Source organism: Halobacillus shinanisalinarum (genome assembly GCF_022919835.1).
Classification (GTDB): domain Bacteria; phylum Bacillota; class Bacilli; order Bacillales; family Halobacillaceae; genus Halobacillus_A; species Halobacillus_A shinanisalinarum.
In genome coordinates this window covers 2,536,980-2,649,512 of sequence record NZ_CP095074.1, presented here as the reverse complement: position 1 = coordinate 2,649,512, position 112,533 = coordinate 2,536,980, and the positions used below count along the sequence as shown (strand labels likewise).

Genomic DNA, 112,533 nt, shown 5'->3' with positions numbered 1-112,533 from the left:
GGGCAAAGATGGACCAGCCAAGGATATAAAGTCCTTTGATGATCAGGGAACGTTGGACGGGAAACCAATTAATATACATCATATTGGCGGAAAAATAAGTAATTGTCACAGCTATAAAGCCTTCTAAATCAATCCCTTTGTTGAAATAACCATACAAGTCAAGCCATATATCAAAGATGTTATCGATCACAAGGCCAAATGTAATGGCAAAACAGGATGTGCCGTATAACACAATAGCAGGCTGACCCTTGCGCATGATGACGGCAATAACAAACTGTAGGATAAGGATGACCCATATGATTATCATAATGACACCCCGTTTAGCGATTTCGAATTAAGACTGAGTTATTGTCCATCTTGGCAACGCCAAGAGCAAGATTATCCCAAAGAACTTCCTTCACCATTTGATTTTGATCGTTATCACATTAGACAATGAGAATGAATCCCGACGCCTTCCTCTTAGTTTCCTCTGTTTTTTTGCGTTTTTGTGTTGACCCATACATCGATCAAACATCCTAAGGCTAAGCCCATTCCCCAAACGATCGGTCCCCATACTAGTCGAAAGCCAATACTTGCACCAATGACTGAAAAGACGATTGCGAGGGCATCTCTAAAGCAGAGAAGGTGTAACGTCAGGAAAATGCGGCTTTACAGCGTTAAGGATTTGAAAGATAAAAATCCTAATCCCTAATATTCCTTGTTTCTGTTTTTCTGAAATAAACAGAGAGCAAAAAAAGTAATAAAATAGATAATTTGAGTAAGACTAAAGTAATAAACATAACGGAGGAATGTTACATGCCTGAAAAACCTGCAATCACGTCATCCGAACTTGGCGTTCTATGGCTGACATACCAAGAGAAAACAATGATTATGCGGATGCTTGAGTACTTTATTGAAAAAGCCGACGATGATAAAGCTAAAAAGATCATGGTTGATTTATATAATGAATTAGACCCTTATGTTGAGAAAATAACAGAAATTTTAAAGAGTGAGGGAGCTGCAATCCCAGTAGGGTACACCTCAAAAGATGTCAATAAGGATGTTCCAAAACTATATGACAATGGTTTTGATATCATGTTTGTCCGATTACTAAAAGAAATTAGTATGGGACTGCATACGCTAAACTTAAACATGTCATACCGTGAAGATATCATAATGATCTTTAAGGATCTTACCGCGATTACTCAGGCAACCTATAATTCCTGTACCCAGTATTTGCTTGAAAAAGGTATGATTGCTCGATCACCTTATACTTCAATGCCTGGTTCAGTTGAGTTTGTTAAAGATAAAAACTATCTGGGTGGACTTAACCCACTGACTAAAGTTGGTAAGAAACGAACATTAAATACAGTAGAAGTTGCTTATATTTATCATGGTGTTGAAACAAATGTTGTTGGGTTACAAATGATTACTGGTTTTGCTCAATGTGCCAGTAACCAAGAAGTCAAAAAGTTCTTTTCAAAAGGCGCAGAGCTATCCAAAAGTATTATTAAAGAGATGAGTGAAACGTTTCTCGAAGACGGCATCCAAATCCCTTCTTCCTCGGGTGGACATGCGACCGGTTCAACCGTCCCCCCATTTTCGGATAAACTCATGATGTATTGTACCAGTCTTTTTTGCAGTTTTGCCATGGGGGCAATTCATTAGGAACTGCCTTTAGTCAACGAAACGACCTTGCAGCAAAAATGACATTTTTCACGAAGGATACTTACGAATATGCTCATGAAGGTGCAAAGATCATGATTAAAAACGGATGGATGGAAGAACCGCCGCAGATGGAAGATCGCAGTAAACTAGAGCAATAAAGTCTATGGAGTCTAATTGTTTCGCCCAATCTTTTTGCGGCACGAAGAAGGAGTAGTGGTAATGGAATAACATCTACGATTATTTAGGACGGGTAATATGAATCAAAATAATAAGTATGAAAGGTTACTTTGGAGTATTGCATTGCCGGGTTTTGGCCAAGTTTTAAATGGTAAAATTCTTAAAGGATTACTTTTCATTACATTGGAATTTATGATTAATGTTCAATCCAACTTTAATGAAGTGATTTTTTAAGTTTTCATGGGGAAATGGAAAAAGCGATTCAACAAATTAATTATCAATGGTTAATGTTTTATCCTTGTTTGTACTTTTTTGCGATGTGGGAGCCTACAAAGATGCGGGGGAGGGAAATCATCATATACCTTTTTGCCATTTGCCTTTTCCGCCTATTTTGTAACAGTGGGTCTAATTTTTTCGAACACCTTCAAGATGATGGGACTATTATTCGGTCCTGTATGGTTACCCATGTTGTCCGTGGTGCCAGGGGTAGTAGTTGGACTACTACTAAAAAAGTGGATGAATAACCTACTGTTAATCAATACTTTAAAATATAACAAAAAGAATCTATTGGAGTCTCGCCAACATTTTGAAAAAACCCTACGTTAAGAGTGAAAACAACGTTATGACAACAATTTATACTACGTTAATCATCTTTTGTGAAGTGAATTCATTGAGATAATAGACGTTTTCAAATTAATTTTCGGTAATTTGGTTTGGTTTACTTCACAGAAAGCCTGTTCTGTGAAGTGAACTTACCTTACCGTATGAAATTGTTAAATAGTTAGCGTGTCCTCCTATTACCTGGCCCGTTTGCTGAACTATTGGAAATAGGCCGTTTCATTTGCTTTATTTTCCAAAGTGGCCCCACATTCTTCGAATCGTTTCCATACCCCGGGTTAAGAAAAAAAGAACAAAAAAAAGGGCTTTTTCGCTCGACGCTTTGGCAAGTGAACGAAAAAGCCCATAAATATTTAGTCCTGGTTTATCCAAGGATTTATTATTCTATTTTTAAATCCAATCAGTTTAAAAAAGGACATTACAACGACTCGTTATTTTTCCTTCTCTACGGATAAAGGGATCACTTCCCAATGGACGTTATCGACAGTAATCGCATTTAACTCATCTTTCATCACGATAGCATCTCCAAACGTATGAAATATTTTGAGGGTGTCCGTACCTGAATGATGAAGTTCTTTGGGTGGTTTGGTACCATGGGAGATTAATTTATACGGCATGGAATACATACACGTCCTATTCTATTAAATATTTTCTTTCCCCATTGTAAACGCTCTATAGTAAACGTATCTTGTATGAGCCCTCTTAATAGAGTTTCAATTTTACACATCTATTGATAATCATGCAAATTAACGACAAGTAAGAAAAGAGTAAACACCATCAGTTCCACTACGATGATCAAAATCTCCCTAGTTTTTCCGTAACATGTGAACATACTGCTTTTCATTGAATATTTCCCTTGGTTTAGGTTAAAAGTAGTAGTAAAATCGCTATATTTTGGAGGTCAAACATTAATGGAAACGAAGCATAATGTTCAACTTACTTCAGCAGAAATCGCTAACATTTGGACAGCTTATCAAACTGATTCTTTGTCAATTTGCACTCTCACCCATTTTTTAGACAACATTCAAGATTCGGAGATCCGTCCCATTTTGGAATATGCCTTACAGTTATCTAAATCCCACATACAAAAATTACGATCGATCTACACCGAAGAACAGCTCACTGCTCCGGATGGTTTTACGATAAAAAACGATTACCATAAAGCCCCCCGTTTGTATACAGATGAGTATTATCTTTTCAACATTCAAAATATGGGGAAGCTCGGAATGGAAGCTTACACGCTAGCTTTGTCAAACTCCACACGTTTGGATATTTGTGAATACTTTACGGAGTGTCTACATGAATCCACAAAACTGTACAATAAGGCAACAGAGCAGATGTTAAACAAAGGCCTGTTTATACGCCCCCCTTCATTCCTACATCTGATAAAGTGGAATATGCCCAAAAGCAATCCTTTTTAAAAGGTTGGTTTGGCAATCGCAGACCCATCAATGTGATTGAGATTTCAAGTATCTATTTTAATATGATTCGGAATCAATTAGGGTTGGGAACGATAACGGGGTTTAGCCAAGTTGCGGAATTGCAAGTTGTTCGTGACCACATGAAAAGGGGGAGAGACATCTCAGCAAAGCATATTGAAATTTTTGGGTCATTATTAAGTGAGGACCTCCTTCCTTCTGCATCGTCATGGAGCACACAGCCGACGGCTTCTACGACGGCCCCTTTTTCCGATAAATTGATGATGCTTCAGGTGTCCGCCTTAATTTCCTCCAGCATCGCCCATTATGGGTCTAGTATAGGCACAAGCCAAAGACGTGATTTAGCCACCCACTATACTCGTTTGATGGCAGAACTTGCGGCCTATGCGGAAGACAGTGCCAATATCATGATTGATCATGGTTGGTTGGAGGAACCACCACAAGCTGTTGACCGGGATCAATTAGCTAAGTGATAAAAATGGAAAAACAGCGAATGGTTGACCCCACCCCATTGCACTGTAAAACCCCCTGGGTGGTTGTCTGGTGGTCTGCTGCTTTCCCAGGGTTTGGGCATCTCCTCTTGTCCCAACATCTTAAAGGTATTGTGTTCATTGCATCTGAGGTTTTGTTAAACGTCAGTGGAAACTTGAATCTTGCTATGGTGTATTCATTTACAGGGCAATTTGACAAGGTTAAGGAGGTCGTTGAACCTCAATTGATCTTTCTATATATCCCTTTATATTTTTTTGTGATGTGGGATAGTTACCGCAATACCCTTGCCTTTAATAAACGTTGTCTTTTAGCTCAACGAAGGCAGCATGATCGGATTGATGTCGGAACCAATCGGAGGTATCATGATTTTCAAAAAAGGAAACCTTGGATTGTTGTGATGTGGTCACTTTTCCTACCGGGAACGGGGCATCTCTCCCTCCGAAAGATAGTTCCTGCTCTTATCATCCTGATTTCATGGGTCAGTTTCAGTTACCTCTCACATTTCTTTGGAGGATTACAACTCATTTTCTCGGGAGAAGTTCATCTATCAACCACGGTCTTCAATCCAGGGTGGTTACTGTTTTTGCCTTCGGTTTATGGCTTTGCTTTATATAGTGCATACATTTATGCTGTCGAAAATAACAATCGATTTGATTGGGAGCAATCGCAATTTTTAAAAAGGAACTACCAGCATTCAGAGTTTAAAATGCCCAGGCTAAAGATGATGTTAGCCTAGAAATTGGACACAGAGAATGAAGATTTTTATACTGAAAATAACAATTCTTGGGAGTGTCCAAAATGAGTAAACGTTACGATAAAGAATTCAAATTATATGCGGTAAAAATGGTCGTGGAAGATGGCAGAAAGATTGCGGAAGTGGCAAGGGAACTTGATTTAGTCCATCAGACGCTGAATAAATGGGTAACGAAATACAAGGAAGATAAGGAAGACAGCTTTGTTGGGAGTGGGAACCTAAGTCCGAGAGATGCTGCCGAGTATGAAAAGGATAAGCAAATTCGTGATCTGAAAGAAGAAGTCGCCATTCTAAAAAAGGCGATGGGCATCTTCGCCAAAAATCAGAAGTAATCTACGACTTCATCGAAAAGCACCGACACGAGTTCCGTGTAGCGAAGATGTGCCAGGTATTAGGTGTTTCTAAAGGCGGTTTTTATGAGTGGCGTAAACGATCCCAGAGTAATCAGGAAAGGCGAAAAGAGAAACGGACTGCCCAAGTAAAACGGGTGTATGTGGAGTCTCAAAGAAGATACGGGAGTCCGAAAATTACGAAAGAATTAAAACAACAAGGGTGGAATGTATCTCAAAAGACCGTGACTCGGATCATGAGGGAGAATGGCCTGCGCTCCAAAACCGTAAAGAAGTATAAAGCGACGACAAATTCCAAACACTCTTATCCTATTTATCCCAATCTATTGAACCAACAGTTTCAAGTGAATCGACCTGGGGCCGTTTGGGTGAGTGATATCACATACGTGTGGACAAAGGAAGGTTGGTTGTATTTGGCCACGGTGATGGACTTATTTTCAAGGAGAATCATTGGTTGGGAAATGAGCCATCGAATGACCAAAGCCTTGACGATCAGGGCTTTACAGAGAGCTATGGATCAACAGCCGCCAAAAGAAGGACTTATTCATCACTCTGATCGCGGTAGTCAGTACGCTGCAAACGAGTATCAAGCGATTCTACGAAACAATGATGTAACGACGAGTATGAGTAGAAAAGGAAACTGTTATGACAATGCTTGTATCGAATCTTTTCACAGTGTCCTCAAAAAGGAGCTCATATTCCATGAGAACTATCAAACACGTGAAGAAGCTAAACGAAGCCTATTCGCCTATATCATGACCTTTTACAACTACAAGCGTATTCATTCAGCCATTCAATACATGTCACCTATAGCTTACGAAAAAAGTATATCCAAGAGGTGAAGGCCGGTATAAGTCATTTTAGTTACCCTCTCAAGTAAAGAAGGGGCAAGGGCCCTTCTTTACTTGAGAGGCCAGCAAGCGGAGCGCGGTAGGGGGTCTAGATAAATCAACATTTTGAGTGTCCATTTTCTTGACATAAATCCAAGATATAACAACTTTCATTAAAGATCTCAAAATATATAAAAGCCTCAATTCTCGGTGTGGCAAACGAGAATTGAGGCTTTAGTAACTTCACAACGTCTTTTTACTATGTAGTGATTCTCTTTTTTCGATATAATATTCAATACATCTTGAAAGGAGAGGCAGGGTAAAACGGAATAATGAACTCTTTTGAGAAAAAGGCATACATACATTTTGTTCGAGAATTTGAAACTAAACTTGATCGAAAATTAACAGTGGATGAAAAAGAGTTTCTCAAATGGGTAGCCAAAAACCATGCTCAGGAATTAAAGTAGAGAAATACGTCTCATTAGGAAATGAGGTGCCGGATGAAAAACCTATCTGATGCTTTACTTGTTGAAGCCTATCATCATGCAAAGGCATTACATTTACCGCCAGATTTTATTAGGTTAATGAAAAAGGAATTAGAACACCGCGCCTTGTCATAGCAAGAGGATATTTCAGATTATCTTGATACTGAGCCTTCCGCATAAGGGGCGCTAAACCGGAATAAGGGACAGCGCCTGAAATCGCATTATCGGGCCATATTCATCAATAATAGGTCTATATGCCTCGACTGCTTCAAACAAATCACTAACTTCATTTGGTCCATATCAACCTGTGCTTTTTTTGTATAAAGACGTACTGACCTAGTCATTATTCATCTCCTCTGTTACTTCATGGCCGGTCATCTCAGCTATTTGATAAAGTTCATGTTTGAGATAGTCTTCATCCAGGGGCAGAAGCACTTCTTGATTAAAGCCGGAAAAAATATACTCAGCAAACTTCCAAATCGTATCATGGAGATTGGTTGGGGCATGTCCTGCGATCAGTTTAAGGACATGCAAAATGGCCGTCGTCACAGAGACATCCTCATTACCATAATGACGAAGCTGAAAGAAAGCCTTATAGAGGTAATAGGAAAAATCATGTTGTTTGATGGTCAACCGTTGTTGCCTCTGAGTATCGTAAAGCTCTGGTCGCAGCCATTCTTTATTACCCAATTGGATGAGAATCTCTCCAATCCGATTAATACAATTGATCGCTGTATGCGGATCATTGGTAGACGGAGAAATAGCTCTCAAGTCAATTTCCACCAACTTCTGAATTTCAAACTCAATGTCCTGGACACCTGTCCGTTCCACCCCTACTTTCACACAGCTTCGATACTTGTCAATATTGGTGACAGGATGATCGGGGTCTTGGGAATAAGATAGAAGCTTCATTCCCGTTACAACGTAATCACCGAGATAGACATTCATCCTTACCGTAATATCATCCTTTTCTATATAGTTCATTAAAGTACCGAAATCGATTAGACCCACATAGCCCGGCTGTTTAGTCGTAATCGTGCCCTCCTCAGCCGTTTGGGCATCGAAGTTGGGCGACCATTCTTGCCTGGAGTCTTCTTGATACCGTCGGATATCATTATCTAGGTGGTCAATGGTTTCTATCGCCTCTAAGGTAAGTCGATTGATTAAATTATTGACCTGGACCCATTTAGCCACATGATTAATAAGATAAACAAATGCGGCTACCCCGATGATGGCTATCATACCAGCAAGAATAGGTGTCACAAATAGGCTTTCTTTTCCCGGTGATTTCAATTGGAGGAAGGCGACCAGGTCATAGACAAAGCCACCGACAAAAATTGCCAAGATATTTTGTACCTTTCTATCGGCAATGAAGTTTTGCAGAGTGCGCGGCGAGAATTGGCCCGAAAACGTCGTCAAAACGACCATGATCGTCGAAAAGGTGATCGTTGTCATGGTCAGAGTGGCTGTTGTTAACGTGCTTAATAACTTAACAACCAATTTGCTGTCGGGAACAAGCACAGCCGGCACAATTGTTTTTAACTCCTTTCCAGTCAAGGAGAAATCAATGTTGACCGCAACGATCGCCAATACGATGCTTACAATCCCATAAAGGGCTGGTAAAAACCAGAAACTTTGTAGTGTGTTTTGCCATAGATTTGTTCGTTTCAATGCAGTTCGCTCCTTTTAAATAATGGGCCTATTTTTTACCACATTTCCTTATTTACTTGTCAGAAGGTGACCACGAAATTGGGGTACGGAAACGATTCGAGGAATGAGGGAGAGTAATTATGGTTGGTGTTCAAATGATGTAGGTTTATATTTATTTGACATGTCGAGTGTTTATTTGCTTAAAGAACCACTTATAATAGGAACGTGACAAAAAGAATGTTACAAATAAAGTTATCCAAGTCCAGTACCAAGACCAATGGATATACTCAATGACATTAGTATTTATTTCAAGTATTACCTCAATAACTGTAATGACTGAAGTATATAGAGCATAGTAACCAAATTTAGCGATTTTACTTTTTCCCTCTGGATAATGAACATTAAAGATGGCACAGATTGCAGGATATGCAAAAAATTCAAAAGTAAAACTTGCCTTGGTTGCATAATCAAACAACCTGACAGGATATTTAATCAGCCTCATCTCAACAACAATAAGACCAAACAACCATGTTATACACTGCTTAATATGAAAGGCTACTAAGGCATGAAGAATCTTATCTTTTGGAATGAGTAATAAAAGGGCAGAGAAAGCTACTATCCACACCGCTAATAAAATAATTTGCTCCATAGTCATACAGAAACGATCCCCCCAATAAATAAACGATTTTCCATTGTAACTTTCCAAGGGACTTCAAATTTATAAAGTAAAAAAGCAATAAATATAATAGACAACAAATAGGCAAGTAGAGGCCTTTTGTAATGGAGACGCAACATAGGAAACATGGTGAGGACAAACAAAAATGACCATCCTAAATTCCAGCCATGGTCATAAATAATACGACTACATAAACTACCCAGCCATTCGAGTCCCATGTAGATAGTAATCCATTTCATGTTGTGAAGGACCTGATTTTTAACAGACTTCGGATAACGGGACAAATATAAAATCACCGTACAAGGGAAAATAATAAACGTATATAGCATACTGACGATGGGGAAAGGAAGTCCAAGGTCAGGCTGAATCTTCCACAATATATAACCACCCGTCAAAAACATATATAATAAATTCATTAATGACATGTACAGTATTGTTGTATGGCACTTGTGGAAGTTTTCCCGATCCCACCATTGCCATGAGGAAATAATAGCCCAAATTGTAATAGCCACGTGCATAGTTGTTAATTCCTTTTAATTTGGATTTGTATGATCATGATGCGTAGTACCAATGAAGTCAGGTAATGCCAATGGAGAGGAAAGGCTAACTGCCAGTTATCAACCTAATTAGGGACACATTTACTACACACAGAGATCAGTTACATTAAATAGAACTGGTTTTGTAATTAAACTATAAATTTAATACCAGCTTTTTAAAAAAGAATCACCTATCAAATTTCTTTGAATCCATATGTGATTATTTGTTATCAATTATCTTTTTTCCATGCACTTTTATCAGTAAACTTCTGATAATCAACCCGATACCTATTCCCGGAATCAAAAATAGCATGGGTAGCCATATAGGTCCTACCAATACGCCCATTAATCTTACTATCGGTGAGTAAATCAATCCAACCGTCACAAAATAAGCTGCGAAAACAAACGGGAGAAAAGCATAAGGAGGCATTTTTCCACTTGCTTCCTTATAAGCATCCCACGCTGCAAAACAATACAAACAAGGGTAAAACATCAACCACCCATAATCGATTTGTTGGATGGCAGCTGCTTGATTTCCATAGAAGCTTGAAACAATCGCCTCATTAAAACCGCCTTGGACATTGACGAGAAATTCTAATGCAATAAACACAATTCCTTTGATGTATTGGCCATTTAACAGTTGCCCAAAACCAGGAAGGGCAATACTCCATAAAAGTTTTTCCAACTTGTCATTCTCTCGATTATCCATTAAGCATTTTCCTAACTTAATCTGCTAAGTCTTTACGATAAGCCGTTTCTGGTGGCTGTTCCAACCAACCGTTGTTTAATCAAAATGTTTGCCCCGTCCTTGGCATAAAGTCTAACCTTTGCAGTTAAACGAGTACTTTACACCCAAATCATGACTCGGACTGAAAAACAATTTCCCCCATGCCCGATTCCAGAAGCGATAAGTATGGTAATAGGGTACATCATCAGTTTATCCGAAAAAAGGGCAACCGTTGAGTTGTTCACCTCGGAGGTAATTCATCGTTCCTTCTGAAAGAAAGTTTTCCCTTAGTAGGAAGTAAAAATTCCAAGGTGCTTGCCGGCAGGTCCCGACCCTCCGAAATGAAATTATGTCATCCGGTTTTCTCTATTCCCTTATATATCATGCATCATTTGTTAAGCTTAAAAAGGTGTTTTCGCAAAACAACATAGTTGAATTATATTGCCCATTGACTAGGAAGAACAATCCACCTGATCCTCTCTTTTGGCTAATGGCATTTGATCCAAAAAACCCCTTTTAATCATGATATTGAGATTGTCTTCGCCGAAGATGAGCCATTCACCCATCAAACGCAGGAAATCCACACCTAAGTCCTTTCTAAACGAGGTCGAGAGAGCTTTTCCATAATTCGAGGCCGTAGCTCCAATAAATATTGAAGTTTTAAACAATATGACCCGATCTGAAAAGGAAGGATCGATGCTATCGGTAATCTCACTTTCCCATGTGGGGAGGTTGGGTAAATCGTTTTTGTTCATAAGCGACTGGAAAATATCCAAATGTTTATTCCCAATCTCTACCCCGCGATTGAATTGCTCCTTTATTTCTTTCGATTCCGTCATTTGAGAGAAGGCTTTAAAAACCGAATTCATAACCGCCACATCCTGAAAATTAAATACAAGGTGTCTAATTTCTTCAGACGTTAAGGGCCGGTTGCCTTTCACAAATCCTCCTAAAAACGATTGCTTTTGCACCTTCTCAATTTTTCCGGGTATTGGAATATGAATTTTGGGTTGATTTAACCCCTTTTTATCAACGAGCTCTACTAATGTGTTAAGCAACGCCTTCGTCCGGGTGAGACATTGAACAAAATAATTCCGCACATCTCCACGCGTTGAGGACGTCAGTGCCGCAGAATATTCCATACATGCCTTTTGGGTTAATGAATGCTTTAACAAAAGCACCGCATTATCTGTGAACTGGGGAGAGGCATTACGGTTGACATCATTTTCATCAAAAGACTCCGGAAGAGGATGTTTTGCTTCATTGAGTAAGAACTTCGCCCCGTCGACGATTTCGTTAGCGTCTTTTTGAGCTGTATCGAGCATCTTGTGAATCTCTTCATCCCTCACATTCAATCGGAAAAGATTGGTTACTTCACTCCCCATGGTATTGCCCAAATAAGTGTTCCACAGATTTGAGATTTCCGATGGTGTCAATGTAGGTTCCATAGAACGATCTTCCTCCTTTTTATTCCTGTATTTTCTAACTTGTCTTTTTTGTCCGTTCTAGCTCCGAGCTTATGCTAACCCTTTTTTTTAGCTAATTCATCACGATCAGCTGCCCGTGGGGGCTCTTCCATCCACCCATTTTTTATCATAATATTTGCGCCGTCCTCAGCATACTTACCGATTTCAGCCATAAGCCTTACATACATTGCCCCTAGATCACGCCTGGGACTTGCTGCCATACTGGCTCCATAATAGCCTAAACTTATACCAGTCAGAAATGTTCCTTTATACATCATTAATTTATCCGAAAAGACTTGAGATGTTGAATCAGTTACCTCTGCATCCCATGTCATAGGAGCCGGCAGGTCATCCTTTTGCATAGTTGAACTGAATACTTCAACATGTTTTCCAGCAATCTGTTTGCCTCTTTTGAAGTAGCGAACTGTTTCCTTTGATTTTGCTGTTTGGACAAAGGCTTGCATTGTCACAATACCTAGAGCGTTACGTTGTATATTTGTATATAGATTTGTAATTTCAAGAGAGGTTAATGGTCGTACATCACCAAACCAACCTGCAAGAAATTCCTGAGACTTAACAAAATCGATACCATCGGGTGTTGGCAAAGAAGGAGGGCGCATATAAAGCCCTTTGGATAGTAGAACTTCGTTTGATTTTCTAATTAATTCATTGGATTGAGAGAGACATTCACTAAAATAAGATTGAATATCTTCCCGTGTAACGACTTCTACACTAACACTATAAGCATTAAGGCCTAACTTCGCGAACTGGCTTAGCCAATTTAAAATATACACATCGGAAAATAGGCGAGGAGCATTCACATTCACATCTTCTTCTTTCGTAAAGCCTTTTGGAAGTGGGTATTGATTATCGTTAAAAATTGCCGTTAGTTTTTTTATATGTCCCTCGGCTTCTTGTAAAGTCAAGGACATAAGTTCTCGTATTTGTGGGTCTTCAATAATTTGAAGATAGTATGTCGCTTCACATGTTATAAGCGTATCGTTTATATAGGCAGACCAAAGTTGTGACAGTTCCGCTGCAGTTAGTTTCGCGTTGTGTGTTGTTTCCATAAGGGATCCCTCCAAAGGTTATTAATTGGTATTTTCACCCTCACCTCCACGAAATATTCATTATTCCCCGCGGTTTAGTCTTTGACAAATTGATTTTTTCAAACAGTCGCCACTTGTATAATATGGAGGGTAAAAAGGAGGGAATGAAAGAGTCATACAGTTTAAATAAATACATCAACTTGTGAGATGATTTTGAACAGCAACGTGGGGATATAATACATTCTTCAACTGTGAAAAAAGGGCCTGATGTTTTAAACCCAGATAGGTTATTAACGAATTTACCAAATGCTGTAATTTTTAAAAACGTATTACTTTGTAATAATAAGTTTGAAGGAAGAAAAGAGGTGAGGTTCACTATGATTAATCTAACTAAAATGCGTATTGTTTTATCTATCCTGATTATAGTCTACTTTCTTATACGTCTCCCTTTTGCTCGTACGATTGATCTGCATCCCTTTATTGGATTAGAAATGAATACAGCAATAATCATTATTATCCCTTTGTTAGACCTTATAGTGACTTTATATATCTACCTACAGTCAAAAGAAAGCCGAACAGAATCTAATAATTAAGAGTAAGTTTTATTATAGCCCTTCATCATATGTATATATTCACATATGATCATATTACAAGCATGATAAATGTTCATCAAACATATACAGGGCACCGCCAGCAAATGTCAAAATCCTGACGCTACCTCTTTAAACGCGTTTCATACTGCTTTTATCGGTTACAGTTTATATTTTTGGCAAATCTCCAGTAAAGATGATCCAAATATGTATGTAAAACGATAGCTAAGTAGAATTCAAACAGATGGGTTCTAATACAAAATGAGAAAAGGAGATGAGAGAACGTATGAAGATCAAACGAATCTTCGCTTTACTTATGGCCATAATGCTACTAATACCATCCTTAGCTATGGCACACGAAGGGGAGAAGCACACATCGCCAGTCCAAACCTCGGCCGCAGATTTACGAGCTAATTTTGGTGAACTGTTAGCTACTCACTTTGAATATCAAGTGCTTACAGCTCTTAAACAGTATCAAGGTGCCCCAGACGCAGACGTTGCTCAGGAAATGCTTGAAAAAAACGCCAATGAAATGAAGGCTGCTATCAAATCCATTTATGGACAAAAAGGGGCAGACCAGTTTGCTGAAATTTTCTCTTCTCAGTATGAAGACAGTGCCAGCCTAGGCATGGCTTTAAAGAATGATAATGCTGAGAAAGAAAAACAGGTGAAACAAGCTTTAAGTCAAGACTTCCCTAAAGAACTGGGTGCTTTCCTTGAAACAGCTACAGGAGGAAACCTTCCAGCTGAAACGGCTGAAAAAGTTCTAATGGCTCATGAACAAGACGTGATTGATGTCGTATCTAGCTACATTAATGGTGACTATGAAAAAGCGTATAACACCTTTGATGAAGGGTACAAGCGTATGTACACAATTGGCACAGCTCTTTCCCAAGCCATTGTTAAACAAATGCCTGAGAAATTCAATAACACTAAAGTAGTTACACCAGCATCAGATCTTCGTGTAACGTTTAATCAGTTGTTAGGTCTTCACTTCAGCTACCAGACGCTTACAAGTATTAAGCAATTCCAAGGTGCTGAAGATGCTGAAGTTGTTACAGAAAAATTAGAAGAAAATGCGAATGAGATGAAAGCGGCTGTTAAATCCCTTTATGGTCAAGAAGGTGCTGAGCAATTCGCAAAAATCTTCTCTTCTCAATATGAGAATAGCGCCGGATTAGGAACAGCTGTGATGAACGACAATACTGAAAAAGTAGAACAAATCAAACAAGAACTACTACAAGAATTCCCTAAAGAACTAGGCACTTTCCTTGGTACGGCAACGGAAGGTAATCTTCCAGCTGAAACAGCTGAAAAAGTTCTGATGGCTCACGAACAAGACGTGATTAATGTGTTCACTGCTTATATTGGTGAAGATTATGAGAAAGCATATCAAACTTTTGATGAGGGACATAAGCGTATGTCCATGATAGGTACAGCACTGTCTGGTGCGATCGCAAAACAAATGCCAGATAAATTCAGTGCAGAAATGATGCCAGAATCTATGCCTAAAACAGGTATGGGTGGCACAGCATCTAACTCTGCATGGGCTTGGATCAGTCTTGCTGTTCTTGCAGCAGGTGGCGGTGCCCTTCTTTACCGCAAAAAATCTGCTTTGAAGTAAGTCAAAAAATCTCCCCTATTGTTTTTCAATATTATAGAGAGAGTGGGACTCAGCCCCACTCTCTTTTTTACTGTCAAAGAAACAACGTTTTAATTTTTGCTTTCATAGCAGATAAATACACAAAGGTCTATTTCTTTCTTGAACTTCCCTCAATCTCAAATACTTACTCAATTATTCTTAAAAAAACAAGGGCTCAACCTGAGGTTGTTATTATTTCAATTAAGGTTGCCACACGTTTACTTACCGTTCCTAATTTTTTTGGGTGTCCATGCTCTCCACTTAATTGAGGGGTTATTTTTACTCATGATGATTCACTTACTGAACTTCGATAGCTTTTCCCCTTCCTCATTCTCTCTGGTTTAGAATGCGTTTAGGTTATATCTCTTTTCGGGTCACGTATCGGTTTTTATTAAATTATTAAGATAAAATCGTTATGCCATCGTAGGACATGAAAAATTCTTCGTTCGGTTACGTTATCGTATATGATCACCTAATTAGTAAGGGTGCCAGGGGAATTTCACCGTGCTGAGCGACTTGATTTCTATCCTAAAACTATATAAATTATTTGCCATAGCTCAATTATTAGTTCTAATGGCCTGGTTTGATCAGGAATATTATGGGAATACTCTCTCTAAACTCAATTCTAAAAAGGAGGCGTTCATTTGAAACGCTATTATGTATTCAGCTTTATCCTGGTTCTTGGCCTAATTTTAGGAGCTTGCGGCTCACCTGATAATCAAGACAATACGGATGCTCCAGACCAAACTAATCAACAGAACAGTGAATCCCCTAGCGGTAATGAGGAGAGTTCCGTAGAACCTTCTGAGGAAAATGGTACCGATGACGAAGGAGAAGATACTGAACTGGCACCTGGAGTTGATACTGTTATTAGCTCAGTCGAGCAATTGGATTCTAGCCTAGAAGACCCTGAGGACGTAAATCCAATAAATGAAAAAGGGAAAACCCTTGAGGAAGACTGGGACAGAATTGAAAAGAAGGTGGAAGAATCATTCCCAGATCAATATAAGAAAATAGAGGAAAGCCTCTATCCACTTATTAATGAAGCTAAGAAAGACCAACCTGACATTGAAAAGATGAAAGAATGGGTACAGCCTACCTTGGAAAGTTTGAATGAGCTGAAACAAAATATAATGACACAGTAACCAGTATGGAGAGGAAGCTGATGTCTCCAACAGGTTCTATTTTGACTATAAAACCAAATACACCAAGGAAAACGAGGTCGCTGAAGAACTGCTAATTTTTGAGTATTCATTAAAAGCTTCAACATTCGTTTTATATTAACGGTGAAGATCGCCATGGCACCTTGTACGCGCGTGCCTCGAAGATCCGAATATGAGGTGATTCATATCCGTGTCTATGCTTCAGCTCACTCATCTTCGCTTCGATCTTATATCGTTCTTTTGTCCTTTCCTTAAATGATTCACTGTTCTGGAACGCTAAAAGAAAGGCCCTTCATTTATTTAACACGATTGCCCTTTGTTAGCATCACAATAGATCCGTGCAGTTCCATAGATTCGTATTACATAAAAGATTCTCCTCTCTTACAAAAAAGGAGAATCTTTTATGTTGTTGCATTGTATTTCTGTTTTATTGGATTTGCCCAGTCAGGCAGGTCGTTGGCTACAAAAGTTATACGGCCTTTGGAGGTTTCTAAAACCAGTTCTCCATCCGATTTACTGTTATCGATGACTAAGAGGTTGTCAACGAGAGGCAAATTTCGAAGTAAATTTTTTTTGGAAGTCGAATCTCTTTTCAAAATGTCTTTTGTCGGGATATGGTGCCCACCATTTCTTACACGTAAGGCCACTCGTTCGATGTTTTGTTTTACGTGGCCAAGTCCAACGTAAAACATTGTGACTTCAAAGCCTCTTTCTTTGGCTTTGGTCATTTGGTGGATGGCATTTTTCCCAGCAAACGTCGTTTCAATCGAAAAGCTCTTCTCTTCCTCAATGCACTCATAGACTAATCTTACTGCTGCTTTTCCTGCCGCGAATTGTTTGGTCTCGGGTGCTTGCGGATTCAACCTGCGAGCAATGGAATCCGGATCAATATTGATATCTATACCTAACTTATCGATTAACAGGTTACGTATCGTGCTTTTTCCACTCCCATTGTTTCCAGCAAAGATATACATCATGGGAGGGAGCTCAGTGGACCTCATTAATTATCACCATTTGGCTTTTTGTCAAAATTCACAATGGTTCCATCCGGATATTCTTTCACGAGTCCGTTTTCTGTTTCGTAAACAATATAGGTGTTATTTGCTTTAGCATCGATTTTAGCTCGATCACCCGTCATCTTTACCCATTTATCTACCCAAGCAAATTTCCTTCCTTGGGATTCGCCTTCACGCTCTAGCATATAAAACACCACCTTTGTTTTATATATAAATTATATCAGACGAAATTACTGCTGTCATAAGTGTTCGTTTTTGATAACATGAATCCGAAGAAGATAATTTATTCCTCAATCCCTGATATTCCAATTTAATTGGGGTACCGCCAGTAGAAGTCCCTCCTTTATAATTCAGGTTATTTATATCTTAAATCTGAAATGTAGTTTATTGAAAATAAGTGAATTCAAAAATGAGTGATAATGGTTGAGGGTATAACCCGCGCAAAAATGCCCCATTTCGCGTTTATAAAACGGAATTGGGGCTCTAGTTTATGCAGCATCTATTTATCACCTTAAACAGTCTACCGACAGGAATATTATTTATTGGCTGCTTTGTCCATACATGCAACAAGCTTAGATTCAATGTCTTCTGCAAATGCTTTTAACGATTCATCTCCCGTTAGCTCAATAAGTGTTGTTGGCTTAGGCATCCCAATTTTCGTCTTTCCTTGATCCTCATACACAACAATTTTACAAGGAAGAAAGTAACCGACCATAAAGTTTTGTGTTAAAACTTCTTTTGCCGCCTCTGGATTACAAACTTCAAGGACCCTATAGTTCTGATCGTAATCGAATCCCTTTTTCTCCAGAGTATCTTTAATATCGAAATCCCAAAGAACGCCAAACTTTTCCTCTCTCAGCACCTCTTCCAATACCTTTACAGATTCCTCAACTGTTTGATTGGCTTCCACCGTATAATGAAACATCTAAACTGTCCCCTTTCTGATACTTTGTCATAAAGTCCCCTTTAACATAACCTCTTAAACTCATTTTGCCTTAATGGCATAATGGCTTGAATACAGTTGAAAGACTGTTGTTTCAAACCCTTGGATTCGTAAGGTCTTAACTAAATCCTCTGAAGAAATTTTTTCATGGATTGGGGGGCCACCGTCTGTTTCGATCGCTTCCCACTCAATAAACAAAACGATTCCACCTGGTTTTAAAATTCGCCTAATTTCAGTTAAAGTATTCTCAATACTCGGAACTTCATGAATAACCAAGGAGACCATCACTTTATCAACCGTTTGTGAGGCAATTGGGATATGTTCTAAATCACTTATGAGATAATCAATATTATTAACCCGGGCTTCTGCTGTCCTATTCTTTAACATCTCAATCATTTTAGGCTCAATATCCACGGCAAAGACAGATTCTTTCGTATGCTCCGCCATAGGTATAGTGAAATAACCATTTCCAGCACCTAAATCGGCTACAACGTCACGTTCTCTTAACTCCAGCATATCCATAATCTGTTTATAGGGTAATTGTTGTTGTCTGTCCTCGCTTAACAATTTATCGGCTTTTTCAGGATTAAATCGGTGCCCTTCCACTCAAATCACTTCTCCAATCTATTGTTTTCCTCATGTCTAATTTCTTGGTATAATACCAAGTATACAGATGGGTTTTACATTTTTTTGTGAAGGGGGTTAATAATTGACTATAAAAAATCTTTTTAAAGAAAAATGCCCTCAATGCAAAGAACATTTAACAGTAAGTCGAACAAGTTTACTCTCTAGCCAAGTGGTTAAATCCTGCCCTAAGTGTCATTACGAAAAAGAATATCATCCTGCCCTTGAATCCTATATTGAGACCGTTCAAGATTAATATAGGATGTCAAACCAAATTTTAATGGTTGTAGCAAAAATTAATAATGCCAATATACCTTGCAAATACCTGCTATTGATTTTTTTACCTTAAGTTGCTCCTAACGGTGAGGCAATTAAACTAGCTACCACCATGACAAGGGCTGGAAGGAACGGAACTTGCCCTGTCGCTATTTTCCCTGTTGTGGCACCTATAGATGAAATAAACGTTACAGCCAATGAAGTCGCAATGGTTATTCTGGTTGGGATTTTTAATAGGACTAACATGATAGGAACAAGGAGAAAAGCCCCTCCTGCACCGACAATGCCTGCCCCAATTCCAACAGCAAAGGTTAAAACAGCCGCGACGAACTTATTATAATGAAGCTCTTCATGATTGACTTTATCTATGCCTTTTTTGGGGACGAACATCATGACACTAGCGAGGATCGCCAATAGACCATATACAAGGTTGATACCTTCTTCCGTTAGGAGCCGTGATCCAAACCCCCCGATCAAACTTCCAATTAATATGCTGATCCCCATGGTTACAATCAAACTCTTGTTTAAATATCCGCCTTTTCGGTAGACCCAAACACCAGATAATGTCGCAAAAAACACTTGCACAGCCACAACGCCGGATACTTCATAAGCGCTTAATCCCTCAAACCCAACTATGATCGGGATATAGAGCAACATGGGGTAATTGATAATGGCACCACCGATGCCCAGCATGCCGGACAACAAGGACCCTGTAAAGCCAATGAGAAAAATCATGATAATAAATGCTAGGTCCATCCTCTCCCCCCTTTGTAAAAGGGAGAACATGGTCCTCCCTTTTTAGTCACACTTACCCTTTTTTAATCCAAAATTTCAATACACCGTCTTCCTCGGTATCCTGTAGTAATTCATGGCCACCTGATTTAGCCCATGCAGTTAGATCACTTTTAGCCCCTTGATCCGTTGCATGAATTTCTAATACGTCGCCTGAATTTAATTCCTGCATCGCTTTTTTAGTTTTAACGATCGGCATTGGGCAAGCCAAGCCTGTTGCATCTAATTTTTTTACTGCTTCCATGATTTTTTCCTCCTCTTACATTTCTGTGTTAATTACCCGTGAACCGCGCAGCGGTTAGGTCCAATTTCCATTTCTCTACGTTCTTCCTCATCCGGATTCGCTTTCCCCATGTTGGTATGGCGAATCTTTTCATAAGCATTAGGCTGTGGCGGAAGATTATCTGTCACCATTTTCCTGAATTCACCTTCATCATCGACTTGAAGACCTGAATTTTTCTGATATAGATCTCCCAATCGAGCAGACACCTCACCACTTTTGCCAAGCTCTTCGGCAAAGGAATAGTGAGCAGGGAGCACTACCAAATCATTAGAGAGTTCTTTGTATCGTTTATATAATGTTTCACGCAGATCTCCAACCCAATCTTCGGCCTTTCCTGCTAGATCAGGACGACCAATGGACTCAATGAACAGGATATCACCTGTAAGAAGGTATTGGTCATCAATGATGAGGGACGTACTTCCCAGGGTGTGACCCGGAGAATAAATCGGTTGTACTTGCACCGTAGTATTCCCGACAACGATATCATTACCTTCTTGAAGCGCCGTGTAGTCAAACGTAACATCTGTTGCATCTTTAGGAGGTAAATAATAGGTACCTTTAACGTTTTCCGCTAATTGACGTCCACCAGAAATGTGATCCGCATGCAAATGGGTATCAATCAAGTGTTTGATTTGCACATCTTTTTCTTCAACAAATGCTTCATAGATATCCGTCATTCTATTGGCATCTATAACCGCAGCTTCCCCTTCTGACTCAACGAAATAGGAGAGACAACCTTTTCCTAGGCGGACAAATTGATAGAGGCTTCCTCCACCTTTTAAACCCGCCACTTTCGTCGGCTCTAAGTGTTCACTCCAGGCTTTCATGCCACCTTCCAGAGAATAAACATAAGAATAGCCAGCTTCATCAAGTAATTCGCCAACCATTTGGGAAGACCCGCCTTTCGCACATACGACAATCACTTCCTGATCTTTTTGCAAGTCCCCTTCTACAGATTCAATCCCATCGAGCAAATTAAAGTATGGTTCGTTAATAACCTTGACTTTACCGACTTCAATTTTCCAATCATCAAATTCATCCGTATTGCGTACATCTAGAATCAATGTCTCTTCATGATTTACAACTTTCTTTGCTAACTCACCAGTTGTGATCGTTTTTACAGTCATTCTGTTTCTCCTTTCTTATCTAAAATGTTAATGACATATTAGCGTCTTTCGCATAATCGATGAATGAAGCAGCCCCGCCAACTTCAATTCCATCAACAAAATCACTCTTTTCTAAACTCATGACATCCATTGTCATTTGGCAGGCAATTAATTTAATATTTAATTCTTGAGCGATTCCAACTAACTCTTCGATTGTAGGAACGTTTGCATTTTCAAACCCTTCTTGGAAATGCTCTTTACGAAATGCTCTTTACCTTCTGGAAGTGGTAAGCTTTTGTGCCCTTCTTTATGAATTAAATTCAGCCCTTCAAACGTAAAGAAGATTCCTACTTCCGCATCAGATGCTGCAGCAGCTGTAGCTACATTAAATACCTTATACGCGTTAAACAAACTCCCGTTTGCTGCAATAATGGAAACTTTTGTATCGGCCATTTTAAAATTCCTCCTTATAAAATGAGCTATTTATTACTTCCTTCCGTTGATCCTTCCCATTTAGACATTCCAGGTATAACATTTTTCACATGTTTAAAACCTTTTTCACTTAGTTTTTGGGCAGCTAGATCGCTTCGATTTCCTGTACGGCAAATAATATGCAGGTCATCCTGATTCAACTCCTGAAAACGTTCTTCAATCTCTCCTAAGGGGATATTGATGGCTCCAGGAATATGGCCAAATGCAAATTCAGCCGGTTCACGGACATCTATAATGGATAGGTTCTCTCCATCATCTACTTTATTACGCAGATCTTCTAGGTCCGTGACCGCCTCATACCTTGTTTCTCCTTTCGCTTCAGCCTCGCTAGCCTTACGAACGTAATGCTTCAATACTGTTCCCTTTTCAACCGTTCCAAGGTACTGATGACCTGTACTTTCAGCCCATGCTTTTAAATCGGCAGTAGATCCTTTATCTGTAGCCTGAACTTCAATAACTTGCCCTTCATTTAAGTTGTTCATTGCTTTTTTCGTTTTGACAATGGGCATAGGGCACGCTAATCCTTTAGCATCTAGTATTTCATTTGCTTCAATATTCATGTGAATACCTCCTTATTTCTCTACTTCCTCCGACCACTCCAGCATGCCGCCCGCCATATTGGTTACATCATAGCCTTGCTTACTTAAAAAAAACGCATGCTTTGCCACTGCGCCCACCGGAACGGCAAACGATGCTGTATCTTTATCGATTTCATCCAGTCGATCCTGCACTTGCCCTAGCGGTATATGCTGGGCACCTGGAATTTTCCCTTGTGCTACCTCTTTATCCTCTCTCACGTCTATGATGTTTACCTTTTCTCCTTCTCTTACTTTCTTCTCTAGCTCTTTTGCTGTAACTTCCTTCATTACTAACCCACCTGACTTTAATCTAAATACTACACATATACGCGTATGGGTATGATAACCTTAAAAAATTATATAAACAAATTCACATTACCTTCTTCAGCATCTCCAATATAAGCAGCAACCCCCGCGTATTCAATACCGTCAAGGAGCTCCTCTTTTTGAAGGCCAAGTAAATCCATGGTCATCGTGCAACCAATCAATTTCACATCTTGCTCCTGTGCCATTTCTATTAATTGAGGTAGAGGCATGGCATTGTGTTTCTTGATAACATTTTTGATCATCTTTTGCCCCATCCCTAAATAATTCATTTTAGAAAGCCCCATTTTATCGGCACCTCTAGGCATCATCTTCCCAAACATCTTGTTTATAAACCGTTTCTTCATTGACACTTTATTATCTTTGCGCAGGGTATTTAATCCCCAGAACGTGTGGAAAATCGTTACTTCATGGTCATAGGCTGCAGCTCCATTTGCAATAATATACGCCGCCATCGCCTTATCATAATCACCATTAAACAAAACGATCGTCGTTTTCTTTTGATCTGACATGTTTGGCTCTCCCTTCATACATATACATCTATGGGTATAATAACAAATGAAAATTAAAAAGCAAATCTAATTGCTTCTTAACTTTTCTTATCTGCTTTTGACTAATAATTCGATGGCTTCCTGAACTACTTTCGTGGTATCCTCTCCCTTGTCCGCCTGTTCTTGAATACATCGTTGCAAATTTTCAGCAACGATTGTGGCAATCGTGCGATCCACAGCGGACCTTACTGCAGACAGCTGACTGATGACATCTTTGCATTCTTTTTCTTCCTCCATCATTTTGTGCACGCCACGAACCTGTCCTTCTGCCCGCTTTAATCGTAGTTTTAAATCCTGTGAAAAATCCATATTCTATATCTCCTTTATGAATTGCTTTATATACTATACTGTGTATTGTATTAGCCTATTTAAAAATAGTCTAGATTTATGCTTCCACCATACCCTTAAAATCACATGACATATAATAAATTCTCATTCCCTTTAGCTTCAGTAAGTCTCAAAAAAGTTTGTAAGTAAATTATTTAATTAAAGATTCTAACTGAAGGCATATGCTTTTTCAAGATAAACCTTAATTTGCAATAACGTTCATTTTTGATACAGCGAATTTATACTGCCATCTGATGACACTTCCGACACACTATGGGTGCCAAAACCTGTTCCCTTAAAATTTATTTATTGGTGTTCTAATGATATGATTGAACAACCCATTAAAATAGGAAGAACGTGATTATTACGCCTCTACTCACCTACGGCACCACAGAAATTGATTATATATTCTATCACCAAAACCGCAAAGACTTGAAAATTTCAGTTGATCTCGTAAACGGAGTAGAGGTTTTCGCACCACACTATCTTGAAACAGAAAAAATGAATGTACTGATCAAAAAGAAAGCCCCTTGGATCATGACCAAGCTTAGAGAACTAAATGAAGTTCAGCTATCAGTTCAACCGAAGGAATTTGTCAGTGGTGAGAAATTCCCTTACTTAGGTCGTCATATCAATCTATAAAAACCTTAAACATTCCTTAAGTTCCTTAGTATTAAAGATTTTAGTTTTATAACTACCGATATTATCCAATATAAATTCAATAGCTTCACGTGTTCTATCTTCTTGTAAATCCAAGTTCACTATTCCTAAAACTTCTTTGTCTTGGAAAACACAATTTCCCATGTTGAATTGATTTCTTATTTCTGTTTCTGACATAAATTTTATTAGTTTGTTTATCTGCTTCGAATTAAATAATTTAATTATGTCTTCATAAATATTTTTCGCGCCAGGTGAGACTCCTTCACAATACCAATTACCGTTTCCAATTCTACAAATTAACACAGTTTCAATTAACTTATCCTCTATGTTTTGTAAAATGTCACTTTCTTCTATAATATATCTTTTAATCTGTTTGGCTATTGGAACCTCATGGTGAAAATTATCGAAGGAATAGTGTACATCTGATAAGCGTGATAAAAATGAATCTAATTCTCTACTTCTTGTCCCTTCGCTTTTATAATTAACGCCATAACATTTTTCTAAAAACCTATTTCCCAATTCAAGTGTTGCATCATCCAGATGTAATGCAAAATGGTCTAACTTAAAGCCTATATCATATTTTTTCTCCTCAGGGCTCGCTTCCCAAACGACTGGCGCTAACTTTAAAATATTATCTCTAACATTCGGGGTTGTATTTTTCTTCGTGAAAATACTAAATAATGTAATTAATAAATTCCCTGATAAGCGTGTATTTTGTTTAGTTAAATTTTCTTTTATGTGTTCCAAGCGAGATTCATCAATTATCAAGTTTGGATTTATGTCAAGAAAATGGACACTCAAAATGTTGATTTATCTAGAACCCCTACCGCGCTCCGCTTGCTGGCCTCTCAAGTAAAGAAGGGCCCTTGCCCCTTCTTTACTTGAGAGGGTAACTAAAATGACTTATACCGGCCTTCACCTCTTGGATATACTTTTTTCGTAAGCTATAGGTGACATGTATTGAATGGCTGAATGAATACGCTTGTAGTTGTAAAAGGTCATGATATAGGCGAATAGGCTTCGTTTAGCTTCTTCACGTGTTTGATAGTTCTCATGGAATATGAGCTCCTTTTTGAGGACACTGTGAAAAGATTCGATACAAGCATTGTCATAACAGTTTCCTTTTCTACTCATACTCGTCGTTACATCATTGTTTCGTAGAATCGCTTGATACTCGTTTGCAGCGTACTGACTACCGCGATCAGAGTGATGAATAAGTCCTTCTTTTGGCGGCTGTTGATCCATAGCTCTCTGTAAAGCCCTGATCGTCAAGGCTTTGGTCATTCGATGGCTCATTTCCCAACCAATGATTCTCCTTGAAAATAAGTCCACCACCGTGGCCAAATACAACCAACCTTCCTTTGTCCACACGTATGTGATATCACTCACCCAAACGGCCCCAGGTCGATTCACTTGAAACTGTTGGTTCAATAGATTGGGATAAATAGGATAAGAGTGTTTGGAATTTGTCGTCGCTTTATACTTCTTTACGGTTTTGGAGCGCAGGCCATTCTCCCTCATGATCCGAGTCACGGTCTTTTGAGATACATTCCACCCTTGTTGTTTTAATTCTTTCGTAATTTTCGGACTCCCGTATCTTCTTTGAGACTCCACATACACCCGTTTTACTTGGGCAGTCCGTTTCTCTTTTCACCTTTCCTGATTACTCTGGGATCGTTTACGCCACTCATAAAAACCGCCTTTAGAAACACCTAATACCTGGCACATCTTCGCTACACGGAACTCGTGTCGGTGCTTTTCGATGAAGTCGTAGATTACTTCTGATTTTTGGCGAAGATGCCCATCGCCTTTTTTAGAATGGCGACTTCTTCTTTCAGATCACGAATTTGCTTATCCTTTTCATACTCGGCAGCATCTCTCGGACTTAGGTTCCCACTCCCAACAAAGCTGTCTTCCTTATCTTCCTTGTATTTCGTTACCCATTTATTCAGCGTCTGATGGACTAAATCAAGTTCCCTTGCCACTTCCGCAATCTTTCTGCCATCTTCCACGACCATTTTTACCGCATATAATTTGAATTCTTTATCGTAACGTTTACTCATTTTGGACACTCCCAAGAATTGTTATTTTCAGTATAAAAATCTCCATTCTCTGTGTCCAATTTCTAGGCTAACATCAGTTTTCTTGCTTTAGATTAACAATAAGTTGTTTAACAAAAAAGTGCGGCTTCTGAAGGACGGTCTTCAATAATGTCATTTACACATGTCTCTAGCCATCCTAATAATTCAAAAGTTTTTATTGACTCCATATTAGGATGTGAAGCACCAATGTTATTTCTCATGTATAAAATATGCTTTAACTTTTCGTGAAGCAAATCAGAGATTATTTCAAGTTTTCTGCATGTATCTATTAGAGTATTATCTTTAATTGAGCTTAAGTCTTCTTCTTCGGAGTAAGTTTCTCTTAATTCTCCTCCAATTGCAGCATCAAAAAATAATTCTAGACTATATAACTTTACCTTCTCCCTTAAAGAAACAACCACCTCATTCCATAAATAATTTAAAGCTGCATCATATAGTCCTATTGCAGAACTTGCAACGAATTTGGATAAATCCAATACACTGCATTCCGCTTGCTTTGAGGGGTTAATTCATAAATAGATTCTGGTAAGTTTGTCGCCATGAGTTTTCTCTCTCTACCGGATGCTATAATCCCCTCATGAGGCAATCCAAGCTCTTGCAGATAACTTTCAAAGTTTTGTAATCTATCTATAGATATACTTGCCTGTTTAACTTCTCCTAATTCAGACCTTTCATTTCCCACTTTAATCAGCTCACTTTTCTTTATTGATATTTACAATTGATAACGCTATGTAAATAATATCATATATAAATGGTAAATAAATGAATTAATATTATACTTTTTCCCTGTTTGAATTCGTTTACTTAACATTTGGTTGTAAGCAATCTTCAAAAAAAGTGCGGTCTCTCCATAACTCCACTTTCTTTTTCAAAAATTCTAATCTAAAGGTCTAAATTTTGCTCGTTGGACCTCACTCGTGCATATTATTATTTTCATCTCAATTAAATTTAACAACCCTGAATGAACATTATATACCTTGATATTACAGGGATTTATTATGTTTATACAGGGTGTACCCAATTGCTGCTTTTATATCACAAACAGGCATTAGCGGGAAAGACACAGCACTTCCCAAAGCAATCTTGCTCTCTGATTTAAACACTTCTGTCAAAGTTAAATTAAATGACAAAGTAAGACCACATTCTTTGCATGGAATGTGGTCTTTAGCATGTTTTCATTTTTTCTAAATCTAGCCATCAATCAAAATAAGGGCCGTAATCGCGTTTTTCGTGTTGGACAGATACCCATTGCACAGTCGTGAATTCTTCAAGAATCCAATCCCCATTAAATCGACCAAGGCCTGACTCTTTTTCCCCGCCGAACGGGACGTGGGACTCGTCATTAATCGATTGATCATTGACATGAACCATACCGGTATGGAGTCTTCTAGCGATGTTTACCCCGTGTTCTAATGAACCAGAATGTACGGCACCGCTTAAGCCATATGGTGAATCGTTGGCGATGTCAACGGCCTCGTCTTCATCTTTATATGAAATAATCGGAGCGACCGGGCCAAAAATTTCATTTTTAGCGATTGACATATCATTCGTTACATTCACGAGAACCGTTGGCTCAAGAATATTTCCATTGACGTCTCCGCCCAAAACTTTATGGGCACCCTGGTTAATGCTTGATTCGAGGTCCTCTAGAATGCCTTTCAGTTGACCACTATTAATCACCGGCCCGACATTGGTCTTAGCATCATCTGGATCGCCGACTTTAAGGTTACTTACTTTATTTTTGAAGGCCTCAACAAACTCATCATACCTTGATTCGGGAACTAGAATGCGGTTGGCGGCGATACACACCTGCCCTTGGTGCAAAAACTTGCCGAAAACGGCTGATTCCACCGCTTCTTCAATTTTTGCATCTTCAAGCATGATGAAGACATTGTTTCCACCAAGTTCCAGTGCTGCTTTCTTTAAGGTTCGGCCAGCTAATTCTCCAATATGACGGCCGACGTCTGTTGAACCAGTAAAGGAAATAAACGATGGAATCGGATGCGTCACCATATGGTCGCCAATTTCAGACCCCCGACCAACGACAACATTAAGCAAACCGCCGGGTAGTCCTGCCTCTTCAAACAATTTAGCAATTAATAGCCCGCCGGTGACAGGTGTTTCAGTCGCTGGTTTGATCACAACGCCGTTACCCGTTGCTATAGCCGCCGCGACAGACCGCATGGTCAAATGCAATGGGAAATTCCACGGGCTAATGACACCGATAACCCCAAGGGGCCCGCGATACACCCGGTTTTCTTTCCCAGCTGTTTTAGAGGGGGCAATCAATCCGGTCATACGCAATGGATAACCGGCCGCTTCTTTAATGTCGCTATACGCCGCTTGAAATTCGACCATCGATTTAATCCTTGTACTGCCAGACTCTTTAACTAACCAGTTAATAATCTCTTCCTGATTCTCGAGCATCAGATTTGCCGCTTTCTCGAGAATTTTTTGCCTAGCCTGTGGTAATGCTTGTGCCCATTCTTTTTGAACTTTTTGTGCGGATTCATAAGCTTCATCTAGATCTTCAGCTGTTCCCCCTTGAATCTCAACAATCGCCTCTCGTGTATAGGGATTGATATCCGTAACGGTTCTATCACTCGTTCCTTCTCGCCACTCTCCGGAAATATATAGGTTGCTAAAGTCTGAAAACATATTATTTCACTCCTTTGTCCTGAAAAAAGTAAGGGTTGATCGTAAGTACTCTTTCCTTACCTTACCCAACATGGAGGACGATTTTTCCTTTGGCATGATGTGTTTCACTTAATCGATGGGCTTCTTGAATTTCCTCTAGTTTCATCACTGTCCCCACATTTGCGCGGATCTTTCCTTGTTCAATCAGTTCACCGATCTTGGCAAGCTGTTCACCATCAGGTTCAAGGAAAACATAGCCGGCTTTCACCTTTTTCGCTTTGGCCAATTCTTGATCGGGCTGGCCAGCAATTGAAACCAGAATACCTTCTTCTTTTAAAACATCATAACTTTGCGTTTGAATGTCACCGGCCAGCGTATCAAAAACAATGTCTATATCATGAAGGACTTGTGTGAAATCTTCATTTTCATAATCGATGACCTTATCGGCCCCGAGTGATTTAACAAAATCAACATTCTTCGTGCTACAGGTGGTCGCCACCCAAGCACCGAATGCTTTCGCCAACTGGATAGCAAAACTGCCAACCCCGCCTGCTCCCGCGTGAATCAACACCCGATCGCCTTCTTTGATATTAGCGAAGTCAACAAGACATTGCCATGATGTGAGTCCAACAAGCGGGATTGATGCGGCCTCTTCAAAGGAAAGATGGACCGGTTTTTTAGCAACAAGGCTTTCATCAACAGCCACATATTCCGCGTAGGTTCCATTGCGTGTAATATCCGGCCGAGAAAACACTTTGTCGCCGACCTTGAATGCTGTCACGTTTTGACCGACTTCTTTAACGATACCGGCAGCATCAAGCCCTAAAATAACTGGAAAATTGTACGGAATCATCTCTTTGAGATAGCCTTCACGGATTTTCCAGTCAACCGGATTGACCGAAGTCGCAACCACTTCAATCAAGACATCATTGTCTTTTAGCTCGGGTTGATCAACCTCCGTATATTTTAATTGTTCAGCACTCCCGTAATCTTCAATAATCACTGCTTTCATTGTCAGTCCTCCTGGTGAGTTTACTTAATTGTTTAATGGTTGATGATGTCTACATTCTATTGTTCAATATCAAATTGCTTAAAATTTAATAGACCGTTACTTCATTGAAAAAAACACCTATAAAACCAAGTGCCGGCTTTACTACCAAAAATCCCGTTGATCATAAGAGAAAACAAACTTTCACCTTTTTATTACTTCTTTCCTTTTTCAAGTGCTTTAACTAATTCTTCTCCCATGAGTTCAGAAGAGAACGGGTCTCGACTTGTTACAATTTGATTGTCTGCCCATACAGCATGAGCTTTTTGGTTAAGATCACCTTTATCATAATTTGCGATTTCCGTCATTTCTTGTTCAAGGCTGAGAGGAAGAATATCCAATAACCCTTCTGGTTCGATTTCATCGGGATAACCAGTTACTTTCTTGCCTGCAATGATGCTTTCTCCATTTGGGCGTGTTGTCCAAATCAGCGGAGCTGGCCCATGACACTCCGCAGCGACTATCCCGTCATAATCATAAATCGTATTGATAATACGATGTAAATCCTCATTTTTTGCAAGGTCATACATTGCACCATGACCTCCAATAACTAAAATTACACCATAATCTGCTGGGTTTACCTCTGAAAGCTTTTGCGTTTCATCTGCTTTCCCTGATTCATATAGTCCCTTATACGTTCCTTCGGGGTCATATTCTTCACTAATACTTACTTGATCAACGTCAGGTTTCCCCCCAAGAGGTGAAGCTAAATCAACTTGATGGCCCGCCTTTTCTAAAAGGTCCATAGGTGCGAATAACTCTTCTCCCCACCAACCAGTTTCATAATTGTTTTCTTCATCCTTGTATCCACTTGATAATACTGCTAACACTTTTGCCATTTTGTATTCCTCCTAAGCTAACATTACAGTGAAAATCACCGTCTATCCTTAGGTTTCAAAACCTTTAATTTTTGCATCAGGACTTAACACTTTTTCTGGCTCAAATTCTTTTAAAGACTCATTGTTTTTAACTTTCTTTACCCAATCCCTATTTGCAAGAGCACCGCGGGCTAAAGTAACAACATCTGCATCTCCATTTTCAATAATCTCTTTTGCCTTTTCTGGGTCATGCAGACCTCCATTTGCAATGACAAGTAATTTCCCATATTTTTTCGCTAATCCGGCAAGTGTTGGACCTCCATCACCAAAAGCGGAATCCGTTGCCTCCGTACCTTCTCCTTCTGGAAAAGCAGGTTGCCAAGCTTCATATTCCGTTACATGAATATAGTCTAATCCAGCATCTCCTAATTGGCTGAAGATAATTTCAGCATCTTTTCCTTTGTTCGCCCACTTATGGGAAAAATCATTTACTTTCCCTTGAGAAATACGTATGCCAACTGTAAAATCCTGACCAACAGTTTCACGAACTGCCTTTGAAACTTCAACTGATAATCTAACACGGTTTTCTGTTGAACCACCATATTCATCTGTTCGTTGATTTGTGTAATCCGTTAGGAATTGGTCAAGTATATAACCATTGGCTCCATGGATTTCAATTCCATCAAAACCAGCATCTTTCGCCCGTTTTGATGCATCAACGAACCCTTTTACGATCTCTTCAATGTCTTTTTTTGATGCCTCTTTTGGTAAAGGGAATGCTCCTTCACCGCCATAGAAGTTCATCTGCTCCCCCTTTGGTTGAACTGAGGAAGGTCCTAGGGATCCCGTTGTGAACCGGTTACCCTGTGACAAAGCACCAGCATGCATCAACTGAACGATGATTTGACCTCCTTCTTGATGAACCGCATCTGTAACCCTTTTCCATGCATTTACTTGTTCCGCATCGATAATACCAGGTTGGTTAAAGTAACCCTGACTGTATTTGTTATCTGGGTAGACCCCTTCCGTTATAATAAGCCCAAAACCTCCACGAGCAAACTTTGAATAATAAGAGACCATTTGGTCAGTAACTAGACCTTCCGATGTTCCACTTGTCCGTGTCATAGGAGCAACTCCTATACGATTCTCTAGCTTCGTACTTCCTAACTCTATTGGATTGAATAAGTTTGATGGCATGTAAATATCCCCTTTCTTTATAAACGTTGCTTATTATGCACTCAAGAAACAAAACCATTCCTAATAAGACTATTTCGGATTATATACTCCCTATTGTGAATCCGTCTAAAAAAATGCTTGCATTGTTGGACAACTATTCTTTATTTGAAGGGGTCAGAACAAGTTAGTAGCGAAGTGCTGCCGGGTTGGTAGAAAAAAGCTTTTTAAAAAGCATATTACTTATAAGAAAGTGGAAAGATAATGTGACAAAAATGAAGGCAGGTGTAGACAAATGGCCACTGAGGAACCGGATCTTTCCGGACCAGTAAAACAACATTTAAAGAAATATTTACATCAAATCACAAAGGAAATTGATCATTTGCTAATCACTATGGAGAATAAAGACTGTTGTATCTTAGATGAATTTGAACAAGTTCATGGTGTATTCAATAACCTGCACATGACGGCATCTTCATACTATTTAACAGCTTATTTATCACCCTTTACAGATAGTTATCAAGCATTATCAACGGCTGTTCAGCACCTTTCCGAACGTAAACACGGTGCGTTAATAGCGGTTCAAAGAAAAGAACCACTCGCATCATTTATTCATTCTGGTATCCCGGTCGGTGGATCCGTTTCATATGCCTTACTAGAGTCTGTTTTTAATCCGGGCAGCCCCCTCCATGATGGTGCTGTTGTAGTAGAAGATAATACAATCATATCAGCTGGAAATGTAATACCTCTATCGAGACAGACTACCGGCAGGGAAAACCTTGGGACACGGCATAGAGCAGCAATTGGATTATCTGAACGAAGTGATGCACTAGTACTAGCTGTCTCGGAAGAAACGGGCAGGGTTTCTTTTGCATTGGAAGGAAAACTATACCCTGTTCACCAAAGTGGATTGATCTAAAAATTATGATCTCCTAAGTAGAAAAATAAGTGAGAACTGAGTCTATAAAATTTATCAAAACATGAGAGGTGTTAAGAAAAATTGCTGTATAAAATTTCGATCTGCATCCTATCCTTTATTTTCGTTTTAAACTCAGCAAACCCTGTTTTTGCATCTGTGATTTACATTGTAAAACATGGTGAGACCGCTAAGGAAATTGCTTCTAAGTACAATGTAGGTGTTGATGATATCACTAAGACCAATAGTTTACGAAATATAAATAAATTGTCACCTGGACAACCGTTACTCATTCAGGGAGACACCTATATCGTTGAAAAAGGAGATAGTCTGTGGAAAATCGCTCAAAGACATCAACTAACTGTTTCACAATTAATAAAGAGAAACAGTCTGAAGTCAAATCGGATTATTCCCGGACAACACCTTGCCATTCCCGGTCCCTCAAACCGGCCAAATATCATGATTGGAGCTTTTGCGTATCCTTCGTCGATCTTAATGAATGAAGATAAGAGTAATATAGAACAAAAACTAAAATTTCTCTCCAGTATTGCAGCCTTTGAGTATCATCCAGACTATAACGGTCAATTAAGTGATTTACCACACATGGAAACGTTCAAAAATCGCCTTTGGAAACGCAATATAACTCCTTATGCAACGGTTACGAACCTGTCTCCTTCTAAAGGATTTGATGAGCAACTTGCCCATCATTTGCTTTCAAACAAACAGGCAAGGCACAACTTGACTGAAAATATATACAAGGTTCTAAACAAGTATGACCTGAAAGGAGTCGTCATTGACTTTGAAGGTTTAAAGCAAAAGGACAAGTCATTATTTAATCAATTTATAAAAGAATTAAGCGACAGACTTCATCCTGTAGGAATGGAGGTAGCCCTTGCCGTTCCACCATTGAGTGATCCGAACACACCAAGTTGGAACGCTGCGTATGACTATCAAACCCTGGGCCAACATGCTGACTTTATATTTTTAATGACTTATGATTGGCATTGGCTTGGTGGGAAACCCGGTCCGATAGCACCTATTAATAGGATAAGAAAGACTCTAAATTATGCCACATCTGTCATTTCCAATGGAAAAATCATTTTGGGTGTACCACTTTATGCTTACGATTGGCCTTTATCAGATAAGAATGTTGAAGCAGAAGCATATTCACAACGGTATGCTTTAGAGAAGGCAATTGAACATGGCAGCGTGATTCATTATGATCATAGATCAGGTGCCCCGTGGTTTAGATATACAGATGAAAACGGTGTTCGTCATGAAGTGTGGTTTGAGGATGCAAGAAGTCTTTTGGCCAAATACCGATTAGCCAAAAAATATAACCTTCACGGTGTAGGAGGGTGGCAAATAGAGTTTAATTTTCCACAAGGGGAACAGATTCTCAAAGAAGAATTTACTATTAGCAAAACCGCCGAATGACGAGTAGTGGAAACTACTCATTAAATTGAATATAAGTCAAATGAATCACGAAGACGTCATATTTTAAATTTATAGGCTGAATCCTGAAAGCAAATTAATAATAAAAGACTTTAAAATAAATGGAAAACCATAGGTCTGAGTCAAATCTTCAAGCTTTTTATGAGTCGGGGCAGCTTCAGGAAATTAATGATTTTACAACATTAAGGAAGTTCAAAAAAATCCTAATTCATCATACCACAGGGATCCAATTCTCCACCGGGGTGCTTAGTGTCACTTTCCTTCTTCCTGTGCTTCTTTATCTATTGGCCGGTAGGTACCCCCCCTCCTTTGAATGGTCTTATCCGGCATAGAAGACAATTTTGATTACGTAATTTAAATAGTAATTGATAACCTTAGTATTTTATTTTGCATGTACAGGGTGTACTCTAATTGAACATAAAAAGACTGGATGGCAAAAACCAGTCAGTCTTAAATATACTTTATTAAACTAAAGTGAGGACGGCATTTAATCCTGCATAAATCACATTTAATTCCAAATAATAACTAGCAAGAAGACCATTAAAAAAAGGAGGGTTTTATGTGGAACAGGGAAAACAAATAAGACTCACAGCACCAGAAATGTCTCAGCTTTGGGGTCAATACATGAATGATTCTGCAAGTATCTGTATGTTGACCTATTTCTTAGAAAAGGCTGAGGACACTGAAATAAAGCCTATCATAGCTCATGCCTTAGAATTATCTCAGGCCCATATCCAGAAGATAACGGTCATCCTTACAGAGGAACAGAATACAGTCCCTCATGGTTTTAAATTAGATGAGGATGTTGATTTAACTGCCCCTAGACTGTACCCTGACAGTTATGTTTTAAGCTTTATATCTCAAATGGCTCAAATTGGGCTTACTACCTATTCAGCTAGTGTAAGTCTTTCTTCAAGATCAGATATTACTGCTTATTATAATGAATGCCTAAAAGAAACAATGGAGCTATATGAAATGTCAAAGGATTTACTATTACAAAAAGGTCTTTACCAGCGGCCACCAAATATATCTAACTTAGAGCAGGTTGAATATGTAAAGAAGCAAGGGTTTGTTTGGGACTTATTTGGAGAAAAAAGACCTTTATCAGCAGTAGAAATATCAAATTTAATTCCTAACATCGAAAGGAATGCTTTAGGCGTAGCCACCTTAATTGGATTTAGTCAGGTGGCACAGTCAAAAGATGTTACACAATTTTTTATTAGGGGCATAGAAATTGCAAAAAAGCATATTCAATCTTTTGCGAAAAAATTAGGAGACAACAATCTCCCTGTAATAATGACAAGGGTAGATGTAACAAAAAGCACGGCCTACACATTTTCGGACAAAATTATGATGTTCTACACCACTGCTCTGATTGGTTTGAGTATTGGTTACTATGGTACATCTATTGCTCAAAGTCCTAGAATGGATTTAGGGGTAATGTATAATAAGTTGGCACTAGACGTACAGAAATATGCAGAGGATGGTTCTAATATCATGATTAAAAATAAATGGTTAGAACAGCCTCCTATGGCTGCAAATCGTAAAGATTTAGCAAAAGATAATTGAGGTTAAGGTGGTTCAATGAAATGATATGGCAAATAAGGACGCAATCGAAAAACTTTTATGGAGTATTGCTTTACCAGGCTTTGGTCAATTATTAAACGGAAAATATATCAAAGGGATTGTTTTGATTTTTTTAGAGTTCTTGATTAATGTTCAGGGGAATTTTAACAAGGTCATCCTTCTAAGTTTTCATGGGGAAATGGAAAAATCGATTCAACAAGCCGATTTCCAATGGCTCATGTTTTATCCTTGTTTATACTTTTTTGCAATGTGGGATGCTTACAAAGATGCCGGTGGAGGGAAAAAACCTTATTCGTTTTTGCCGTTCGTATTTTCAGCCTATTTCGTGACCGTAGGAACGATCTATTCGTCTAAACTCACTCTATTCAGTGTATGGCTCGGACCCATTTGGCTTCCGATATTATGTGTGATTCCAGGTTTGCTTGTGGGATTTTTATTACAAAGGACTCTAAGAAAAAAGCTGGTCATTTAATGATAAGCTTTTTTAAAAACTTCCTTTTTTAATACAAATTTTCCTTAGTTTGCTATATTAAATGCTAATTTCAACACCAAAAATCCTCTATTCGGGGTAGTGCCAACTTTTTGTCACATTACTCACACTAATCCATTTATTTACAAATAGTAGACTAGAATAGCGTATATCTTAGCGCTATAAAACCGAGTTTTTATGGAAGATTCTGTATTATCGCGAGTATATGTTGGCGGTACCCCAATATGTTGTTTGAGTATGCCAGAGTGAGTACCAAAGATCAAAATTTACATATGCAGTTTGATGCGTTGAAGAAATATGGTGTTGGATCATGGCCACCACATATTGCCCATATTTCTGGCCCCTTATACACAGGAACAGGTCTGAATAGGTTTAAGGGTTATCGAATGGCATTGAATGCTGCTGGTATAGAATTTAAGACGGATGATATGTATGAAAGTATTGGTGCCTTATCCTGGTGAACTCACCGCTTATGAGATTTCAACACAAGTCAATTCACCTAAAAATGAAAAAGCTGAGATATTAAACCCTCTATAACCGACGTGTCATTTACTGCTCATAGAGGTGGACCTCACCCTGTTCAATCCTTTTTATTACAGAAAATGTGTACAAGCCTTGTTTTGGTGGTATAATGAACATAGAAACAGCAAAATTGAATAAACTAATAAAGCCGTCAGTGCGACAACACTGACGGCTAACAATAGACCGAACCCATCAAGAGGGTAAGGCTCTAATAGGGAAAAATAACCCCCATGGCCGAGCTACGTTCTGTAGCTAACGTATGCCGGAACATATGAGGGGTAATATTAAACCCTAATTTTGCAGATAGCTCCCTGAAAAATGCACTTATAGTCACACCATCACAAACATCTCCTCTCGAAGAACCTGTTAACTTTAAAAATATATAATCACTGTCAAAGTTATTTTTTTCATGTACCTCATATATATAATCTTGTAATAAGTTTGTTGTTTCGGCCGATATATATACTAATCTATTTTTTCCTGAAGGCGTTTTAGATTTGGTGATTAATATTTTTTTATCTGAAAGATCAATGTCTTCAAGCTTTATGTTCAAAGCTTCCGAAATCCTCACACCAGTTTCATATAATATGCTTACCAGCAATTTATTTCTTATGTTGAGTTTAGTTTGAAATATTTTCTTTAACTGCTCCTCACTTAGCTTGCTATGAGGTTTCTTTGTTTCTCTAAGTTTTAAAGCATTTAGCCTATATTTAACATTGGATTTTGTATGTTCTAAAAAAGGTTTGTATGAGTGATTTTTTTTATTCGAGTCTGAATAGAAGTCTAACTTAGTATCAAGTATCTCTGAGTGGAACCTTGCCAGATAATTATAAAATCCAAATACCGCCATCACATTATAATTAATAGTATTAGATTCTCTCTTTTTTGAACCAACACTAGATCCACCATGCAGCCAGCCTATGTATTTAACCAATACATCCATTGAAATATTTTCGAATTCCAACTGATTTAACTCGATAAAATCCCAATATAATTTCAATCTATAAGCATAGGATTTAATAGTATTTGGTGATTTATTTATAGTATCTAAAAACTTTAGATACTTGTTTACATATAAAAAAGGAATGCCCTCATTAGAGGTTAAAAGATAAATTACTTTTTCTTCTTCTTTTACTTTAATAACCTTAGCCATAACACACACCTTATCTTTAAAAACTATAGAGACTTTAGAAGTCTTATATAGATATTTATTATTCTAAGTCATAAAAATAAGTATCTACTTTCCTAAGATACTTTAACTACATAACCATATTATATTATAGATAATTCTTGGACCTTCGAACTTTCCACATAACGCTTCTGCGGACCAAGGAATGACATATCAACGGACACGTCAGCGATATTCTGATAGGCCGAGAAGTTATTTTTCAGATATTTAAATTCACTTTCAGTGATATGGTTGGAATCTGTCCTCGGGTACGTTAGAAGCTTCTTTTCATAAAGGGTTTGCATGATCTTTAAAACATCTGTTGGACTATACTTCCATTTTTTATTTGCCTTTGTCTGCAGGGTGGAAAGGCTGTGCAATTTCGGGGATTTGGTCTTCTTAGATTCTTTGGTGAGTTTTGTAATCGTGGTGTTTTCTTCGGATTTTAAGCCTTGCTTGTTCATAAAATTCGTAAGGTCACCTTTTCTTCCAAACCGATCTTTATATTTCGCTTGAAATGTACCGTTTTCAACTTTGATATTTGCGTAGAGTTCATAAAAAGGCTCCGACTTGAAATGATATATTTCTTGTTGTCGGGTGTAGATCAGTAAAGCGTTGGTGTTTGCACTCTCCCTAAACTGAACGTTTCACGAATGCCCTTCTTTGGCAACAGGAGAGAATACAATGGAGAAGCATTCATACCAACGAGCCAATCACCGATTTGTCGGGCTTGCGCTTCCCCATAGATCGGCAAGTACTTGCTTCCTGAGTGAAGATTTTCAAATCCTTTTTGAATTTCATCAACCTCTAATGAATTAATCCATAACCGTTTTGTCGGCTTATTTTCAGCTCCGGCCTTTCTTATAATACTCCGAGCAATGTTTTCCCCTTCACGGTCAGCATCAGTAGCAATAACAATCTCACTTGCTGTCTGTATCAAGCCCTTCACAATTTGAAATTGCTTTTTCTTATCTTTGGGCACTTCAAATTTATAATGATCGGGAAGAATGGGAAGATGCTTTAAACTCCATCTTTCCCACTCTTTTTTATAAGCACCATGCATCACTAAAGAAACAAGATGGTCGAAACCCCATGTAATCACGGCTTTGTCGTTAAAATAACGGCGATCATTCACCTCAATATACCCGTCTTTTTTTACTGGTGCTTTGAAAAGCATCTGCATAAGCCTTAGCCTGACTCGGCTTTTCAGCTAGAATAACAATCATCAAAAACTCTCCTTTTGTTTAAAAATTATCGTAACCCTTTTCGCTTCCGTTGATTTTGCAGACGATTCATTTCTTGCAGCTTTTCTCGTTCGTCATAGTAAGCTTGCTTTAAACTATTTTCCACGATATTTTGAGTCGCCTGAATTATGTTAGATATAGATCAATTTATAGGCTATAACGCTGACGAAAAACCAACCAAGAACCTGTAGAGCTAGACTGGTCAAAGTTGACAGAAGAAAATCAACCTTTCTTATCATGAACTACATCGTGGGGCGTCCTTACTCTCGTTCTGAACCATGGGTTATGAGGTCTTTTTTAGCCAGTCCACCTTGTGTTGAACGTTCTCTATCCTTCTCAGTTTTTTTCTTCAACTCGTCATTCCAATCCTTAGCCTCCGGCAGGTCAATGCTAGATAAGCCTTTCGTCATTAACCGGTGATACTTGTTAGAAAAGGCTTGACCAGCCTTGTCATTGTCGGTACATAAGGTGACATGATGGATGGTACACCCCTCTTTCCCCATACGTTTCATTTCATCGATCAACGTTTGACGTTTGAGGCCTGACATTGAAACCAGTCGTGTGTTTTGAAGCTCTTCCTGTTTCACACTCCAATACGAGAGCGCATCGACCGGGCTTTCAAAGAAGTACATCGAATGGGGCTTTCCGATATCGAGTGAAAAACCAGCCGATCCATGGCTATTCTTATCAATCCCTTTAAACATGTGGCCATCTTTCATTGGGGTTGTCCCTTGGCGATCAGCACCAACAATTTTCCCATTCTGCTTCCACTTAAAAATAACATTCCCGAGCTTGTCTTGTGCGATGAAGTCTTTTTGTTCCAGCCAGTCTACGAGTTTAGGGTGAATCTTTCGTTCTTTGGTGAGATAGTTTTTGGCCTTCGTTATGTCGTTTACTTCATAATGCTCAGGGTAGTGATAAGGTTCTTTCGGTTTTCTTTTTTGTTCATCAGTTTTTACTTTATAACCCTGAGCATTTAAATCTAACACAGCTTCTGGGAAACTCATGCCATAAAACATTTTGGCAAAGTTAATCACACCAGACCCCTTCTCCTCCCGCGAGTTCCAGGCATACATTTGATCTTTAATCACTAAGCTGTCATGTTTTTGATGGCGGTAATAGTTTCCTTCCTTTTTCAACGGTTCTCCTTTACGCTGCAAGTAGTCTATCAAATCTACATTCCGTGCGATTTCCACTTGTGACGCGCCTACATGCTTCACCATGCAGCACTTCCTCCTTTTTGAATGTCAATGTCAAATCGAAAAATAAAAAGACAGGGAATAAAAATCCCTGTCTAGCGTTCCATTTCAACTTTTTGCCGTTGCTTTTTATGCTGTTGTTGAGAAGGTCTCTGTTTACTTTCATCTGCTATTTCTTCCACAGACTTGCCTTTCCTCTTATCTCCGGTTTTCCCCTTCTGTTCGCTAAATTCCTGATCTAATGTCCTTTCTACCTGGACTAAACGTTGTTGGCCATGTTCGGATAACGGCAGCTCTTTTAATTCCTGTAGCGATTCTTTTTTCAGTTTATAAATGGATTCCATGCTATGTGTCTTTTCAAAGGCACGCATTTGGTTTAGACGTTCTTGTCGATCGTTGCCTTCCTCTTGATCCAGTCCCTTTCCTACCTTCGGTTCAATAAAGTTCATCAACTCTTTTTTATAGGCACCTTTATAGGCTTGGTCATCGAGTTCGCTCATACCTTTTTCCTTTTCAGCTTTTGGTTCAAAAGGGCTCTCGTTTCGTTCAGTTGTGCTGACTTGCCGACGGTACATGTCACGTAGCTTCTCCGATGGTAGTTTTTCCTCTTCCTGCTTTGGTTCTTTTTCGATGGATGGTTGTGATCTTTGTAAAGAAGGGTGCTCTGGTGCTACGTTGTTTGCATAGGCTTCCTTGAATGTTTCAGAAGGGATTGAAATGCCTTCAATTACCTTCCTCATAGAAGAAGGCAATGTTTCCGGGTTCTTTTGGTGTTCGGGACTAAGAGCGATATAGGCACCCTTGCCCTTTTCGTTTGCTTGATTAAATTTTTTGACCAGCTCATCTTGCTTGACTTGCGGATAACTGATGTTCCCTAACGGTTTGATTTCTTTTTGATCTACCTGCTGTGTGGCTACGTCTATAAGACTTTCCATGGATACGGTTTTAACATTCTGACTCTCTTTATCTACCAGGATGATCATGTCTTGATAAGGTTTGGGATTTGGCAGTGGATCGAAGACTCCCTTTTCTTTCTCTTGGTTGTTTTCCTGCGCCTGGATCGGTTGGCCCATATTCCGCTCTCCTTTTTCATTGGACGGTGTTTTCGTTTTCATGTCTTTATCCCCTTCCTGTTCTTTTTCCCATGAATCTTCAATCGTTGAAATAAACTCTTTGGCCGTCGTTTGAACTTCCTGCAACAATCCTTCGCAATCCTTAAACTCATGATCTTTCGTCCAATGATGAAGGTAATCTAGGGAATAATCGCTGGTATCAATATTGAAATAGGAGGACACCGTATAGGCTGTCATTTCTGCTTGAAATTCCTTTTCCGGCTTTGTGTAATGATCTCGTTTTCCTTCCGTGTGGAGCTTCGCATGGTAGGGTAGATACCCAGTGCCTTGCCATATTTCTATGGTAGGTTCCCAAGCATCCCCCTCAGAACCGTACGTACACGTCTCCATGTATACGGCTCGCCATTAACTTACTTCAATCTAACAGTCCAGCATGAAGTTTGCGATGACAGTCATTGCCCTGTCCCAGGGCACAAAGCGCTATTGTTTTGCGCGCCCTAGCTATCATCGCTTGTTCCCATAGCTTTTTTCCTTTTAAGTCCTTTAGTTTTCTTACATGATGAATTTCTAATTCGACGTTTTCTGCATGGCACCATTCACACCGTTCCGCCTTTAATCTTGAAATGAGACTGGTTCTAGCTAGATCAACTTTACTGATAGGAAGGTCTGTATGAGTGTGGTCTGCCTTTATCGAAGTGTTTCGTTTGAATCCATCACTATAAAAGTATCGAGTTTTGTTAGCTTTCTTCGTTTTGTATCTAACCGCAAAGACTCCGTTAATAGAGTATCGATTTATTATTTTGCTTATTGATGTTTTGTATTTATTGGCAAAAGTCTTGTATAAACTGTATTCCATAAAGTATCTAAATTTATTGAGTCCACTAACGTTTAGGGCTAACCTATAGTAGTTATACATGCCTCTGATCTCAGAGTTATAACGAGTGATAATTTCTAAATCATCGTTATTAATTAATGCACTCCGATGCATCGGCCTCCAGTTACGTCCGTCCATTTTTATGGCTTTATACTCTATGAGTTTATTGGTCCAAGCCTCTTTTGGCATATAGATGGAAACTTTCCCCGAGTTGTTGCGTGAGAGAACCTTTTTTTGTTCTCCTGCAGGCCTTGAGGACGGCTTTGGTTGTTGATTCCTACTAATCGCAATGTTGTAACCAAGAAACCTAGCAAATTTACTACTATTTGTGATGAGTGTCTTTTCTTGTGAAAGTTCGAGTTTCAGTTTTTGGCTAATAAATGTAGTTAGTTCTTTTTTTATCATGGTGGCATCTTCTTTGCTGCCAATAATACCTATGAGCCAATCATCCGCATACCTGACATATTTCAATCTTCTGTAGTTTTGATCCATTGGATCTTTTGAAGGTAACTTCATTTTTCTATTATTAGCTTCTTTGATGGAACCAATAATTTCTTCACGTTCGCCTTCTTTGAGAGTTCCTTTAGCCATTTTGTCCTTTAATTTCTTTTTAAGGCGCATGCTTTTTTGGTGTAACTTTTTGTAGGCGGGGTTTTGTGCCTTATGTTTACCCTTGTTAAATTTAAGTTGGAACTCTTCAATGAATTTATCTAATTCGTTAAGATAGATGTTGGATAAGACAGGACTGATAATACCTCCTTGAGGTACGCCACTGTAAGAATTGTGGTACTTCCAGTCCTCTACATATCCTGCTTTAAGAAATTTCCAAATAAGTCTTAGGAATTTCTCATCCTTGATTCTTTTACGAAGTAGGTTAATTAAAATAGAATGGTCTATGTTATCAAAGAAGCCTTTTATATCCCCTTCTATAAACCACTTTACTCCATTGAATGTGTCAGCAATTTGCTTGATAGCCGTGTGACAGCTTTTGTTTGGTCGATAGCCATGAGATGTGTTACTGAACGAACTTTCGTACATACTTTCCAGAATATATTTGACTACCATTTGTAGCAGTTTGTCATCGAATGATGGAATACCAAGTGGCCTTTTGCCATTACCACTCTTTTTTCCGATATAGGTTCTTCTTACTGGAGTCGGCTGATACTTTTCATCCTTGAGTGAATCAATAATAGTATGGATCCTTTTCATGCTCATGCCATCAATGGTTTTACCATTTGACCCTTTAGTCATATGACCAGGGTTAGGGTAAATTTCATCATATGCCATAAGATAAAACTCAGGATTGTATAAGTTTCTGTAAACTCTTTGATACTTGTAGCTTTCATCATTGGACTTACTCGTTAGATTGTCCAATACTACTTGAGGATTTCTCATAGAGCCTCTCGCTCCTTCTTCTTATAATATTGGATTCGGTTAACTGTCTTCCTTCGCCATCCTAGCTTCACAGCTATGACCTAACATGCGTTATCTGATGTTAGCGTGATAGGTTTTCCCTATCTCAGACTAGTACGAAGACTCCGTTGTCCTATCGATTTTTCAGTTCCAAAAGGACATAGCCCGTAAGGGCGCATCGACTTAGACAATCTCCATTTAGATTATGTGGGAAGCTTGTAATAGTATCGGATGCGACTTTCGCCATTTACCATCGTATTGATGTCGGTCAGTGGGAGGTCATATTTCAACGTCTCACTCATCCGTTGAAGTCCCCACTTGCATAACATTTCACGTGTTGTTTATTATGGTCCACGATATAACCCCTCTGGCTATCGTTCAAGCAGTGTAGCTTTCATCCTTGTCTATTACTTTGGTCTTGCCATCCAGTCGTACTGTAACACGCCAGTAACTTGTGGCTTTATAGACATGCTATGGTCCCCCTGTTGGTTTCCCAACACGAGTATCTTGATATTTTGGTAATACCAATAAGTCTTTGACCTTATGATGATATGACCACATCAGCTGTTTGCTACGACAGCGATCCCAAACACATCCTTATGGACGCACCGTGAGTTCATGCAACAGGCTTTTCGTATCCTGACGTTCTGAGTTCCGAGGGTTGAGGGCGACTTCACCTCTCCCTGTGTAACTCACTCCTTTGGCAGCCCCTAGCTCTTCATAAGGTTCAACGATTTGAATGTTGTTCTTATCCGCAATAGCCTCCATACCTCGACGCAACGGTTTATAGTTTTCGACCTTCCCATCGATCCATTTGTTCGGGAATATGTGAGGGAGGTCTTTTTGGGACGCACTCGTTTGCGACACATCAAAAACACTCCCGATAGAAAAAACAAGACGGCCCTCTCGTTTGTCGAGTTGACCGTCTTTAACCTGTTCCTTCTCTTGTCTGGTGGCGTGTTGTAAGGACTTCCATTCCCCTTCATTGTTTTTAAATTGCTGGCCCAATCGGTTAGGTACGAGAATCTTAATGCCTTGTTCACCTTTGTTAACGGGGAACCCTTTTTCTTTCCAAAAGGCAAACGAGCCAACAGCTTCAGCTCCCGAAAACTGTGAATCAATAAGCGCAGTGTTCTTTAGGGAATATCGATAAAACTTTCCCATAAAATCCAAATACTCTTTCAGCTGATCGGGCGAATGAAAGTGGTTCGAGATACGTTCTTCCATTCCTTCTGTCAGTCTATTGATCTCCTCTTGGACCTGTTCGGGTGACTTTTTGGGATAGGTACGTTTACTTTTGGCCATGAACATCACCTCCCTCGCTTATGTTCATGAGTTCTTCCATATCCTCTTCCTCATAGGTTGGATCCGTGTTTAACATCAGCTGCTTGCTCTTTTTATCGAACGGGATGAGTAAGTTTTCTTGATTAACCAAATGCTGTTCCACATCAGCCATTTCATCATCACTCAACGTTAAGGTGTATTCCTTTTGGCCAACTTCGATCACGAGCTCTTGGTTATCCCCTAAACATTTAAACACGCCTACTTCATAACGGTGATTAAACAACATCATAAAATCTCCTCCTTTGGTCATTTTTCAACCTATCATTAATCGGCTAAATCACCGATAGTTGTTAGGATGAAGAAGCTTGTGACTCTCTGACGCTGATTCTTTTTTGCCTTTGGTTGCTGATTCGTTCTTCGACAGCTTCCTTGGCATCCTTCATCGCCTGACTTTCAAATATTGGAGTCGTCACACAACTTTCTAGGTTTTGATCCATCGCAAATCCATTCATCAATTCCAGCAGAACTTGCGTGTTTTTATCACTTTGATTGGCTGCCAACTTTAACCGCTTCATCTCATCGGAAAACACCTCCTGAAAACGTTGAGCCATCAACCCCATGACATATTCTTGGGAATGATCCTTGAATTGTTGCTCTTCCCACTCCGCAACTATCCGATCCAAAGCTTCCCCTGGATAACGAATATGATGTTGCTCCTGATACTCTTTCATTAATCGAATGGTTTCCTCATGGAGCGTTACATTTTGACGTTGCCTCATGATCAACAACCTACCTTTCTCTTTCAATGTCTCGTTCCAATTTCTGATGGTCCAAGTCGTTCATAAACTGCTCATAGGTTTGACTCATGGAGCGTTGAATCCTTCGAAACGATTGTTGTAAATGAACACCCGGAGGCACTGGTCTATGGGAAGAAAAGTGACGTGGTTCATGGGCATGAATACGTTGGTTATCATAAGCTTTCATTTCTTGTAAGAACGCATTTCCCATTCTCTTATAGAGATCATCCAGCTTGTTTTGTTTATAATGTTGATATCGTTTTTTGTCCTTGGGTCCATCCCCATAGGCTTGCTTTAATTCATTCACCTCTAGATCCAGTTTGCGATGCAGTTGTTTCATATCATTTGGGTGATATTTGTTTAAGTACCTTGTCGTAAGTTCATCAATTTTCGGTCGGATAGGATTCAGGGTTTGATAGCCATAGTGCCATTGGCGTTTATCTTGAGGCAAATGATTGTACACTTCGAGGAACAAAGGTTTCATTTCTCTATTCCTCCATTTTGTGCTGCTATTTTCTTTCTTCGTGTTTACCATATGCTCCCGGATCAACGAGTTAATGTGATTTCGTTCCTGCGTTCGATCTAACAATCCATTTACGACTTCACCTTTCATCGCATCTAACGTTTTCGGTTTTCGCTTACCCCGCTCCCGAGTCGGATTGGGTTCGACTGTGGCCACATGAATATGAATGTTATCGGTGTTATAGTGAATGGCCGCTGACCAGACAGCACTATCTTGTAATCCTTCTTTTTTCATCATGGCCTGCATGGATCTTCGTGTCACTTCTTTTAAAGCATCTTCATCTAGGGTGTGGCTTTTGGAGTCATAAACGCCTCGTTTTTGAAGCCAATCATTATCAAACGTAATCACGTCCTGCCACATGATACTGTTCTTCTTTTGGGCTTGTTCAAACAATGATTTAATCCCCTGTTTTCCTTCCACAGATAAACGATCCGAGTTCTGAGTAAACAAGGCAGAGGTTTTATCCTGATCGTCCATATAGTGATTATACAAACTAAACATGGACCGATGTGCTTCCCCTTTTCCTTTGGCCTCTTCGCGGTCTACATACTGGACGTAATCTTGAAAGCCTTTCTTATTGGCGGTCACGAATTTGGTTTTTAAAACCACCCCAGGCGTTATCGTTTCATTCATACTTCTTCACCTGGTTCTTCAAACTGTAAGAGATCATTCATTTCTCGAATCGCTGTATAACAGTGGGCCATCGTTTGAATGTTTCGATCGATTAATTGCTTTAATCTTTGTTCACGATTATTCTCTTCCTTAAAGACAGCTAACTGATGCAACTGTGCGTGTAAAAACTCCTGCCGACTCACACCTTTTTCTTTGGCAAGCTCGTCAATTTTTTGAACAGTTTTTGGATCCATATATCGAATTCTTATTTCCATGAAAATCCCTCCTTCTGATTAAGGTCCTAAAACTAGTGAATAAAGAGAAGAGCATAAGGGGTTTTTGTTCCCACTTGGCGTGTGAATCCCGGCAGAGCCGGGCAAAACGAGGGCACAAGAAAATCCCCAAATGTGCGGTCACTGTGTTGCCAAAATAGGAACAAACCTTCGTGTTACAGCTCTGGTGTGTGGTCCCTGCACAGGGGATGTGTGGTCCTTGTGTTGATGCCTTTTCTCATTTTTTTCGATTTTAGCTATCAATCATGTCTCGTTTTTCTTTTAACATCTTAAGCTTCTCCTTTATAGTTTGAGTCATCGTTTCGTTCTCTGCGGCCACTCGATTGAGTCTCTTTTTTTCATTTTCTATTTGTTGAATTCTTGCATTCGTTTGTTCCTTTTCTTCACCCGTTTCATACAGTCGGTCTGATTCTAATTCCACTAGTTTTTGATCCAGATCATTTAGTTTTTGTTCGATTCTTTGAATCTGTTTTTCCTTATCTTGAATGGTTTGTTTAGCCTGTTTGATATCTCTTGTTAAAGCAGCTAATTCATAATCTTGTTCCGCTTGAATGGTCAATGCTAGATCAGTTTCAACTTTTCGTTGATCGGTATAGATGCGCGCTAATTCTTTGACTTCTTCACCTCCCTTCAGCTCCTGTTGAGGATCACCAAGAAGAATCTCATCCTTTTCTTTGTGCTTGTAAATGTCTAAAGCCATCACCTCGAAAGAGGGACTTACGTCTTGAATACTAATCACATATTGACCTTCTTCATGGTACTCAACTGTCGTCGGAATCTTTCGTTGAGGATTAGCCTTTTCTTGCGCAACAAAGGCCAATGAATCCCCTAATAGATCCGTAGATTGATCTATATTTAGAGTAACAATCATAAGTTGACGGTTCGGATTATAGGCCCAACCCTCAATAATCATGTCCCCAGATCCTTTCAAGTTGATCAGTTTATTCAGGGGAGTTTGTTGAATGTCCCCATGATGTTGGTCTCCCCATATAAATCCAGAACATAAGAAAAAGAGAAGTGTCGCCGTCATGATACTTAACCCAATTAAATACATTTTCGATGTGTTTTCCGTGACCACATTCCTCTGTTTTTTCATTTATTTCCCCTCCTACGTGGCTTGCTTAAAGTCCACCACTCTCCAACGCCCATCTTGCTTTTGGACATCTATTTCTAAAAACACTTCCGACACTTGTTCTTGATCATTCTGTAAAGAATGAAGAGTGTGATAGAACCGAACCAGGGCCGTTGCATGGCTGCTAGTTAGGTTGCCCGTTTCAATAAATAGCTGAACATGATCTATGCTCGTATTCGTTTTCCCCCTATAAGTTTCTGTAGGAAAAAATGTGTTGATCAGCTCATCACTCATGATCGATTGAGCTTGCTTTTTTCGTTCCTGATAGGTCCCTTTGCTGTGCACAAAAGCTGTTTCAACAAACGCAGATACCTGATCCACTAATGTACGGTGACGGTCCTGAATTTTGGCTGGATGTTGTCGTTGGAGAGTCTGTTTCAGCTCCTGATTTTCTTTTAAGATCTGTTGCTTATTAGCTTGCAATTGCTTGACTTTGGCTTGTAGTTCATCGTTTGATGCATTGGTTTGGGCATACACGTTAAACCCCGTAACAGCGATTAAAAAGCCAAGAAACAAACCAAATAAGACTCGTTTATTCATTCATATCCCTCCCTGTACACAACTTGTTTACAGATCAAGGTATGGAGCCGGATCCACATCGGTTCGATACTGATTTTTCGTTAATACCTCAAAGTGCAGGTGAGGTCCAGTCGAGTTTCCAGTGGTCCCACACGTCCCTATTTCTTCACTTTTTTGAACAACCTCCCCTTGATCTACATCCACAGAATAAAGATGCGCATAGTGACTAAATAAGCCATCTTCGTGTTTGATAATCACGCTGTTTCCGTACCCCGTTCCTCCATTACTGACTCTTACCACTTGACCGTTTTCAACGCTTTGGATTGGGGTCACTGCGTTCGTACATGCAAAGTCCATCCCCCGGTGCATCGTCGATGTTCCATTGAAAGGATCCTTCCGCATCCCGTAATCTGAGGTCTGTTTTAATGCTCCTGCAATCGGCAGAACCCAATCTCCCGATGGTCGGACATCTCCTTCAACAACTCCTCCTTTCAGGTAACTTAAAACAGCTTCTACATACCCAATATCGCCGTAACAAGCTTGAAGGGCAGCTGCCTCCGGAGTAATACATGAATACATGCCTGTATGCTTCAACTCTTGGTATTTCATCTGAGAAAATTCAATCGCTATGCCCTTGCTGTACTCCCCGTGATTGTGCTCTTTAACGTAATCAATAAATCCTCCTCCAAAGTTATACGCTTGAAGGGCTAACTTCACATCACCGCCAGCTTTCTCTAACATATCTGCAAAATATTGAACCCCGACCTTAATACTTCGTTCGGGGTCATCAATCGTATTTGGTGGTAAGCCTAGGGATTCACTGGCCTGCATCACATCATCAAGTTTCCCACCTGACTCTTGCATCGTCTTGGCCAGTAACAGCTCCACGTAATCGGATACCCCATACTTGGCCGCATATTTTTCAAATAAAGGGCGGTAACGCTCCACAGCTGCTGAAACCTGTGCGGTTCCATTCACCACGTCGACCGATTGAACATCTTCACTTTCACTACTCTTTTGATAGCCGATTAATGTGGCGAGAGCTGAAGCATATAAAACCATTTGAAGGAGGAACAGAGCTGTTATAAAACCAATTAACCAGAGCCAAACTTTTCGAGGTATAAGCCCCAGTACTAAAGGCCAAGGCATTAGTTAAGCACCTCCTCCGAATAAAGCGAGCTCCTCATCCGATACCTCTACGTTAAAGCGAATATTTTCAACGGCTCGGATACTCAGCATCGTATCTCCTGTCTGCAAATACGGAATATCATGCAACTCACTCTGGCTTAATTGGCCGGCGAAGATTTGCTGCATCATATCCAAGTTATTGCTATCCTGCTGCATAATAATTTTGTATTGTGTTAGTTCGAAGAGCTTCTTAATCTCTTCTACCATGCTTTGATCAGATCCCTCCGGCACAAAGTCGCGAATCGTGTGACTCGCATACAACAAACTGCCAAAATATTTTCTCGCCTCACGGCTAAATTTCGTGAGAAATTCAAGAGCACTTTCACTTTTCTTTTTCGTATTAATGATGTGATGTGCTTCGTCCATTAAAATCAAATAACGAACTGCATCTTCAAAGGCCAGCTCCCCCCGGTTGTATGCCTCAAACTGAGGGGCGCCATTCGTAAGCATCGAATCCCAAAGGAGATTCAACACGTTAAACAATTGAGCCTGAAAGACCTCCGCACGCATTTGTGATAAACCGCGTAGCGTGAAGGTAACGACTTGTTGTTCATTAAAATGTTCAACGGTAGAGGTACCATTGAACAAGTGAGCGTACGTTTCGACAAGATTACGGATATTTAACTCAATGCTTTCGAGACGTCTTTTTCGTTCTGGACTCACCTGTTCCCATTGCTTCCCTTCGCTAATGTCCTCATATAATTGATCTTCAATAAAAGCAAGGAAATCAGAAAAGATCGGATAAAGATGGACCGGTCGCTGTGTGATGTTTGAACTCCCATCCTCGTTCCAAAGTCCAGTAGTTTCATAGAGTTGCCTTAATAGATTCTCATACTCTTTTAGTTCACTATCATTGGCTTCCGGGGCCAAAAACTTATAGAACGTCGTCAGTTTGGATAAGTGCTGTGTAAATGATGTCGTTTCATCTTCAGCCGTACGATATACCTGTAATGGATTAATCACTCCATCCGACCCGTCTAAGGCAATTTGTTTTCCTCCCAAAGCTTCCGTTAGTTCCGCAAATTCGCCGGTCACGTCGAAGGTTCTTACTTTATATCCTTTAATGGCATTATCCAGCATGATTTTCTTGAGTGTAGTTGACTTCCCAGCACCCATGGCCCCTACCATGACACCGTTATAACTTTTGCGCTGGTTATCACGGTGAAACAAATCAAATACGACGTTACCACCGGTCAATGTTGTTCCATAAAACGTTCCGTAAGGGTCATGTAAACTCGTAAAGTGAAAAGGAAAACCACCAGCTAATCCTAACGCTGGGATAGGTTGACCTTCCCGTTTGTTACGATACGTGGACTGGTCGTCATAACTTGAAAGAAGAGCTTTCCATTCGTACTCTTGTTCATTTAAGAAAATGGATCCCCGAAAATTCTCATCTTGCAAGATTGATAGAACGGCCTTCACTTTATCCTCTAATTCAACCTTTGTTGGGGCACTTACGTAATGGCGGAGATGCACACGCTTTACAATTTCCCCTTGTTCTGACACCTGATTGTAGAGTTCTCGTAAATCGTCGTAATTGTTTTGGGCCTCGATGATACCAGCATTGTCCTTTTCATTGATGATTCGTGAGCTTTGTTCAGCCATCCCTTTATTTAACCCATCGCGAATTTTGTATCGGTCGTCCGACACAATATCCATAGTTGTAATCACATTCTCCATATTGAAGATCGGCTCTAGCCAGAAGTCCGATACATTTTTGGGAAAGGCATATACATGAACACCTGCCTCATAGCCATCCCCCTTTCGAATATAAGACTCCTGGAAGTTGATCCCTCCTTGAGGTTGGATATGGGCTAGTAGGTACGGATTGTAACCCTTAGACATTGTTTGTTCTTGGTCTGTTTTAGATTGCAAAAATCTAAACATGACTTCTACCCCCTTTTTTCAAGTTTGGAATTTTGGTTGTAGAGTTTATAAAGCAAATCAATTTTCTTCTCTTCGGTTAAAGGAAGTAATGGAGCCACCCGCCCCAGATAACGTTGACAGTTATTCCGGTATTCTGTTAACTGCTTTAGGCTTGAGGCGTAGATAAATAAATAGAACTCCCGATTTGTTCGGTGTTGTTCTAAGAAGCCTAATTCTTCGCGTTTCCTCAAGAGAAAACGTTCATATAAGGGAGAAGTATTCTTTTTTATCCTTCGATCCACTGCATCAAGCTGTCGTTGCATATCAACGGGGAAGTTCATCGACACAATTTTGATGTCGGCAGCGTAGGATTGAAAAAACTTGGCCATCATCATGATGTCGTATTCCGTTTCATCCATAGAAGGGGAATAGATATCCTTGCTTTGCAGCTGCATCATATCCATATAACCTTCATCCTCTTGAATTTGAAAAGCCCCATCATCTGTCATGTCCCGAATCGGTATAATTTCAGCGATAGACGCTTTGGCCTTTGATCGCTTCTTCTTCTGAGGCTTTGATCCTTTGTATTTCTTTTTTCGTTTCTTAAAAGGCTGTTCATCGAAAAGAGCTTGCTGTTCTTCATGCTCTTCAGAGAAGGTCATTTAGGACTCCCCTTTCTCTTTTTCTTCTGTATCCATAGAACAATAGGTGATACGATCCCGAAACACAGCTAATCCCAAGGCTTTCACCATACGCATTTTCGGGTTTGATTTGGGCCGGACAAGCCAGGTCATCATCAAGATGATCCAAAAGGTCGCGTAATACCAAATGAAAGAGGGATGCACGACATAACGCAAGGTAAAGCCGACACCTCCAAGAATTAACACGACAAGTAAGTCCGTCAGGTAAAACAGACGGTTGATTTTTAGTTCGCTTCCGATTTCAGAAGGAATTTTATAATGCAACGTATCTTCTCCTTTCCAAAACAAAAACGCCAACAAGGTTAAGAGCCTCGTTCGCGTTTTTGAATGTTACGTCTCCATTTTTCTGTTGTATTGCGCGATAGGTTATAGGTGCGTTTCGCCCCCTGAACCTTGTGATGGTTGTTAAATCGATCCCTGAGCTGATCTTTCATATATTGCCCCATCGTGCGCTGTTCGGTTCGGTACTGATTTGGCAGGGGAATATCATCAGTACTAGTTGGGGCTTTCGATTGGTCTCCCTGTGTTACTTGTTGGGCTTCTTGCCCCTTTTGATCGAACGGAACAGTAGTCGAGCTGTGGGCTGTCGGCTCCTTAGCCTCCATGGAAGCAGCTACTTGTCGATTACTTTGTTTCATTTCCTCATGTAAATGAGGTTTCGGGCTAACATTCGGTGATTGTTCTTTTCTCTTTTCTTCGCGCATTTCTTCATGAACGGAAGAAGCTCCCCCTGGTTGTTGCACCTGGGTACTTGCATGTTGTGCGGTCTGAATGGATTCCTCCGAATCTTTAATAGGCTTCATGATTCCAGACTGTTGATCTTGTTTGCCACCAGTTTCTTTGTCTGTATTCCTTTGAGTCGAGCTAGGCTTTTGCGCATTCTGAGGGGAGCCTTTACCTTTACCGCCAGCCATACCTGCAATGGCTCCAGCTGCCCCAGCCCCCGTATTCATCACCGCACTTGTTCCTCCACTAGCCACTGCCCCGACAGCTTTCTTCGCTGGCGGACCAACCGTTTTAGAAGCCAAGTAACCACCCATAGCTACATGCCAAGCATTTTTAAGTCCAGCATCGATGCCAAAGAGTTTTTGGACGATGTTTGGTCCATCGATCACAGCTAAACTACCGGCCACAAGAGCAATCAGATAAGCCATACCTTCTAAGTTCTCACCGATAAAGGTCGTGTAATACATATACACACGCAAACTCAAGAAGATCATAATAAGCGAGGCAAAAATGCTGCCAATGTTTTTAATAATCGCCTTCAATCGCTGACCGGTAGAAATATCAGCATAAGCCATAATAAGCGCCACAATATGATTAAATCCAAGTTCGAAACATAATTTCGCAACCTTAATCGAAATCAAGACCATCGTAAAGGCCATGACCCCGAGCGTCACTATCGCGGTAAACCATTCTACATCCCAGCGATAATAATGTTCGGGGAGAAAGTCAAATAGACTGCTCTTACCTAATTCAACTATCCCTTCTTCGCCGTTCGATTCCAAACCAACTTTATTCATAACTATTTTTTTCCCTTGTTCCGATAATTGTTCACCATTTGCTTTTTCAAATTCCCTTGTTATCGTCTCATTAATAGAAATTTTGTCTATGTTATTTGGGCTGACGTGATGTCGGTTTTCCACATCTGGCGTTTTCCACCCCGTTTCATCATAGACTGCAATGTCTGTAATGTAGTCCATCATCACGCGGTCCGAAATCGTAAAGGATTCTTGCTCAACCTGAGCAACATCGATCGCATGTCCAGTAAATTCATCGACTTGCGCCATCCCAAATGTTAAAAGGGATATCGTCATGATCGAGATAAAAATATTCATCGGGATTTCTGCCCGATTTTTCTCTTTATTGAAAATCAACCGAAACCCAATCATAGCAAGCGAAAAGGCTAACAAAATATAGAGAACCGGTTGAATCGTTTCTAGAAAAGATTGTACAGCTTCACTACGAAAGAAATCTGTCAATGTGAGGACACTGTCCACCATACCTTCAAGGCTATCTACAATCATTTTCAGGAAAAGGATGATCCCCCACCCCATGATTCGGAGCCCAGAACTAAAAATGTTGTTGGTATGGAGGACTTCTGAAAATTGGAGGAGTTTCTCTAATAGTTCTTCATCCGACATTGGCTCACTCCTCCCTCATTGATCTAAGAAAGCAACAAGAGTGGTATTCATATGGTCTGTCGTCGGTTCAATCACCACAACCACCGGCGTCTCCTTGCCTTCAAATAATTTAACAACCGCATCATGCAACGTAATAATTACTTCTTCCCCCTCTTCAATATCGGCTTTGTAGGTATCCATGACTTGCTCTAGTGTTTGCGACATATCAAATCTCCTTTTCAAGTTATAGTTCAACTTTTTCTCTTTGCTCAGGTTCCGTTGATTCTTTTTCCTGACATGATTTATCGATCTGTTTACGAATATGATCATACACTTGTCGGCTAATTTCTTGGCCTTCTCCCAGCATTTTCAGATTGTATAGAAAAGCCTCCAATGGTTCTTTGTTCATCTCTTCCTCGTCATGATCTAACGGAGGGGCGACATGCTTTTGAATCATATTTAGAGTCATAGAATCGAAAAACTGACCGACCTTTTGTTGTTTCCATGCTTCTTTGTGAAATGGTTGGTGTTTGTTTTTATCCTCTTTTGAGATCTCCCATCGTCTGTTGGTTTGTCTTTCCATTTCAGTTTTAGGTTTAGAGGTAAAATCGACCACTAAGTCCTGCGGTTGAACATCTCGATGCGGTGTATCAATTTCTTCTTCCGTTATCGCCTTACTCGTATCAAAATCCTGCCCCAAATACGTATGCGCATATTTCATACTGTGTTTGCCGGTGTTGTAAATAGGAAAAGCGCGTATTTTCCGTCCTCTCTTATCCCGCCGTTTCAATACGCGACGGACCACGGTGTCCCCTTCTTCTAACTCCTGCAGTTCATTGGCCGTTAGGAGGTCCCGTCCTTCGGTACTCTCCGTTTTGGATTTATCGAGTGAAAAGGTCGTTCCTGACCGCGTTTGCGTGTTAAGCGTTTGCTTACCGAGTTTGGAAGAAAAATAAGAGGCGGAGTCATAATCTGCACTTAAAATATAGATCTCGTTCCCACAGTTCCCCCGGATCGTGGCTTGTCCATCTTCCCCATACAGATCCTTTAATTGAGCGTAGGACTGAATGACGAGATGAAACCGAATGTTTCGTCCCAGGCAGACCGTAATTTTATTTGGCATATCCGCAATAGCCGGCATATTTCCATACTCATCTAACACAAACACGACTTCACGCAAACATTTCTGCCCTTTGGCAATCGACGCGTTTTTTGATAACACGTAATACAGTTGACTGACAAAAATCGATGGAATTGCGTGCGTTGATGTGTCGTAATCCGGGGTGACCATGAAAATCGCAATCGGTTTTGTAAAATAACTAATTTGACCGACCGTTAGGCTATTAACAGAACCAGAGGGGAAGGAAAAATGAACCTCCCCGGATTCCTTATCTATGGAGTCTACTTGGACTGTGAGCTTACTACTTTCTTCTACTTGTTGCCTATTGGTTTGTTTTTGTTCATCAGATAAGGGATCTTGATCTTGCTTCACCGTAAGGATGTCTCCTGATTTCAACTTCGACGAGAAGTTAATTGTCCAGGTGCCACTCTCTCCAGACTGATTAACCTCAGTGACGCCATCAGGAAACGTGACATACACTTTGGAGAACGATGTGCCTTGGCCTTTTATCGATTGACCAAAGCCGACCTTCTTCAAATCTAATGAGTTTTTCGCTGTCATCTTGGCTGTCTCACTCATCGTAAATTTCGTTAAGCCATTCATCGCAGTGGTAAAGATACTGGATCGTGTATTCCCTTTGGAAAAGTTACTCGTCGCATACTGTTCTTTGGCCACATGCGCCTGTGGTAACTCTTGAAAATATTGATCCAGTGCGTTAAATTCTTGGCCGTTTTCATCGTCTTCGTTTTTCGTACCCAGTTCAGAAAGCATATTGGCCACAGTGTACATCGTGATTTTTTCTTCGGTTCCTTCGGCAATACTTTTTTCCGTGATCGCAAGGATCATCGCATTAACAAGGGACTTTGCGGAATCATCCCACATGGGCTCTTTCGCTTGGGGATTGTGATATAACATATGGGTGATCGTTTCACAGAGCGTTTGAGCTGTAGAATAATCACCATCCAAATAGGATTGTTTAACGAGTTCTAACAAATTAAAGCTCATGCTTTGCATCGGGTTCATCAAGTTCAGCACTTCAACCTCATAACCTCGATTTTCAAGCGTTTCACGGCTTGAGGCGAAAAGTTCTCCTTTGGGATCATTGATGACTAAGGAGGGCTGATCTTCTGCGCGAGAATAAGCATCGATGGTAGGAATGACATAGGTTTGCCCCTTCCCACTACGCGTTGTCCCGATTATCAGATTATTCACGGGAGATGGATCAATATAGGCGCTACTTCCTTTTCGGGCTAACACAGGACCGCCTTGCCCTGGGTAGGTTTGCGTCCGGTCTGGTATCACTTTGTATTGTTGTTGAATTTCCTTTCGGGTCGCAAAACGCTGGGAGCCCTTTTCATCCGTTCCAATCTGTTTAAAGTTACTTCGAATCTTATAGATCATGTATACGACACCGAGTAATCCACTCACGGCTGCCATCCCATAAAACAAAGGATATTCTCTAACGTGAAAATCAGTGAGATACATTGCTCTAAACACAAGTGGTTGACTAAACTCTGGAAACGTTTGAGCCGTAGCCCATATCGCTAACCCTACATTTAGAATAAAGGTTGCTGCAAACATGATCGCCATAAAAAAACAGATGCTTAGTGGAATAAGCACCTGCCTTTGAGCGATGAACGATTTCAAGATGAATCGCCCCCTTAAATCTTATTTTGTTCCTTTTGCAAAGCTTTTCTTTGTTTTTCTAACTCCTTTATTTTATCTTGATCCTGATTGTCAGCTTGTTTCTCTGTTTCGATTTGATGGTTGAGTTGTGTTAGTTGTTGTTCGAGCTGTTCATATGTGCTGATTTTTTCATTCAGCACATTACTTTTTGCTTCACTGGCCACCTTCTTTGCTTTCTGCAACTGATCAAGCCTAAGATAAGCCAGTCCTTTTTCTTTATATCGTCTAGGGGTCATGGCTACATCTTCAACAACTATCGCCTTTTCGTAATGCTCCGTATGATACGAGACTTCGAAAGTACCAACCGGACTCGGAAAAGATTTTTGGAAGCTTTGAAGTTCTTCGACGCCATGAAATTGCATCACTTTGCCAGCTAAGTTCGATAGGTTTTCCTTGCCAGCTATATCGACGGCTTCTTCAAAGTTCTTTTCCTGTAATAGTAAATAGACCAGAGCCTCTTGTTCGCTATCACTACGCTCTTTTTCAGCCTGTAGCTTTTCTATAGCCTCCATTACATCACCTGTTAAGGCCGTTTCATAAACGCTTTTCGAAGCCTTAACTTCAGCAAGCTCCTGATTTAGCTGATGCATGGCTTGCGATTGACTCCTTAACATGAGGACAAAGGAAATGGATATTACCATCGTCACAACTACAAGGCCCGCTAGAGAACCGGCCATGAGTTTTTGACGTTTACTAAAGAATTTCCATCCTTTTTGACTCGATGCCCCCTCTTTCAGTAATTCCGTCACATCTAACTGATAACTCATAGGTGTATGGGACGTTAAGTTCTGCAGGAGGATATCGCGTTCGGTTTCTTGTTGTTCATTCTTCATCGGTAGCTTAACCAGCTTGCGACATACATGATCATAGATGTTCGTCGTGTCATTGGAGCCCACAACATACGTCCCATTATACAATTTGTCCCCTTCATCATTAGAGATCATAAAATCAAGGGCAACAGGCTCAGCATTCTTCTTTTTCCATTTGGCATCCAATTCTTCTGTTCTTTCAACGGCTTGGTGAAAAGGATAGGGTTGAAAGCTGTTAATTTCCCCTTCTAATTTCGAGGTAAATAATATCTGCATTCGTAGTCCCTCCTTTAAAAGACAACCTGACTATCAATATATTCGGCGATCGCTGTGGCCCCCATCAAGACCACTAAACCAACTGAACCTCCTATAAACCATACTAGGGAGCTTTGACGTCCTCGAACACCTCCCCATATCAGGTGATAGGCGCCGATTCCAAAAGCAATGGCTGCGGAAATAATCCCTAGGAGTTGCATCGCCGTAAGAATAGATGCTCCGGTAGACTGTAGGTTACTTATGGCTGATAACACCATGTAATTCATGAAGACACTCATCTTAGATTCGCTCCTTTTGATTTTAATATGAATTTTTAAAGCCTTTCTCATCTTTCCATTCCTTGTACTGCATCAGAGATTCCATCACAACATTTTGGTTTTCTTGAATGTATTCTTGGTGCTTTTCATGTAGCCAGTCGTTGTAGGAAAGATCCTGAACTTGCAAAAGTGTTTGAACAAGGTCTTTCGATTGTTTGACTTCACGGTTCGTTGCTCCCATAGCTAATCACCTCCTTCAATAAATTTAGTCATAAAAAAAGAAGCGATCTTAAAAGATCACTTCCATTAGGATGAAGTTTCGTTTATGAATTTTTGAAGTGCTTTTTCCTTATCTTTCTCAGATGGATGATCGGCACTTCGTAAAGAAACATATTCTTTCAATGTTCCACCCTTATAAAATCCTAAAGTTCCGAATTGGATATTTTTCAAACCTAAGTCCTTTAATTTTAAATCGTTCTCAATCATTTTGGATGATTGAGAGTTAACTTCCTTCACATTAATAGATTCAATGTTATCTTCTACGAGCTGAATATTAGCTTCACGTTCTTCTTCATCTTCAGTACTGTTAATTAACACATAAGCTGTATCATTTTCTTCAATGTATTCCTTCATTTCTTCTGGTGATAAAGACTCGACTTGACCCGCGGCTCCACAACTCACAAGGATAAAGGCCAATACTAATCCAGCCAAACCACCGATCCATCGTCTCTTCATCAGATCAATCCCTTCTTGAGTGGTTCGTATAACGATTCTAACACCTACTCAAACAAAAATCCACGTTCTGGTAAAAGACATGGAATCATCAATTATCCATTCTAAAATACAAACGTCTAAATCAATCGCTAGATTATTTAGACATTATTATTCCTCTGCCATGCCATTCAATATTAGGGATTGTTTATGGCTGGATACAATCAACCCTATGCAGACTGCATCATGACTTTCATGAAGCTCTGCAATGTACAACGTTTCTAGCTTAAACGAAGAACTTTATGTATCTAGGTTTCTTCTTTGAAGATTTCGTCGGATTCTCACCTCATCTTCTCAAAAGCCACCATCATCAATACAACGCATACCGGGTCACTAGATGCATTTCACGTACCACGCATCGAACCAATTATCGACTGCTAGGAACGTTCTGTGACCACATTCCATTCCTAGCATAGATATATATTTGTCAAAGATCAATGTGTGCTGTTTAAGCACGTATTAGAATCGTCATCTACATGAACGCCTGTAATTCACTCTTGGGATTTCTTCGTTTAGCAATCGTCCTAAAGTTGTCATCTTTCACTGTCCTAATACGATAATAGATATTTGCTAGTCTTTCATAATGACCTTCTCTATCGACGGCCCAAAGACCATGAACATCATACCGTTTTCCCTCAAAGGTTTTAATATTATCAGCTAGTGATGAAATGTCATAAAAAGCGAAATGTTTATTCTTCCCCATAAAATTCCCCCCTCAAATATCAAAACTGAACTTTAAGGATTACCTACAGCCTTCAAATTTGACTTGGATTGTAGGATTTCTATTGGTGACCTTTCCTCTTCACGAATAGCTATCAAATCATCTTCTGATAAGTCATATCTATAATCAATGGCTTCAAGGATATTCCCTAGAGATCTCTTCAACTTAATCCCAAGCTCAATGGTTCGGGCCGTACTCTCAAGACTTGGTTGTTTCTTCGGCTTTTCTTCCTCACTTTGTTGCTGCTCTCGCGTTTTAAACCACTCCGGCAAGACTTCCTGGGAATAGAATCGTTTAGAGACCTCTCTATTGTTACCCTGCTGATTCTTAAACTCAACTTCTTCTTCCTGCGCCTGTGACAACGTGTTCACTCCTTTGTTTACCCAAGAATGAAGAATACTTTTGACATAGCCCCAGCTAGGCTTATTGCGGTCTAAAGAACGTCTCATAGCTTCAATAACCATTTGTTCTCCAAGATCTTCACTCCAAGCTAAGAGCTCCTCAGAGATTTGAGGACGAATCATACCAAAGTTGTTTTGATAAAATTGAATGGCATCCCTCCGTGCGTGGCCAGTTGAAGATGTAGATATAAATTCTTTTACATTCTTAACTTCTTTAAGTTCTTGTTCATTCTTGTATGTGTCTTTTTGTTGTCCTTCTGATGGCAAGGTGCTGTTCACTTGTTGTTTTTTTGGTGTCGATTTGTTGTCATAATCTTCTTCGTTAGATTGATAAATTGCCCAGTTATCAACGGTTATAACACTATATTTGTTGGTGGAATGAATACTAATCACACCATCTTCCTGCAAGATTTCTAGATAGTCTCGAACAGTTGATTCTTTCATGTTTAATTCAGATGCAGCCTTTTTCCTTCCAAAAATAAATTGACCTGGTTCCAGCTGTACTTTTTGTCTCCCCACTCTAGATTCAGCTAGTTTATGACTTGATTTTGTTAAGCAATAAATGAAAACTTTCAGCATTTTTTCATTTTCAAAAATTTCGCTATGAAGGATCTTACGATGAAGCTTTACCCACCCCTGCATACTTTCACCTCTTTCCTTATCTAATTATAAAATGATAGCCCAATGTCTTTAAATCAGAATGATGTTTTCTCCAGACCTTTAACCAGCTGATATTATATGCTTCACATAAACTTGTTAAGTAAAGCGTTGAGAAGTGAACCACACTAGCCATTGTCTCAGCAGATCTATGAATATTTTGTAATTCCATAGAGTGAACATAATCTAAATCTTCCTTCCATTTCACTTGAGCAATGGTTTCAAGTGCTTCCAGTAACTCTTTCTCTAGTAACAACTGAAGAAAATATTTATCATTATTAGCTCTCGGGCTATCTAACTGTGTAATCCCCCATCCAATGTATTCATTAACTGCTTCGAGTGCTAGCCGTGGACTATTATACTTATCTACAAAATATTTGGTAGTTACAGGGGGAATCTTCCGTTCTCCCCTCTCCTGCTTTGAGATGTACTCTCTAGATTGAAGCATGTCAATTGCCAGTTGCTGCTGTGTTTTATTAATTCTTTTCCTTGTTTTCTTCATAATGTCTGCAGCTTTACTATAATTAATTGGATTCACCCCTTCGTTTGTACCAGTACTGGTAAATAGATAATTTATGATAGATTTATAGATTTATATCACGCCAAAATTTCTTTCTGGAGCTGTTTGATCAGACACCTCAACATGGTCTCTAATCCAGATCATTACTAAATCTTTAGGGTAAAGCGTTCGACCTCCAACATGAACTTTTGGAAAATCTTTTCGTTTTAAAATATGAGCGTCTAAAGACTGTACACTTACATTAAAAACATATTTGGCTAACTTAGTTCGATCTAACAAATATGGAAGCTCTGTTTCTTTTTGAACGTCTTCTTGAGCTTTTTTTGCAATATTATAAAAAATATCGTACACCTTATTATTGAAATCAGCTTCAGGGTGTAATTTTGCTTCAAACAATTAAATCATTTCCTTTCTTTCGTTAAATCTTAATTTCTCGTTTTTTCGTATGAGAAACTTGTACTTTATGACCAAACAAATAAGAGACATCTTTTCCCAAAACCTCTGCTAAACATATAGCTACTTTAAGAGTAGGTGTTGAATATCCATTTTCCCAATTAGCTACACTTTGTTTACCCTTGTAACCCAAGCATTCAGAAAGTTGAGTTTGGCTCATGTTGGCTTGAATCCTTGCCTCTTTTAAACGTTTGTTCTTCATTGTTTCACCTCCTTAGTATGAATATCTTGTACTTAATTATATGTACAAGATTCTTGTATGTCAACACTAAAAAACAATATTCTTGTACTTTAGTTAAAAATATCTATAAATGAGTAGAAAGATGGTACAATAATCTTGTACATGAAAAAGTGAAAGGATAGTAAAAATGCTCTCACAAAGACTTAAATATTCTAGAAAAACCAAGGGACTCACTCAAAGTAAATTAGCAAATGAGATTAAAACGACAAAGGGTACAATTAGCAACTACGAAAATGGTTATAGTACGCCTTCAAATGAGATGCTTATTAGTCTCGCTAATGCATTAGATGTGAGCGTCGATTATTTATTGGGCAGGTCTGAAACTACTGTAAAAGAATCAGAAGAAAAGGAATACGATACAATCGATGAAATAAATAAGCTCATGGATAAGTACGGGATAGAAGATGCGGCTTTTTTTGATTTAGAAAAATGGAAAGCTATGGGTCCAGAGCAAATCCGGGAGTTGGAAAGTTACTTTCAATATCTGTTAAGGAAATCCAAAGAACTTGAGGAGAAAGAAAAAAAATAGAACGTGTCCTAAGACACGCTTTATGCATCTGTCGAGAAAAACTCAACAATCCTATTTTTTTGGCTATTTTAAAAGGATCAATCCGTATTTTTATAGTGTCTCTATCTTGTTCTCGCTTTAATTCTTAATAAAATTTCACATCAAATATGTCATCAAATTTAATGATGAAATGATCTTTATTGAGATCAGCGCACCTTATCTTCTTTGTATTGGGATCAAACTCCTTTATCTTTGCTTTGGATGTGTTGTAATTAAATCCATTGTGATGTTTGATTTCTACTGGTAACCCATCACCACGAGCTCTTGGAGTGCAAAGGCTATTTCCTCAACCTTTTGCTCATCCAAAATCTTTTTTCCTTCACGCTCATCTTCTTTCCAGACTTCCTTTACATGGTCTGGAATCATGAGGGAGGTCCACTTCTTCGTTCTTCTATCATTTGAATCCATGACTATGCCCCTACTTTCTTTTTTGGCTTATATGGATACACAGACATAACATTTTTCTTTTTAAAGGTCCGTATTTGATTCCTGGAGTAGCAATAAGCAAGAATTAAGTTATCTTGTATCGCTAACACTCTAATGACTCTTTGAGATAATTGCTCATCATTCGCTAAGTAGATCATTTCAAGCTTTTTCTGTTCCTCATATGAACGAGTAATAAAACATTCCATTTCCTCAACTCCCCAAAACAGGAACGTGTGTTCCCGTTATAACAAAAAGAAGACCTCTTATGTATACAGGTAATTCTTTGAAACGAAAAAAACCCTCATGCGGAGGGTTTTTCGGTACCATATAATTCAATTAATAATGGACTTGTTTTATCATATTTCCCTGCTTCAATATCCGATAATTGACTAAGTAAGAAGTCTTTAGCGTGGTCTTCAATGGTGTGGATTTGTGATTGAAGGACTTTGCGGAAAGGATAATGAGGTAAATATTCCATCACGACATAACGGTCGTTATCATCTTTCTTAAGAGTACAAAAGATTCCGACTTCACTTTCCAACGGGTATTCTAAGTTATAACCAAAACCTGAATCTAAAGATATTTTTTCCATAGTTTACACCTCCTGTAAGAAGTTATATTCGACACGTTTTATGTATTTCCTCTTATTTTGCAAAAAAATTTAAAAGACATACGCAGTTGCTTGTTACACTGCATCTTTGCCCTGATTATTCCAGAAAATGCCCAATTAGTAAGGACGCGTTATTCAATAATACGACGGGCCAGATTGTTTAGAAAAGAGGGAGTGGGGAATTAAACTTTAATTACTTTAGCTAAATTAATATAACAATCAATCAATGTAAAAAGGATGAGGTCACCCCTCACCCCTTTTTGTTGTCTAGCTCAGCACAACAAAATAATAAACTTTTCCTATGGCTTTAATATGACTTTTATACAATTGTCTTCTCGTTTATTGAAAATATCATAGCCATGTTTCGCTTCATCCAACGATAGTTTATGGGTAATAATTGAGGTTGGGTCAATCTCATTATTGACAACCATATCGTATAACTTTGGCATATATCCACGAGCAGGTGCTTGTCCCATCCTAAGGTTGACATTCCTTGAAAAGAAAGGTCCTAATGGGAACATATTATAAAGACCACCATAAACACCCGTTAATTGTACAGTTCCACACTTTTTGACTGCTTTCGTTGCAATTTGTATCGGTCCAAGTGTTCCGCCTTGCAACTTCAGTTTTTGTTCCACAAATTCTAATGGTGATTTCTTTCCGTCCATACCAACACAGTCAATGACTACATCAGCTCCACCCTTGGTAATTTCTTTTAACGTTTCACCCATGTCTTTGTCTTTTGTGAAATCAAATGTTTCTGTTTGATTTATTTTTTTTGAATGATGCAAGCGATAGTCATAATAATCAACCGCAATCACTCTTTTTGCTCCTTTTTTCCATGCAAATTGCTGCGTCAGTAAACCAACAGGTCCACTACCTAGAACAATAACCGTATCTCCCTCTTTAACACCTGCATGTTCTACACTCCAGTACGCTGTCGGCAAAACATCGGACAAGAAAAGCAACTGGTCATCCTCCAGTTCGCAGTTTTCAGGAATAAGAAAAGGTGTGTAATTTCCAAAAGGAACACGAAGATATTCAGCCTGTCCACCAGGATAGTTACCGTACTTTTCCGAGTAACCTAATAGTCCACCTGAATCATAATGAGGATTGGAGTTATCACATTGACTTTCTTGATGTTGAGAGCAATATGGACATGTACCACATGCAACCGTAAATGGGATAACTACTCGATCTCCTTTTTTCACTTTGTTTACGTCTGGTCCAACTTCTTCCACAATCCCCATTGGTTCATGTCCAATAACATAACCAATTGGAAGAGGAAAGTCTCCTTTGTAAAGGTGTAAATCGGAACCACATATTGCAGTGGAAGTTATTTTTACAATGACATCTTCACGGTCTTGAATAGTAGGGTCATCCACTTGTTTTACACTGATAGAGTTTTTTCCTTGGTATGTCACTGCTTTCATAAGCATATAGCCTCCAATAAATAGAGTTTACATCATTATAATCTGTTAATAACCAGTAATTATGCGTAAACTATAAAATATTAAAGCTAATTGCGAGGTGTGATAATGCCGAATGTTTGTGGCAATTAATAAATGAACCTTTAGGCAATCGAGCGTATGCAATAAGCTTAGTGTTAATACACTTTAGGCTGGGTGGCCATGCAAGACGCATTCTTGCTCTCTTGCCACATTTCTTGACCATAGAGGCTCCCTGTCAAGTTCCTGAAGTATGAATATGTATACCAGCGTTAGAAGATTGCTGATTGCCAAATACAGTTAGAAGATCACGGGGGTTTTTCTGTGTTGAAAGTAAATAACTTTTTTCACATTCTTTATACTTTATTTGTAATGAACAACATAAACATTCTATAGAAGAAAATTATTTCTATAGGAGGTTTCAATGGATCAAAAGGATCAAAGTCGTCAATTAGAGCTAATAAAGCAAATGCAAGAAATGTTTAAAGCGAATATGAAAACTCAACCTTATCCCATGTACCCTAACTATGGGAAAATCACACGTTACGAAGAAATTCCGATAAGTTTACCTGAACAGCGCCAGCTGCGCCATCCCGGAGTGGAAAAATTGATGGTCCCCCTCCCAATTATCGAAAACCCGAACTATGAAGGGAGTGGAAAGTTAACAGGAAAAGTAGCACTTATTACAGGGGGGACAGTGGTATTGGTGCAGCAGTAGCAATTGCATTTGCTAAAGAAGGCGCAAATGTTGCCATCGCTTATTTAGATGAACACGAAGACGCAAACCGAACAAAAGCAAGGATTGAACAACTCGGACAACGTTGTTTTCTAATGCCTGGTGACTTGCGAGACAAACAACAGTGTATCTCCATTGTAGAACAAACAGTAAATACGTTTGGACGTCTCGATATTCTTTGTAACCACGTTGGTATCCAATTCCAACAACTAAGCCTGCTTGACATTACAGATGAGCAATTCGATGACACCTTCAAAGTTAATATATACTCTCATTTTTACACAACAAGAGCAGCGCTTCCTCATTTAAAACCAGGCAGCTCAATCATTGGCACTACTTCAGTGGTGACGTATGTAGGTGAGCAGCAAATGATTGATTATACAGCCACAAAAGGCGCAATAGTTGGTTGGACACGTGCCTTGGCTAAAAATGTCGTGAAACAAGGGATCCGAGTCAATGCCGTCGCTCCCGGCCGAATTTGGACTCCACTTATTCCAGCAAGTTTTTCGTCAGACCAAGTCGCTGTATATGGAGCATTTAATCCAATGGAACGAGTTGCCCATCCATTTGAACTCGCACCAACCTTTGTCTATCTTGCTTCTGAAGATTCTCGTTTTGTTACTGGTCAAGTTCTTCATGTTGATGGAGGAGAATCCACACATTCCTAATGGAAGGGGGTTACCATTTTGAGGTATGAATTTAATCCACAAGTAAAGCTATTGCTAGTAAACCATTCAAATGAAAAAGTAAAGATGGACTATATGGAAGATTCCTGGCCTATGCCAAAAATTGGACTGAGACCACCATACTATTGCTACCCAAGCTACGAGCTGAATTATCCAATAATCTAAATAATAACAGACAAAAAGACTTCTATACACAGTGTGGAAATCCATTTCGCTTAGGGTTCGCAATTATGCTAACTTGTTAATTCATCCATATAAACTAATAGGATAACGGTTTTAAAATGACTTCCTTATGATTGTTAAACATTTGATAACCATGACTTGCTTATCCAAGGGCCACTTTGCGTGTGGGTCAAACTCGTTATTCGTTATTTTTCCAAAAAAGATCCAACCTAATGGAAACACATTAAAGTTGCCCCCAAACACCTATTAATTGGATCGTTCCATATTTTTGCACACCGGGGCTTTACTAAAGAAGCTACCTAAATGTCGGTTTCTTACAGACAGGAAATCGAATTTTTTAGGTCAGAATTCTCTTTGCGTGAGTCAAACGTCAAAATGTTGGCAGTACCCCATGCCCATCAAGTTAAGGCAAATGACTACCCCCAAAACGAAAAAAGCGCTATCCTTTCAGTAATATATGGAAAAGGATGGTGTTTTTTTATGAGTCGTGAAATTTCAGATGAACTGACTCTCTTTTCACAGGAACTACAACGATCCTTGTCTCCAAAAGTTCTCCAACAGCTGGCCAAAGAAGTCGGTTTTGTTCAAAGGACGAGTAAGTACCAGGCCAAAGATTTAATAGCGCTATGCGTGTGGTTAAGCCAAAAAGTAGCGAGCACTTCCCTGGCACAGCTATGTAGTTGTTTAGAATCTTCAACGGGAGTTTTAATGAGTCCTGAAGGACTTAATCAACGATTTAACCCTACGGCTGTCGAGCTCTTACGACATGTTTTCGCTACCTTACTTACTAAAAAGTTGTCTACTTCTCAGGTTCTTTCTCATCGTTACGTTTCACAGTTTCGTAGTATACGAATCTTGGATTCTACGACCTTTCAATTGCCAGATGTTTTTGCTAAAACCTATCAAGGATCTGGAGGCAGTAGCCATACGGCTGGCGTGAAAATTCAACTGGAATATGATCTTCTCAGTGGCCAATTCCTCCATGTTCATTCGGGTCCAGGTAAAGAAAATGATCGAACCTACGGTTCCACATGCTTACAGACGGTACAAACAGGTGACTTATGTGTACGTGATTTAGGATATTTTGACCTAAATGACCTCCATCAGATGGACGAGAAGGGCGCTTCTTATATCTCTCGTTTAAAATTAAACACTCGGGTTTATCTAAAGAACCCTAACCCTGAATACTTCAAAAATGGAACACTCAAAAAACAAACCGAATATATTCAATTAGATATGGAAGAGATCATGCATCAATTAAAGCCAGGACAAACCCATGAAATCTCAAATGTTTATATTGGGAAAAATCAAAAGCTGCCGACTAGAGTCATTATCCACCGACTTACGGAAGAGCAAACCCGAACACGATTGGAAAATCATGCGGTAAAGGAGAAAAAGAAAGGGATTGTTATGAAGGAACGGAGTAAACGATTGAGTGCGATGAATGTATACATAACCAATGCATCACCCGAAGATGTTCCAATGGAACACATTCACGATCTTTACTCTTTACGGTGGCAAATTGAAATCCTGTTTAAGACATGGAAATCCTTCTTTGAAATCGATCATTGTAAAGAAATCAAAAAAGAGCGCTTAGAATGTCATCTCTATGGTCAACTCATTGCTATCCTCCTTTGTTCTTCCACCATGTTTCAAATGCGTCAGATACTTCTCACCAAGAAAAAACAAGAACTTAGCGAATATAAAGCCATTTATATCATTAAAGATTATTTTGTATTACTGTTTCAATCGATACAAAAAGGCACCCAAGAGCTATCAAAGGTCCTGTTTCGCCTATTTGCCCTCCTACAGAAAAACGGGCGAAAGTCTCACCGATACGAGAAAAAAACAGTCTTTGATATATTGGGTGTTGTCTATCAGTATACCACGTGCCAAAAGAAAGCAGCGTAATTTTTAAAAAATAGCCTGTCTCAGGCTTATTTGGTATGCCTTTTTTTCAGTAGCATAGACATTGCTTTGCAAAAACGGCTCTATTCTGCCCCTTCATTAATGCTAGCTTGATGGGCATGGGGGACAGCCAGCAAAACGCGGAAAACGTAAAAACGTACGCCAAGATCATTTATATATATCCATAGCAATAACTGTATTGTCTATGGAGTCAACTACCAAAATTATTTCTTTTGAAAAGGAGGAAAAGGTTCTAATCGCGATTGAATTTCTTAACCCATCTTCTAGTACCCATCCAGAGGGTCTTAACGAAAATGATTCACCACTCGAAAGAAAGGAACTATCGATAAAGTCCATTACCCTTTCAAAGTCCGTATGTGAAACAGGTTGTATGTATTTACACTTTACTTTAAAATATTTAAGCTTTGTTTCATGCGTTGGAATATATAGCTTATCGGTCCTATAAATATCATTTATTATGCTATCTTTTGTTTCTTTAAATAGGGCTTCCTTTAATAGCTTTTGTGAATGACTCTTTAAGAATTTAAGATTGATTTTTGTAACAATGTCATTCATTTTTATCATTTGTACCTTTTCATAATGGGGCGCAATTTCATTTAAAATTACACTCAACGAAAAACTTGTAGGAGTGCGTAGCATCGTAAGAAAGTTTATATTAAATATAGTATCTGGTGAAGCAACAAATAAGAAAATATCGGAAATTTCATTTTTATTATTCTTTTCCTTTAATGTTTCTATCTTAAGATCACTATGTCTATCTTTATTTCTATTAACAATAGGTTTATCGACCTCTGTAAGCCATTGAAACATGCATTCACCTCACAGGTTAAATTGTAAAACATATTTATCCAATTTACATGAAAAAGCAAGTCAAACATAATAATCAGTACACAATGATATATGGAAGCAAATCTTTTAAATAACTTTTGAAGAAGATCATATTATCCCTCCAGTTAACCTTCCCATTCCTGAGGAGACTGTCATACTAGACAATCGCGCCCCTTTAACGGAAGAAAATGGCATATATTATAACAGCAAATATTAGTACAAGAATAAGTATTCCAGTACCTTTCCATCCTAAACCACCGACTAAATCAGAAAGAATGCTCCCGTGTACACTACTGGAAGGATTGTTTAGTTCTTTTTGTCTTAGCCTCTCTCTTCTTTCCTCAGGTGTTTCGTTATCTCTGCTCATTTTATCACCCCTAAGGTTTTATGTTTTATTCCGCAAAATGGCCATAAACAGAAGGGCGCCTTGTTCGACAAGCGCGCCCGTATCTTGAGTAATTTAAAAATAAGTCAGGCCAAAAGAATCATTCTCCTCTTTCTGATACCCTTCCGACAATAAATAGAACCGCCACAAAAATTAGAGCAGCTATAACTAAAATATTTATCGTATCAAAATGATTATGTAAGGCTGGACCAAGAATAATAACAATGGCCAAAAGAATAAAGGAAGCCCTTTGTTGATTCTTCTTTTTTTGTGTTAATTTCCCCATTATTTACAAGCCTCTCTTTCATTAAAGCGCCCCGTTTCTATAGGAATCAGCTTCGAGATGAATCCACAAAAGACCAAATATCGCTCCATTTTGTTTTACTTAGTAAGCATAAGGTAACTAAGTATTGTAGAAAGGAGTCATTCTTATGGAAGTACTAGCTGTCGTTTTAGTGGCTATCGGCATTATAGCTGTCCGAGTAATCAGTTTTTTCTATCCTAGTTGGAAAGAGATAAAAGGGGAGCATTTATCGGAACGTAAACGCTTTGGATATGGCGTATTAGGAATCGGTATTTTACTTCTAATGTTTATAATAAGTCAATTCATCATCAGAATATAGGCCCATTACTTTTTATTAAGCAATCGCGCCCTTCGTATTATAAGGTCAGCCAGTCATTTCTGGTTGACCTATGTTTCATAGGTTTTATTCTTGAGGTAGCCGGGGTAGGACGTTCGCGCCCGTGGGACTTGATCCCGTCCGCAATACTGTCCACCCCCTACTTGTAGAAACATGTTTGAGGCTGGTTGGGACAACGATCCCGTATAACAAGCGAAGCTATGAAACTACAAGATAGGTTAGGGGTTACCGGTGAATCTATAAAGGGAGATGTGGTAACTTATGGATCCAGTCATTGGCCTGGATATCGCAAAAGGAGAAAGCCAAGTCCAAGCCTTTTTACAGAAGAAAAATCCTTACAAGAAGAGCTTTAAATTTACGCATGATGTATTAGGTTTGCATGAATTTCACAGGTTCTATCAGGAGGTCGAGCAGGCTTCCGGGCAACCTCCGGTTGTCATTTTTGAATCGACGGGACATTATCATGAACCCGTTCTTCAGTTTTTAGAAGAACAGCAAATCACTTACTATTTAATCAATCCCGTTATCTCTCACGAAGCTAAGAAGACAAGCTTGAGGAAGGTAAAGACAGACGTTATCGATGCTTTTCTTTTAGGTGAGTTATACTATAAAGAAGACGACCTCGAAGCCTTTCAGAAGAAAAGTGTACGTACGATGAATTTGCGTAATTTATCGAGGCAACATGATTCTCTAACCGGAACGTATGTTCAAATTAAACTCCAATTTCAGACTATATTGGATCAGGTATTCCCAGAGTATAAAGGAGTCTTCGGAGATTTATATTCACCTACATCATTAACAACTTTACGTCGTTACCCAACTTCTAAAGATGTGAGGGATGAAAAAGTAGATGATATCGCCCAGGTGATTCTTCAAGGTGGGGCAAAACGCTCTCAATCCTGGTGTTTAGAGAAAGCTCATAAACTAAAAGATGCAGCTAAGCGTGACCCTTTCAAATGTAATTTATACAGGAGTCATACCGTGAGTCTAAACATGTATATTCAAATGCTTTTCCAATACCAAGAGCACCTATCCAAACTAGAGGAAGAGATAGATGCCCTGGCAGAAGAATTTGAAGAATATAGATTGATCCAATCGATCCCAGGTATCGGCGGAAAGATTGCCGCCACAATCATCTCCGAAATTGGGGAAATCGATCAGTTTAATCACCCCAAGAAACTCGTTGCCTACGCGGGAATTGATCCCAGTGTTCACGAATCTGGTAAGTTCAAAGCAACGATCAATACCATTACAAAAAGAGGTTCATCCCGTCTTCGTCAAATACTCTATACAGCTGTCCAATGCGGCTTAACCAAAAACCGCAATCCCAAGCTGAAAGAGTTCTATGAAAAGAAACGTGAAGAAGGCAAACCACACAAAGTCGCTATCATAGCATGCGCAAACAAGCTCATTCATTGGATATATGCATTGTTAAAACGTAAAGAGGCTTTTAAAATGTAGTAATCAACAAATAATATACATTTCAGCCAAAAACTTCAAAATTATTTCTTTGAAGCTTCTTTGGTGTGGTCAATTTTATTGTAACATGACTTTTTTATCTTTTTTAGTCCTACCTGTTGACCTTCTATTAGCTGGTATAGTGGAGGAAAATGGCATATATTATAACAGCTAATATTAATACAAGAATAAGTATTCCAGTACCTTTCCATCCTAAACCACCGACTAAATCAGCAAGAATGCTCCCGTGTATACTACTGGAAGGATTGTTTAATTCTTTTTGTCTTAGCCTCTCTCTTCTTTCTTCAGGTGTTTCGTTATCTCTACCCATTTTATCACCCCTAAAGGTTTTATGTTTTATTCCGCAAAATAGTCCTATACAGAAGGACGCGTTATTCGATAAACGCGCCCCGTTTCCTGAAGACTTGATTTCAAGATAACCTTAAAAGACAAAATACTGTTCTCCCATTATTGAGCCCTTATGTTTAACAAGCAGAGAGCTTCTATTAGCTGGTATTGCTTAACTATTGAATGGGAATAAAAACTTCCGTTGTAAACGAAAAATGACATCTTGGAATCACCTACATGGGAAATACCTAATAAAAAGGAACTAAACGTGCATAATAAAATAAAACATTTTGATATGGAGGTCTAACATGACTAGCAACATCCCTTTATCGTCTACAGAATTAGGAAATCTTTGGCAAGCATATCAGGAGAAGTCAATGAAGTTGCGTATAGTGGAACGCTTTATTAAAAACTCTGACGACGAAGAAACTCGAACTGTATTACAATCTGCCCAAAGTATAGAAACGAAAAATATAAATGCTATTAAAGCGATTTTTCAAAACGAGGGCGTTGCCATTCCTGTAGCCTTTACAGAAAAAGATATTGACCATCAGGCCCCTCGTTTATTTGACGATCAGTTTTATTTAATGTATTTTCGTTTGCTGAGTAAGATTTTGATTGGTCTTTATGCATTGCATTCGGGGATGTCTTATCGGGAAGACATTTGTAATTTATACAATGATTTTACTTCAGATAGTCAAACGATTTACAACAAATGCACCAAATCCCTACTAAAAAAAGGTGTTTTAGCACGTCCTCCCAGTGTACCTATGCCGAACGAGGTTGAATTCGTCGAGGACACCAGTTATACAAGCGGCTTGAGCCCCTTTGGAAAGAAACGCGTGCTTAATACAGTTGAAATTGGTTTAGTGCACCAAGCGCTAGAGGCAAACATTACGGGGGCGCAATTGATGACTGGTTTTGCACAAGTTGCTGATAATCCAGAAGTCAAACAGTATTTTCAACGAGGAAAAAAACTTGCGGAAAAAGTAGTTTCCACCATGGAGGACCTTTTATTAGAGAGTGATGTACAAGCATCTTCTACGTGGACAGGAATCGTAACTAACTCCACTATCTCACCGTTTTCAGACAAAGTTATGATGTATATCACAAATCTGTTATCGATGTTTGGTATGGGAAGTAACTCAGTTGGAGCAGCGTTTAGCTTTCGCAGTGACCTGCTTTTAAAAATGGGTCAAATGATGACTAACACCTTCGATTTTGCCAAAGACGGAGGGAAAATCATCATCAAACACGGTTGGATGGAAGAGCCTCCCCAAGCAGTGGACAGAACAAAATTATCAAAAGGACAAGGCAAATAAAGACCGGTCAACACGGAATTTTAGCGTTTCGAGCATCACACGAAAATTAGTATAGGAAAAATATGAAAAAACATTTACAATAACTTGGATGGATCATATGAAACAAAACCATAAATATGAAAAACTTTTTTGGAGTATTGCGTTACCAGGATTTGGGCAAATTTTAAACGGTAAGTTCTTAAAAGGCATGCTTTTCATTGGATTGGAATTTTTAATTAACGTTCAGTCAAATTTTAATAAGGTAATTCTTCTAAGTTTCCACGGGGATATAAAAACCGCAATTCAGCAAACCAATTATGGCTGGTTGATGTTCTATCCTTGTTTGTATTTCTTTGCGATGTGGGATGCTTATAAAGATGCAGGGGGTGGGGGAAAACCTTTCTCGTTTATGCCATTTGCATTTTCTGCCTACTCCGTAACCATTGGACTTATCTATTCTCCAGATTTAAGAATCATGGGTATATTATTAGGTCCCATTTGGCTACCCATTTTGTCCTTGATACCCGGGGTAGTAACCGGTTTACTTTTAAAGAAAATTATAAAACTAAAGTCCCGCCAATCCAATTCTTAACAGGTAGCTTCCTACATCCGAAAAGTCAATACATTTTCTGATGCTGTACTTGCTCTCTAAGGACTAGCAAAAATAAGTGATCACTCCTTTTTATTCCAATTTAAGTGTGTTATATTACACCTTTCATGTGGTTAACCCTTTCCGCACATACCACATAACATAAAAAAACAAATATTAGACAAAAAGACCCTATTTTGGAAGGGTCTTTTTATCTTGACTTGTAAATTTTAGCTGGTATTCTAGAAGACCATAGGTTCCTAACCTTCTGGAGCCTCAGCATCTGCCTTTGTTCTATGAACAGTGCCGAATGGATGCTCGGGCGGTGCATAGATTGTGTAGAGTTTTAACGGGATATTGCCTGTATTCGTTAAATTATGCCACATGCCAGCAGGGACCATGATAGCAGAGTCCTCATATACATGCCTTACAAAGTTTAACTGATCTCTACTCTCGCCCATTTGTACAAATCCTTGACCTTCCTCAATACGTAAAAATTGATCTACGTCAGGATGAACCTCTAGACCAATATCTTCTCCGACGTTGATACTCATCAAGGTCACTTGTAGATTATCTCCAGTCCATATAGCAGTTCGGAATGTGTTGTTTTGCCTAGCTGCTTGATTAATATTCACTACAAAAGGTTCTTTTCCATGGTCATTTAATATGGGACTAGTACATCCCTGAGTGTTTGGATATGGCCAATATTGATTTGCATAGCCCATACCATATGACATATTTCCATGATTACACATTGGCTCATTACTATAATAAGTGTTCGAATAATAAGGATCCATATAAAAAGGTTTATTCATTGAAACATTCCTCCAAAGACATATGATTATAAACCCATCATATGCCCCACGTACTTAGGAGGTCATTTCTAATTCTTATTCCGTTATCTGGCCCTAAAATGTAAAAAGGACGCGTTATTCGATAAACGCGCCCGATAGTTGAAGATCCAAGAGTATTTATAGAAACTCTGACAAGTACTCTAAAATATACGTCCAAAAAGGAATATTAATTATTAAAGGAACTAATAAGTAGAATACCGTATCGATATCTTTTCTTACATCGCTTTTTAAAGAAAAAAAGGTGATAGTAAAAAACAGAGGATAAACAAATGCTGCCATATAAAATCCAATGACTAATATAGTTTTTGGATCAAAACCCAAATAACCAATCAATAAAATAACTCCTATTTCTATAGACGAAAAGAGTCCTATTGCCCACCAAAACCAACTTGGTTGCTTCCACTGTTTTATTACAACCACCCCTAAATATTATTATTAACTAACATTTCAGTTTATTTCTTAGTGCAAATAGAACAATTTTTTATTCCTTTCTTGCGCCCGATTGCGGTATAGTCAAATCAGGGTTTTCAGCTAATGCGCCTTTATATAAGTTTTGACATATCATATTCATCAACAAATTCACCATCAATACATAAAGAGTGTCTTTTTGTTCCTTCAATTTCGAAACCCATTTTCTTATACAGCGATAAAGCTGTTTCATTCCGAGTGACTACTGTTAATTCTAAACGATGTATATTATGGTTAAACGCCCATCGTTCCAACTCTTCAAATAACTTTTTGTGCCTATTCCTTTTCCCCTGTATTCCTTTAAAATTCCCATAACAATATAGGATGCATGTTTATTTCTCTTGGCATTCCCTCCCACAGACATCAGGAACCCCACCAAATCTTTGTTATCCTTTTCAGCAACAAGTATAGTCGAATTATCTTTTTGTTCAATACTCTCGATCATCTTTAGTTGCTGCTCGATTTGAACATTTCTTTCCCCAGCTTCCCATAGCATATATTCAGATTCTGCCTCAACTTGTGGGGTAAGGTTGGAGAATTTCTCTGCATCTGATTTCTTTATCTCCCTAATTATCACTATGTTCCCTCCTAAACAATCCCGCCCTTATGTACAATACAAGCGACAATCTTTATTCCAGAACTGCGCCCGTTTGCTTAATAGGCTTATTGGATTTTGTATTCACACAAAAACCGTTCTACACTTGGATACTTCTCGCCTAAATCTGATATCTCAAATCCATAATTCCGATAAAATTCTACTGCATCCAAATCCGTTTCAGCAAAGACACTATTCAATAAATGCTTATCCATAATAAAATCAATCATTTCACTGCCAATCCTGTTTCCACGTTCGGGTGGAAAAACGGCAATATGTTTAATTTCGCAGACATTGGGTTCAATGAATTTAATACCGATACATCCAGCCATTATTCCCTTACGCTCAGCCACATACAGCTTTCTATTGGATGATTGGATATATTTTTTATACTCTTGTGCAATTCGTTTTTTCGATGTGGCATAAGATAAGAGATCCTTAATAAGTGGGTGAATGATTTTAGAATGAATTTCTATCATAATTTCCGACCTTTTTATTTTCTTGTATCCACAATCGTAGCTTCTCTGCATAGAAAGGACGTTCATCAGGTTCAGTATAATGACCTTTTGTTAGGTAGAGGTTATCATTTTCATACCTCGGATAAACGTGAAGGTGATAATGCCAAACATCTTGATTTCCAGCAGGTTCATTATGTTGTCGAGTCGAAATTCCATCACATCCATATGTACTTTTCATCGCAAACGCTGTCAATTGAGCAGCACGATGAATTTCAGCAGCCATTTCTACGGGAAACTCATATATGTTCTCAAAGTGTGCATTAGGAACTACAAGAACGTGTCCCTTGTTATTAGGCCACCATTTGCTCGCGATAAAAGCCGTAACGTGTTTATTCTGATATATAATATCTCTTTGTTTTGTCCCATTATTTTGTTTTTCATTACCTGATACAACCCGACAAAATGGGCATTCGTAATCTTCTGGCTTATGTGAATACAACTTCATTCCTCCTACCACTACCTTAGTTTATCCCCATACAAAATGCTGCATTGATGCAACATGGCGTGATTCTTTACCCAGCAAATGCGCCCGTTTGCATAACATCTACTATTTCTATAATGGCATTAATGATGAAGTGATTAACTCTTCACTTTCTATAACAATTGCAGTTAACCCAGTGTCCGTTGTTGTTTCGTGCCACTCGTCTTTATCCCAAAATACTGCTTCGCCACTATGTACTTTAACGAATTCATCTGTTTCACCTCTAACTAAACCTTCTCCAGATACAATTAAAAGAAGCTGGGGTACAACTGCTTGGTGATAACCAATTATTCCATTCTTATCTAAGTGCATACATCCTATATGAGCTGCCTTTTGAGTTTGGGTAATACGCGACATTATAAAATCAGAATTGAATTGTTTGATTTTCTTACCTGTTTCTTTTTTAAATTGATAAATTTCCATTTGGTTCCCTCCAAAGTATCTTGTTCACTACCATTACTTTTGTAAGTCCTTACTCCACAACCTAGCCCTTATGTATCATTTCGGGGGCTAATACTTATTCCTGATTAGCCCCCGATTATGGAATACTAGTCAATAAAGAAAGAATTGCATTTTTTATAACAACTGGATTATCTGTATGTATGTTATGACCTGCCTTTTCAGCCAGTATATACTCAACTTTACCATTCAATTTTGTCTGGTCATCTATTAATGTTTGCCAGATGTTTTCTATTTTTTCCGCCTCTTGAAAATCAAGCCCCTCTTCAATGATCATATCGTTAATCGATACGTTTGGATCTCTTCCAATAATAATAGTAGGAATATTAGGGAGTTTGCCGAATTGCTTTATTTCTTTTGTAAACTTAGGATCCTCTTCTAGTTCTTCTCCGAGAGCCTCAAACATCACCGGATTACTCATATATTTTTTAATCTCTGCATGTCTATTTTCAGGTATCACTTCTTGTAATCCGGTAATCCAATCCTTCATCTCTATTTCAAGCTGTTTAGGGGTTAGCGTTGAATACCATTTACATTTTTGAATCCATGCTTCGGTACTATTTTCATCTCCGCCCTCAATTTCTACTTCATCCAATAAATGCGAATCTACAGAGGTTGAATCTATCAGAATAAATCCACTTGCTAAATTTGGATATTTCATACCAAAATATTGAAGGCATAGCCCACCGTAAGAGTGTCCAATTATTATCGGGGCATCCAAATCAAGCTTATTAATTAATGCCTTGAGATCTTTCGTGTTTTCGCTAACATTTCTTGATTTTATTCCTTTTTCACTTTTTCCGCACCCGGCTCTATTATAGAGAATGACTTTTGCTTCCTTTGACAACTCCGTAGCCAAAGCCTCCCACTCCATGATTGAACTCACCATACCTGGTTGGATGATAATTGGCGTACCTTCCCCTTGAATCCAGACCTCTAATTTTTTATCGTCAATATCAATTATATTATTAATATGCGTCACTCCTTTTGTTAGGGAAAAGCGCCCGATTGTTTAATACTTGTGTGTTAAGTTTTACGGATTTATATCAGTTAATTTACTTCTGCTGTTGTTTCATGTTTTTCTAATTTAAATTCCCGTAAACGTGATTTCAGAAATGCTATTACCATGCATATAACAAACAATATAGAACTTAACAAGAAACAATATGCTGCACCTATCATATCACCGAACAGCCCTATCAAACCATATGAAATAGGAATAGTAACACCAGCTATCATATTATTGATGCTGCTTACCCTCCCCCTCAGATCTGAAGGAACCATAATTTGAAATGCGGAACTTAGTGGCAGACCTTTCGAGACAATGGCAATTCCCACCATAAAACTGCCAGCATAAGCAATCGGCAGAACAGGGGCAATAAAGATTAAAAACATTCCAATCGCCTCTATACTCAAAGCAATGCCAAATACCAAACCAATCCTTTTTGGGTTCAGAATACCAATTCCTAATCCACCCAGCAAAACGCCCAAGCCAAGTGCTCCATCAAAAAGACCAAGCGCTGTTGCATTCGCATGGAATACTTCTTGAATAAGCATTGGAACTAACACATTTATGGGGCCCAATGCCATATTTCCGATGGTTGCCAAAACCAGTAAACTCATCATTGTTGGTTGATTACGCAGCCATCGTATACCTTCTTGAATATCAGCTAATATTCCTGCTTGTGATTTTTTTGCATTATCTGTGTCGATTTTAGAAGTGTCATGGATGAATTGAATAAACAGTAATGCTAGAACAAATGTGAGGGCGTTAAATGCTATGGCAACTGATGCCCCTGCCCATGCAACAATTCCCCCGCCCAACACTGCCCCAAACAGTGTTGCGACTTGCCTGGAAGATGTAAAAAAGGAGTTTGCTTGAATAATTTGTTCTCTTTTCACTAAATGGGGAACAAGCGCATTTTGTGCTGGCAAAAATAATGCTGAGGCGGTTGATTGAATAATGGTAAGAACGTAAAGCAGCCACATATGGAAGAAACCCATTGCAATGGACAATGCTAATACACCCACACTCAGCCCCTGAATGAGCTGCGCAAGTTGCATCAGCCGTCTTCGATCAAACCGGTCAACAATTACTCCGAGAAATGGACCAACTAATACACTCGGTAAAAAGGTGGCAACTAAGATAAAACCCACTTGCATCCCTGAACCTGTAATACTGTAAGCAAACCATACAATAGCAAGTTCATAAAAAGAGTCACCGAAATATGAAGCTGTTAGACCTATCCATAGCTTACGAAAATTAGAATTATCCTTAACAAGATTTAAATAGTTCCCAGGGATAAACTTTTGTAATGTGAAACCTTTATTCTTCTGTTTCATTAGCTTCCACCTCAGTATCATCTGGGAGCCTATGGATCATGTAAGTCAGCATAATATTTATTGCATCTTCAGCATTAGCATCAGTTTGAGACTTTTCTAATTCTTCGCTGATTGACTTAAGATGTTCTTTTATTCGACTGAAGCGTTCAGGAGATAATTTCTTTTTCTCCTGTACAATTTGCGTTTCAGGAGGATATTTTTTAAAAAAGTTTGTTGAACTCTCAAATTCATCACGGGCAGTAAGTAATATAGTATCCGCCAATTCATCAAACTTTGATAATACTCCCAAATCAGTTCCCAGCCTCAAACTACGTGATACGGCACGATAATACTTTTCCATTATGCCACCTTTTAATCGCTGATCAACAATTTCAATCAGCCCTGCCTTCAAAAGTTCACGTATATGAAAATGGACACGAGATGGCGGTTCACCAAGAGCTGATGCCAATTGCTTATTTGTGTATTGCTCCTCCACAAGTAAATAAAGAGCACGATTCCGTAACGGATGTCCAAGCGCTCGCATTTGTTCAACAGAATTCAAAACTAGTTCTTCCCGCAAAAAATCAACTCCGAATCTTGTTTATTTTATTAATAAATTATAACTTATCGATAAAATAAACACAATCATTTTTTGATTTTTTACATTTTATGCACAATTCCAATTCAAATAGCCCCTAATAAAAACGGGCGCTAATCTTTATTCCTGATAAGCGCCCGTTTGAGGAAGATCATGGCAGATGGGCATGAGCGCTTTATCTATTATCAAATAAAAAATAAAGAGAGGCTGCATGATTAACAGCCCCCCTATACGATCGACGAATTATTTTTCTAAAAGCTTTAGAGATTCGCGATTGAATGCAGGAAGATCATCAGGTGTTCTGCTTGTTACAAGGTTTCCATCTACGATTACTTCTTCATCTTTTACAGTTGCTCCTGCATTTTCCAAGTCTTTTCTTACGGAAACAAAGCTTGTTAGCTCTCTACCTTTTAGTTGGTCTGTATTAACGAGAAACTGTGGACCATGGCAAATTGAAAATATGGGTTTATTATCTTGGAAAAATGTTTTCGCAAACTCACTATTCTTCGGATTAATACGTAGTAAGTCAGGAGAAAACCCGCCAGGTACGAGTAATGCATCATAATCGTTTGCATTTACTTCATCTATACCTCTATCTGCTTGTATTTCGTCCCCATTTTTGCCATTGATGGTTTTTTTTGCTTCATTACTGATAATATCTACCGTATGCCCAGCTTCTTTGTAAGCTTTCACAGGATCAGTTAATTCAATTTCTTCTACCATGTCTGTTACAAGGACTGCAATGTGTCGACTCATATAGCACTTCCTCCCTTTATCATTCTCGAATATATTCTAGCAGACTGCCCATAACTTTATTAAGCAGTATGCTCATGAACCGTATTATACACGAACCAAATAACGATGCTCTAACTGACAGGCACTTGTTCCCTTCTACCTTATCGTGTTACATAAACGTGCACTACAATGGCATTTGGGCGCTGGTCTTTATTCCCCAACTGCGCCCTATTGCTTAATACCGATTATTTCAAAAACAGACGTTCAACTCAATTTTTTCTCAAAAAAGACGCTTATCTTATTACGGAAAAGCGCCTCGTTTTGAAAACACTATTATTATTTTTCTGTGATCGGTATCCATATTTCACTCTTAAATTCCGGTGAGCTTGTGTCCTTGTTTTCATTCCATAGAATTTCAGGGCCTTCTACTTGCTCGTAATTAGAAGAAGGGAACCATTCGGCATAAATACGCCCCCAGATATCCTGTAATGTTTCAGGAAATGGTCCAACAGATTCAAATACAGCCCATGTTAGAGCAGGAACATCAAGTTGGGTAAGGTTATTAGGACATTCATTTGTTGTTGCAACACCGATATAATGATCAAGTTCCCCTTTTTCTTCCATTCGACCTTCTGAAAAGTTTACAGATGCACTAAGCAATCCCACAGGTTCAACATTAGAAAGTTTTTTAAGTTTTTTTATCGCTTCACCATCTAAACTTTCCCACATAGAGGCGATTTCTGGATTAACCCCGTTAAAAATAATAGGGACTCTTTTTTTAATTCCAATTATGCTAAATGCCTCTTTTTCTTCAATTCGATAGTCCATTGCAATTCCTCCTTTAATTGATAGCTGGAAGGTCATTCGTGGATAGGCTTTTATTGTGTGACCATTATTTCTAGCTTCTGATGGTGTTATCCCATGAAGGCTATGAAAAGCCCTCGTAAAAGAGTCTGGAGAATTGTATCCGTATTTAATGGCAATATCAATAATCCTGAAATTGCTATTGTTCAGCTCAAAAGCTGCAAGCGTGAGACGCCTTCTCCGAATATACTCCGACAACGTTACACCTGCCAGAAATGAAAACATTCGTTTAAAATGATACTCTGAACATAATGCCCGCTTTGCTACTTCATGACTGTCAATTCTATTGGCAAGATTTTCTTCAATAAAGCTCAAAGCATCATTCATGTTTTTAAGTGAATTCACTTTAATGACCTCCCTTACATCAACAGAATAGCAAGAAATGAAAGATTGTATCCGACTTTTCATGCACACTTATGCAGGGTCAACTTATTCTTCCCCAATATGGTCCCGATTCAGACACAGTGCTTCTTCAGCAACTGCGCCCGTTTGCGGAATTGTGTAATTAACTTACATCTTGGTGAATTTAATAACTTCAAATGGATACATGAAAATGTTTTTCAAACCCTGATTGACCCTTTTCTGTAATGCTTACTGCGCGTGTCGATGGTTTTCGAACAATCCATTCTAACTCAAAAAACCGTTCAACAAGTCCATGACCTAACGCACCAGCGAGGTGATGGTGACGTTCACTCCAGTCCAAGCAAACACGTGAAAAGGATCTGCGCTTTCTCTTCAATTCCCTTATGTCCAAACCAAAATCCATAAAGAACTGTTCCCCTTTGGTTGTCATAATAAATGACTGTTCCTTTTTCTCCAAATAACCGAAATTCACCATCGACTCCGTAAGTTTCACCCCTAATGTGCCAGCCAGATGATCATAACAGGTTCTTGCATGTTGTAGCGCCTTCGCTTGGGAAGATTGCCTCAAAGAACGTACTTCAGGTGGTTGGGAAACGGATAAAAAGGACTCTAGCATACTAGCAATTTCCTGATTCGCTAGCTGATAATAACGAAAACGGCCATGTTTTTCAACAGTAACAAATTCACCGCCAGCTAATTTCGCAAGATGAAAGCTAGCCGTTTGAGGTTTAATTCCCGCCATATTCGCTAATTCCGTAGCCGTGTGAAATCGGCCATCCATTAAACTGGTCAGAATTGCCGCGCGCGATGATTCCCCCATAAGGGAAACGACTTCTGCAATATTTGGATTTACCCCCATCTAACAAACCTCCATTTTGTATTCCATATTTCGATTATAGTTGAACTGTCTATAAGTTACAATAATACCAGGCAATAATTAAGCCAAATTTTATATATGAAATGGGGGTTCACTATGAATCACAGAAATCAATATGAAAAAGCAAAAGACTTTTATCAATTACACCAACAACCCACCTCATTTGTACTTCCAAACGCTTGGGATGCTGTCAGTGCAAAGGTATTTGAAGAAAGTGGATTTGAAGCTATTGGAACCACAAGTGCAGGAATTGCAGCCTCGCTGGGATATGAAGATGGGCAAAATATACCTTTTGAGGAAATGACTACAGCCATCAAAAATATTGCAACATCCGTTGATATACCCGTCAGCGCAGATATTGAGGCTGGATATGGCGAAACGATTAGTGAAATTGTAGACAAGATGAAAAAAGTTATAGCCACTGGAGTCGTAGCGATAAACATCGAAGATGGCACAGGTAATTCTAATCAACCGCTTTATGATATTTCCTTTCAACAGGAAAAAATTGCGGCTATTAAGGAACTTTCGGATTCCCATAAAGAGTCATCACTGTTTATTAATGCCCGCACAGATACGTACTGGTTAAACATTGGAAACCCTTCGGGGCAATTTGAGGAAACTGTTAAAAGGATAAAGTCATTCGTAAAAGCTGGTGCGGACTGTGTTTTTGTTCCTGGCTTAAACAATCGGGAAATCATTAAGAATCTCCGGAATGAAATTGCTTGTCCCATCAACCTTTTGGCCAGTCCAGAAACACCTTCCTTATCGGAATTATCACGTATTGGAGTTGAAAGGCTTAGTTGTGGTTCAGGACCTTTCAGATCGAGTGTTACTTTGCTTAAAGCCATTAGTGAAGAAATTATAAACCAACAATCTTTTCATCGTATGACAGATGGGGTACTGCCTTATGGAGAAGTTACTAAATTGATGGGAGGGAATTTAAATGGTTAAGAAAAACACGTTAATTTTTTGGTTTGTTGGCTATACACTCCTCATCTTAATGGTGGGAGCTAATATCCCATCCCCATTATATAGTGTCTATCAGCAGCAATGGGGATTCTCATCAGGAGTCTTAACGTTGATTTTTGCCATCTATGCTTTTGTTCTTATTCCTTCCCTGCTGATTTTCGGACAGCTTTCTGATCGATTAGGGAGAAAAAAAGTGTTACTTATAGGATTGCTGATATCGGCTGCTGGTTCAGCTGTATTTGCACTCTCGAGTAATTTAATCTTGTTATTTATTGCTCGGGGGTTGCAAGGTCTAGCAGCCGGAATGATGAGTGGAACAGCTACGGCTGCGTTAGTAGAATTACGCCCTAATCACCGTAAAACCGCCTCACTTGTTGCTTCCATTGCAACAGCGGGAGGAACAGCTGTTGGTCCAATTCTTGGAGGTGTCTTGGCTCAATATGGCCCTATGCCGCTTATTTTGCCGTATATCGTTCATCTGATTTTATTCATTCCTGGTTGTATCACAATCTTTGCCATGAATGAAACGATAAAAACCAAATCAACCAGCCGTTGGCACCTCCAACGACCAAGTATCCCAGTAACTCTCAGGACACCCTTTACAATGGGGGCTATTACAGCCTTCGCGGCATGGTCCGTAACAGCTTTATTTATGTCCCTTGTTCCTTCCTATGTTTCATCCTTGATGGGAATTCATAATTTAGCCATAACGGGAGGCGTTGTATTTTTAATGCTGGGGGCATCGGCAGTAGCCCAACTAACTTTTAAAAACCTATCTTTTCGTATATCAATGATGTCCGGACTCATTCTATTAATTGTCGGTTTAATTGGTTTCGTGCTGGCAGTTCCATCACAATCGATTACGTTATTAATCATAAGTACAATCATAACGGGATTAGGCCAGGGGCTAGCCTTTATGGGAAGCATGCAACTTGTCAATGAAATTGCCCCTGCCAATCAACGGGGGAACGTTGTCTCAACCCTTTATGTTGTCATTTATATAGGTGTAGGCCTTCCCACAATTGGAATTGGTTTTGGTGCTGTATGGATTGGACTATACGCCGCTATTTCTATTTTTACCTGTTTCATCGTGGCTTTGGCTACCCTTATGACGGTTTGGATTAAGGTAAAATTGAAAACGGAAATGAACAACCTTGTGACTCAATAATATTTCTGGCCGATTCCTCGTACGCGGGGAAATCGGCCTTTTTTATAGAAAAGTAATTTTCTTTTATTCAAGGAAAGCGCCCGATTGTTTAAATGCGAATTTCATAAGAGTTAGTGTAAATCTAATCATTATTTTCACTTTTCGCCCTGTTGTTTTTCATTCTTTTATAGAATACGTAAATTGCATTGCCAGCGACCAATAACACAGAACCTGTCAAAGAACCATATATAGGAGGAAGATAAGGTATATTAGGAAAAAATACGATTTGACTTCCAATACTACCCCCGATGAATACTACTGGGGCCATCATACTTAATCTCCATTTAGAATTTTTGAATTTTACCTTTTCATTCATTTTTTACCTCCTTCCTCCTTAATCTTTTATTAAACTAAACGTTACTTACCTTATTAGCGATAAGCGCCCGTTCGTTTAAAACTGATAATTACTAAAGCAACTATCACTCAGCAAATACAAAAAACAGTAAACTGATTGCAAATAATATATATGCGAACTGAATGATTATGTACATTGTGAATTCAAAGGTTGAAAGTTTATTTTGTTTCTTAGTTTTTTCCAAATGTCGTAAATAAATAGCAGAACTTATAATAGCTATTAGGATAAAAATTGTACGTAAAATTTCTGCAAAAAGTATCAAGCTTGTCATCCCCCCCACTATGACTATTAGCTCACAAAATTGCCTTTATATGCTATAACGGCGCTGTTCCTTATTAGGGAAAAGCGCCCTTTAATTGAAGATTGTTCAACATACTCGAAGCTATAGACTTGGTTATGATATGACTTATTGATCTATTCTAGTCTGTATAAAAACCACATTTAAGTAAATAATAACCCTACCTTATCATACTCAAGGAGGTTACATAATGAATGAAGGGAACATTCACCTAACATCTGCAGAAATTGGTTCACTTTGGACTGGGTATATGCAGGATAGTATGTCAAAATGTGTCTTAAGTTTTATGTTAAAACATATTGAGGATCAAGATATAAAACCCGCTATTCAGTATGCTTATGATCTTTCATCCAATCATCTAGAACAGTTACTCACCATTTTTGAAAAGGAAAATTACGCCGTTCCAAACGGGTTTACCGAACAAGATGTAAACATAAATGCTCCGTGGCTTTTTACGGATACATTTTGTTTAACGTATGTCAATCACATGGCAAAAGTCGGAATGATAGCATACAGCGGATTTGTCTCTATGAGTACCAGAGAAGATATGCGAAATTATTTTATACTAGCATTAAACGAAACAGCTACGCTTTATAATCAAACAAGCGAAATTGCTCTTTCAAAAGGAATTAATGCCAGGCATCCTTATATTGAGGTTCCGAAAGAAACGGATTATGTGGACAGTAAAAAATATTTTAGTGGCTTAAATCCCTTTAGTGACAAGCGTCCACTAAACGCCGTTGAAATTTCCCATATATATATGAATATACTAACAAACGTAGTCGGGGTGAAATTATGCCTTGCCTTTGCGCAAACTTCGCCATCCAAAGATGTACAAGATTTTATGTTGCGAGGAAAAGAGATCTCGCAAAAACATATTAAGATTTTTGTTGATACACTTATGAAAGATGATATTGATGCTCCGCAGGTACCTGATACAGCTGTAAGTGATTCAACAACTCAAGCATTTTCAGATAAATTATTGATGTATCATATGTCACTTATAAGTGCATCAGGAATCGGAAACTATGCTACTGCTGCCGCCGCCAGTCAACGAAGCGATTTAATGATCAATTATGAACGGTTATCGTTAGAAGTTTCCCGACTTGCCAAAAGCGGAGCCGATATTATGATTAAAAACGAATGGTTAGAACAACCGCCTGGAATAAAAGATCGTAAAAAATTAGCGAAGAACAAACAAAAAGGCTGACCTTAACAAAGTTAGCCTTTTTAATTATTCAGTAAAACAATTATGATAATACAAATAAAAAGGAATTAACAACCATGCACGTGGCTATTACAATTTGGGCTATTATCGCCTCATGGCGATGGTGGGATCGGGAACACTTCCACAAGTGCCATACAACAATACTGTACATGTCATTATTGAATTTATTATATATTTTTTTGACTAGTGGTTATATATTGTGGAAGATTCAGCCTGACCTTGGACTTCCTTTCCCCATCGTCAGTATGCTGTATACGTTTATTATTTTCCCTTGCACAGTGATTTTATATTTGTCCCGTTATCCGAAGTCTGTTAAAGGCCAGATCCTTCACAACATAAAATGGATTATGATTTACATAGTAATAGAATGTCTGGGTAGTTTATTTGGTCGTATTATTTATGATCATAGCTGGCATTTAGGATGGTCACTTTTGTTTGTCCTAACCATGTTTCCTATGTTGCGTCTACATTATAAAAAGCCTCTACTTGCCTATTTTTTATCCATTTTATTTATTGCTTTTATACTTTATAAATTTGAAGTTCCTTGGAAAGTTCCAATGAAGGATCGTTAATATGTTGGGGGTGCAATTTTTTATGACTATGGAGCAAATTATTTTAGTACTGGCGTGGGTAATCTCTATCTCTATTCTTTTAATATTTATTCCAAAAGATAAAATTCGCAATGCCATAGTAGCATTCCAATTTAAGCAGGTATTAACATGGTTGTTTGGTCTTGCTGTTGTTCAGATGAGGATGATTGAATATCCTGTCAGGTTGTTTGATTATGCAAGCAGGGCAAGTTTCACCTTTGAATTTCTTGCATACCCTGCAATTTGTGCCATTTTTAATGTTCACTATCCAGAGGGAAAAAGTAAAATAGCTCAATTTGGTTACTATGCTCTTTATACTTCAGTCATTACAGTTACTGAGGTAATACTTGAAAGATATACTAATTTAATTGTGTATATCCATTGGTCTTGGTACTGGACTTGGATAACATTATTTACAACATTCTTTTTGTCACATTTATTTTATAAATGGTTCTTTAGGAAAATAAACACTGGACATACCAAATAAATAGAGGGACTACAGCTGTTAATTTTGTGTAGTGTAAAGTTCCATAAAAAACAAAGGGCAGAAAAATGCTACCTAATACTACCTTCTGTTTCGTTGATAGAAACTGATTACGGTTCTTTATTTGTTCCGCAATATGGCCCTTATCTTGAAGACTCGATATCAAGATAGTTTGAAAGAAATACATAGTGATAATGGTACTTTTACTGCCCGTATATTTACACATTATTAAAGATAGTGGTTTTTTCATATTGATAAATAGAACATATGTTCCTATAATATTTTTAAGGATGGTGATATGCATGGATTTCCCTAAATATAAAACTACTGCCTTAGAAGATTTAGTTACCCAATGGTATTTACGACATAGGTTCACCAGACCTGAGGATTTAAACATTAAAAAAATCGGATTAAAATATGAAATATTTCTACATTGTAAACCGAAACAAGCGAGTTTTATGAAAGTTGGCCGCTTTAAAGAGATTGTAGTTGATAGTCGTTTACCTGCGATTTATCAACGAGAACAGTTTTTTCATGAACTTTGTCACGCAGTACGCCATGCAGGTCGTCAATCGATGATGCCTCCAGCATTTCGTGATCTTCAGGAAAGAGATGCAAAGCATTTTACACTCTATGCATCCCTTCCCTTTCATATGATCCAGCAATATAACATAACGGACCCAGAGATTATTAACAGATGGTCATTAGATTTCAGAATCCCAATTCACCTATGTAAAGATCGTTTAGATCAAATTAAACGTCGCCACATTTGTACCTTTGAAAAGAATTTTACAGATTAAAATATGTATTATAGGGTGTATTTCGAGGGTTCATTTCAATAGAGGGTAACAACGTTATTTTCAAATTTACTTATTGATTGATCCTATGACAAATGAAAAGAAATTCTTGCTGGGGCTGTAGTTTCAAAAAACAGAAAGAGGTACAACTTGCTGTAAAAGAAAATGATCAAGAAATTTATGATTACACTTATCCAAAAGATAAAGATATAAGTTCCGATTAAAACTTATGATGAGAATGCCAAAATAAGTTCTGAAAAAAACGGCGTTGTGAACGTCCTCGTAATACGAAATACCAAAGGATTGCGGATATGGTCAGCGATGATATAACGATTTTGTACATTTAATAGTGTTGAAATAAATTAATGTACAATTGAGGAGGTACAGTAACATGGCTTACTACCGAAAGAGGGGGAAAACTTGGAGCTACACAATAGATGTAGGGATTGACCCCTCTACTGGAAAACGAAAGCAAATAAGCAAGGGGGATTTAAGAGAAAGAAGGATGCTCAGTTAGAGGTTGCAGACATACAGAAAAAGCTTGAAAACAAAACCTTCAAATTCGATAAGAAAATGACGTTCCAGGACGTTTATGACGAATGGTGGGCCATACACTCTAAGACAGTCAAACCAAGCACGCAGACATTCGTGCAGTCAAAGATAATGAAGCATATTATTCCCCGATTTGGAAAGTTAAAAATCAGGGATATTACAAAAGGTTATTGCCAGCGTGTAATAAATGAAATAGCAGATCAAATTAAATCTGCTAATGATATAAGGATACAGGCCAATCAGGTATTCAAGTATGCTGTCAAAATGGATTACATCGCCCAAAATCCTATGGAATATACGGTTGTACCAAAACAAGAAGATGAATTTTTAGCTGATCAGGAAGAAGATAGAAATTTTTGGATTAAGGAGGAGATTAATAACTTCCTTTCCTTAGCTAAGGAACAGCTGCACATTAAAGATTACGTGCTGTTCTACTTGCTTGTTTATACAGGTATGAGGAAGGGAGAGCTAATTGCCTTAGAGTGGAAAGATATCGATCTTGATAAAAATAAGATTTCAATAAATAAGACAATGTTCTTTAAAAATGGAAAGGAAGTAATACAAAAGGCGAAAAAGAAGACAAGCATGCGTACCATCCATATAGATAATGTCACAGCTAACCTCCTACGTAAATGGAGGATTCAACAGAAGGAATGGCTGTTTTCGGTAGGTATGCAGCCTGAAGTTACTAATGTAGTTACTAGAGCAGATATGCGGCCTCTCCGCCTGGCATATCCTAATGATAAATTGAAAGGCATCATAAAGCGCAATAATCTACCCTCCATAACTATTCATGGTTTCCGTCACTCACACGCTTCTTTATTGTTTGAAGCAGGAGCAACCATAAAGGAAGTACAAGATCGATTAGGACATAAAGATATTCAAACGACCATGAATGTCTATGCCCACGTAACAGATTCATTAAAAGATAAAACTGCTGATAGGTTCCAAAAATTCATGGATTCAGAATAAATGTGAGCAAAATGTGAGCATCACCCCATTTTTGACCATAAAAAAAGCCTCTCTCCCGATAAGGAGAAAGAGGCTTTAAACTTGTCATATTAACGCTTAGAGAACTGTGGAGCACGACGTGCACCTTTAAGACCGTATTTCTTACGCTCTTTCATACGTGCATCACGAGTTAATAGTCCCGCACGTTTAAGTGGTGTGCGGTATTCTGGGTCTGCTTGAAGCAGCGCACGAGCGATTCCGTGACGGATTGCACCAGCTTGACCAGTGAAACCTCCACCATCAACATTTACATAAACATCATAGTTACCTTCAGTCTCTGTAACAGCTAGAGGCTGCTTCAGAATCATACGAAGTGTTTCATATGGGAAAAAGTCTTCAGCATCACGTTTGTTTACTACTACACGACCAGTTCCTGGAACAAGGCGAACACGAGCTGTCGACTTTTTACGACGTCCAGTACCGGAGTATTGTACTTGTGCCACTATCGATTACCTCCTTTAATTATCCACGAAGTTCGTAAACTTCTGGTTGTTGTGCTTCATGTTTGTGATCAGATCCAGCATAGACATGAAGTTTTTTACCCATTTTGCGTCCTAGGCTTCCTTTAGGTAGCATACCTTTAACGGCAAGCTCTAGCATTTGCTCAGGATATTTTGTACGCATTTCGTTAGCTGTACGGGATTTCAAACCACCTGGGTGGTTAGAGTGACGGTAATAAATCTTATCATTGATCTTGTTACCAGTTAGTTGGATTTCTCCTGCATTGATGATGATGACATGGTCACCAGTGTCAACGTGTGGTGTATACGTTGGTTTATTTTTACCGCGAAGGATCGCAGCAACTTCGCTTGCCAAACGGCCAAGTGTTTGCCCTGCAGCATCCACAACAAACCATTTGCGTTCCACGTTGTTTTCATTTGCCATGAAAGTTGTGCGCATATCGGTTTCCCTCCTGAATTCGTAATTTCACAAAGCTCAATTTTTAAATTTATCTCAAATACGATTAGTTTCCGGGGCTAACCGTGGTATAGAAATAAAATGCCATAGCATATCATATAACACTCTACATCCCTATGTCAAGTCTTCGCACACCAGGAATCGTTGTTTTTTAAAAGAAATGTGAAGAGAATTTGCTCAGACTCACCAAGATATTAGCTATTAAGTATAGCCAAGTGGATTTTTTTCATATATTTTCCATAATTGCACGAAATTTTCAATAATTGCACGAAATTTCCGTTATTTGCGTATTTCACGGGATTATTGCACGAAAATCGCCATTAATTGCGTATATGAGCGATTTAGGGTGTCTAAACTTAATATTCTACCTTCCATAAAAACAACCCATGAGGAGGTGCTGTCTTCCCAGCTGCTTTCCGATCCCTAGCCGCGAGCATCGTTTCAAGCTCATCAGACGTGCGATCTCCAAATCCTACCTCAAGAATCGTCCCTACTAGAATTCGTACCATGTTATATAAAAAGCCATTCCCTTTGAAAATAAATACAAGCTCAGATCCACGCTGCTCGATTACCGCCTTTGTAATGGTGCGAACTTTGCTTCCTTTGAGATCTGTACGAGGAGAACAAAATGAAGTAAAGTTATGCTCTCCTTCAACAAGCTTACACGCCTCACGCATCGCCGCAACATCTAGCGGCTTTCTGATATGATAAGTATAAAGTCTACGGAATAAATTCGGCTCATGATCATTCCAAACATAGTAGCGATATTCCTTAGCTGTCGTATCATATCTTGCATGGAAATCGTCCGTCACGGGTTCTACCTCTGCTACACGTATGTCTTCAGGAAGCATGGGGCCTAACGCCCTTTTCCAGTTCGATGCTGGGATGTTCAAACTTGTATCAAAATGAATGACTTGGCCGATTGCGTGTACACCGGCATCCGTGCGACCAGATGCGATAACCTTCACACTCTCACCCTTGTGCATCTTAGTTAATGCCTTTTCGATTTTTTCTTGAATCGTTACACCGTTTGTCTGAACTTGGTAGCCGGCATAAACTGTCCCATCATATTCCACTCTACATTTCAATCGCTGCATTACGATCTCCTCCACACTAGTTCCTTGTTAAAAATAGACCAACGATAATGAGAGCAAACAAAACATAGACGTAATAGTCGGCTCGGCCGATTTGAAGCTCTCTCAGCTTCGTCCGGCCTTCGCCTCCCTTATAACCCCTTGCCTCCATCGCCATAGCAAGCTCCTCTGCACGTTTAAAGGCACTAACGAACAATGGCACTAAAAGGGGAATAACGGCCTTGATGCGGTCTTTAAATGCCCCTGTGCGGAAATCAACACCACGGGAGGCTTGGGCTTTTGAAATCTTCTCGGTTTCCTGCATGAGCGTCGGGATAAATCGCAGCGAAATCGACATCATTAACGCCAACTCGTGTACAGGGAAACGTACCTTTTTTAATGGTCCTAGCAATTGTTCAATTGCATCAGTAATTTCAATCGGAGTTGTCGTCAAAGTAAGTAACGAGGTGACCATGATCAAAAGGAAAAACCGCAACGATATCGCCGCCCCTTGCACAATGGCACCTTCATAAAGCTCCCATCCGAATATCGTTGTAAGGACCTCCCCTTCCTTTGTAACAATGATATGAAGCAGGAAAGTAAACGCAATTAAGAACCATACCGGTTTCAATCCCTTTAAAATATAGCGGATCGGAATACGAGTAGCCATGGCACTTCCAATCGCAAATAAAGTTAATAGTCCATAACTCAGAACAGAATTAGCAAAAAATACGATCACAACGAAAAAGAAGATGATGGCAATTTTCGAACGGGGATCCAGTCTGTGAACAATGGAATTCCCCGGGATATACTGGCCAATAATCAATGAACTACTCATGATCGCGGCCCCCTCTCACCATGTGAGCCAATTCCTTTGCTAACTCTGTTAGTGATTGTCCCTTGTACGGTATTCTCTGATTGAATTTCTCCTCCACTTGAGTTAAAAATTGAATCACTTCTGGAACATCAAGCTGAACCTTTTTCAATGCTTCCTTTTCCTGAAAAATATCCAGGGGCGAGCCGTGCATGAATACTTCCCCTTTATTCAAAATGATGACATGATCGGCATACGCCAAAGCATCCTCCATACTATGGGTAACAAGCACCGTTGTCAGTCCTTTCTCCTTATGAAGCCTTGCAAACATGTCCATAATTTCATTTTGCCCTTTAGGGTCGAGTCCCGCTGTCGGTTCATCAAGCACGAGCACTTCAGGGTTCATAGCGAGCACACCAGATATTGCCACGCGGCGCATTTGCCCACCACTCAAGTCAAACGGAGACCGTTTCAATATTTCTTCAGGAAGGCGAACAGATGAAATGGCTTCATTTGTTCGGCGTTTAATCTCTTCTTGCTCCACACCAAAGTTCATCGGTCCAAAGGCGATGTCTTTCTCTACCGTTTCTTCGAACAATTGATGCTCAGGATATTGAAAAACTACGCCTACTTTTTCACGCAATTCTCTGAGTCGCTTGTTCTTCTCTCCTGCCTTAAGCTGATATTCCCCTATCGTTACTTCCCCTTCTGTTGGCTGAACGAGTCCATTCAGATGTTGAATCAATGTGGATTTTCCTGAACCTGTATGACCAATCACCGCAACAAAAGCACCGGACTTGATGTTAAAGGAGAGCTTATTTAATGCCCGATGCTCAAATGGACTATTCGGCTGATAGACATAGCTTACTTCATTGAACTTAATGTCCATAGTTCCTCCAAAAGTTCCTTGTGATTGAGTGGCTCACGTGTAAGATCAATACCAACAGATTTCAATTCATCCGCTAGTTTCGTTATAAAAGGAGTATCTAAGCCAATTTCAGTTAACTGTTCTTTTTTTGCAAAAATAGTGCGCGGGGGGCCTCTAACCAAATTTCACCCTGATTCATAACAATAACGCGTTCGGCCTGAATCACTTCATGCAAGTCATGAGTAATGGTGATTAAAGAAAGGTTTCTTTGCTGTTGAACATCAAGAATAGTACTTAAAATTTCCTTCCTGCCTTTGGGGTCCAACATTGCCGTTGCTTCATCTAGAATGATGTACTTTGGTGAAACGGCAAGAACGCTCGCTATGGCAACACGTTGCTTTTGTCCACCAGACAAACGATGCGGCTCTTGACGTTCATAATCACTCATCCCGACGGCCGTAAGACTCTCTTTAATTCGCTCAAGCATCAGTTCCCTCGGCATGCCATGGTTTTCCATGCCAAAGGCCACATCATCACGAACCGTAGTGCCCACAAATTGGTTATCGGGATTTTGAAAGACCATACCGACATTCTTTCTTACATCCCATACAGTATCAGCTGTAACGGCTTGTCCATCGACAATGATTTCTCCCTCTTGCGGAAAAAGCAGCCCATTCATCAACTTGGCGATCGTTGACTTCCCTGAACCATTATGACCTATAATCGCCACCCATTCGCTCTCTGTGATAGTAAAGCTGACGTTTTTCAGCACCCAAGGCATGTCTTCTTGGTAACGAAAAGACACATTTCTAAACTCGATCTGACTCATACTCAACAAGGTTTCCCCCTCTGCTCGACAATTCTATTTCCCGGGAAATATATTTCAACATTTCCTGATTGAAATCGACAAACGATACATACTATTGGTATCAAAGGTTACTAGACAAAACGCATGATGTGGAACTTCAGCTAAGACTTACACGTCTTGCCCCAGCATCAAACATCCAAAGCACTCTGCAGGGTCACAGAGGTGAATGGTTCAATCTTAAGCCTGGATCTCGACCATTGTAAAATTGACCCTAGTATAAATTAGTTTCTAATTTCTTAAAGCATAAAAAAAGGGCTGGAGTTAACCTCTCATTGAGATTTCACCCTGCCCTTTTGTATCCATCATAAATGATTGACATTAAACTAGTTCAATGATTGCCATCTTAGCACCGTCACCTTTACGCTCGCCTAACTTAAGTACGCGAGTGTAACCACCTTGGCGTTCCTCATAGCGTGGTGCGATATCAGAGAACAGCTTTTGCAGGGCTGTTTGGTCTCCTTCTTCATTCGCATCTGCACTGTAAAGGAATGATTCAGCCTGACGACGGGCATGAAGATCTCCTCGTTTGCCTAGTGTAATCATTTTCTCAACAACGGAGCGAAGCTCTTTCGCTTTAGCTTCTGTTGTTTCGATACGTTCATGAACGATCAAGTCTGTCGCTAAGTTGCGAAGAAGCGCCATACGTTGATCAGTAGTACGTCCTAACTTTCTAGCCATGGTTTATCCCTCCCTTATCGGAATCTCTTAGATGTGATCGATCAATTAGTCTTCTTTTCTCAAACCTAGTCCGAGTTCTTCCAGCTTATGCTTCACTTCTTCAAGAGATTTACGACCAAGGTTACGGACCTTCATCATGTCGTCTTCAGACTTATTCGCAAGCTCTTGAACAGTGTTAATACCTGCGCGTTTTAAGCAGTTATATGAACGAACGGAGAGATCGAGTTCTTCAATCGTCATCTCTAGAACTTTTTCTTTTTGGTCCTCTTCCTTTTCAACCATGATTTCTGCTTTTTGCGCTTCGTCAGTAAGGCCTACAAAGATATTAAGGTGTTCCATATAGATTTTAGCTCCAAGAGAGATCGCCTCTTCAGGGCGAATACTGCCATCAGTCCATACATCTAACGTCAGTTTATCAAAGTTTGAAGTTTGACCAATACGGGTGTTCTCGACTTGATATGTGACACGAGAAACGGGTGTAAAGATTGAGTCAACAGGAACCACGCCAATTGGCAAATCTTCGTGATTGTTCCCTTCAGCTGGACGATATCCCCGACCACGTTCAGCCGTAATACGCATACGTAGAGTTGTTTTGCTATCTAACGTTGCAATATGAAGATCCGGATTCAGAACTTCTACATCACTATCATGCGTAATGTCCGCAGCTGTTACTTTCCCTTCACTTTGCACATCAATTTCTAAAGTCTTCTCTTCATCAGAATAAATCTTCAAAGCTAGTTTCTTTAGATTCAAAACAACTGTGGTTACATCCTCAACCACACCTTCGATGGTTGAGAATTCATGAAGTACCCCATCAATTTGAACTGATGTTACAGCAGCGCCAGGAAGTGAGGATAATAGGATACGACGCAAGGAGTTACCTAGTGTTGTACCATATCCACGTTCAAGCGGTTCTACGACGAATTTACCAAATTTGGAATCATCGCTGATCTCAACCGGTTCAATTTTTGGCTTTTCAATTTCGATCATATAAACATAACCCTCCTTCAAAACGTCGAAACCCCGGTTAGACGTGGTCTAACCGAAATTCCTCAGGTAGGCAGTCCCAAATAACAAGACAACTACATTTTTACTGTCTAATGCGGTGCTATTTAAAAGCTATCATAACCCATTATAGACAGGGTGACAAATTCTATTCAGAATTATTATACGCGACGACGTTTTGGCGGACGGCAACCGTTGTGTGGTACTGGAGTCACGTCACGAATTGCAGTGATCTCAAGACCAACGGCTTGTAGTGAACGAATCGCTGCTTCACGACCAGCTCCTGGTCCCTTAACAGTAACTTCTAATGACTTCATGCCATTATCCATTGCATCTTTTGCTGCGGCTTCTGAAGCCATCTGAGCAGCGAATGGAGTGGATTTACGAGAACCTTTGAAGCCTAGTACCCCAGCACTGCTCCAAGCGATTACGTTACCTTGAACGTCGGTGACCGATACGATCGTATTGTTAAAAGTAGAGCGGATGTGTGCTACACCAGTCTCTATATTCTTTTTCACGCGACGCTTACGACTACGAGTGTTTCCTTTACGTGCCATGTAGTTTAACCTCCTTCTTTTATAAAATTATTTACGTTTGTTAGCCACGGTACGACGTGGTCCTTTACGTGTACGGGAGTTGTTTTTTGTCTTTTGTCCACGAGCTGGAAGCCCACGGCGGTGACGGATTCCACGGTAGGAACCAATCTCAATTAGACGTTTGATATTAAGGGAGTTTTCACGACGAAGATCCCCTTCCACATTGTGGTTATTAATAGCTGTACGAATCTTACCTAATTCGTCCTCTGTTAGATCACGAACTCGAGTATTTTCAGAAACACCGGCTTCAGCTAAAACTTCTACAGCTAGTGGCTTACCAATACCATAGATATAAGTTAGGGATACGACTACGCGCTTATCGCGAGGAATATCTACACCTGCTATACGTGCCATTGGATACGTGCACCTCCTTCTTTAATTAACCTTGTTTTTGTTTGTGTTTAGGGTTTTCACAGATAACCATTACTTTACCTTTACGACGGATAACTTTGCATTTCTCACAAATTGGTTTTACAGAAGGCCTTACCTTCATCATCCATACCTCCTTTTATAACGGAGCTCGTTCTATTATTTATAACGGTACGTAATACGTCCTCTTGTCAGATCATAAGGGGAAAGTTCCACCGTTACTTTGTCTCCAGGTAGGATTCGAATGAAGTGCATCCGAATTTTACCGGAAACATGAGCTAAAACGGTATGTTCGTTTTCAAGCTCTACCTTAAATTGTGCATTGGGAAGAGTTTCAACGACTGTTCCTTCCACTTCAATTACATCGTCTTTCGCCATCGAGTTGATCTCCCTTCTTCAAATCAGTCACTTCTTCATTGACATATTTTGATACGGCAAATCGAAGCTTGCCATTCGTGACGCGACCAGTTTCCAGAAGGCTGTTTTGGACTTCCGGAGAGACGAAATCCATAAGCTCTACATGCTGCAGATTCTTTTTCTTTGGTCGATCATACTTACGCTTCTCTCCATCGGCAAGCAGCAAAAAGCGGCCATCCAGTATATCTATCACAACCGCATACTGTCCTGCCTCACGTCCTTGCACAATGCGAACAACTTGACCTATTCGTGGACTCGACTCAGATTCATTCAAACACGATCACCTTCACTTAGGATTTAGTTAAGATTTCGTAACCTTCTTCCGTAATCGCAATGGTGTGTTCGAAATGAGCACACATTTTACCATCTCGTGTCACTACCGTCCAACGATCCGCAAGAGTCTTTACGTATCGACTCCCTGCATTGACCATTGGCTCTACAGCCAAAACCATTCCTGGCTTCAAGCGTGGACCTTTGTTAGGCGGACCGTAATGAGGAATTTGTGGGTCCTCATGAAGATCTTGCCCAACACCATGGCCCACATATTCGCGTACAATCGAAAAACCTTCCGTTTCGACATAGCTTTGAATGGCATGGGATATATTAGAAAGGCGTTCGCCAGGCTTTGCTTCATCAAGCCCCTTTAACAACGAGGTTTCGGTTACTCTCAGCAAACGCTCTGTGTCTTCATCAACAGTGCCGACTGGATATGTCCATGCCGAATCACCATGATAGCCTTTATATTTTGCACCAATATCAATACTAATGATATCGCCCTCGTTCAAAACCCGGTTACCCGGGATCCCGTGGACGAGCTCTTCATTGACCGATGCGCAAACACTACCACGGAATCCATTATAACCTTTAAAAGATGGGATTGCATCCATACTGCGTATGAATCGATCAGCTATTTGATCTAATTCACCGGTTGTTACACCGGGACGGATGTTTTTCCTCATTTCTCGGTGCGTTAAGGCAACGATTCTGCCAGCTTCACGCATAACTTCTAACTCCCGTGGTGTTTTGCTAATTATCATCTTACAAGGCCTCCAAGCTTTTTATCAATGTCTTGAAAAACGAGATCGATATCACGATCACCATTATAAGTGACTAAATATCCCTTGTCTTGGTAGAAGTTTAGAAGCGGTTGTGATTGCTCAACATTTACTTCTAAACGTTTTTTTACGGTCTCAGGCTGATCGTCTTCACGTTGAATTAACTCTGAACCGTCATGATCGCACTTCCCTTCCTCTTGAGGAGGGTTGAAAGCAATATGATAAGTGGCCCCGCAAGTCGGGCATACTCTTCGTCCAGTAAGGCGTTCGATGAGTTGGTCTTTGGGAACATCAATATGAAGAACATAATCGACTGATTCGTTCATATCTTTCAACAAATTCTCTAATGCTTCCGCCTGGGCAATCGTTCTAGGAAAGCCGTCAAGCAGAAAGCCTTTTTGACAATCGGGTTTGCTTAGACGCTCACGAACAATCCCAATAGTTACTTCATCCGGGACTAACTCGCCTTTGTCCATATATGATTTAGCTTCTTGGCCAAGTATTGTTCCTTCTTTGATAGCTAAACGGAACATATCTCCAGTTGAGATATGAGGGATGTTATATTTTTCGACTATCTTCTCTGCCTGTGTGCCTTTACCAGCACCAGGAAGACCCATCAGAATTAAATTCAACGTATTCCCTCCGTCTCATATTCATTATCGTTACTCAAACTACTTAATAAAGCCTTTATAATGACGTTTCACAAGCTGGCTTTCAAGCTGTTTCATCATTTCAAGTGCAACCCCTACAACAATGAGCAAGCCTGTTCCTCCAATTTGTACAGTAGGCGGCAGATCGGCTGCTGCACCTAGAATAATAGGAAGAATAGAGACAGCTGCTAGGAATATAGAACCCACGAAGGTTAAGCGATACATGACCCTGGTAAGATAGGTCTCTGTGTTTGCACCAGGACGAATTCCGGGAATATAACCGCCTTGCTTCTTCAAATTCTCTGCCATTTGTTCCGGATTTACCTGGACAAATGTATAGAAATAGGTGAAGGCAATAATTAACGCAACATAGATAATCATTCCAGGCCAGTTCTGATAATCAAAGATATATTGAATCACAGAGGCTACTTCATTACCTTCAAAGAATCCGGCAACGGTTCTAGGAGCGATAATGAATGAAATGGCAAAGATTACTGGGATAACCCCTGCGGCATTTACCTTAATAGGCAGGTGGGTTGAATGACCGCCTACAGGTGAACGGTTTACTAATTTCTTAGCATATTGGATCGGAATTTTGCGAAGCGCCTGTTGGATAAAAATAACCCCAACCACAACAGCAACGATAACTAATGCGATGATCGCGATGATCACCAGATTAATAAATAGCTGCTCTCCAGCACCAGAGATGTACTGGTCATACAGCTGATTAACACCTGTTGGGATCGCAGCAACGATCCCGGCAAAAATCAAAATAGATATACCATTTCCAACACCGTGAGAAGTAATTTGTTCACCAAGCCACATCAAGAAAGCCGTTCCGCCAGTTAATACCAGAGCAATGACAGCGTATGTTAGCACGCCTGGACTAGTGATCAGTTGACCACCAGCTAAAGTATTAAATCCAATTGACATTCCAATTGCTTGAACAAAGGCTAGAGCAATCGTTCCGTAGCGGGTAAACTGAGCTAATTTCCGACGGCCTACATCACCTTGACTTTTCCATTCCGCAAACTTAGGTACTACATCCATTTGTAGCAATTGCATAATAATAGAGGCTGTGATGTACGGCATAATTCCCATTGCAAAGATAGAGAAATTCTGCAGTGCACCGCCCCCAAAAGTATTTAAGAATCCGAATGCATTTTGTTCATCCATAAAGTTGATCGCATCCTGATTCGTAAATGGTACGGGTATGAATGTACCCAGGCGAAAAACAATAAGCATCAATAGTGTGAAGATAATTTTCCGCCGAATATCACCCACGCGCATAAAATTGGAGATTGTCCGGAACATTAAATCACCTCAGTTTGACCGCCCGCTGCTTCAATAGCCTCTTTTGCTGAAGCAGAGAACTTATGAGCTTTCACTGTAAGTTTCTTCTCGACAGAACCTTTACCTAAAACTTTAATGCCAGCTTTTTCTTTGCTGACTATGCCAGTTTCAAGTAGAAGCTCAGGAGTAACCTCTGTGCCTTCTTCAAAACGATTAAGAGCATCAAGGTTAATTATCGCAAATTCCTTACGGTGAATGTTCGTAAACCCACGCTTAGGCAAACGTTGGAATAGCGGCATTTGGCCGCCTTCAAACCCTGGGCGTGTTTTGCTGCCAGAACGCTGTCCCTGACCTTTGTGACCACGGCCTGATGTTTTACCATTACCGGACGCCATTCCACGACCAACACGGTTACGTTCTTTACGAGATCCAGCTGCTGGTTTCAGTTCATGCAGTTTCATGCGAGCACCTCCTTATTTATGATTCTTGCTTATACTTCTTTAATCGATACAAGGTGAGATACCTTATTAGCCATACCTCGGATCGCTGGGTTATCTTCAATTACGACAGATTGACGAATCTTGTTTAAACCAAGCGCTTTAACAGTCGCACGCTGATCTTGTGATCTGCCAATAACACTGCGCGTGAGGGTAATTTCTAACTTTTTAGCCATTTTATTTCCCTCCTTATCCTACAGTTCTTCTACAGACTTCCCACGAAGTCGAGCAACGTCTTCTGCGCGTTTAAGCTCGCCAAGCCCACTAAGTGTAGCACGCACCATATTAATTGGTGTGTTTGAACCAAGTGACTTAGAAAGAATATCTTGAACGCCTGCAAGCTCAAGTACTGCACGTACAGGACCACCTGCGATAACTCCGGTACCTTCTGCTGCCGGCTTCATAAAAATGTTGCCTGCACCAAACCGTCCTGTGATTTCGTGTGGAATCGTTGTATCTTTAATTGGTACTGAAATAAGACTCTTCTTTGCATCATCAATAGCTTTCTTAATCGCATCTGGTACCTCTTGCGCTTTACCTGTACCGAATCCGACATGACCATTTTTATCTCCTACTACAACCAATGCAGCAAAACGGAAGCGACGTCCACCTTTTACTACTTTCGCTACACGGTTGATCGTTACTACTCGTTCTTCTAGATCCAATTTATTAGGGTCAATGTTTGTTAGCATATATGTCCCTCCTTTAACGATTAAAATTCCAGGCCGGCTTCGCGAGCCGCATCTGCTAGAGCTTTCACACGTCCATGATACAAGTAACCGCCACGGTCGAACACAACGACTTTATAACCGTTGTCTTTCGCACGTTCAGCGACCAATTCACCGACTTTTTGAGCTGCTTGAACGTTTCCAGTGTTATCAACACCGAAGTCTTTTTCTACAGTAGAAGCACTTGCTACGGTAACTTGGTTCGTGTCATCAATCAATTGTGCATAGATGTGTTTGTTAGAGCGATAAACGTTTAAACGCGGGCGTTCCGCTGTACCGACTACAGTCGTACGTACACGAGCATGACGCTTTTTACGTACGGCATTTTTATCAGCCTTCGTGATCATCTGGGTCACTCCTTTCTATTCCTTACCTTAGAACCTTATTTAGCTGTCTTGCCTTCTTTTCTGCGAACACGTTCGTTTTCATAACGAATTCCTTTGCCTTTATAAGGCTCTGGAGGACGGATAGCACGGATTTTTGCTGCTACAGCCCCGACAAGCTCTTTGTCGATACCTTTAATAGTTAACTTCGTGTTTGACGGAACATCAATTTCAATTCCTTCACGCTTTTCAACTTCTACAGGGTGAGAGTAACCAGCGTTAATAACAACAGTATCTCCCTGTTTTTGCGCACGGTAACCTACACCGATAATTTCAAGGCTTTTCTCATAACCTTTAGATACGCCCTCAACCATGTTGCCGATCAGGCTGCGAGTTGTACCATGAAGAGCACGATGTTCTTTGTGGTCGCTTGGACGAGCCACTGTAAGAACGTTATCTTCAATCTTCACCGTAATATCTTCGTTGAATGTACGAGTCAATTCACCTTTTGGACCTTTAACCGTGATTGTATTATTATCCTGAATAACTTCTACACCTTCAGGGATTTCTAATGATTTTAATCCTACGCGAGACATTCATTTGCACCTCCTGTCTTATCTATTTCAATTACCAAACGTAAGCTAGCACTTCGCCGCCAATGGCTTGTTCGCGAGCTTCTTTGTCTGTTAGTACACCTTTTGAAGTAGAAACAACGGCAACGCCAAGTCCGTTTAGAACTTTCGGAAGTTCTTCAGCTTTAGCATAAACACGTAGTCCTGGTTTACTGATACGTTTTACCCCAGTGATGACACGCTCTTCATTTTGACCGTATTTAAGGAAGATGCGAAGAACGCCTTGTTTGCTATCCTCTACAAATTCATAATCCCGTACAAAACCTTCACGCTTTAAGATATCAGCAATTTCTTTTTTTACTTTAGAAGCTGGAAGTTCAAGCTTCTCGTGACGAACCATATTCGCGTTACGAATACGAGTAAGCATATCTGCAATTGGATCTGTCATAGTCATAACTCATATACCTCCTTCCCTATATCGGGTTTACCAGCTGGCTTTTTTGACACCAGGGATTTGTCCTTTATATGCAAGTTCACGGAAACAAATACGGCAAAGCTTAAATTTGCGAAGTACGGAATGAGGACGTCCGCAACGTTCACAGCGAGTGTATTCGCGTACTTGGAACTTTTGTTTGCGCTGTTGTTTCGCGACCATTGATTTTTTAGCCACAATTTTCCCTCCTTATGGTTAGCTCGTTATTTCTGGAACGGCATACCGAATTGAGCTAATAGTTCACGTGATTCTTCGTCAGTGTCTGCCGTTGTGACGATAACGATATCCATGCCACGCACTTTATCTACTTTGTCATAATTAATTTCCGGGAAAATTAACTGTTCTTTAACTCCTAGTGTGTAGTTCCCACGACCATCGAAGGCTTTCTTGGAAATCCCACGGAAGTCACGCACACGTGGTAAAGATACAGAAACTAGCTTTTGGAAGAATTCATACATACGTTCTCCGCGAAGTGTAACCTTCGCACCAATCGGCATTCCTTCACGCAAACGGAAACCTGCAATAGATTTCTTCGCCTTAGTGATCATTGGTTTCTGACCGGAGATTAATGATAATTCTTCGACAGCTGAATCAAGTGCTTTCGCATTTTGTACAGCATCGCCAACACCCATGTTAATTACAATCTTTTCGACTTTAGGTGCTTGCATAATAGAGTCGTAATTAAACTTGCTCATCATAGATGGCACAATTTCTTCTTGATATTTTTTCTTGAATTCGTTCATCAAGTGGCCCTCCTTTCGTCACTGGATTATTTATCTAATGCTTCACCAGATTTTTTCGCGATACGAACTTTCTTTCCGTCCTCAACTTTATAACCAACACGTGTTGGTTCGCCGGATTTCGGATCAACCGGCATTACGTTGGAAACGTGAATTGGCGCTTCCTGAGAAAGGATCCCGCCTTGTGGGTTATCTTGTGAAGGTTTAGCGTGCTTTTTCACTTCGTTGACACCTTCGACAAGAACACGGTCTTTCTTAGGGAAAGCTTGAAGGATTGTACCTTGCTTGCCTTTGTCCTTACCGGAAATAACCATAACTTTGTCACCTTTTTTCACGTGCATGCTTCGCGCACCTCCTTACAAGGCTTTTCATTTCAAGGTTTTTATAATACTTCTGGGGCTAATGATACGATCTTCATGAATTTAGCATCACGAAGTTCACGAGCTACTGGACCAAAGATACGAGTTCCGCGCGGCCCTTTATCATCACGTACGATTACTGCTGCATTTTCATCGAAACGAATGTAAGAACCATCTTTACGACGCATTCCGCTCTTTGAACGCACAATAACGGCTTGGATAACTTCACCTTTTTTGACAACGCCCCCTGGTGTTGCTTGTTTCACAGTAGCAGTGATAATATCACCGATGTTAGCAGTCTTGCGACCAGATCCACCCAAAACCTTGATGGTTTGGATTTCACGTGCACCAGAGTTGTCGGCTACTTTCAAACGAGTCTCCTGTTGAATCATACACTGTAACCTCCCTTCGGAATACTTCCGAGCGAACTAAATTAAATAATAACTGACTCTTCTACGACTTCTACAAGACGGAAACGCTTGGTCGCTGACAATGGACGAGTTTCCATAATACGTACAACGTCACCATTTTTAGCTTGATTGTCTTCATCGTGAGTCTTGAATTTTTTTGAATACTTTACGCGTTTGCCATAAAGTTTGTGGAACTTATATGTTTCAACCAGAACAGTAATGGTTTTATCCATTTTGTCCGATACTACACGGCCAGTGTAAACTTTACGATTGTTACGTTCACTCATGTGAGGGTGACCTCCTCTCATTTATTAGTTATTTACGCCTAGCTCACGTTCGCGAGCAACAGTTTTCATACGTGCGATCGATTTGCGAACTTCGCGAATACGAGCAGTGTTCTCAAGTTGACCTGTTGCCAGCTGGAAACGTAGGTTAAAAAGTTCTTCTTTTAACGACTTAACTTTTTGTTCAATTTCGGCAGTGGTTAATTCACGGATTTCATTAGCCTTCATTGATTTCACCACCAATTTCTTCACGTTTTACAAATTTAGTACGGATCGGCAGTTTATGTGATGCAAGACGAAGCGCTTCACGAGCAACTTCTTCTGATACACCCGCAATTTCAAATAAAATCTTTCCTGGTTTTACTACAGCTACGAAGCCTTCAGGTGCCCCTTTACCGGAACCCATTCGTACTTCAAGGGGTTTAGCAGTATAAGGCTTATCCGGGAAGATTTTAATCCATACTTTACCGCCACGCTTCATGTAACGAGTCATTGCGATACGCGCTGCCTCGATTTGGCGGGCTGTGATCCATGCAGGATCGATTGCTTGTAGACCATATTCACCGAAAGCTACGGATGTACCACCTTTAGCACGTCCTCTTAAGCTAGAACGGTGTTGACGACGATATTTAACACGTTTAGGCATTAACATAATGCTTTTCCCCCTTCCTAGTTGTTGTTTTTAGTTGGAAGGACTTCTCCACGATAGATCCACACTTTAACACCAAGTTTACCGTAAGTGGTGTCAGCTTCTGCAGTTCCATAATCGATATCTGCACGAAGTGTGTGAAGTGGTACTGTTCCTTCACTGTAATATTCTGCACGAGCGATATCCGCACCGCCAAGGCGTCCAGATACTTGTGTACGAATACCTTTCGCTCCTCCACGCATCGCGCGTTGGATTGTTTGTTTCTGTGCACGACGGAAAGATACACGGTTTTCCAATTGACGTGCGATATTGTCAGCTACAAGAGTAGCGTTTAAATCGGGCTTTTTCACCTCAATGATGTTGATGTGAACGCGTTTACCAGTAAGATCATTGAGTGATTTACGAAGTGCTTCAACTTCTGAACCGCCTTTACCGATAACCATACCTGGCTTACCAGTGTGAATAGTGATGTTTACACGGTTAGCTGCACGCTCAATTTCAATTGTAGATACGGCAGCATCTTTAAGACGTTGTTCAATATATTCACGAATCTTAATATCTTCATGCAACAAGTCAGCATAGTCTTTGCCGGCGTACCACTTAGACTCCCAGTCACGGATAACGCCAATACGAAGACCTACCGGATTAACTTTTTGACCCACTGATTATCCCTCCTTCTTTTCTGATACAACCACTGTAATATGGCTGGTACGTTTGTTGATTTGGCTTGCACGTCCCATGGCACGAGGGCGGAAACGTTTAAGAGTTACGCCTTCATTTACAAACGCTTCGGAAACATATAAATTATCCGTGTCCATTTCATAATTGTGTTCAGCATTTGCAATCGCAGATTTTAGCAACTTCTCAACAACTGGAGATGCGCCGCGCTGTGTTAAGCGCAATGTCGCGATCGCTTCACCTACGTTTTTTCCTCGAATCAAATCGATAACTAAACGAGCTTTACGAGGAGCTATACGAACGGTTTTAGCAACTGCTTTAGCTTGCATTAGAGTGCCTCCTCTCTCCATTAGCGTTTTGTTTTCTTATCGTCGCCAGAGTGTCCCTTAAACGTACGGGATGGCGCGAATTCACCGAGTTTATGACCAACCATATCTTCAGTCACGTAAACAGGTACGTGTTTGCGTCCGTCATAAACTGCGATTGTGTGTCCGACAAAGTTTGGGAAGATAGTAGAACGGCGAGACCATGTCTTAATCACCTGGTGTTTGCTATCTTCGTTCAACTTCTCAACTTTTTTCATTAAATGGTCATCTACAAAAGGTCCCTTTTTTAGGCTGCGGCCCATTGATAAACCTCCCTTCGCGATTGAGAGACGGGTTTTATCGCCCGTCGTTCAATCCCGTTATTTTTTACCTCTTTTACGAACGATATATTTATCAGACGGTTTGTTGCGCTTACGGGTTTTGTAACCAAGCGTTGGTTGACCCCATGGAGATACCGGAGAAGGTCTACCGATTGGCGCACGTCCTTCACCACCACCGTGAGGGTGATCGCTAGGGTTCATAACAGAACCACGTACAGTTGGTCGCTTACCTTGCCAACGAGAACGTCCAGCTTTACCAACACTGATGAGTTCATGCTCTATGTTACCTACTTGACCGATTGTTGCACGGCAAGTGCTTAGTATCAGGCGAACTTCAGCAGATGCAAGGCGTACTAGTGTATATTTTTCTTCGCGTCCAAGGATTTGTGCAGAAGCACCAGCAGAACGGACAAGCTGTCCTCCGCGTCCCGGCTTAAGTTCAACGTTGTGCACAACAGTACCAACTGGGATATCTTTCAAACGAAGGGCATTGCCTGCTTTAATATCAGAGCCTTCTCCTGAAATAATTTCGTTACCTACTTTAAGCCCTTTCGGAGCCAAGATATAACGTTTTTCACCATCAACATAGTTGATTAGTGCAATGTTAGCGGAACGATTTGGATCGTATTCGATCGTAGCAACACGTCCTGGTATTCCATCTTTATCACGCTTAAAGTCGATGATACGGTAGTGACGCTTGTGACCTCCGCCTTGATGACGAACTGTCAGCCTACCCTGGTTGTTACGTCCACCACGTTTGTGTAGTGGAGTCAATAGGGAGCGTTCAGGTTTGTCAGTTGTAATTTCAGCAAAATCAGATACTGACATGTGTCGACGACCGTTAGTAATTGGTCGGAACTTTTTAATCGCCATCTTTTTTCCCTCCTTCACTCATTGGATTTATGATTTATACTTCAAAGAATTCTAGTTCTTCACTGTCTTCAGTCAGAGTAACGACTGCTTTCTTACGATCAGAACGGTATCCACCGTAGCGACCCATACGCTTGAACTTACCTTTAAGGTTTGCAGTGTTCACGCCAGCAACTTTGACACCGAAAATCTCTTCGACTGCTGTCTTGATTTCCGTTTTATTTGCATACGTGCTCACTTCAAACGTATATTTCTTATCTCCCATAAGGTCAGCAGAATGTTCAGTAATGACAGGGCGTTTAATAATATCACGTGGTTCCATTATGAGAGCACCTCCCCTGCTTTTTCAGCTGCTTCCTTGGTTAGGATAAGCTTGTCATGCGTTAGTAAATCTAACACACTGACATCATCAAAAGTTAATGTTTTAACTGTTGGAAGATTATTAGAAGATAGAACAGCATTTTCGTTCTTATCTGCCGTAACAATTAGAGCTTTTTCATTAACGTCCAAAGCTTTGAGCATGCTAACTACTTCTTTTGTTTTTGGAGCATCAAAAGATAGACTCTCAAGAACAACAATGTTGTCTTCTTGAACTTTAGAAGAGTAAGCAGATTTAAGAGCTAAACGACGTGCTTTTTTAGGCATTTTGTAGCTATAGCTACGTGGTGTCGGACCGAATACAGTTCCGCCGCCTACCCACTGTGGTGAACGGGTTGATCCTTGACGCGCACGACCAGTACCTTTTTGGCGCCATGGTTTACGACCGCCGCCACTTACTTCAGAACGGTTTTTTACTTTGTGTGTCCCTTGACGCAATGAAGCGCGCTGTGACACAACAGCTTCATGTAAAACATGAGTATTAGGTTCAATACCAAAAACGGCATCACTTAGTTCGATATCTCCCACTTGGGAGCCGCTTTGGCTTAATAGTGCTACTTTAGGCATGACATATCCTCCCTTCCTTTAATTATTTGCTAGCCTTTATTGCACTTGTAACTTTAACGTACGATTTTTTCGGGCCAGGAACATTCCCTTTGATGAGTAGTAGATTACGCTCAGCGTCCACTTTCACTACTTCAAGGTTTTGCAGAGTTACTGTTTCTCCGCCCATTTGCCCCGCAAGGCCTTTACCTTTGAAGACTTTCGATGGGTCAGCACCCTGTCCCATAGAACCAGAACGACGGTGAAAACGGGAACCGTGGCTCATTGGGCCGCGAGATTGGTTGTGACGCTTGATTGCACCTTGGAAACCTTTCCCTTTAGAAGTTCCTGTTACATCGATTATGTTTCCTGCTTCAAAAATATCAACCTTAACCTCTTGACCTAGTTCATAGTCATCGAGGTTAGTATTACGGAATTCACGAATGTAGCGCTTAGGTGTTGTGTTTGCCTTTTCAGCATGACCTTGGTCAGCTTTCTTCAAACGGTTTGACTTCTGATCAGCAAAACCTAGCTGCAATGCTTCGTATCCATCGTTCTCAGTAGTTCTCTTTTGAAGAACTACGTTTGGCTCCGCTTGTACAACTGTTACTGGGATTAACTCGCCGTCTTCAGAGAAGATTTGAGTCATGCCGACCTTGCGTCCTAAGATTCCTTTCGTCATCCGTTACACCTCCTATTATAATTTCAATTTAATTTATAGTTTAATTTCGATATCCACACCAGAAGGCAGATCAAGACGCATTAGCGAATCTACTGTTTGCGGTGTCGGATTAACAATGTCGATTAGACGTTTGTGTGTGCGCATTTCGAACTGTTCACGAGCATCTTTATACTTGTGAGTTGCACGAAGCACAGTATAGATAGACTTCTCAGTTGGAAGTGGGATTGGACCAGATACGTTTGCTCCAGAGCGCTTCGCAGTATCTACGATTTTCTCAGCAGACTGATCTAAAACACGGTGATCATACGCCTTTAAACGAATACGAATTTTTTCTTTTGCCATTATTTTCCCTCCTTCTTCGCCCATTTTTAAAATAGACATTCTCCGCGAAAATTCCTTGACCTCACTAGCCATGGCAAAGGGGCCGGGTGTGTCAACAACCTTTCGCATCATCGCCTTTTATGACCAACATTACTCATTATATAGAAGAAACGCGGTCAACGCAAGGGTGAATTCATAAAAAATAAATTATGAACACCTCAAAATATTATACACACTTTAAATGTATAATTCAACCCTGTATTTAAATAGGTATTATTATAGTGTGTGTTCAAAAGTTTGACGAATGAGAACGTCGACAAAGATCGTAACGTCCTGTGCGTCGCAAAAATTTATAAAAGCGAAAGTTTTGAGGACCACAGCGTATCCCTTTCATACGTGAGGACCGGAAAAACCGAGAAACGAAGAAATTCGCCGTTTATCCCGCATGAACGGTTAGTAAAACGCCAAACATATCGTCGTGAAAATAAGAAGCTAAGCGGGGGTTAACTGTCCGTAAGTGTTCTATTTTAAGGAGCTACCGATTAAGGTCGCCTCGTCCTGTGGCAACGTCTGTGTGACCCACGTCGTCTAGTCCTCAACGAACCATCAGTAACCACCCACTGATGGAAGTTTCACTCTATCATTTGGTAACTTTTTGGACATCCTCTTATAGTCTTCTTTTATTTTTGAACCCGGTTCAACTTTGACATGTTAATAGAATATTTTCAACATGGGTAACAAGTCGAACGCAAAATCCAAAAAACAGGTAACGGCCAATGGCCGTTACCTGTTTATAAACATGTAATTATCTATTACTTAGTAATTTTAGATACAACGCCAGAACCTACAGTACGTCCGCCTTCACGGATAGAGAATCTAGTTCCATCTTCAATCGCGATTGGAGAGATAAGCTCAACTGTCATTTCGATGTTGTCGCCAGGCATTACCATTTCAACGCCTTCTGGAAGTTGAATAACACCAGTTACATCAGTTGTACGGAAGTAGAACTGAGGGCGGTAATTTGAGAAGAATGGAGTGTGACGTCCACCTTCATCTTTAGATA

The 112,533-nt window shown here is 39.7% G+C and carries 139 protein-coding genes and 10 pseudogenes (2 of these 149 running past the window's edge); 31 read left to right on the top strand and 118 right to left on the bottom strand.

The genetic code is table 11. The annotated features are described in order from the left end of the window. Positions 1 to 307, bottom strand: partial view of a hypothetical protein gene (locus tag MUO14_RS13255; RefSeq protein ID WP_244751157.1) — the 5' portion only. 143 nt of this gene lie to the left of the window's left edge; 307 of the gene's 450 nt are visible here — the first part of the coding sequence; its start codon is at positions 305 to 307; the stop codon falls past the left edge of the window. A gap of 488 nt (positions 308 to 795) precedes the next feature. Here MUO14_RS13255 and MUO14_RS13250 point away from each other — a divergent pair. Next, positions 796 to 1,805: pseudogene (locus MUO14_RS13250) on the top strand (DUF3231 family protein). A 97-nt stretch (positions 1,806 to 1,902) separates the two neighbouring features. Then, positions 1,903 to 2,430: pseudogene (locus MUO14_RS13245) on the top strand (hypothetical protein). A 443-nt stretch (positions 2,431 to 2,873) separates the two neighbouring features. On the opposite strand, the gene MUO14_RS13240 reads toward MUO14_RS13245, so the two are convergent. Beyond that, the gene (locus tag MUO14_RS13240; RefSeq protein ID WP_244751156.1) at positions 2,874 to 3,059 is read right to left on the bottom strand and encodes a hypothetical protein; all 186 of its coding nucleotides are present in this window, start codon (positions 3,057 to 3,059) and stop codon (positions 2,874 to 2,876) included. Between the two features lie 294 nt (positions 3,060 to 3,353). Here MUO14_RS13240 and MUO14_RS13235 point away from each other — a divergent pair, with 294 nt between their 5' ends. From MUO14_RS13235 to sda, 5 genes and pseudogenes are all read left to right on the top strand, one after another. Next, a complete protein-coding gene (locus tag MUO14_RS13235; RefSeq protein WP_244751155.1) occupies positions 3,354 to 3,863 on the top strand; it encodes a DUF3231 family protein in 510 nt (169 codons plus the stop codon). A gap of 32 nt (positions 3,864 to 3,895) precedes the next feature. Continuing rightward, positions 3,896 to 4,354 carry a DUF3231 family protein gene (locus tag MUO14_RS13230; RefSeq protein ID WP_244751154.1) on the top strand — a complete coding sequence of 153 codons (459 nt, stop codon included), beginning with the start codon at positions 3,896 to 3,898 and terminating at the stop codon, positions 4,352 to 4,354. A 5-nt stretch (positions 4,355 to 4,359) separates the two neighbouring features. Further along, positions 4,360 to 5,109 carry a hypothetical protein gene (locus MUO14_RS13225; RefSeq protein WP_244751153.1) on the top strand — a complete coding sequence of 250 codons (750 nt, stop codon included), beginning with the start codon at positions 4,360 to 4,362 and terminating at the stop codon, positions 5,107 to 5,109. Positions 5,110 to 5,171: 62 nt separating this feature from the next. Beyond that, positions 5,172 to 6,319 (top strand): annotated as a pseudogene (locus tag MUO14_RS13215) (IS3 family transposase). Between the two features lie 488 nt (positions 6,320 to 6,807). Next, the gene (gene sda / locus MUO14_RS13210) at positions 6,808 to 6,927 is read left to right on the top strand and encodes a sporulation histidine kinase inhibitor Sda (RefSeq protein WP_244751152.1); all 120 of its coding nucleotides are present in this window, start codon (positions 6,808 to 6,810) and stop codon (positions 6,925 to 6,927) included. A gap of 86 nt (positions 6,928 to 7,013) precedes the next feature. On the opposite strand, the gene MUO14_RS24325 is transcribed toward sda, so the two are convergent. From MUO14_RS24325 to MUO14_RS13180, 7 genes are all read right to left on the bottom strand, one after another. Beyond that, positions 7,014 to 7,136 carry a hypothetical protein gene (locus tag MUO14_RS24325; protein ID WP_255822113.1) on the bottom strand — a complete coding sequence of 41 codons (123 nt, stop codon included), beginning with the start codon at positions 7,134 to 7,136 and terminating at the stop codon, positions 7,014 to 7,016. Beyond that, positions 7,129 to 8,463, bottom strand: a complete 1,335-nt coding sequence (locus MUO14_RS13205; protein ID WP_244751151.1) for a DUF2254 domain-containing protein — start codon at positions 8,461 to 8,463, stop codon at positions 7,129 to 7,131. Before MUO14_RS13205 ends, MUO14_RS24325 begins: the two co-directional genes overlap by 8 nt. Before the next feature lie 151 nt (positions 8,464 to 8,614). Then, positions 8,615 to 9,097, bottom strand: coding sequence for a CBO0543 family protein (locus MUO14_RS13200; protein ID WP_244751150.1), 483 nt, complete (start codon positions 9,095 to 9,097; stop codon positions 8,615 to 8,617). Continuing rightward, the gene (locus MUO14_RS13195) at positions 9,094 to 9,636 is read right to left on the bottom strand and encodes a CBO0543 family protein (RefSeq protein WP_304654182.1); all 543 of its coding nucleotides are present in this window, start codon (positions 9,634 to 9,636) and stop codon (positions 9,094 to 9,096) included. The genes MUO14_RS13200 and MUO14_RS13195 overlap by 4 nt, the downstream gene beginning before the upstream one ends. A 238-nt stretch (positions 9,637 to 9,874) precedes the next feature. Then, a complete protein-coding gene (locus MUO14_RS13190; RefSeq protein ID WP_244751148.1) occupies positions 9,875 to 10,363 on the bottom strand; it encodes a hypothetical protein in 489 nt (162 codons plus the stop codon). Positions 10,364 to 10,833: 470 nt separating this feature from the next. Further along, positions 10,834 to 11,829 carry a DUF3231 family protein gene (locus MUO14_RS13185; protein ID WP_244751147.1) on the bottom strand — a complete coding sequence of 332 codons (996 nt, stop codon included), beginning with the start codon at positions 11,827 to 11,829 and terminating at the stop codon, positions 10,834 to 10,836. Positions 11,830 to 11,903: 74 nt separating this feature from the next. Further along, on the bottom strand, positions 11,904 to 12,917 hold the full coding sequence (locus tag MUO14_RS13180) for a DUF3231 family protein (protein ID WP_244751146.1): 1,014 nt from the start codon (positions 12,915 to 12,917) through the stop codon (positions 11,904 to 11,906). A gap of 356 nt (positions 12,918 to 13,273) precedes the next feature. Between MUO14_RS13180 and MUO14_RS13175 the strand changes: the two genes are divergently transcribed. The 3 genes from MUO14_RS13175 (at position 13,274) to MUO14_RS13165 (ending at position 16,273) form a co-directional block, all read left to right on the top strand. Next, positions 13,274 to 13,489: a hypothetical protein gene (locus MUO14_RS13175; protein WP_244751145.1), complete on the top strand. Its 216-nt coding sequence runs from the start codon at positions 13,274 to 13,276 to the stop codon at positions 13,487 to 13,489. A 283-nt stretch (positions 13,490 to 13,772) separates the two neighbouring features. After that, positions 13,773 to 15,110: a hypothetical protein gene (locus MUO14_RS13170; RefSeq protein ID WP_244751144.1), complete on the top strand. Its 1,338-nt coding sequence runs from the start codon at positions 13,773 to 13,775 to the stop codon at positions 15,108 to 15,110. Between the two features lie 662 nt (positions 15,111 to 15,772). Then, the gene (locus MUO14_RS13165) at positions 15,773 to 16,273 is read left to right on the top strand and encodes a hypothetical protein (RefSeq protein ID WP_244751143.1); all 501 of its coding nucleotides are present in this window, start codon (positions 15,773 to 15,775) and stop codon (positions 16,271 to 16,273) included. A gap of 419 nt (positions 16,274 to 16,692) precedes the next feature. Here MUO14_RS13165 and MUO14_RS13155 read toward each other — a convergent pair whose 3' ends face one another. The 12 genes and pseudogenes from MUO14_RS13155 to MUO14_RS13100 form a co-directional block, all read right to left on the bottom strand. Continuing rightward, positions 16,693 to 17,292 (bottom strand): ATPase, encoded by a 600-nt coding sequence (locus tag MUO14_RS13155; protein WP_244751142.1) that lies wholly within the window; start codon positions 17,290 to 17,292, stop codon positions 16,693 to 16,695. Then, positions 17,292 to 17,492 (bottom strand): hypothetical protein, encoded by a 201-nt coding sequence (locus MUO14_RS13150; protein ID WP_091588189.1) that lies wholly within the window; start codon positions 17,490 to 17,492, stop codon positions 17,292 to 17,294. The genes MUO14_RS13155 and MUO14_RS13150 overlap by 1 nt, the downstream gene beginning before the upstream one ends. 350 nt (positions 17,493 to 17,842) lie before the next feature. Continuing rightward, entirely contained in the window at positions 17,843 to 18,232 is a 390-nt protein-coding gene (locus tag MUO14_RS13145) for a DUF302 domain-containing protein (RefSeq protein WP_244751141.1), read from the bottom strand. Between the two features lie 60 nt (positions 18,233 to 18,292). Further along, entirely contained in the window at positions 18,293 to 18,856 is a 564-nt protein-coding gene (locus tag MUO14_RS13140) for a class I SAM-dependent methyltransferase (protein ID WP_244751140.1), read from the bottom strand. 270 nt (positions 18,857 to 19,126) lie between these two features. After that, positions 19,127 to 19,906: pseudogene (locus MUO14_RS13135) on the bottom strand (sulfite exporter TauE/SafE family protein). A 52-nt stretch (positions 19,907 to 19,958) separates the two neighbouring features. Further along, the gene (locus tag MUO14_RS13130; RefSeq protein WP_244751139.1) at positions 19,959 to 20,186 is read right to left on the bottom strand and encodes a sulfurtransferase TusA family protein; all 228 of its coding nucleotides are present in this window, start codon (positions 20,184 to 20,186) and stop codon (positions 19,959 to 19,961) included. Between the two features lie 32 nt (positions 20,187 to 20,218). Next, on the bottom strand, positions 20,219 to 21,352 hold the full coding sequence (locus MUO14_RS13125) for an MBL fold metallo-hydrolase (protein ID WP_244751138.1): 1,134 nt from the start codon (positions 21,350 to 21,352) through the stop codon (positions 20,219 to 20,221). A gap of 19 nt (positions 21,353 to 21,371) precedes the next feature. Beyond that, positions 21,372 to 21,784: pseudogene (locus tag MUO14_RS13120) on the bottom strand (DsrE/DsrF/DrsH-like family protein). Between the two features lie 26 nt (positions 21,785 to 21,810). Then, complete coding sequence (locus MUO14_RS13115; RefSeq protein WP_244751137.1) at positions 21,811 to 22,383, bottom strand: sulfurtransferase TusA family protein; 573 nt, start codon at positions 22,381 to 22,383, stop codon at positions 21,811 to 21,813. A 12-nt stretch (positions 22,384 to 22,395) separates the two neighbouring features. Next, positions 22,396 to 22,689, bottom strand: coding sequence for a rhodanese-like domain-containing protein (locus MUO14_RS13110; protein ID WP_244751136.1), 294 nt, complete (start codon positions 22,687 to 22,689; stop codon positions 22,396 to 22,398). A gap of 68 nt (positions 22,690 to 22,757) precedes the next feature. Then, complete coding sequence (locus MUO14_RS13105) at positions 22,758 to 23,237, bottom strand: DsrE/DsrF/DrsH-like family protein (protein ID WP_244751135.1); 480 nt, start codon at positions 23,235 to 23,237, stop codon at positions 22,758 to 22,760. An 87-nt stretch (positions 23,238 to 23,324) separates the two neighbouring features. After that, positions 23,325 to 23,585 (bottom strand): metal-sensitive transcriptional regulator, encoded by a 261-nt coding sequence (locus tag MUO14_RS13100; protein ID WP_244751134.1) that lies wholly within the window; start codon positions 23,583 to 23,585, stop codon positions 23,325 to 23,327. 375 nt (positions 23,586 to 23,960) lie between these two features. Here MUO14_RS13100 and MUO14_RS13095 point away from each other — a divergent pair, with 375 nt between their 5' ends. After that, the gene (locus MUO14_RS13095; protein ID WP_244751133.1) at positions 23,961 to 24,245 is read left to right on the top strand and encodes a YgjP-like metallopeptidase domain-containing protein; all 285 of its coding nucleotides are present in this window, start codon (positions 23,961 to 23,963) and stop codon (positions 24,243 to 24,245) included. On the opposite strand, the gene MUO14_RS13090 is transcribed toward MUO14_RS13095, so the two are convergent. The 8 genes and pseudogenes from MUO14_RS13090 to MUO14_RS13050 form a co-directional block, all read right to left on the bottom strand. Then, complete coding sequence (locus MUO14_RS13090; RefSeq protein ID WP_244751132.1) at positions 24,240 to 25,010, bottom strand: hypothetical protein; 771 nt, start codon at positions 25,008 to 25,010, stop codon at positions 24,240 to 24,242. The two genes, MUO14_RS13095 and MUO14_RS13090, sit on opposite strands and share 6 nt — an antisense overlap. Before the next feature lie 168 nt (positions 25,011 to 25,178). Then, positions 25,179 to 26,326: pseudogene (locus MUO14_RS24975) on the bottom strand (IS3 family transposase). Between the two features lie 107 nt (positions 26,327 to 26,433). Continuing rightward, positions 26,434 to 26,841 (bottom strand): hypothetical protein, encoded by a 408-nt coding sequence (locus MUO14_RS13075; protein WP_244751129.1) that lies wholly within the window; start codon positions 26,839 to 26,841, stop codon positions 26,434 to 26,436. Beyond that, a complete protein-coding gene (locus MUO14_RS13070; RefSeq protein WP_244751128.1) occupies positions 26,805 to 27,047 on the bottom strand; it encodes a hypothetical protein in 243 nt (80 codons plus the stop codon). Before MUO14_RS13070 ends, MUO14_RS13075 begins: the two co-directional genes overlap by 37 nt. 515 nt (positions 27,048 to 27,562) lie before the next feature. Continuing rightward, positions 27,563 to 29,023, bottom strand: a complete 1,461-nt coding sequence (locus tag MUO14_RS13065; protein WP_244751127.1) for an aldehyde dehydrogenase family protein — start codon at positions 29,021 to 29,023, stop codon at positions 27,563 to 27,565. A gap of 61 nt (positions 29,024 to 29,084) precedes the next feature. After that, the gene (locus MUO14_RS13060; RefSeq protein WP_244751126.1) at positions 29,085 to 30,014 is read right to left on the bottom strand and encodes an NADP-dependent oxidoreductase; all 930 of its coding nucleotides are present in this window, start codon (positions 30,012 to 30,014) and stop codon (positions 29,085 to 29,087) included. Between the two features lie 191 nt (positions 30,015 to 30,205). Beyond that, positions 30,206 to 30,889, bottom strand: coding sequence for a type 1 glutamine amidotransferase domain-containing protein (locus tag MUO14_RS13055; protein WP_244751125.1), 684 nt, complete (start codon positions 30,887 to 30,889; stop codon positions 30,206 to 30,208). 48 nt (positions 30,890 to 30,937) lie between these two features. Further along, positions 30,938 to 32,065: an NADH:flavin oxidoreductase gene (locus tag MUO14_RS13050; RefSeq protein WP_244751124.1), complete on the bottom strand. Its 1,128-nt coding sequence runs from the start codon at positions 32,063 to 32,065 to the stop codon at positions 30,938 to 30,940. 271 nt (positions 32,066 to 32,336) lie between these two features. Here MUO14_RS13050 and cdaS point away from each other — a divergent pair, with 271 nt between their 5' ends. From cdaS to MUO14_RS13025, 5 genes are all read left to right on the top strand, one after another. Next, a complete protein-coding gene (gene cdaS / locus MUO14_RS13045; protein ID WP_244751123.1) occupies positions 32,337 to 32,960 on the top strand; it encodes a sporulation-specific diadenylate cyclase CdaS in 624 nt (207 codons plus the stop codon). Between the two features lie 81 nt (positions 32,961 to 33,041). After that, complete coding sequence (locus tag MUO14_RS13040) at positions 33,042 to 34,394, top strand: glycoside hydrolase family 18 protein (protein ID WP_244751122.1); 1,353 nt, start codon at positions 33,042 to 33,044, stop codon at positions 34,392 to 34,394. 579 nt (positions 34,395 to 34,973) lie between these two features. Beyond that, the gene (locus MUO14_RS13035) at positions 34,974 to 35,981 is read left to right on the top strand and encodes a DUF3231 family protein (protein WP_244751121.1); all 1,008 of its coding nucleotides are present in this window, start codon (positions 34,974 to 34,976) and stop codon (positions 35,979 to 35,981) included. Between the two features lie 25 nt (positions 35,982 to 36,006). Further along, positions 36,007 to 36,471 (top strand): hypothetical protein, encoded by a 465-nt coding sequence (locus tag MUO14_RS13030; protein ID WP_244751120.1) that lies wholly within the window; start codon positions 36,007 to 36,009, stop codon positions 36,469 to 36,471. A gap of 242 nt (positions 36,472 to 36,713) precedes the next feature. Continuing rightward, entirely contained in the window at positions 36,714 to 36,950 is a 237-nt protein-coding gene (locus MUO14_RS13025) for a hypothetical protein (protein WP_244751119.1), read from the top strand. A gap of 269 nt (positions 36,951 to 37,219) precedes the next feature. On the opposite strand, the gene MUO14_RS13020 is transcribed toward MUO14_RS13025, so the two are convergent. The 29 genes from MUO14_RS13020 to MUO14_RS12885 all read right to left on the bottom strand — a co-directional run bounded on the left by MUO14_RS13020 (position 37,220) and on the right by MUO14_RS12885 (position 62,893). Next, positions 37,220 to 38,164, bottom strand: a complete 945-nt coding sequence (locus tag MUO14_RS13020; RefSeq protein WP_244751118.1) for a tyrosine-type recombinase/integrase — start codon at positions 38,162 to 38,164, stop codon at positions 37,220 to 37,222. A 119-nt stretch (positions 38,165 to 38,283) separates the two neighbouring features. Then, positions 38,284 to 38,763, bottom strand: a complete 480-nt coding sequence (locus tag MUO14_RS24320) for a DNA topoisomerase (RefSeq protein WP_255822203.1) — start codon at positions 38,761 to 38,763, stop codon at positions 38,284 to 38,286. 20 nt (positions 38,764 to 38,783) lie between these two features. Then, entirely contained in the window at positions 38,784 to 39,362 is a 579-nt protein-coding gene (locus tag MUO14_RS24315) for a toprim domain-containing protein (protein ID WP_255822112.1), read from the bottom strand. 321 nt (positions 39,363 to 39,683) lie between these two features. Beyond that, entirely contained in the window at positions 39,684 to 40,646 is a 963-nt protein-coding gene (locus tag MUO14_RS13010) for a toprim domain-containing protein (protein WP_244751117.1), read from the bottom strand. Positions 40,647 to 40,717: 71 nt separating this feature from the next. Then, a complete protein-coding gene (locus tag MUO14_RS13005; RefSeq protein WP_244751116.1) occupies positions 40,718 to 42,085 on the bottom strand; it encodes a hypothetical protein in 1,368 nt (455 codons plus the stop codon). 25 nt (positions 42,086 to 42,110) lie between these two features. Next, on the bottom strand, positions 42,111 to 43,964 hold the full coding sequence (locus MUO14_RS13000) for a reverse transcriptase/maturase family protein (protein ID WP_244751115.1): 1,854 nt from the start codon (positions 43,962 to 43,964) through the stop codon (positions 42,111 to 42,113). Between the two features lie 615 nt (positions 43,965 to 44,579). Further along, on the bottom strand, positions 44,580 to 45,287 hold the full coding sequence (locus MUO14_RS12995; protein WP_244751114.1) for an ArdC-like ssDNA-binding domain-containing protein: 708 nt from the start codon (positions 45,285 to 45,287) through the stop codon (positions 44,580 to 44,582). After that, complete coding sequence (locus MUO14_RS12990; protein WP_244751113.1) at positions 45,274 to 45,555, bottom strand: hypothetical protein; 282 nt, start codon at positions 45,553 to 45,555, stop codon at positions 45,274 to 45,276. The genes MUO14_RS12995 and MUO14_RS12990 overlap by 14 nt, the downstream gene beginning before the upstream one ends. Before the next feature lie 61 nt (positions 45,556 to 45,616). Next, positions 45,617 to 46,045, bottom strand: a complete 429-nt coding sequence (locus tag MUO14_RS12985) for a hypothetical protein (protein WP_244751112.1) — start codon at positions 46,043 to 46,045, stop codon at positions 45,617 to 45,619. 10 nt (positions 46,046 to 46,055) lie between these two features. Continuing rightward, complete coding sequence (mobP2, locus tag MUO14_RS12980) at positions 46,056 to 47,219, bottom strand: MobP2 family relaxase (RefSeq protein WP_244751111.1); 1,164 nt, start codon at positions 47,217 to 47,219, stop codon at positions 46,056 to 46,058. Further along, complete coding sequence (locus tag MUO14_RS12975) at positions 47,216 to 47,473, bottom strand: hypothetical protein (RefSeq protein ID WP_244751110.1); 258 nt, start codon at positions 47,471 to 47,473, stop codon at positions 47,216 to 47,218. Before MUO14_RS12975 ends, mobP2 begins: the two co-directional genes overlap by 4 nt. Before the next feature lie 250 nt (positions 47,474 to 47,723). Next, positions 47,724 to 48,587 (bottom strand): hypothetical protein, encoded by an 864-nt coding sequence (locus tag MUO14_RS12970; protein WP_244751109.1) that lies wholly within the window; start codon positions 48,585 to 48,587, stop codon positions 47,724 to 47,726. 12 nt (positions 48,588 to 48,599) lie between these two features. Further along, positions 48,600 to 49,163, bottom strand: coding sequence for a hypothetical protein (locus tag MUO14_RS12965; protein WP_244751108.1), 564 nt, complete (start codon positions 49,161 to 49,163; stop codon positions 48,600 to 48,602). Between the two features lie 27 nt (positions 49,164 to 49,190). Continuing rightward, positions 49,191 to 50,291: a lysozyme family protein gene (locus MUO14_RS12960; RefSeq protein WP_244751107.1), complete on the bottom strand. Its 1,101-nt coding sequence runs from the start codon at positions 50,289 to 50,291 to the stop codon at positions 49,191 to 49,193. A 3-nt stretch (positions 50,292 to 50,294) separates the two neighbouring features. After that, on the bottom strand, positions 50,295 to 52,217 hold the full coding sequence (locus MUO14_RS12955; RefSeq protein ID WP_244751106.1) for a VirB4 family type IV secretion system protein: 1,923 nt from the start codon (positions 52,215 to 52,217) through the stop codon (positions 50,295 to 50,297). A gap of 5 nt (positions 52,218 to 52,222) precedes the next feature. After that, positions 52,223 to 52,858: a TraC-like domain-containing protein gene (locus MUO14_RS12950; protein WP_244751105.1), complete on the bottom strand. Its 636-nt coding sequence runs from the start codon at positions 52,856 to 52,858 to the stop codon at positions 52,223 to 52,225. After that, positions 52,859 to 53,161, bottom strand: a complete 303-nt coding sequence (locus MUO14_RS12945) for a DUF5592 family protein (RefSeq protein ID WP_244751104.1) — start codon at positions 53,159 to 53,161, stop codon at positions 52,859 to 52,861. Between the two features lie 38 nt (positions 53,162 to 53,199). Continuing rightward, the gene (locus MUO14_RS12940; RefSeq protein ID WP_244751103.1) at positions 53,200 to 55,041 is read right to left on the bottom strand and encodes a pLS20_p028 family conjugation system transmembrane protein; all 1,842 of its coding nucleotides are present in this window, start codon (positions 55,039 to 55,041) and stop codon (positions 53,200 to 53,202) included. A 15-nt stretch (positions 55,042 to 55,056) separates the two neighbouring features. Continuing rightward, positions 55,057 to 55,245 (bottom strand): hypothetical protein, encoded by a 189-nt coding sequence (locus tag MUO14_RS12935; protein WP_244751102.1) that lies wholly within the window; start codon positions 55,243 to 55,245, stop codon positions 55,057 to 55,059. Positions 55,246 to 55,264: 19 nt separating this feature from the next. Next, complete coding sequence (locus tag MUO14_RS12930; protein ID WP_244751101.1) at positions 55,265 to 57,787, bottom strand: VirD4-like conjugal transfer protein, CD1115 family; 2,523 nt, start codon at positions 57,785 to 57,787, stop codon at positions 55,265 to 55,267. 14 nt (positions 57,788 to 57,801) lie between these two features. Further along, positions 57,802 to 58,911: a hypothetical protein gene (locus MUO14_RS12925; RefSeq protein WP_244751100.1), complete on the bottom strand. Its 1,110-nt coding sequence runs from the start codon at positions 58,909 to 58,911 to the stop codon at positions 57,802 to 57,804. Between the two features lie 14 nt (positions 58,912 to 58,925). Beyond that, positions 58,926 to 59,189, bottom strand: coding sequence for a hypothetical protein (locus tag MUO14_RS12920; RefSeq protein ID WP_244751099.1), 264 nt, complete (start codon positions 59,187 to 59,189; stop codon positions 58,926 to 58,928). 22 nt (positions 59,190 to 59,211) lie between these two features. Then, positions 59,212 to 59,409 carry a hypothetical protein gene (locus tag MUO14_RS12915; RefSeq protein WP_244751098.1) on the bottom strand — a complete coding sequence of 66 codons (198 nt, stop codon included), beginning with the start codon at positions 59,407 to 59,409 and terminating at the stop codon, positions 59,212 to 59,214. Positions 59,410 to 59,474: 65 nt separating this feature from the next. After that, positions 59,475 to 59,903, bottom strand: coding sequence for a hypothetical protein (locus MUO14_RS12910; RefSeq protein ID WP_244751097.1), 429 nt, complete (start codon positions 59,901 to 59,903; stop codon positions 59,475 to 59,477). A 508-nt stretch (positions 59,904 to 60,411) separates the two neighbouring features. After that, the gene (locus MUO14_RS12905; protein ID WP_244751096.1) at positions 60,412 to 60,642 is read right to left on the bottom strand and encodes a hypothetical protein; all 231 of its coding nucleotides are present in this window, start codon (positions 60,640 to 60,642) and stop codon (positions 60,412 to 60,414) included. 32 nt (positions 60,643 to 60,674) lie between these two features. Next, positions 60,675 to 61,703, bottom strand: coding sequence for a DnaD domain-containing protein (locus MUO14_RS12900; protein ID WP_244751095.1), 1,029 nt, complete (start codon positions 61,701 to 61,703; stop codon positions 60,675 to 60,677). A gap of 16 nt (positions 61,704 to 61,719) precedes the next feature. Next, entirely contained in the window at positions 61,720 to 62,220 is a 501-nt protein-coding gene (locus MUO14_RS12895) for a helix-turn-helix transcriptional regulator (RefSeq protein WP_244751094.1), read from the bottom strand. A gap of 90 nt (positions 62,221 to 62,310) precedes the next feature. Then, complete coding sequence (locus tag MUO14_RS12890; RefSeq protein WP_244751093.1) at positions 62,311 to 62,634, bottom strand: DNA-binding protein; 324 nt, start codon at positions 62,632 to 62,634, stop codon at positions 62,311 to 62,313. 22 nt (positions 62,635 to 62,656) lie between these two features. Beyond that, on the bottom strand, positions 62,657 to 62,893 hold the full coding sequence (locus tag MUO14_RS12885; RefSeq protein WP_244751092.1) for a helix-turn-helix transcriptional regulator: 237 nt from the start codon (positions 62,891 to 62,893) through the stop codon (positions 62,657 to 62,659). 166 nt (positions 62,894 to 63,059) lie between these two features. On the opposite strand from MUO14_RS12885, the gene MUO14_RS12880 reads away from it, so the two are divergent. Continuing rightward, a complete protein-coding gene (locus MUO14_RS12880; RefSeq protein WP_244751091.1) occupies positions 63,060 to 63,461 on the top strand; it encodes a helix-turn-helix domain-containing protein in 402 nt (133 codons plus the stop codon). Between the two features lie 124 nt (positions 63,462 to 63,585). On the opposite strand, the gene MUO14_RS12875 is transcribed toward MUO14_RS12880, so the two are convergent. The 5 genes from MUO14_RS12875 to MUO14_RS12855 form a co-directional block, all read right to left on the bottom strand. After that, a complete protein-coding gene (locus MUO14_RS12875; protein WP_244755578.1) occupies positions 63,586 to 63,735 on the bottom strand; it encodes a YolD-like family protein in 150 nt (49 codons plus the stop codon). Between the two features lie 2 nt (positions 63,736 to 63,737). Continuing rightward, on the bottom strand, positions 63,738 to 63,908 hold the full coding sequence (locus MUO14_RS12870) for a YolD-like family protein (RefSeq protein WP_244751090.1): 171 nt from the start codon (positions 63,906 to 63,908) through the stop codon (positions 63,738 to 63,740). Positions 63,909 to 63,910: 2 nt separating this feature from the next. After that, positions 63,911 to 64,132: a hypothetical protein gene (locus MUO14_RS12865; RefSeq protein ID WP_244751089.1), complete on the bottom strand. Its 222-nt coding sequence runs from the start codon at positions 64,130 to 64,132 to the stop codon at positions 63,911 to 63,913. Between the two features lie 95 nt (positions 64,133 to 64,227). Continuing rightward, on the bottom strand, positions 64,228 to 64,518 hold the full coding sequence (locus MUO14_RS12860) for a hypothetical protein (RefSeq protein WP_244751088.1): 291 nt from the start codon (positions 64,516 to 64,518) through the stop codon (positions 64,228 to 64,230). 317 nt (positions 64,519 to 64,835) lie between these two features. Further along, positions 64,836 to 65,969, bottom strand: a complete 1,134-nt coding sequence (locus tag MUO14_RS12855; RefSeq protein WP_244751087.1) for a zinc-dependent alcohol dehydrogenase — start codon at positions 65,967 to 65,969, stop codon at positions 64,836 to 64,838. Positions 65,970 to 66,408: 439 nt separating this feature from the next. On the opposite strand from MUO14_RS12855, the pseudogene MUO14_RS12850 reads away from it, so the two are divergent. The 3 genes and pseudogenes from MUO14_RS12850 (at position 66,409) to MUO14_RS12840 (ending at position 69,500) form a co-directional block, all read left to right on the top strand. Beyond that, positions 66,409 to 67,388: pseudogene (locus MUO14_RS12850) on the top strand (SDR family oxidoreductase). Positions 67,389 to 67,406: 18 nt separating this feature from the next. Further along, a complete protein-coding gene (locus MUO14_RS12845) occupies positions 67,407 to 67,571 on the top strand; it encodes a hypothetical protein (protein WP_244751086.1) in 165 nt (54 codons plus the stop codon). A 498-nt stretch (positions 67,572 to 68,069) separates the two neighbouring features. After that, a complete protein-coding gene (locus tag MUO14_RS12840) occupies positions 68,070 to 69,500 on the top strand; it encodes an IS4 family transposase (RefSeq protein ID WP_244751085.1) in 1,431 nt (476 codons plus the stop codon). A gap of 165 nt (positions 69,501 to 69,665) precedes the next feature. On the opposite strand, the gene MUO14_RS12835 is transcribed toward MUO14_RS12840, so the two are convergent. From MUO14_RS12835 to MUO14_RS12825, 3 genes are all read right to left on the bottom strand, one after another. Beyond that, positions 69,666 to 70,328: a hypothetical protein gene (locus tag MUO14_RS12835; RefSeq protein ID WP_244751084.1), complete on the bottom strand. Its 663-nt coding sequence runs from the start codon at positions 70,326 to 70,328 to the stop codon at positions 69,666 to 69,668. A gap of 193 nt (positions 70,329 to 70,521) precedes the next feature. Then, complete coding sequence (locus MUO14_RS12830) at positions 70,522 to 70,713, bottom strand: DUF6366 family protein (RefSeq protein WP_163527825.1); 192 nt, start codon at positions 70,711 to 70,713, stop codon at positions 70,522 to 70,524. Positions 70,714 to 70,831: 118 nt separating this feature from the next. Beyond that, positions 70,832 to 71,017, bottom strand: coding sequence for a hypothetical protein (locus MUO14_RS12825; RefSeq protein ID WP_244751083.1), 186 nt, complete (start codon positions 71,015 to 71,017; stop codon positions 70,832 to 70,834). A gap of 145 nt (positions 71,018 to 71,162) precedes the next feature. Between MUO14_RS12825 and MUO14_RS12820 the strand changes: the two genes are divergently transcribed. Continuing rightward, positions 71,163 to 71,354, top strand: a complete 192-nt coding sequence (locus tag MUO14_RS12820; protein WP_244751082.1) for a hypothetical protein — start codon at positions 71,163 to 71,165, stop codon at positions 71,352 to 71,354. 279 nt (positions 71,355 to 71,633) lie between these two features. Further along, on the top strand, positions 71,634 to 72,833 hold the full coding sequence (locus MUO14_RS12815) for an IS110 family RNA-guided transposase (RefSeq protein WP_244751081.1): 1,200 nt from the start codon (positions 71,634 to 71,636) through the stop codon (positions 72,831 to 72,833). 127 nt (positions 72,834 to 72,960) lie between these two features. Here the strand turns inward: MUO14_RS12815 and MUO14_RS12810 are convergent, their stop codons facing one another. Next, positions 72,961 to 73,161, bottom strand: a complete 201-nt coding sequence (locus MUO14_RS12810) for a DUF6366 family protein (protein WP_244751080.1) — start codon at positions 73,159 to 73,161, stop codon at positions 72,961 to 72,963. Between the two features lie 325 nt (positions 73,162 to 73,486). Between MUO14_RS12810 and MUO14_RS12805 the strand changes: the two genes are divergently transcribed. Together MUO14_RS12805 and MUO14_RS12800 are read left to right on the top strand one after the other, a co-directional pair. Continuing rightward, a complete protein-coding gene (locus tag MUO14_RS12805; RefSeq protein WP_244751079.1) occupies positions 73,487 to 74,500 on the top strand; it encodes a DUF3231 family protein in 1,014 nt (337 codons plus the stop codon). 97 nt (positions 74,501 to 74,597) lie between these two features. Further along, a complete protein-coding gene (locus tag MUO14_RS12800; RefSeq protein WP_163527823.1) occupies positions 74,598 to 75,071 on the top strand; it encodes a hypothetical protein in 474 nt (157 codons plus the stop codon). A gap of 257 nt (positions 75,072 to 75,328) precedes the next feature. Here the strand turns inward: MUO14_RS12800 and MUO14_RS12795 are convergent, their stop codons facing one another. The 12 genes and pseudogenes from MUO14_RS12795 to MUO14_RS12740 form a co-directional block, all read right to left on the bottom strand. Next, positions 75,329 to 75,883 (bottom strand): cupin domain-containing protein, encoded by a 555-nt coding sequence (locus MUO14_RS12795; protein ID WP_163527824.1) that lies wholly within the window; start codon positions 75,881 to 75,883, stop codon positions 75,329 to 75,331. Between the two features lie 156 nt (positions 75,884 to 76,039). Then, complete coding sequence (locus tag MUO14_RS12790) at positions 76,040 to 76,255, bottom strand: hypothetical protein (RefSeq protein WP_244751078.1); 216 nt, start codon at positions 76,253 to 76,255, stop codon at positions 76,040 to 76,042. A gap of 209 nt (positions 76,256 to 76,464) precedes the next feature. Next, positions 76,465 to 76,967, bottom strand: a pseudogene (locus MUO14_RS12785) (GNAT family N-acetyltransferase). Positions 76,968 to 77,053: 86 nt separating this feature from the next. Beyond that, complete coding sequence (locus MUO14_RS12780; protein ID WP_244751077.1) at positions 77,054 to 77,464, bottom strand: GNAT family N-acetyltransferase; 411 nt, start codon at positions 77,462 to 77,464, stop codon at positions 77,054 to 77,056. Continuing rightward, positions 77,445 to 77,948, bottom strand: a complete 504-nt coding sequence (locus MUO14_RS12775; protein WP_244751076.1) for an HIT family protein — start codon at positions 77,946 to 77,948, stop codon at positions 77,445 to 77,447. Before MUO14_RS12775 ends, MUO14_RS12780 begins: the two co-directional genes overlap by 20 nt. A gap of 108 nt (positions 77,949 to 78,056) precedes the next feature. Then, positions 78,057 to 78,407, bottom strand: a complete 351-nt coding sequence (locus MUO14_RS12770) for a cupin (RefSeq protein ID WP_244751075.1) — start codon at positions 78,405 to 78,407, stop codon at positions 78,057 to 78,059. Between the two features lie 115 nt (positions 78,408 to 78,522). After that, positions 78,523 to 79,425 carry an alpha/beta fold hydrolase gene (locus MUO14_RS12765; RefSeq protein ID WP_244751074.1) on the bottom strand — a complete coding sequence of 301 codons (903 nt, stop codon included), beginning with the start codon at positions 79,423 to 79,425 and terminating at the stop codon, positions 78,523 to 78,525. Between the two features lie 68 nt (positions 79,426 to 79,493). After that, entirely contained in the window at positions 79,494 to 80,786 is a 1,293-nt protein-coding gene (locus MUO14_RS12760) for an MFS transporter (protein ID WP_244751073.1), read from the bottom strand. Next, complete coding sequence (locus MUO14_RS12755; RefSeq protein ID WP_244751072.1) at positions 80,770 to 81,327, bottom strand: ArsR/SmtB family transcription factor; 558 nt, start codon at positions 81,325 to 81,327, stop codon at positions 80,770 to 80,772. The genes MUO14_RS12760 and MUO14_RS12755 overlap by 17 nt, the downstream gene beginning before the upstream one ends. Positions 81,328 to 81,606: 279 nt before the next feature. After that, positions 81,607 to 82,119, bottom strand: coding sequence for a type 1 glutamine amidotransferase domain-containing protein (locus MUO14_RS12750; protein ID WP_010530576.1), 513 nt, complete (start codon positions 82,117 to 82,119; stop codon positions 81,607 to 81,609). 315 nt (positions 82,120 to 82,434) lie between these two features. Beyond that, a complete protein-coding gene (locus MUO14_RS12745) occupies positions 82,435 to 83,307 on the bottom strand; it encodes an AraC family transcriptional regulator (RefSeq protein ID WP_244751071.1) in 873 nt (290 codons plus the stop codon). A gap of 190 nt (positions 83,308 to 83,497) precedes the next feature. Next, positions 83,498 to 84,184, bottom strand: a complete 687-nt coding sequence (locus MUO14_RS12740) for an ArsR/SmtB family transcription factor (protein ID WP_244751070.1) — start codon at positions 84,182 to 84,184, stop codon at positions 83,498 to 83,500. 114 nt (positions 84,185 to 84,298) lie between these two features. On the opposite strand from MUO14_RS12740, the gene MUO14_RS12735 reads away from it, so the two are divergent. Beyond that, complete coding sequence (locus tag MUO14_RS12735; protein ID WP_244751069.1) at positions 84,299 to 85,153, top strand: isocitrate lyase/PEP mutase family protein; 855 nt, start codon at positions 84,299 to 84,301, stop codon at positions 85,151 to 85,153. Continuing rightward, entirely contained in the window at positions 85,146 to 86,339 is a 1,194-nt protein-coding gene (locus MUO14_RS12730) for an MFS transporter (protein WP_244751068.1), read from the top strand. Before MUO14_RS12735 ends, MUO14_RS12730 begins: the two co-directional genes overlap by 8 nt. A 121-nt stretch (positions 86,340 to 86,460) precedes the next feature. Here MUO14_RS12730 and MUO14_RS12725 read toward each other — a convergent pair whose 3' ends face one another. Continuing rightward, on the bottom strand, positions 86,461 to 86,694 hold the full coding sequence (locus MUO14_RS12725) for a hypothetical protein (protein ID WP_244751067.1): 234 nt from the start codon (positions 86,692 to 86,694) through the stop codon (positions 86,461 to 86,463). A 527-nt stretch (positions 86,695 to 87,221) separates the two neighbouring features. Between MUO14_RS12725 and MUO14_RS12720 the strand changes: the two genes are divergently transcribed. The 5 genes and pseudogenes from MUO14_RS12720 to MUO14_RS12700 all read left to right on the top strand — a co-directional run bounded on the left by MUO14_RS12720 (position 87,222) and on the right by MUO14_RS12700 (position 91,654). Beyond that, complete coding sequence (locus MUO14_RS12720) at positions 87,222 to 88,241, top strand: DUF3231 family protein (RefSeq protein ID WP_163527877.1); 1,020 nt, start codon at positions 87,222 to 87,224, stop codon at positions 88,239 to 88,241. A gap of 74 nt (positions 88,242 to 88,315) precedes the next feature. Next, entirely contained in the window at positions 88,316 to 88,831 is a 516-nt protein-coding gene (locus MUO14_RS24770) for a CBO0543 family protein (RefSeq protein ID WP_396265568.1), read from the top strand. A 22-nt stretch (positions 88,832 to 88,853) separates the two neighbouring features. After that, positions 88,854 to 89,336, top strand: a complete 483-nt coding sequence (locus MUO14_RS12715) for a CBO0543 family protein (protein WP_163527876.1) — start codon at positions 88,854 to 88,856, stop codon at positions 89,334 to 89,336. 299 nt (positions 89,337 to 89,635) lie between these two features. Next, complete coding sequence (locus MUO14_RS12710; protein WP_244751066.1) at positions 89,636 to 90,133, top strand: ImmA/IrrE family metallo-endopeptidase; 498 nt, start codon at positions 89,636 to 89,638, stop codon at positions 90,131 to 90,133. Positions 90,134 to 90,521: 388 nt separating this feature from the next. After that, a pseudogene (locus tag MUO14_RS12700) lies at positions 90,522 to 91,654 on the top strand (site-specific integrase). Positions 91,655 to 91,743: 89 nt separating this feature from the next. Here the strand turns inward: MUO14_RS12700 and rpsI are convergent. From rpsI to tuf, 38 genes and pseudogenes are all read right to left on the bottom strand, one after another. Further along, positions 91,744 to 92,136: a 30S ribosomal protein S9 gene (gene rpsI, locus MUO14_RS12695; RefSeq protein WP_163528039.1), complete on the bottom strand. Its 393-nt coding sequence runs from the start codon at positions 92,134 to 92,136 to the stop codon at positions 91,744 to 91,746. Between the two features lie 19 nt (positions 92,137 to 92,155). Continuing rightward, the gene (gene rplM / locus MUO14_RS12690; protein WP_244751063.1) at positions 92,156 to 92,593 is read right to left on the bottom strand and encodes a 50S ribosomal protein L13; all 438 of its coding nucleotides are present in this window, start codon (positions 92,591 to 92,593) and stop codon (positions 92,156 to 92,158) included. Positions 92,594 to 92,967: 374 nt separating this feature from the next. After that, positions 92,968 to 93,708: a tRNA pseudouridine(38-40) synthase TruA gene (gene truA, locus MUO14_RS12685; protein WP_244751062.1), complete on the bottom strand. Its 741-nt coding sequence runs from the start codon at positions 93,706 to 93,708 to the stop codon at positions 92,968 to 92,970. Positions 93,709 to 93,724: 16 nt separating this feature from the next. Continuing rightward, on the bottom strand, positions 93,725 to 94,522 hold the full coding sequence (locus MUO14_RS12680) for an energy-coupling factor transporter transmembrane component T family protein (RefSeq protein WP_244751061.1): 798 nt from the start codon (positions 94,520 to 94,522) through the stop codon (positions 93,725 to 93,727). Continuing rightward, the gene (locus MUO14_RS12675; protein ID WP_244751060.1) at positions 94,515 to 95,387 is read right to left on the bottom strand and encodes an energy-coupling factor ABC transporter ATP-binding protein; all 873 of its coding nucleotides are present in this window, start codon (positions 95,385 to 95,387) and stop codon (positions 94,515 to 94,517) included. Before MUO14_RS12675 ends, MUO14_RS12680 begins: the two co-directional genes overlap by 8 nt. Beyond that, positions 95,363 to 96,195: pseudogene (locus tag MUO14_RS12670) on the bottom strand (energy-coupling factor ABC transporter ATP-binding protein). The gene MUO14_RS12675 and the pseudogene MUO14_RS12670 overlap by 25 nt, the downstream one beginning before the upstream one ends. 357 nt (positions 96,196 to 96,552) lie before the next feature. Continuing rightward, entirely contained in the window at positions 96,553 to 96,912 is a 360-nt protein-coding gene (gene rplQ, locus MUO14_RS12665; RefSeq protein ID WP_244751059.1) for a 50S ribosomal protein L17, read from the bottom strand. A 45-nt stretch (positions 96,913 to 96,957) separates the two neighbouring features. Then, on the bottom strand, positions 96,958 to 97,902 hold the full coding sequence (locus MUO14_RS12660; protein ID WP_244751058.1) for a DNA-directed RNA polymerase subunit alpha: 945 nt from the start codon (positions 97,900 to 97,902) through the stop codon (positions 96,958 to 96,960). A 176-nt stretch (positions 97,903 to 98,078) separates the two neighbouring features. Next, on the bottom strand, positions 98,079 to 98,474 hold the full coding sequence (rpsK, locus tag MUO14_RS12655) for a 30S ribosomal protein S11 (RefSeq protein WP_244751057.1): 396 nt from the start codon (positions 98,472 to 98,474) through the stop codon (positions 98,079 to 98,081). A gap of 27 nt (positions 98,475 to 98,501) precedes the next feature. Further along, positions 98,502 to 98,867, bottom strand: a complete 366-nt coding sequence (rpsM, locus tag MUO14_RS12650) for a 30S ribosomal protein S13 (protein ID WP_244751056.1) — start codon at positions 98,865 to 98,867, stop codon at positions 98,502 to 98,504. Between the two features lie 25 nt (positions 98,868 to 98,892). Beyond that, the gene (gene rpmJ, locus MUO14_RS12645; RefSeq protein ID WP_003156543.1) at positions 98,893 to 99,006 is read right to left on the bottom strand and encodes a 50S ribosomal protein L36; all 114 of its coding nucleotides are present in this window, start codon (positions 99,004 to 99,006) and stop codon (positions 98,893 to 98,895) included. 35 nt (positions 99,007 to 99,041) lie between these two features. Then, complete coding sequence (gene infA / locus MUO14_RS12640; protein ID WP_244751055.1) at positions 99,042 to 99,260, bottom strand: translation initiation factor IF-1; 219 nt, start codon at positions 99,258 to 99,260, stop codon at positions 99,042 to 99,044. After that, positions 99,238 to 99,573, bottom strand: coding sequence for a KOW domain-containing RNA-binding protein (locus MUO14_RS12635; protein WP_244751054.1), 336 nt, complete (start codon positions 99,571 to 99,573; stop codon positions 99,238 to 99,240). The genes infA and MUO14_RS12635 overlap by 23 nt, the downstream gene beginning before the upstream one ends. A gap of 16 nt (positions 99,574 to 99,589) precedes the next feature. Next, the gene (gene map / locus MUO14_RS12630) at positions 99,590 to 100,336 is read right to left on the bottom strand and encodes a type I methionyl aminopeptidase (RefSeq protein WP_244751053.1); all 747 of its coding nucleotides are present in this window, start codon (positions 100,334 to 100,336) and stop codon (positions 99,590 to 99,592) included. Further along, entirely contained in the window at positions 100,333 to 100,986 is a 654-nt protein-coding gene (locus MUO14_RS12625) for an adenylate kinase (protein WP_244751052.1), read from the bottom strand. Before MUO14_RS12625 ends, map begins: the two co-directional genes overlap by 4 nt. Before the next feature lie 39 nt (positions 100,987 to 101,025). Further along, positions 101,026 to 102,318 carry a preprotein translocase subunit SecY gene (secY, locus tag MUO14_RS12620; protein ID WP_244751051.1) on the bottom strand — a complete coding sequence of 431 codons (1,293 nt, stop codon included), beginning with the start codon at positions 102,316 to 102,318 and terminating at the stop codon, positions 101,026 to 101,028. Continuing rightward, positions 102,318 to 102,758, bottom strand: a complete 441-nt coding sequence (gene rplO / locus MUO14_RS12615; RefSeq protein ID WP_244751050.1) for a 50S ribosomal protein L15 — start codon at positions 102,756 to 102,758, stop codon at positions 102,318 to 102,320. Before rplO ends, secY begins: the two co-directional genes overlap by 1 nt. Positions 102,759 to 102,787: 29 nt before the next feature. Then, positions 102,788 to 102,970, bottom strand: coding sequence for a 50S ribosomal protein L30 (gene rpmD, locus MUO14_RS12610; protein WP_244751049.1), 183 nt, complete (start codon positions 102,968 to 102,970; stop codon positions 102,788 to 102,790). A gap of 18 nt (positions 102,971 to 102,988) precedes the next feature. Beyond that, positions 102,989 to 103,486 carry a 30S ribosomal protein S5 gene (gene rpsE / locus MUO14_RS12605; protein WP_244751048.1) on the bottom strand — a complete coding sequence of 166 codons (498 nt, stop codon included), beginning with the start codon at positions 103,484 to 103,486 and terminating at the stop codon, positions 102,989 to 102,991. A gap of 20 nt (positions 103,487 to 103,506) precedes the next feature. Next, complete coding sequence (gene rplR / locus MUO14_RS12600; protein ID WP_244751047.1) at positions 103,507 to 103,869, bottom strand: 50S ribosomal protein L18; 363 nt, start codon at positions 103,867 to 103,869, stop codon at positions 103,507 to 103,509. Between the two features lie 35 nt (positions 103,870 to 103,904). Beyond that, complete coding sequence (gene rplF / locus MUO14_RS12595) at positions 103,905 to 104,441, bottom strand: 50S ribosomal protein L6 (RefSeq protein WP_244751046.1); 537 nt, start codon at positions 104,439 to 104,441, stop codon at positions 103,905 to 103,907. 31 nt (positions 104,442 to 104,472) lie between these two features. Next, positions 104,473 to 104,871: a 30S ribosomal protein S8 gene (gene rpsH / locus MUO14_RS12590; RefSeq protein WP_204710840.1), complete on the bottom strand. Its 399-nt coding sequence runs from the start codon at positions 104,869 to 104,871 to the stop codon at positions 104,473 to 104,475. Between the two features lie 30 nt (positions 104,872 to 104,901). Further along, positions 104,902 to 105,087, bottom strand: coding sequence for a type Z 30S ribosomal protein S14 (locus MUO14_RS12585; RefSeq protein ID WP_008592548.1), 186 nt, complete (start codon positions 105,085 to 105,087; stop codon positions 104,902 to 104,904). A 26-nt stretch (positions 105,088 to 105,113) separates the two neighbouring features. Beyond that, positions 105,114 to 105,653 (bottom strand): 50S ribosomal protein L5, encoded by a 540-nt coding sequence (rplE, locus tag MUO14_RS12580; RefSeq protein WP_244755577.1) that lies wholly within the window; start codon positions 105,651 to 105,653, stop codon positions 105,114 to 105,116. 26 nt (positions 105,654 to 105,679) lie between these two features. Continuing rightward, positions 105,680 to 105,991 carry a 50S ribosomal protein L24 gene (rplX, locus tag MUO14_RS12575; protein ID WP_244751045.1) on the bottom strand — a complete coding sequence of 104 codons (312 nt, stop codon included), beginning with the start codon at positions 105,989 to 105,991 and terminating at the stop codon, positions 105,680 to 105,682. A 41-nt stretch (positions 105,992 to 106,032) separates the two neighbouring features. Further along, entirely contained in the window at positions 106,033 to 106,401 is a 369-nt protein-coding gene (gene rplN / locus MUO14_RS12570) for a 50S ribosomal protein L14 (protein ID WP_244751044.1), read from the bottom strand. 41 nt (positions 106,402 to 106,442) lie between these two features. After that, positions 106,443 to 106,706, bottom strand: a complete 264-nt coding sequence (gene rpsQ, locus MUO14_RS12565) for a 30S ribosomal protein S17 (protein ID WP_244751043.1) — start codon at positions 106,704 to 106,706, stop codon at positions 106,443 to 106,445. Between the two features lie 24 nt (positions 106,707 to 106,730). Beyond that, on the bottom strand, positions 106,731 to 106,931 hold the full coding sequence (gene rpmC, locus MUO14_RS12560; RefSeq protein ID WP_008636054.1) for a 50S ribosomal protein L29: 201 nt from the start codon (positions 106,929 to 106,931) through the stop codon (positions 106,731 to 106,733). Next, a complete protein-coding gene (rplP, locus tag MUO14_RS12555) occupies positions 106,921 to 107,355 on the bottom strand; it encodes a 50S ribosomal protein L16 (protein ID WP_244751042.1) in 435 nt (144 codons plus the stop codon). The genes rpmC and rplP overlap by 11 nt, the downstream gene beginning before the upstream one ends. 17 nt (positions 107,356 to 107,372) lie before the next feature. Further along, positions 107,373 to 108,014 carry a 30S ribosomal protein S3 gene (gene rpsC / locus MUO14_RS12550; RefSeq protein ID WP_244751041.1) on the bottom strand — a complete coding sequence of 214 codons (642 nt, stop codon included), beginning with the start codon at positions 108,012 to 108,014 and terminating at the stop codon, positions 107,373 to 107,375. A gap of 3 nt (positions 108,015 to 108,017) precedes the next feature. Then, positions 108,018 to 108,359: a 50S ribosomal protein L22 gene (rplV, locus tag MUO14_RS12545; RefSeq protein ID WP_244751040.1), complete on the bottom strand. Its 342-nt coding sequence runs from the start codon at positions 108,357 to 108,359 to the stop codon at positions 108,018 to 108,020. Positions 108,360 to 108,379: 20 nt separating this feature from the next. Next, positions 108,380 to 108,658: a 30S ribosomal protein S19 gene (gene rpsS, locus MUO14_RS12540; RefSeq protein WP_244751039.1), complete on the bottom strand. Its 279-nt coding sequence runs from the start codon at positions 108,656 to 108,658 to the stop codon at positions 108,380 to 108,382. Positions 108,659 to 108,715: 57 nt separating this feature from the next. After that, a complete protein-coding gene (gene rplB, locus MUO14_RS12535) occupies positions 108,716 to 109,549 on the bottom strand; it encodes a 50S ribosomal protein L2 (RefSeq protein ID WP_244751038.1) in 834 nt (277 codons plus the stop codon). A gap of 34 nt (positions 109,550 to 109,583) precedes the next feature. Beyond that, positions 109,584 to 109,871 carry a 50S ribosomal protein L23 gene (rplW, locus tag MUO14_RS12530; RefSeq protein ID WP_244755576.1) on the bottom strand — a complete coding sequence of 96 codons (288 nt, stop codon included), beginning with the start codon at positions 109,869 to 109,871 and terminating at the stop codon, positions 109,584 to 109,586. Continuing rightward, the gene (gene rplD / locus MUO14_RS12525) at positions 109,868 to 110,491 is read right to left on the bottom strand and encodes a 50S ribosomal protein L4 (protein WP_244751037.1); all 624 of its coding nucleotides are present in this window, start codon (positions 110,489 to 110,491) and stop codon (positions 109,868 to 109,870) included. The genes rplW and rplD overlap by 4 nt, the downstream gene beginning before the upstream one ends. Before the next feature lie 22 nt (positions 110,492 to 110,513). Continuing rightward, positions 110,514 to 111,149 (bottom strand): 50S ribosomal protein L3, encoded by a 636-nt coding sequence (gene rplC, locus MUO14_RS12520; RefSeq protein ID WP_244751036.1) that lies wholly within the window; start codon positions 111,147 to 111,149, stop codon positions 110,514 to 110,516. Between the two features lie 33 nt (positions 111,150 to 111,182). Beyond that, positions 111,183 to 111,491 (bottom strand): 30S ribosomal protein S10, encoded by a 309-nt coding sequence (rpsJ, locus tag MUO14_RS12515; RefSeq protein WP_079525128.1) that lies wholly within the window; start codon positions 111,489 to 111,491, stop codon positions 111,183 to 111,185. Positions 111,492 to 112,282: 791 nt separating this feature from the next. Next, positions 112,283 to 112,533, bottom strand: partial view of an elongation factor Tu gene (gene tuf / locus MUO14_RS12510; RefSeq protein ID WP_244751035.1) — the 3' end only. Its footprint extends 940 nt past the window's final position; only the last 251 of its 1,191 coding nucleotides appear in the window; its start codon lies beyond the right edge, outside the window; its stop codon occupies positions 112,283 to 112,285.

Coding starts and splice junctions, on each gene's coding strand:
- MUO14_RS12770 (WP_244751075.1), bottom strand. CDS start 78,407: ATGGAAATTTATCAATTTAAAAAAGAAACAGGTAAGAAAATCAAACAA.
- MUO14_RS13145 (WP_244751141.1), bottom strand. CDS start 18,232: ATGTTTCATTATACGGTGGAAGCCAATCAAACAGTTGAGGAATCTGTA.
- MUO14_RS12735 (WP_244751069.1), top strand. CDS start 84,299: ATGAATCACAGAAATCAATATGAAAAAGCAAAAGACTTTTATCAATTA.
- MUO14_RS13110 (WP_244751136.1), bottom strand. CDS start 22,689: ATGAAGGAAGTTACAGCAAAAGAGCTAGAGAAGAAAGTAAGAGAAGGA.
- MUO14_RS13060 (WP_244751126.1), bottom strand. CDS start 30,014: ATGAAAGCAGTGATTATTGAAGATTACGGGAGTGCTGAACAATTAAAA.
- MUO14_RS13020 (WP_244751118.1), bottom strand. CDS start 38,164: ATGGCTAAGGTTATTAAAGTAAAAGAAGAAGAAAAAGTAATTTATCTT.
- MUO14_RS12855 (WP_244751087.1), bottom strand. CDS start 65,969: ATGAAAGCAGTGACATACCAAGGAAAAAACTCTATCAGTGTAAAACAA.
- MUO14_RS12710 (WP_244751066.1), top strand. CDS start 89,636: ATGGATTTCCCTAAATATAAAACTACTGCCTTAGAAGATTTAGTTACC.
- MUO14_RS24325 (WP_255822113.1), bottom strand. CDS start 7,136: ATGACTAGGTCAGTACGTCTTTATACAAAAAAAGCACAGGTTGATATG.
- rpmC (WP_008636054.1), bottom strand. CDS start 106,931: ATGAAGGCTAATGAAATCCGTGAATTAACCACTGCCGAAATTGAACAA.
- rplB (WP_244751038.1), bottom strand. CDS start 109,549: ATGGCGATTAAAAAGTTCCGACCAATTACTAACGGTCGTCGACACATG.
- rpsM (WP_244751056.1), bottom strand. CDS start 98,867: ATGGCACGTATAGCAGGTGTAGATATTCCTCGCGATAAGCGCGTAGTC.
- cdaS (WP_244751123.1), top strand. CDS start 32,337: ATGGCCACTGAGGAACCGGATCTTTCCGGACCAGTAAAACAACATTTA.
- MUO14_RS12970 (WP_244751109.1), bottom strand. CDS start 48,587: ATGAAAAAACAGAGGAATGTGGTCACGGAAAACACATCGAAAATGTAT.
- MUO14_RS12900 (WP_244751095.1), bottom strand. CDS start 61,703: ATGCAGGGGTGGGTAAAGCTTCATCGTAAGATCCTTCATAGCGAAATT.
- MUO14_RS12960 (WP_244751107.1), bottom strand. CDS start 50,291: ATGCCTTGGCCTTTAGTACTGGGGCTTATACCTCGAAAAGTTTGGCTC.
- rpmJ (WP_003156543.1), bottom strand. CDS start 99,006: ATGAAGGTAAGGCCTTCTGTAAAACCAATTTGTGAGAAATGCAAAGTT.
- MUO14_RS12780 (WP_244751077.1), bottom strand. CDS start 77,464: ATGATAGAAATTCATTCTAAAATCATTCACCCACTTATTAAGGATCTC.
- MUO14_RS12825 (WP_244751083.1), bottom strand. CDS start 71,017: ATGGGGAAATTAACACAAAAAAAGAAGAATCAACAAAGGGCTTCCTTT.
- MUO14_RS13235 (WP_244751155.1), top strand. CDS start 3,354: ATGGAAACGAAGCATAATGTTCAACTTACTTCAGCAGAAATCGCTAAC.
- MUO14_RS13055 (WP_244751125.1), bottom strand. CDS start 30,889: ATGGCAAAAGTGTTAGCAGTATTATCAAGTGGATACAAGGATGAAGAA.
- truA (WP_244751062.1), bottom strand. CDS start 93,708: ATGCAGCGATTGAAATGTAGAGTGGAATATGATGGGACAGTTTATGCC.
- MUO14_RS12935 (WP_244751102.1), bottom strand. CDS start 55,245: ATGTCGCAAACACTAGAGCAAGTCATGGATACCTACAAAGCCGATATT.
- MUO14_RS12990 (WP_244751113.1), bottom strand. CDS start 45,555: ATGATGTTGTTTAATCACCGTTATGAAGTAGGCGTGTTTAAATGTTTA.
- MUO14_RS13000 (WP_244751115.1), bottom strand. CDS start 43,964: ATGAGAAATCCTCAAGTAGTATTGGACAATCTAACGAGTAAGTCCAAT.
- MUO14_RS12730 (WP_244751068.1), top strand. CDS start 85,146: ATGGTTAAGAAAAACACGTTAATTTTTTGGTTTGTTGGCTATACACTC.
- MUO14_RS12995 (WP_244751114.1), bottom strand. CDS start 45,287: ATGGCCAAAAGTAAACGTACCTATCCCAAAAAGTCACCCGAACAGGTC.
- rpsE (WP_244751048.1), bottom strand. CDS start 103,486: ATGCTAACAAACATTGACCCTAATAAATTGGATCTAGAAGAACGAGTA.
- rplV (WP_244751040.1), bottom strand. CDS start 108,359: ATGCAAGCTAAAGCAGTTGCTAAAACCGTTCGTATAGCTCCTCGTAAA.
- MUO14_RS13010 (WP_244751117.1), bottom strand. CDS start 40,646: ATGGTGAAGCATGTAGGCGCGTCACAAGTGGAAATCGCACGGAATGTA.
- rpsK (WP_244751057.1), bottom strand. CDS start 98,474: ATGGCACGTAAAGGAAACACTCGTAGTCGTAAGCGTCGCGTGAAAAAG.
- infA (WP_244751055.1), bottom strand. CDS start 99,260: ATGGCGAAAGACGATGTAATTGAAGTGGAAGGAACAGTCGTTGAAACT.
- MUO14_RS13130 (WP_244751139.1), bottom strand. CDS start 20,186: ATGGAAGCAGTAAAAAAATTAGATGCAACAGGCTTGGCTTGCCCAATG.
- MUO14_RS12760 (WP_244751073.1), bottom strand. CDS start 80,786: ATGAAACAGAAGAATAAAGGTTTCACATTACAAAAGTTTATCCCTGGG.
- MUO14_RS12795 (WP_163527824.1), bottom strand. CDS start 75,883: ATGAATAAACCTTTTTATATGGATCCTTATTATTCGAACACTTATTAT.
- rplP (WP_244751042.1), bottom strand. CDS start 107,355: ATGTTAATGCCTAAACGTGTTAAATATCGTCGTCAACACCGTTCTAGC.
- rplD (WP_244751037.1), bottom strand. CDS start 110,491: ATGCCTAAAGTAGCACTATTAAGCCAAAGCGGCTCCCAAGTGGGAGAT.
- MUO14_RS13190 (WP_244751148.1), bottom strand. CDS start 10,363: ATGGATAATCGAGAGAATGACAAGTTGGAAAAACTTTTATGGAGTATT.
- MUO14_RS13155 (WP_244751142.1), bottom strand. CDS start 17,292: ATGAGGTCCACTGAGCTCCCTCCCATGATGTATATCTTTGCTGGAAAC.
- rplX (WP_244751045.1), bottom strand. CDS start 105,991: ATGCACGTGAAAAAAGGTGACAAAGTTATGGTTATTTCCGGTAAGGAC.
- rpsS (WP_244751039.1), bottom strand. CDS start 108,658: ATGGGCCGCAGCCTAAAAAAGGGACCTTTTGTAGATGACCATTTAATG.
- MUO14_RS12895 (WP_244751094.1), bottom strand. CDS start 62,220: ATGAAGAAAACAAGGAAAAGAATTAATAAAACACAGCAGCAACTGGCA.
- MUO14_RS13170 (WP_244751144.1), top strand. CDS start 13,773: ATGAAGATCAAACGAATCTTCGCTTTACTTATGGCCATAATGCTACTA.
- rplR (WP_244751047.1), bottom strand. CDS start 103,869: ATGATCACGAAGGCTGATAAAAATGCCGTACGTAAAAAGCGTCATGCT.
- MUO14_RS12920 (WP_244751099.1), bottom strand. CDS start 59,189: ATGAGTGTCTTCATGAATTACATGGTGTTATCAGCCATAAGTAACCTA.
- MUO14_RS13065 (WP_244751127.1), bottom strand. CDS start 29,023: ATGTTTTCAGACTTTAGCAACCTATATATTTCCGGAGAGTGGCGAGAA.
- MUO14_RS13150 (WP_091588189.1), bottom strand. CDS start 17,492: ATGCTAGAGCGTGAAGGCGAATCCCAAGGAAGGAAATTTGCTTGGGTA.
- MUO14_RS12725 (WP_244751067.1), bottom strand. CDS start 86,694: ATGAATGAAAAGGTAAAATTCAAAAATTCTAAATGGAGATTAAGTATG.
- MUO14_RS13240 (WP_244751156.1), bottom strand. CDS start 3,059: ATGCCGTATAAATTAATCTCCCATGGTACCAAACCACCCAAAGAACTT.
- MUO14_RS12885 (WP_244751092.1), bottom strand. CDS start 62,893: ATGAAGAACAAACGTTTAAAAGAGGCAAGGATTCAAGCCAACATGAGC.
- MUO14_RS13030 (WP_244751120.1), top strand. CDS start 36,007: ATGGCAAATAAGGACGCAATCGAAAAACTTTTATGGAGTATTGCTTTA.
- MUO14_RS12720 (WP_163527877.1), top strand. CDS start 87,222: ATGAATGAAGGGAACATTCACCTAACATCTGCAGAAATTGGTTCACTT.
- MUO14_RS12820 (WP_244751082.1), top strand. CDS start 71,163: ATGGAAGTACTAGCTGTCGTTTTAGTGGCTATCGGCATTATAGCTGTC.
- MUO14_RS12805 (WP_244751079.1), top strand. CDS start 73,487: ATGACTAGCAACATCCCTTTATCGTCTACAGAATTAGGAAATCTTTGG.
- MUO14_RS13005 (WP_244751116.1), bottom strand. CDS start 42,085: ATGGAGACGTGTACGTACGGTTCTGAGGGGGATGCTTGGGAACCTACC.
- MUO14_RS13225 (WP_244751153.1), top strand. CDS start 4,360: ATGGAAAAACAGCGAATGGTTGACCCCACCCCATTGCACTGTAAAACC.
- MUO14_RS12660 (WP_244751058.1), bottom strand. CDS start 97,902: ATGATCGAAATTGAAAAGCCAAAAATTGAACCGGTTGAGATCAGCGAT.
- MUO14_RS12915 (WP_244751098.1), bottom strand. CDS start 59,409: ATGGGAGCAACGAACCGTGAAGTCAAACAATCGAAAGACCTTGTTCAA.
- map (WP_244751053.1), bottom strand. CDS start 100,336: ATGATAATTAGCAAAACACCACGGGAGTTAGAAGTTATGCGTGAAGCT.
- MUO14_RS12985 (WP_244751112.1), bottom strand. CDS start 46,045: ATGAGGCAACGTCAAAATGTAACGCTCCATGAGGAAACCATTCGATTA.
- MUO14_RS13115 (WP_244751137.1), bottom strand. CDS start 22,383: ATGAATATTGAAGCAAATGAAATACTAGATGCTAAAGGATTAGCGTGC.
- mobP2 (WP_244751111.1), bottom strand. CDS start 47,219: ATGAATGAAACGATAACGCCTGGGGTGGTTTTAAAAACCAAATTCGTG.
- MUO14_RS24770 (WP_396265568.1), top strand. CDS start 88,316: ATGCACGTGGCTATTACAATTTGGGCTATTATCGCCTCATGGCGATGG.
- MUO14_RS12925 (WP_244751100.1), bottom strand. CDS start 58,911: ATGCAGATATTATTTACCTCGAAATTAGAAGGGGAAATTAACAGCTTT.
- MUO14_RS13180 (WP_244751146.1), bottom strand. CDS start 12,917: ATGGAAACAACACACAACGCGAAACTAACTGCAGCGGAACTGTCACAA.
- MUO14_RS13185 (WP_244751147.1), bottom strand. CDS start 11,829: ATGGAACCTACATTGACACCATCGGAAATCTCAAATCTGTGGAACACT.
- MUO14_RS12840 (WP_244751085.1), top strand. CDS start 68,070: ATGAGTCGTGAAATTTCAGATGAACTGACTCTCTTTTCACAGGAACTA.
- MUO14_RS13195 (WP_304654182.1), bottom strand. CDS start 9,636: ATGCACGTGGCTATTACAATTTGGGCTATTATTTCCTCATGGCAATGG.
- MUO14_RS13200 (WP_244751150.1), bottom strand. CDS start 9,097: ATGACTATGGAGCAAATTATTTTATTAGCGGTGTGGATAGTAGCTTTC.
- rpsJ (WP_079525128.1), bottom strand. CDS start 111,491: ATGGCAAAAGAAAAAATTCGTATTCGTTTAAAGGCGTATGATCACCGT.
- MUO14_RS24315 (WP_255822112.1), bottom strand. CDS start 39,362: ATGCAGATGCTTTTCAAAGCACCAGTAAAAAAAGACGGGTATATTGAG.
- MUO14_RS13025 (WP_244751119.1), top strand. CDS start 36,714: ATGTTGTTTGAGTATGCCAGAGTGAGTACCAAAGATCAAAATTTACAT.
- MUO14_RS12775 (WP_244751076.1), bottom strand. CDS start 77,948: ATGAAGTTGTATTCACATAAGCCAGAAGATTACGAATGCCCATTTTGT.
- MUO14_RS13105 (WP_244751135.1), bottom strand. CDS start 23,237: ATGTCAGATCAAAAGAAAACGACGATCGTTTTGTTTAATGGTGATTAT.
- MUO14_RS12815 (WP_244751081.1), top strand. CDS start 71,634: ATGGATCCAGTCATTGGCCTGGATATCGCAAAAGGAGAAAGCCAAGTC.
- MUO14_RS12940 (WP_244751103.1), bottom strand. CDS start 55,041: ATGTCGGATGAAGAACTATTAGAGAAACTCCTCCAATTTTCAGAAGTC.
- MUO14_RS12800 (WP_163527823.1), top strand. CDS start 74,598: ATGAAACAAAACCATAAATATGAAAAACTTTTTTGGAGTATTGCGTTA.
- MUO14_RS12975 (WP_244751110.1), bottom strand. CDS start 47,473: ATGGAAATAAGAATTCGATATATGGATCCAAAAACTGTTCAAAAAATT.
- MUO14_RS12740 (WP_244751070.1), bottom strand. CDS start 84,184: ATGGGGGTAAATCCAAATATTGCAGAAGTCGTTTCCCTTATGGGGGAA.
- MUO14_RS12910 (WP_244751097.1), bottom strand. CDS start 59,903: ATGAAGAGACGATGGATCGGTGGTTTGGCTGGATTAGTATTGGCCTTT.
- rplN (WP_244751044.1), bottom strand. CDS start 106,401: ATGATTCAACAGGAGACTCGTTTGAAAGTAGCCGACAACTCTGGTGCA.
- rplM (WP_244751063.1), bottom strand. CDS start 92,593: ATGCGCACAACTTTCATGGCAAATGAAAACAACGTGGAACGCAAATGG.
- MUO14_RS13050 (WP_244751124.1), bottom strand. CDS start 32,065: ATGCCATCAAACTTATTCAATCCAATAGAGTTAGGAAGTACGAAGCTA.
- MUO14_RS12810 (WP_244751080.1), bottom strand. CDS start 73,161: ATGGGTAGAGATAACGAAACACCTGAAGAAAGAAGAGAGAGGCTAAGA.
- MUO14_RS13175 (WP_244751145.1), top strand. CDS start 13,274: ATGATTAATCTAACTAAAATGCGTATTGTTTTATCTATCCTGATTATA.
- rpsH (WP_204710840.1), bottom strand. CDS start 104,871: ATGACTATGACAGATCCAATTGCAGATATGCTTACTCGTATTCGTAAC.
- rplE (WP_244755577.1), bottom strand. CDS start 105,653: ATGAACGAATTCAAGAAAAAATATCAAGAAGAAATTGTGCCATCTATG.
- rplF (WP_244751046.1), bottom strand. CDS start 104,441: ATGTCTCGCGTAGGATTAAAATCATTAGAAATCCCTGAAGGTGTAGAA.
- MUO14_RS12830 (WP_163527825.1), bottom strand. CDS start 70,713: ATGAGCAGAGATAACGAAACACCTGAGGAAAGAAGAGAGAGGCTAAGA.
- MUO14_RS12860 (WP_244751088.1), bottom strand. CDS start 64,518: ATGGAAAAAATATCTTTAGATTCAGGTTTTGGTTATAACTTAGAATAC.
- secY (WP_244751051.1), bottom strand. CDS start 102,318: ATGTTCCGGACAATCTCCAATTTTATGCGCGTGGGTGATATTCGGCGG.
- MUO14_RS13125 (WP_244751138.1), bottom strand. CDS start 21,352: ATGACTGTAAAAACGATCACAACTGGTGAGTTAGCAAAGAAAGTTGTA.
- MUO14_RS12675 (WP_244751060.1), bottom strand. CDS start 95,387: ATGGACATTAAGTTCAATGAAGTAAGCTATGTCTATCAGCCGAATAGT.
- rpsQ (WP_244751043.1), bottom strand. CDS start 106,706: ATGAGTGAACGTAACAATCGTAAAGTTTACACTGGCCGTGTAGTATCG.
- MUO14_RS12865 (WP_244751089.1), bottom strand. CDS start 64,132: ATGGAATGTTTTATTACTCGTTCATATGAGGAACAGAAAAAGCTTGAA.
- MUO14_RS12870 (WP_244751090.1), bottom strand. CDS start 63,908: ATGGATTCAAATGATAGAAGAACGAAGAAGTGGACCTCCCTCATGATT.
- MUO14_RS12950 (WP_244751105.1), bottom strand. CDS start 52,858: ATGACCTTCTCTGAAGAGCATGAAGAACAGCAAGCTCTTTTCGATGAA.
- MUO14_RS12835 (WP_244751084.1), bottom strand. CDS start 70,328: ATGTTTCAATGGCTTACAGAGGTCGATAAACCTATTGTTAATAGAAAT.
- rpmD (WP_244751049.1), bottom strand. CDS start 102,970: ATGGCTAAAAAGTTAGAAATTACCCTCACGCGCAGTGTTATTGGCAGA.
- MUO14_RS12880 (WP_244751091.1), top strand. CDS start 63,060: ATGCTCTCACAAAGACTTAAATATTCTAGAAAAACCAAGGGACTCACT.
- sda (WP_244751152.1), top strand. CDS start 6,808: ATGAAAAACCTATCTGATGCTTTACTTGTTGAAGCCTATCATCATGCA.
- MUO14_RS12750 (WP_010530576.1), bottom strand. CDS start 82,119: ATGAGTCGACACATTGCAGTCCTTGTAACAGACATGGTAGAAGAAATT.
- MUO14_RS12680 (WP_244751061.1), bottom strand. CDS start 94,522: ATGAGTAGTTCATTGATTATTGGCCAGTATATCCCGGGGAATTCCATT.
- rplO (WP_244751050.1), bottom strand. CDS start 102,758: ATGAAACTGCATGAACTGAAACCAGCAGCTGGATCTCGTAAAGAACGT.
- MUO14_RS12965 (WP_244751108.1), bottom strand. CDS start 49,163: ATGAATAAACGAGTCTTATTTGGTTTGTTTCTTGGCTTTTTAATCGCT.
- MUO14_RS12905 (WP_244751096.1), bottom strand. CDS start 60,642: ATGGGGAAGAATAAACATTTCGCTTTTTATGACATTTCATCACTAGCT.
- MUO14_RS12715 (WP_163527876.1), top strand. CDS start 88,854: ATGACTATGGAGCAAATTATTTTAGTACTGGCGTGGGTAATCTCTATC.
- MUO14_RS13100 (WP_244751134.1), bottom strand. CDS start 23,585: ATGGATTTTTCACAGGATTTAAAACTACGATTAAAGCGGGCAGAAGGA.
- rplC (WP_244751036.1), bottom strand. CDS start 111,149: ATGACGAAAGGAATCTTAGGACGCAAGGTCGGCATGACTCAAATCTTC.
- rplQ (WP_244751059.1), bottom strand. CDS start 96,912: ATGGCTAGAAAGTTAGGACGTACTACTGATCAACGTATGGCGCTTCTT.
- MUO14_RS12955 (WP_244751106.1), bottom strand. CDS start 52,217: ATGTTTAGATTTTTGCAATCTAAAACAGACCAAGAACAAACAATGTCT.